Here is a 113,779-nt window from a genome sequence, read left to right on the forward strand (position 1 = left end):
CGCGATCTTCGCGAGCGAACCGCCGAACTTGCCTACCGCCGTACGCGCGGCCGATACGATCACTACGTCAGTCATTTTCTATCCTCGTCAAACAGCGAAAGCGTGAACGGAATCTTCGTTCGCGATGCAATGCTCGCGACGCGAAAACGCATCCATTACGAATGGACTGGGTGAGTTCGATTCGAACTCGGGCGGATTGATGCGCAGCGCCGCGTGCGGAGCGATGTCCGACCGGCCGATGCATGAGCGAGCGACTTCAAAAGGCGTCGCGCCGACTACGGATGACCTCGCCCGTGAGACGAAGTGCGTTCCGCAGAAAAAATCCCGAACGGGACGCGGCAAACGTGCGGCCAATTGCATGGTCCATTTATATGGGCCTTTGATAAATCTCTCAGGTTAAGCACCGGCCTTCTCTTTCGCCTTGCTGCCGTGAATCGCAAATGCGCGATTCCGCTGCGCGAAGATTCGCGTCGACGGCGGCAGGGCATATTGGAAGTTATTCGGTCGTGCGCGCTTGTGCGACGCACCAAATTAGTAACAATTCTAAACGCAAAACATGCGTAAAAAATTTCATATTAGTAGGTATAAACCCTAGATCACGTAAAAAGTCCCGCATCGATCGTGCTGAATATTGCAGCAATGCTCGAACGCACGTTCATTAATCATCCTATATGATGACGAAAATTGCGCAAGTTGTATGATCACTTGGCAAATCGCGGGTAAATACGTAATACAAACGCAGCTAAACTGTCAGCGTGGATTTTTCTGTCGTGGACGCCGGAGCGCGCATCTCATGTCGCTCTTTATATGCGAATTAACCACTGCGTATAACCAATTCATCTTTACGCGAAACAATTCTCGCCGTCATAACGCCGATTTATGACCGCGTGATGAAGCCATATACAGTTAATCGTTGACGGATTGCCGCGACATAATGCCATCCGTCAACGAAAAACCGCCGGACAAGCCGGCGATTTCTCAAAGCGCTAAAACGAGTCTTTTGCCTTTCGCGCGCGAGCAGCACGCCATCATCCGGTTGTTCGACTGGCGCTCGCTTTTGGTCAGCACCACGTCGCGGTGATCGATGTCTCCGGCGAGCACGCGCACTTCGCATGATCCGCACAAGCCTTCTTCGCAGTCGCTCTGCACGTCGACGTTGGCGCGCCTGAGCGTCGTGAGGAGCGTCTGATCGGCCGGGACGGTCAGCACGAGTCCGGAATCCTTCAGCTCGACTTCGAACGCCTGCTCGTTTTCCGCATCGAGCGTGCCGAGTTTCGATTCGAAATGCTCGATCTTCAGCGCGTCCTCAGGCCACGACGCGCTCGCCTCGCCGAGCGCATCGAGCATGCGCACCGGGCCGCACGCGTAGATCAGCGTGCCCTCGTCCACGGCGAGCGTGGCGAAATCGTTGCGCGTGCCTTCTTCGGAGACGTACGCGAAGAGGCGTTCGCCGTGCAGCGCGCGCATCTCGTCAAGCAAGGCCATCGAGGCGCGCGAGCGGCCGCTGTAATGCAGCTCGTAGTCGATGCCGAGCGAACGCGCGCGCCGCGCCATCGCGCTGATCGGCGTGATGCCGATGCCGCCCGCGATCAGCACGAGCCGGTTCGCGGTTTCGTCCAGACGGAAGTGATTGCGCGGGCCGCGAATGCGCCAATGCGCGCCGGGCTTCACGTTGTCGTGAACCCACGCAGAGCCGCCGCGGCTCTGCGTTTCGCGCAGCACGGCGATCTCCAGCGCGCGCCGGTCAGCGGGATCGCCGCACAGCGAATATTGACGCGAGACGCCCGTCTCGCCGCAGACGACATCGATATGCGAGCCCGCCGTCCAGCGCGGCAGATCGCGACCGTTGGCCGACACCAGCCGCACGCGCACGATGCGCTCCGCGCACGCATCGACCGAATCGACGATCACCGCGCGGCTCACCGCATGCGACGACGGCTCGCCGATCCGCACCACCGCCCGCGCCTCACGCACCGATGGATCGGCGCGCTCGGGATTCATCGCCGGGTTCCATTCGACGTGGAGATGCTCCGGCCCGCGAAACGACGTGTTCGGCACGTAAGTGAAGCGCTGCTCCGCGAGCCGCATGTGCGGCAGGCGGCGCGTGAGTTCGTCGAGAAAGATCTGCATCTCCATGCGCGCGAGGTTCTTGCCCATGCACTGATGCGCGCCGTAGCCGAAGGTGAGTTGATCGCTGGCGTTTTCGCGGCGGATGTCGAAGAGATCGGCATCGGCGAACTGATGCTGATCGTGATTCGCCGACGACGTGACGATCAGGAGCTTCGAGCCCGCGGCAATCTCGATGCCGCCGATCGTCACGTCCTTCGTCGCGAGCCTCCGCCATGCCGCGACGGAGCCGTTGTGACGCAGGCACTCCTCGACCGCGTTCGGAATGAGGCTCGGGTCTTCGCAGATGTCGCGCCACGCTTGCGCGTGTTGCAGCAGCAGCTTGAGCGCGTTCGCGGTCGCGTTGGCCGTGGTCTCGTGCGCGGCGACGATGCCGGCCATCATCATCGAGTGCAGATACGAATCCGTCACGACTTCGGGTAGTGCCTTCTGCTTGCGGATGCCGTACTGCATCCAGCCGGGACCGGACGGGTCCTCGCGCATCTTGTCGAGCACCTTGCCCGCGAACTGCCAGAATTTGCCGACCGCATGCGCGACCTCGACCTGTTCTTCCGGCTTCGGCCGTCCCCACGTGTTGACCGTGTGCGCGATCGAGTAAAGGCGCAGCGTGTCCATGTCTTCCTCGGGCACGCCGAGAAAATGCAGCGCGACGGTGAGCGGCACTTCCCACAGCATCTGATCGACGAGATCGGCGCGGCCATCGTCGATAAAGCGATCGACGTATTCGCGCGCGAGCGCACGCACCATCGGTTCGTGATGCGCGAGCGCTTCCGGCGTGAACGGGTCCATCAGCGCGCGGCGGCGCGGCATGTGCGCGGGCTCGTCCTCGTTCACGAGCGTGCGGTTGAGCGCGAAGCCGTACGACGCGAGCACCGCGTTCGCTTCGGGGCCCGTCGGCGTGATTTTCTCCAGCGCGATCGACGGGCTGAACGTGATGTTGTCGCGGAAGATCGCCTTGATGTCGTCATAGCGCGTGACGACCCAGTAGCCGAGCTTCGGGCTCCAGAAAACCGGCTCCTGTTCACGGGCCCAGCGCACGTATTCGGGCGGATCTTGTTGATAGCCGTCGCCGAACGGGTCGAACTCCGCGGCGGGCGCGCTCACGGGGCAGCCGTTCGGTGCGCGGGCATCGTCATGAAAAGGGCAGCGGGGCGCGCGGTCTTCGCCGGGCACATCGGTCATGCTCGTCTCCAGATCTTTTTATGGCGTGACCATAGTATGCAACGGCTCACCACTTCCAGCGCACGCCCATACCGCCTTCTATCGCACTGCGGTGCGAGCCCCCGACATTGGTCGAGTACGCGACGTTCGCGAACAGACTGCCGCGCGCGCTGAGCTTCGCGACGACGCCCGCGCCGAGTTGCGCGGTGGTCGCGGAGACGCTTGTCGGGATGACGGTCGTGCCCGCGAAGGTCGCGGTATCGGTCGCGCCGAAATAGCGCCACAGGTTCGCGCGCAGATACGGCTCGAGGGTCGTACCGGCCGCATCGACGTGGCCGTAGAAGCGCACGCCAAGCCGGCCGACGAAGCCGCTCGCTGCATCGAAGGACACGGTCGAGATGCCGTCGTCGATATCGTGGAGACTGGCGTGCTGCCAGATGAGTTGCGCTTGCGGTTCGATCGCGAGGCCCGCGGGCAGCGGAATCGGCAAGCCCGCTTCGATCGATGCCGCGAATGCGCTGCCGTGCGTCGTCGCGCCGACGCCGCGGTTCGATTGCGGATCGGCGGTGAGCGAGCTGCCGAGCAGCACCGCGTCCGTGTACCAGCCGCTCGGGCCGATGTGCGTCCAGTAGAGTCCTGCGCCATACGCGTTGAGCGACAGATGGCCGACGTCGGAATTCGGGAAGCCGAGCGCGAAGCCGTTGATATCGCCGCTCGCGCGCGCGAAGCTGAAGAAGAATCCGTAGTGGTTGCGATGGCCGCCCGATGTCGTATCGGCATAGATATCGTGGCCGATCTGCACGCCGCCGATGCCGCCGCTGAATTCGGGATCGGCCGCGCCGCTGTTGTGCTGCGTCGCGTGTCCGCCCCAGACGCGCGCCCACGCTGCGGGCAGCGCGCCGTTTTCCGTCAGCAACGCTTGCTCGCCCTGACGCTCGTGGAACGTGCCGATTTGCTGAATCGTCAGTTCGCGCGCGATCGGCGGTAGTTCGGCGTAGACCGGCACTTCCATGCGATAGAGCGGCGTCGGCGCTGAGCCGGGCGGCGGTGGCGCTGGAAGCGGCGGTGTTCCTGCGGCGGCAGTCGGCGTGGGGACTGCGGGCGTGGTTGGCGTGGTTGGCGTGGTTGGCGTGGTTGGCGTGGTCGGTGTCGTCGGAGCGGACGGCTGGGCCGGCGCCACTGCGGGAGCGGGAGCGGGTGGCACGCTCGAACGCAGATACCAGTTGTCCGCCGTTCCCTCGTTCACGCCGCCCTTGAACAGATAGTATGTGTAAGCGCCCGCGTTCATCGAATGCGCGAGCGTGAAAGCGCCCGCCGATGTCGTCGCGCCGTTCGTCGCCTGCACGACCAGAATGCCGTCGTTCACCGTCAGCCCGCCCGTGCCGCCGACATTCGTCACGCCGATCGACGTCGTTCCCGACCCCGCGCCCTGCGCGATCACGAGCTTGTCGCTCGGCGAACCATCCGCGCCGAGCACGCTCTGCACGAGCAGCCGCCCGGCGTTGCCCGTGTAGTTGCCGTTCACGACGAACACGTCGCTCGTGCCCGGGCCGCCATTGGTCAGATCGATCGTGCCCGCGTTGTTCAGCGCGACGAGTTGCCCGGCGATCGCCGGCTGTATCGACGTGTTGCCGATGCCGCCCGCCAGAATCGTGCTCGTCGCGTCGAGATTGAGCGTGCCGGTGCCGGTCGCGGCGTCGCCGAGCGTCAGGCCGTTGGCGTCGAACGTGAGTTGCGTGTTGTTCGTCGCGTTCACCGTCTCCCAGTTGGCGAAGCGCGCGAGGCCGCTCGTCTGCACGTTGTCGAACGTGAGCGCGTCGACGCCCGGGCCGCCATCGAAGCGCGTCGTCGCGGCGAGCGTGGTGTCGTTCAGATTGCGGATGACGGCGGAGTCGTCGCCCGCGCCGAGCGAAACCGGCCCCGCGATCGTGCCGCCGCTCCAGGTCAGCGTATCGATGCCGGTCGTGGTCGTGACGCCCTGCCCGATCGATCCGCCCGTGATCGTCAGCGTGTTGTTGCCGCTGCCGAGATCCACACGTCCGCCGATCGTGCCGCCCGAGAGCGTGAACGTGTCGTCGTTTTGCGCGGCGGTCACGTTGCCGTCGATCTGCCCTCCCGACATGCCATAGATATTGTTGCCGACGTTCAGGTCCACGCTACCGATGCGCCCGCCGGTGATCTGCGCGACATCGCCATTCACGAACACGCCGACGATGCGCCCGCCCGACATCGTGAACGTGTCGCGCGCATCGCCCTGATCGAGCAAATCGACCTGGCCCGCGGTCATCGTGAAAGCGTCGATGCCATCGCCCTGACGAATCTGTCCCGTGACGACGCCACCGTTCATGTTGAACGTGTCCGCGCCCGTGTCGGTGCGCACCGCGACGCCCGCGCCTCCCGCGATCGTGCCGCTGTTCGTGACCGACACGTTGATCTTGCCGCTCGCGACGATCGCCTCCGCACTCGTGCCGCGAATCGTGCCCGTGTTGTCGATGGTCTCGGCGCCGCCGGCAATGGTCACGCCGGTCGCGCCTTGAATCGTGCCCGCGTTGTTCAGCGTGCCGCCCCGGTTCGCCACGATGCCGCTCGCGCGCTGGCTCACGATGCTCGCGCCCGCCGCATTCGTGACCGACGCCGGATTCGCGAGCGACACGCCGCGCCCGCCCGTGCCACGAGCGAGTATCGATCCGGTGTTCGTGATCGCGCCCGGCGACGCGTCCTGCGAAACGATCCCGTGCGCGTTATTGCCCGATACATCGATCGTGCCGTTGTTCGTCACAACGTTCTGGCCGGGCGACCCGGCTACGGTCATGCCGCTCGCCGATCCGCCTGTCGTCGTGATCGAGCCGTTGTTGATGAGCGTGTCGCGGTTCGTGTTCGCGCCCATGCCGGGCGATCCGGTGCCGCTCGTGACGATCGCGCCGTCGTTGATCAGCGTGCCGCCGCCCGGGCTGGCGTAATCGCCCATGCCCGTGGCGTTCGCGCCGCTGGTCGTGAGCCTGCCGCCTGCCTCGTTGCGCATGATGACGGCCGCCGCGTTGTTGAACATCGCTTCGGAACTCACGCCGCTCGTGAAGATGGCGCCGCGATTCACGAGCACGTTTTGCCCGCCCGCCGTGCCTTGCGAGGTCATGCCGTCGAAGCCGTCTCCGTTCACGCGCAACGTGCCGGCGTTCGTCGCCGTGCTCATATTGCGGACAAAAAGTCCGTTGCGGTTGGTGATATCCAGTTCGGCGCCCGGCAAGATGTTGATCGTCACATTGACGCTGCCCGCAGCCGCGATGACCGGCACGGTCGATGGATTGGGTTGACTGGTGTCGCACGTCGCGCTCTGGCCGGACTGCGGCGCATTGTTGTCGCACGCGCCGAGCGCGGGCACCGCGCGAACGAGAATGGAGACGCCGAACGCGAGTGAAATTGCATGAGCGAGCGGCGTCGATCGAGCCTGAAGCGACGAGCGGCGCATGATATCTCCGGCCTTGCGGACGGTTTCAATTTGCTCAGCAGTGCGGCGCATCGTTGCGTCGATGTCCGCCTTTGCCGATCCCGCTCACCGCAATGTTGTGCTCAGAGTAGTGCACACATTGCCCTTATGCAAAGGACGTTGAATTGTGCGCCGCGCCGACTCTCAGATGGGCTTGCCCTCGCTCGACGCCCAGTTGGGCATCAACGTGTTGCTCGGCAGCGTTTCGTCGATCAACTTGCGCGCGGTCTGCCGCCCCGCGACGGGCAGCCCTTCGGGATCGAGCACGCCGATCTGCACGAGCACCGAAGCCTGATCCCAGTAGATGTGTTCGTTATAGAGCTTGTCGCCGCGAAAGCGGATCACGGCGAGCATTGGGACTTCGAAGTATTTTCCTGTCGGTGCGAGGCCGGGCAGCAGCCAGTCGATTTCACGGTCGTGCGTCGCACAAAACACGAACTCGTCGACCACGCGGTCCGCACCGATCGTGCGCGACACCGGAATCAGCTTCGTATCTGCCGGATTCGAATGAACGAAGTGATATCGATAGAAGCGCTTCAACTGATCGTGCCCGACACCGCCCGTCATCGTGGGAACGTGATTGACGTAGGGCTCGGCGATCATCGTCGGCATGACGGCGTCGACATCGCGCGTGCCGAACTCGAAATAGCAGTGCTGTTCCCACAGAAGATTGAGATCGAAGTGCGGACCGAGCACGTTGCGCAGCATCGCGAGCGTGCGCGAGTACGCCATCAGCGCGGCGGGTTTGTCGTAGCGCTCGCTGCCCGAAACGATGAAGCCGTTCGATGTGCCCGGATACGCATATCGCTCGATGTGCGGCTTGCCGGCGAACGCGGCCTCGAGTTCGCGCTGGTCGGGCGCGCCGTGTTCAGGAAAGTGGAACACCATCGGGCAGCGGATCGTCGGGATATCGGCGAGGCAGGCGGTGTAATCGTCGGCGTAATAGCAGGCGGCGCAGTCGACATCGGCCTGCGCGGCGATGCGCGTCGCAAGCCGCCCGCCGCGCCCGAAGCCGACGACGCCGACCTTGCCTGCATGTTGCGGCAACGCGCGCAGCGCATCGACGAGCGCCGCGAAGTTTTCCGCCGCGATGCCGCCAGGCTTCGGATCGTGGTCGGAAAGCCGCGGCGCAAGCACGACATAACCTTCTTCGGCGTACAGATCGGCCGTGTGCGTGACGAAATCGTCGAGGCCCGCGGCGTCGTGCAACAACATGATGCCCGGGCCCGAGCCCTTGGCGGGTTGCGTCACGTAAGCGGGAATGGCCGTGCCGTCGCGAAGCTCGATGTCGATGAACGTGCCGCTCATTGCGTGCGTCTCCTTATATATAGTGTTCGTGGTCACGACAATAACGTGTCGGCGAGCAGCTTGACGTTCAGCACGACGATCACGCCCGCGACCAGCCACGCGAGCCCGCTCGTCCAGCGCGAGACCGCGAAGACGCCCATCTTGCGGCGGTCCGACACGAAGCGCACCAGCGGAATGACGGCGAACGGCAGTTGCATCGACAGAATCACCTGGCTCAGCACGAGTAACTGACCCGTGCCCTTCTCACCGTAGATCGCCGTCACGACGATCACCGGCACGATGGCGATCGCGCGCGTGATGAGCCGCCGCGCCCAGTTCGGAATGCGTAGTCGCAGAAAGCCTTCCATCACGATCTGGCCGGCGAGGGTCGCGGTGACGGTCGAGTTCAGGCCCGACGCGAGCAACGCGACGGCGAAGAGCGTCGATGCAACGCCCAGGCCAAGGAGCGGCGACAGCAGATGAAAGGCGTCGCCGATTTCCGCGACTTCGTCGTGACCGCTCGCATGAAACACGGCAGCGGCGACGATCAGAATCGCCGCGTTGATGAAAAGCGCGAGCGTCAACGCGATGGTGCTGTCGAGCGTCGCCCAGCGGATCGCGGCGCGCCGGGCCCGCACGGATTTGCCATATGCGCGCGTCTGCACGATCGACGAATGCAGATACAGGTTGTGCGGCATGACCGTCGCGCCGAGGATGCCGATGGCCACGTACAGCATTTCGCGATCCGCGACGATGCGCGGCGACGGCACGAAGCCGCGCAGCACGTCGGCGAGCGGCGGCGCGGCGGCAGCGATCTGCAACGCGAAGCAACTCGCGATCACGACCAGCAGCGCGATGACGAACGCCTCCAGTAAGCGAAACCCCTTGTTGATCAGCAGCAACAAAAGGAAGGCGTCGAGCGCGGTCAAGAGCGCACCCGCGATCAGCGGAATGCCAAAAAGCAATTGCAGCGCGATCGCGGTGCCGATCACCTCGGCCAGATCGCACGCGACGATCGCCGCCTCGCACGCGAGCCACAGCGCGAAATTCACCGGCTTCGAATAGTGATCGCGACACGCCTGCGCGAGATCGCGTCCGGTCGCGACGCCCAGTCGAACGGCGAGCGCCTGGAGCAGGATCGCCATCAGGTTCGACAGCAGGATGACGGTGAGCAGCGTGTAACCGAAGCGCGAGCCGCCGGTGATGTCGGTTGCCCAATTGCCCGGATCCATGTAGCCGACTGAAATCATGTAGCCGGGACCGGCGAACGCGAGGAAGCGGCGAATCCATCGACCGCCCGTCGGCACGTGCACCGACGCGTACACCTCCGGTAAGCTCGGGCGGAACGCGTCATCCTGCTCGGGCGGTTTCGACGCGGGGCGTACAGGATCAAGCATAGGCTCGTTTCTCCTGCGGATACGGGCAGTGGGCGTGCTGAAAATATGCGCCGGGGCGGATGAACATTCAAGCGCGCTTAGGACGAAAGCACATACGCGTCCGAGCTTCCTTCTTTTGAGCCTGATAATTCGACTTATCAGATGTGGCGATTTTTCTTGTCAAATTCGAAGCTGGTTGATAACCTTGCCGCAAATGATTGAAAAGAAAGGGGAAATGAGGCCCGACAGGACAACTTCCGGTCAACGTGTGACAGACAACCCGATGAATATCACGTCGGATAGCACGCGTCTGCGCACGCCAAGCCGTCTCACGCGCCAGCACTTCGCGCTGTATCGCGGCTATCTCGACGGCGTGTCGGAAGCGCAATTGCACGCATCGTACGGCGATGCCGGGACGGATGTCCGCGCCACGCGACGGCTGATCGACGCATTGCGCGACACGTTGTCCGTCCTTGCCCGACGCGCCCGCGACACCGAAGCGGCGCATCTGCTGCGGCTTCGTCCGGGCAGCATTCCGCTTTTCGAGTCTCCGCCGGCCACGGCCGCGCCCACGCTCGACGACTTTCGCGAAGGAATCGATCCGGACGGGGTCTATAGCGAATCCGAGCTGCTGGCGCTGTATGAAGAGGCATATCCGCCGGTCACCTCCCCTGCCCTCGATCGGCGTGCGGCCCGCAATGCAAGGTTGCGTCGCCGGCAAGCGGATGCACTCGCCCGCATGGAGGCATCGCTCGCGCAGGATCCGAGTCCGGATCATCCCATCGACGGCTGGTTCGAACCGGCGATCACGGCGCGGCTCACTTCGGCGGGACTGACGACGATCGCGGATGTCATCGAACTGATCGAACGGCGTCGGCACCGCTGGTACGCCGTCGTGCCGAAGCTTGGTCCGAAGGGCGCGCAACGTGTGGTCGACTGGCTGCAACTCCACGCGCAAGCGCTGCGGCACGCGGTTTCGCCGCACGCGCTCGTGCCGCGTCGGCAATGGCCGGCCGCCGAGATGACGCCGGCGCGGCGTTCCGAAATCGACGAGCGCGACGCGCTGGTGATCGCTCCGCTGGAGGCGTTGCGGGTACCCGCGCGGTTGGATGGTTCAAAAGGGTCGAATCGAGCGGGTGCCGGAGCGCGCTTCGACACGGATGTCCGCGCGATTTCCGCCTGGCTCGATGCCCGATCGAGCAGTGAACACACGCGCCGTGCGTATCGGCGCGAGGCGGAGCGGCTGCTGCTGTGGGCGCTCGTGGAGAAAGACAAACCGTTTTCGTCGCTCGATGCTGCCGAATGCGCGGAATATATCGGTACGTTTCTGCCAAACCCGCAGCCGGCCGCGCGATGGATCGCGGTGCATCGGGGCGAGCGTTGCCTCACCACCTGGCGTCCCTTCGCCGGCCCGCTTTCGGATCGCAGCCGGGAAACCGCCCGCTCGATTCTGAGCGCGCTGTGCGAATGGCTGGTCGGTGAGGACTATCTGGCGGTCAACCCGTTGGCGGGCTTCGCGCGCGTCGCAACGCCGCCGGTGTTCGATTCGGCCTCGCGATCGCTCGATCTCGAACAGTGGAAAGGTGTGCTGCTTTCGGTCGAACGAGCCGAGTATTCATTCTCCGAACACCGCGACAGATTGGCGCTGCTGCTCGCGTATGCCACGGGTCTGCGTCGTGCTGAGCTCGCAGCCGCGACGACAGACGCCCTGAGCGTCGGGCGGCTGTCGGGCGTCGCCGGCCCCGTCTGGCGTCTCGCGGTGGACGAGGGTCGTGGCGCTTCGCGCTCGGTGCTCTTGCCGCCCGCGGTTGTCGAAACCGTGCTGGAAAATCTCGCATTGCGCGGCCTTTCCGCGCCCCTCGACTGTGCGGCAGGCACGCCGATTCTGGCTCAGGCGCGCGGCGGGCAAGCGCTGACACCGGACGGCATCGGGAAGATTTTCAAAAGTATTTTTGCGAGCGCGGCAGTGTTCATGGAGGCGCGCACACCGGGTATCGGGCGGGACTTGAAACGCGCCAGTACGCATTGGCTTCGCCATACTCACTCCGCGCACGCTCTGAGACACGGCGCGGCGCTGCACGATGTCAGTATCGGACTTGGCCACGCCGACGTGTCGACCACCGCCCTCTATCTCAAAAACGAGGACGTCGGCCGCTTTCTGGGCGTCGAAAAGCTGATCCGCGGCGCTTCGATCGCTGGGAAAACGCCAGAGCCGTCGTGAGTTCGTGTTTACACAAGCGTTCGGCGTTGTAAAAATGCCCGCAGGGGTCGCTCAAGTACTTCAGAGTTTACTTGAGGTTTACCGGTTCGCCGTTTATTCTTCGGTTTGCAGCTTGTTTTCCACAAACCGAAGAATTATTTGCTTACCCAGGCCCGCCAGTGACTGCGAACTCCATGCTAAGCGCTCGGCTTCCCGAAGTCGATCAATCCGTTTCGATCGAAACGCTCTTGGGAGTGGCCGCCCAAGCCACTGACATTCTCAATCAGATCCGCGACGCGATGTTGGAGCCGTATCCGCGCAAAAGCGCGCCGACATTCACGAGCGCCCAGGTGGCGTCGCTCTGCGGAGTCGACAAGCAGCGGTTCCAGTACCTGACGACCAAGGGCGATCTGCCCGCGGGCACGTCGAAGGGCGCGGGCCGCAGCAAAGAGTTCACGCTCGAGGAAGCGCTGACCTGGATCAAAGCGACGAAGGAGCGAACGCGTCGGCCGGAAGGCAAACGCGGGCGAATCGTGACCGTCGCGAACTTCAAGGGTGGCGTCGCCAAGACGACCACCGCCGTGTCCGCCGCGCAGGCGTTGACCTTGCTCGGGCGTCGCGTGCTCGTCATCGATTGCGATCCGCAAGGAACCACCACGCAGCTTTGTGGCTGGGCGCCGGACGCAGAAATCTCGGACGATCAGACCCTTCTTCCGCTCGTCTACGGCGATCGGGACACACTGCACTACGCGGTGCAGGAGACGTACTGGCATAACCTGGATCTCATTCCGGCGTCGTCTTCACTCTTCGACGCCGAATTCGAGATTCCAGCGAAAGTGCTCAACGATAGCACGTTCGAGTTTTGGGAAATCGTCCGCAAGGGGCTGATGCCGCTCGCGAACGATTACGACGCCATCGTGATCGACACGCCTCCGGCACTCAGCTACCTGACCATCAACGCGCTGCTGGCGTCGGATGCGATCCTGCTGCCCTGCCCGCCCGAGGCGCTCGACTTCGCCAGTTCCACGCAGTTCTGGCATCTGTTCGCCGATATCGCCAAAAAGCTTCCGGGCGTGCTCGAACAGAAGCGATTCGATTTCGTCAACGTGATCATGACCAAGGCGAAGTCCGACGACGTCTCGCGCGTCGTGCGTGGCTGGCTTCAGAAGGCATACGGCGATCGCGTGCTGCCGTTCGAAATTCCGGAATCGACCGTGCCGAAGGGCGCGTCTGCGCAGTTGTCGACGGTCTATGACCTTTCGAAGCCCGACGGCAGCACGGCCGCATACAACCGATTCAAGGAGCCGCTCGACCGGCTCGCTGAACATCTCGACGCGCAATTCGTTCGCGCGTGGAATCAGACGGAGGCATAAATGGGCATCGGGGACAGACTCCTCGCCAAGACTGCGAACATCGGCAGCAAGCCAACTGAGGCACCAACGCGGCCGGTGAGCACCGAGCCGCGTACGTCGCCAGGGCGCTTGATGGACGCGCAGCATCGCATCAACACGGCGCAGGCACGGATCAAGGAACTCGAGTCGCAACTGGAGGAACGGGCGGCGTTCGAAGTGCCGCTCGATTCGCTCATCGAAGTGCCCGGCCGGCGCCGCAAATTGACCGCGGAGCAATTCCAGGAACTCAAAAGCAATCTTGCGCAGCACGCGCTGGCCACGCCAATTCTGGTGCGTGCGCTACCGAATGATCGCTTTGAAATTGTCGCCGGGCACAACCGCGTGGCCGCATATCGCGAACTCGCGCGCTCGACGATTCGCGCGAACGTAGCATCAATCGAAGATGGCGAGATCGAATTTGCAGCGTTCTTTTCGAATCTGCTCTCGCCTTCGCTGACCGACTTCGAAAAGTATTGGAACTTCAAGCGGCTGCAGGAATTGAGCGGCTTGTCGCGCACCGAGATTTCCGAGAGTGCCGGGCTGAGCAAGAGTCACGTCACGCGAATCTTTTCATTCGATGCCTTGCCGGAAGCAGCCAAGATCGCCCTCGCGGAAAAGCCTGAGCGGTTGGGAAGCAATGCTGCACAAAAGCTCGCGGCGCTCACGGAAGCGGGCAAATCGGACAAAGTGGTAGAAGCAGTTCGCCGGCTGATCGAAGACGACAACTTCACACAAGACCGGGCTGTTGCTCTCGCGGCTGAGAAGCAGCGCACGACAGCGCCGAGCGCAACGGTGGTTCGCTCTGGCAGACGCAAGGTCTGCGAAGTGTCCACGAGAAACGGCGTGGTCGGCGTCCGATTCTTTGAGAAGGACGCATCCGATGCGGAGCACTGGGGTCAGCGGATTGCCGAATTCATCAACAAAACGTTGAGCGAATCGGAACAGGATTGAAGCCCTACTAGGTTTTCGTTTTAAATCAACAACTTAGCAAATTCGATCCAGTCGTTGATTCATGAACCTAGTAGAACTTCCTTGAAAATCAAAGACTTGCTGTTAAAGCACTGAAGAGGCTTCCATGTAACGAGCAAGCTGTAAAAAGACAAAAGCCTTCGGCGCCAACCGAAGGCTTTTGAATATCGGGCTTAACTGCTTATCGCCCGGTCCGCTTCCCGACGCCAATCGGGTCACGAGTCCACATCTCGAAGTTTAGCGGAACGCGATCGGCAGTCAAGCGTTTGTCTTCCATTTTTCGAAATGGACGTACTTGACATGCGTATCGCGCAACATTCTGTTGCTGGCGAGGTTGGTTCTCGTCCGCAAACTCTCAAAATATCTTCCCCACTGGAAGATCAACAGGCTCTCGACGACTTCGCCTGCGATCGTTCGAACCTGCCGTGGGTGATCTTTCGTGCCGCGCATCGCGCGATTCACACCGCTGCCTTACCCGCTCGCGCGCGTGCGCTGCTCGCCGCATTGGCACGCACCGTCGACGCCTCTCGTCCGTACGCCCCGATCTTCGCCCGCCGAGAATTGCTCACCGGCCGAGCGCAGCAATCCATGCGCACGTTCTATCGCGGCCTCGATGATCTCGAACTCTCTGGGTTCATCAAACGCCCGCCCCAGACACGATACGGTGCGGCAGGCTTGTTCGGACGCGCCTATCTTCATCTGACGGAGAAGGCGGCCGCATTGCTGGGCCTTGTCGACTCCATCGGCGGCAACGAAGAGCAATCCAGCGACCAACCGGGAGACTCGATTCCGACCGGTCCCGCCCTTTCTTGCGTACCGCCGTCTGTCACGATGGCAGACGGTGCTATATATAAGGATCTAATCCCTACTACTCAAAAGAGACAACCAGGACGCCTTCCCGCCGATCTGCAGCGCCTCGTGGCACTGGGATTTCGTGAATTTTTTATCTTCAAACTGATGCGCGAGGCGAAGGCCCACGGCAAACTGCTTTCCGATGTCGTCGAGGCGAGCTGGAGTCATTTGAAGCGCGCCACACATCCGATCAGCTATCTGCGTTCCCTCCTGCGCGCCCCCGTCGACTTCGCTTATCGCGTACGAAGCCAACGCGATGCTCACGTCGCGCAAGAGCAGAAACTCGCCGAATCGCAGCGCACCGCGGACGTAGCCACGAATCTCGCTGGCCGATCCTTCGTTAGCAGCGATGGTGTCCGGAGTTATCGCATCTCCGACGATGCGCGATCCATCGTCATTCGACATCGCGACGAGTCACGACCGCGCGTGCACGCCGGCGCGTGGGCGCGGGACTTCGTCGCTGCGATCGATACCGGACATATCGTTCCCGCGGAGCCGAGCCCCAGATGCGCCGATGAACAATCTCTCGGTTCATACTCTTCGATCCGTGTCCCGACGATGCAGGCTCCAATGCATTCCCGACCCGCTGAATCGAGCCCCAATTTCGAGGCGCATTTAAGCGACCTGAAGGCGCTTCTTCGCTTGAAGCGGGCAGGAATCGCCCCACTTATCAACTCGAGGGACAGGATGCGACAAGCCGTACGAGACGGGTCACGCCCCTCACGTTTGAGTTCGCTGTTACAGGCGATGTCGCGTGCCGCGTCTAAGGCAAGCCTCGATGATTCGTCAGAGCAGACTGTCGATGACCACGCCGCAACGAGACATCCACGCGCGCTACTCGAATGAAAGCGACCGCCGAAGGGCGGCAACCCAAAAAGTATTCAAAAACCTGCTGCGTCGCAGCAAATGCTGATATACTCTAAGGTTGCGCCTTAATGGGCGATTGGAAAACGCAAAACCGCGTACGGATGCGGGTCTGCGTGCTTTGCTCGATGCGATTTTCAGCAGCCGTCCGTGGTCGAAGCTGTCATCGATATCATTGCGAGCCGTTACGCTCGCTTCCGGGGATCTGTCGTCGCCGAGCAAACCTGTCGAGGAGAAAGTATGGCAAGTTTTGATCGGGAAGATTCGGAGCTGGATATCGTCGCACCGGCGCGCAAGGCACCAGGCCGGCGGGCGAACAAAGGGAAGGGCCAGACCGGCACGATGCAGCCCGATGTCGCGATGACCGCAGAGCAGAACGAAGAGCGTCAGCGTCAGATGCGCGCGCTCATTCAGTTGGGCAAGGATCGTGGCTATCTCACACATGCCGAGATCAACGACCATCTGCCGGACAACTTCGCTGAAACCGCGGCGATGGAAACCATCGTCAGCACGTTCAATGACATGGGCGTCGCGGTGTACGAGCAGGCGCCGGATGCCGAAACGCTGTTGCTAAGCGATAACGCCCCGAGCGTGGTCACCGACGAACAATCGGACGAAGAAGCGGAAAACGCGCTGTCGACCGTCGATTCGGAATTCGGCCGCACGACCGACCCGGTGCGCATGTATATGCGCGAAATGGGCGCGACCGAACTGCTCACTCGCGCCGGTGAAATTGCCATCGCGAAACGCATCGAAGACGGTCTGCACGAGATGATTCAGGCGATCGCGGCGTGCCCGTCGACCGTCGCGACCATTCTCGCCGATGCGGCGCAAGTCGAATCGGGTGAGCTGAAGATCGACGAACTCGTCGATGGACTGAAGGAAGAAGATTCGGTAGACGAAGATATTTCGCCTTCCGAAACAAGCGACTCGTCCGACATCGATACGGACACCGACGAATCCGACAGCGACGAAGACAGCGATGACGACGATGACGACGGCGCCGATGCCGGCGCGTCGAACGAAGCGCGTCTGAAGCAATTGAAGGCAGACTGCCTCGAGATCTTCGCCCGAGTGCGCGAACTGGCGGAACAGGCAAGCAATCCTAAGGGTTCGGGCGCGGTTGCGACCAAGGCCGTTGAAAAGGCGCGCGCCGAAATTCAGCGCGAGCTCGGTTCGATCCGCTTCACGGCGAAGACCATCGACCGCTTGTGCGCGGACGTGCAGCAACGCGTTGCGCAAGTGCGCGATATCGAACGTCGCGTGCTGCAGATCGCGGTGGATCGCTGCGGCATGCCGCGCGACAAGTTCGTCGAGTCGTTCGTCGGTCACGAGACCGATCTCGAATGGACCGCGCGCGCGGCAGCCGGCTCGAAGCAATACGGCGCGTCGCTCGATCGCAGCTTGCCTGCCATTCAGGCCGAGCAGCAGAAGCTCATCGACGTCGAAAGCGTGGTCGAGATGCCGCTTCAGCAACTGAAGCAGATCAACCGTCGCATGACGGCTGCCGAGTTGAAGATGCGTCAGGCCAAGCGCGAGATGATCGAAGCGAACCTGCGTCTGGTCATTTCGATCGCGAAGAAGTACGTCAACCGCGGCATGCAGTTCCTGGATCTGATTCAGGAAGGCAACATCGGTCTGATGAAGGCGGTGGACAAGTTCGAATATCGCCGCGGCTGGAAGTTTTCGACGTACGCAACGTGGTGGGTGCGTCAGGCCGTGACGCGTTCGCTCGCCGATCAGGCGCGCACGATTCGCGTGCCGGTTCACATGATCGAAACGATCAACAAGCTGAACCGAATTTCGCGCGAGATCCTGCAGCAGACCGGTCAGGAAGCGCATCCGTCGGTGCTCGCCGAGCGCATGGAAATGCCGGAGGAGAAAATCCGCGGCATTCTCAAGATCGCGAAGCAGCCGGTGTCGCTGGAAACGCCGGTCGGTGAAGATGCCGATGCGACGCTCGGCGACATGATCGAGGACCAGGGCGCAGCATCGCCGGCGGATGCCGCGGTGCACGCGAACATGCGCGCCGCAATCGATGACGCGCTCAACGCGTTGTCGCCGCGCGAGGCGAAGGTGCTGCGCATGCGCTTCGGTATCGACACGGCTTCGGACTACACGCTCGAAGAACTGGGCAAGCAGTTCGATGTCACGCGCGAGCGTATTCGTCAGATCGAAAGCAAGGCGATGCGCAAGCTCATGCATCCGAGCCGCGCCGACAAGCTGCGTCCGTTCCTGGATCGCTGATCCATCGAGCCGCCCGAACGTACGTTTGGGCGCACTCAAAAGCGCGTGCCGCCGAATCGGGCGGCACGCGCTTTTTTATTGCGCTAACCGTGTGAAGTACTTTTCGGCGCGCGTGTCGACGCGCACGCCTGCAGCGCGGCGATGGCCTTGTTCGCGAGAGTAAGCGTCTCCTCGCACGCGAGGCGGTCGCGGAAGATCGCGCATCCGCCGCCGGCATCGACGCGCGCCACCGCGCTACGCACCTTGTCGAGTGCGGATTGCGGCGAGCCCGTATCCCGGATGATCGACGCGATATCGAACGCGCTGCCGGCATCGGTTTCGACATAGCCGGGACATTGCGTTTGCGCGTGGGCCGCGACGCACATCAGTCCGATCGCCGCGATGGCGGGAAATCGTCGCGCGCGGGTGGAACGGGGGGAAAAACCGTGAGCAGCAAAAGAGCAGGGAAGGGCATCCATAGCGTCACCACCGTCTGACATCGCATCGAAGAACGAACGTAGCTTGTCCACAGTTTCGGTGCACAAGCATGTGGATATCCTGAGCATCGCGGGGCCAACGGATTGATGCGTAACGCATTTCCCGCGGCGTGCGAAATTCGCGCGATGCTTCGACGTTCATTCTGAACCGGTTGCAAAGTTCGCGTTGTCGCGCCAAAAATCGACGGAGCTTTCTAATGACGTCTGTTTTAGGATTTCGCGCGGCGACTTGTCGCGGGCGCGATGCAATTGGCCATTTATCATTTTGCTTGACCAAGCAACCATTGCTCAGGCCAAAAAGGCCGGAAGCAGGAAGGCGGTCCCGGAACCCATCAGGGACCGGCACTTGATGAGATTCCGGTCATGGCAACCCCCGAGCCCCCCAACTCGCCGCGCAGAAATCAAACGGGCGCCAGCACGCATTTCCTTTTGCACCAGACTGCGCAGATTCTCGGCGTGCACCCAATGATCATCGGGACCCTCGGCACGAGCCTTGTCCTTGGTCTGATGTGCCTGTTGCTCGATGCGGTACAAATGACGCTCGGAGATCCAACGGTCCTCGTGCTCGCCGTGGCGCTTGGTGCCGTCGCCGTTTTCGCCTCCTGGTTCTTTGCATTCGTGCTTCGAGAGCAGGTCGGCAAGGAAACAAAACTCAGACGTTTATCAACGACCGATCCGCTTACCGGGCTTGCAAATCGCCGCAGTCTTGAGTTGCATCTTGCCCAAGAGTGGGACAGCGCGCGGCGACGTGGCTCGCCTCTTTCTGTCCTTTTCATCGACATCGACCACTTCAAGCGAGTCAACGACACGCTCGGACATGCGGCCGGCGACGAGGTACTCATCGCTGTTGCGCACGGTGTCCGGCGGGTGGCCCGTCGGTCCGTCGATTTCGTTAGCCGTTACGGCGGTGAAGAATTCGTGGTTGTCTTGCACAAGATGAACACCGAAGGAGCAACAGCGATAGCCGAGGCAATCAGGACGGAGGTGCAAGGCCTGCAGCTTCAGCACATCACAGGCGAATATCAATGCATCACAGCGTCCATCGGTGTTGCGACATGCGAGCCGGGCGAAGACTTCGCACCAGTGCACCTGGTCGAAGCGGCCGACGCGCAGATGTACGCCGCCAAAAAGGCTGGCCGCAATCGCGTACATGCTGTCACACTGACCAAAGCCGCTGTCATGACTTGAGCGTTGCGCATCGGAATCGGCGTCATCTGGTACTTGCCCTCTGCATAGGCTCGGACGACCACGCAGAACCGCGGCTAGCGCGCAGAAAGCACCAACTGTGTATTCTCTCGAAGTCGTTCCTCGAGAGGAGCCGCCATGACGAACCCCCTGATTCCAGGTCTCGCTATCGTCGCTGTAGACGTGGTCGTGTGGCGTGCCAGGCTGCCCGCGAACGACCTGGCGCGACTCTTCATACGGCTCGCGCTCTTCTTCCTGTTCAGCTGGGTACTCTTTTCGTCCGGTCTCAGTCCCTTTACGCAGGCTCCATACCTCGACGTGGTCGAGCTGCACTGGTTGGGGCAGGTCCTCGAAATCATCTGGTGGTTGATGGGTGCGCGTCTGCTCACTCTCTCGCTCGACACGCTCCTGCTGCCGCGCGCCTGGAGAAAGCAGCGTCTCTTCTCGGACGTGTTCGGCGCCGTAGTCTTTCTCGCTGCGGCGGTGGCCGCCCTGGGCTTCGTGCTGGAATTGCCTGTACGCGGGCTGGTCGCGACCTCGGGCGCGCTCGCAATCGTGCTGGGCCTTGCCATCCAGAGCACGCTCAGCGACGTCTTCGCGGGCATCGTCATCAACACGACAGAGCCGTATGCAATAGGTGACTGGGTGACGATCGATGACGTTGAAGGCAAGGTCGTCGAGATGAACTGGCGCGCGACACACTTGCTGACGGGTCAGGGAAACACGCTCATCGTGCCAAACGCTGTCGCGGCAAAGGCGAAAATCACCAACAACAGCAGGCCGGGAGACGTCCACGGGCTATCGCTCGTTCTCGAGATCGAACCCGAGGCGCGACCGAAGACGGTGCTGGACGCCCTAGGGCGCGCGCTTACGGGCTGCAACGTCATTCTCGCGACGCCGGCTCCGTACGCCCGGATGAAGCGCACCACCGCAAACTCGGTGCAGTACGAAGTCGTAGCCTTCGTGTCCGACATGAACCAGAAGCTTGCCGTATCGAGCGAGCTCTTCGACCTCTGTTACCGCCATCTCGCATCGGCTGACGTAGCGTTACGGGCGCTCGGTGTGCCAGCGCCGGCGGTCACGTCGCGCGACGAGAAAGAGGCGCTGCTGAAGCGGGTAAGCCTGTTCGACAGCCTGTCTGGCGAGGAAGTGACAAGGCTGGCGAAATGTCTCTCCCGGCACGAGTATCAGGAGAACCACCAGATTCTGGCACCGGATACTGTGCCGGACAGTCTCTCGATCGTGCATTCTGGCGTGCTATCGGTCTCCATCGCCGAATCGGAAAGTAGCCGCGAAATCGCACGCATAGGGCCGGGAGAAGCGTTCGGGGAAGCCGGGCTGCTCGCCGGGCTCTCGATGCGCGTGTCTATCGCAACGCTCACGCCGTCCGTCTTGTTCCAGCTCAGCAAGGACGACATGACTTCCTTTCTCAAGGACCATCCCGAGGTTGCGAAGCAGATGTGTCAGCTTCTTGCCTATCGCCAGGATAAGCTCGGCAGGCTCGTCACTCCGATGCCTGCCGCGCAGAAAAAGGGCCACACGCTGTTCCAATGGCTGCTCGAAACGGTCTGGAACCGGCATTCGTTGAACGATGAATCCGAAAACAAATGACGCGCTAACGCGATGACCGGTCCAGACTTCGTTGACTGGCGAGTCGTTCGACCACGCGGTTATATGTCGAACACGTATTCATCAGCATAGCTGACTATGGTGATGTCGTCGGTGAGTGCATCCACGATGTCGAAAATCGAGTGCTGCTATATCGGCTTGAAGCGAGAATCTCATGAGAAAGCTGATTTCGTCCGTCTTCCTTTGTCTCCTGAGTTCGACCTGCCATAGCGCCGGCGTCAGGCTTTTCGACATCCCGGCGGCCCCCAACGGGCCTGCTCTCCAGGCAGCCGTGTGGACGCCGTGTGCAGACGTCCCCGAACAATTCGAAGTAGGGACAACCCTCGTGCGGGGAACAAGGGACTGCTCCGTAACCGGCGAGAATCTTCCTCTGGTAGTGATGTCGCACGGGCATGGAGGTTCCCGCCTTGGTCACCACGACCTTGCCGAGAAGCTCGCTGATGCGGGATTCGTTGTTGCAGCGATAAATCATCCAGGCGACACGTCTTCGGACATGTCGCGGGCGTCGGAGCCATCGGAGTTCGTCGAACGCCCAATCGACATCCAGCGGCTCATCGACTATATGCTGGATTCATCGCCCGAAGCGTCGAAAATCAACGCGCGCAATATCGGGTTCTTCGGCTTTTCCCGTGGCGGCTTTACGGGTCTCGTATTGGCCGGAGGCGTTCCTGACTTTCAACACGCCGACATACCGTGCCCTGATGAGCTTCCCATTTGCAAGACCATCCGAGAGGGAAAACTGCCGCCGCAACACTGGACTCGTGACCCGCGAATCCGGGTGTTCGTACTGGCCGACCCGCTCGACGCTTTTCCGACCCCCGCGACGGTGCAGAACATCAGCGCTCCAATCCAGCTGTGGGCGTCAGAGTATGGTGGCGATGGCGTGTTGCCCGAGACGACACCTGCGCTTTCCAAGCTGCTGCCCACCAAGCCTGAGTACCATCTGGTCGCCGGCGCCGCTCATTTCGCGTTCCTCTCACCGTGCACGCCAAAGCAGGCTGCGAGCGTACCTCGCGTCTGTGTCGACGATGGTGGGTTCGACCGTGTCGCGTTTCATGCCAGATTCAACGAGGCCGTATTGAGATTCTTCCAGACGCGCCTCCGATAGCTTCGTGTAGATCTGTTCAAGCATGCGTCTGGCCGGGCAGTCGTATCCTGTGTTGCGAGTTGAATCCCCTCTGCATCGGGTGTAAGGTGGTTGCCCTATTGGCACAATTGCCTGACTCTGAGGTCCTCGTGCGGCTTGTGTGAAGGGGTTTCTCGCTCGAAGCGATGAGCACGCGGCGCCTCTGATGTTGCAGGGAGGGTTTATCGGTATGGCAGATAAGGCAAGCGCGCGCTTCTTGATTTCGTCCGAGGCCGCGGAAGAGAAGGCGGAGCTTCTGCAGCAACTGGCTGGCGGCAAGAACGCGTTGCGCCTGAATCAGGCGCTCGAAGCCGTGGCGTCAGGATGCGGGTTCGATCGATGGCGTGATCTAGTGGCAACTAACGCGAGGTTGGCGGCGGGCGAGGCAAATTCCCTCGGCATCTCTGCACTCATGTTGGCCGATGACCACCACGTCGACGCAGAGACGCTTGCGGCTCGGCGCGCACTGCAGGTGGAAACCGTTCGAGGTGTCATCACTTGCTCCTATGCACGAGCGCAAGAACTCGTGGCTCTGTGGGCTCTGTCCGGTTCGCCGCACGACGACAATACTCGCAGTTCAGTCGTCGATACTGAATCGGAGCAGGCACTCGAAGAAACGCTCAACGATGCGTTATTTGCGGCCACGCAGGAATTCGGTCCTGACGAGTCTCCCTACGTGCCGCCTTCCGTACCTTCGGCGCCGGTCGCGGTGAGTTACAAGAAGCGTCGCTCACCGGCCGACGAGAAGTAGGTAGCTGGCTGCGGTTTGGAGCCCGAACGTAGATAGAAGGCCGAGTTCAATATTCGATGTCATCCAAGGTCAGAAACTCGTTACTCTGGATTCTCGAGCCTCTCGAGGGTGACGAGACCTATTTCCGAAAACGAATGTTCGGCTGCGACGCGGCTTACATCGATGGGCTGCTGTGCCTGGTTGTGGCCGACCGGGATGAACCGTGGAATGGTTTGCTGGTATGCACCTCGCAGGAACGACATACTGCGCTTGTCGAGGAAATACCCGCCTTGCACCCACATCAGGTTCTCGGAAAATGGCTTTGCGTAAAGCAAAGCGACCCTGCGTTCGAGGATGTCGCCCGCCGTGTTACCTCGCTTGTCCTTTCACGTGATTCGCGCATCGGCGTCGCGCCGAAACCACGGCGACCGGCAACGAAGCATCAAACCTGAAACGCCTGCACCGTCTGCCTGAGTTCGCGCGCTTGCGCATCGAGCGAGAGCGCCGCCGCTGCCGCCTCGTTGACGAGCGCGGCATTACCCTGCATCAGCCGATCCATCTGCGAGACAGCGTCGTTCACTTCATCGATGCCGCCGCTTTGCTCGCTCGACGCCGTCGCGATGGCTTCGACGAGCGCGGACACGCCATCGACGGAAGCGAGCAGATCCGTGAGCGTCGAACCGGCATGCTTCACCGTCGAACCGCTCGACTCGACATGCGCGTTGACTTCGCGCGTCAACTGCGCGATTTCCTTCGCCGCACCCGATGAACGGCGCGCGAGCGCGCGAACTTCCTCCGCGACGACGGCGAAGCCGCACCCGAGCGACCCGGCGCGCGCCGCTTCGACGGCCGCGTTCAGCGCGAGGAGATTGGTCTGAAATGCAATCGATTCGATGACGCCGGTAATCTGCCCGATCTGCGTCGAACGCGCCGACAGATCGGTCATGCGCGCGATCGCGTCGGCGACGGCGCGTTCCCCGTCTTTCGCACGCACCGACGCTTCCTTCGCAAGCTCACGCGCGCGATTCGCGTGATCGGCGTTGGTTCGCACCGTCGACGCGATCTGCTCCATGCTCGCCGATGTCTGCTGCAAACTCGCCGCGTGCTCCTCGGTGCGCGCGGACAGCGCGTGATTGCCTTCGGTGATGTCCGCCGCCGCAATGCCGATGGTGTCGGTCGAGCGCTTGATATCGCCGACCATCGATGCGAGCTGGCTGCGCATCAGACTCATTGCGTGCATCACGCTTTGCGTGTCGCCGGGCGCGACGGGCACGTCCGTCAGCAGGTCCCCTTGCGACACGCGCCGCGCGACGTTCGCCGCGAGCGCCGGCTCGCCGCCCAGTTGCCGGATCAGCGCGCGCGCCATCGAAAAGCACAGCCATCCGACGAGCGCCACGCCTGCGGCGATGCACGCGGCAACAGTCCACTGCACGACGCGGCTCACGCGTTGCGCGTGGTCATACTCCTGCTGCGCGGCGTTCAACTGGAATGCGCGCAATTCCGTGGTTTCCTTCTTGACGCGCGCGGCAGTCGGCTCGATTTGCTGCGTCACGATCCACTGCGCTTCCGATAGATTGTTCGCGGCGAGCAGGTTGGCCGTCGGGCGAAAGCCCTGGTCGCGCAACGTCGCCCAGTCGCTGGCGAGGCGCCTGGCGAGCGGCGTTTCGCTGGCATCGAGCGGATAGCGCAGATAGCGGCCGAGCAGGGCATCGATATTCGCGATGCGCCGCTGCGTCGACGCAACCACGGCCTGCGTCTTTTGCGCCGATGGATCGAGCACGGCGTCGCTGATCGCGAACTGGCTCTGCGTGATGAGTTCGTCGATGGTCGAAATGGTTTGCAGCGCCTGCGCGCGCCCTTCGAACACGTGACGCAGCGCGGCATTGCCTTGCTGGACGCCGAATAATCCAACGCTTCCGACCGCGACGAGCACGGCGGCGACCGCGCCCGTGACGATCGCGAGGCGCGCCCTGACAGTGAGCTTCGACATATGCGGTAGAGGAGAAACGTGCGCGTGGAAAATCTGATTCGGCGCGAGCGGCCAAACTTCAGACTTTTTCGAGAAGCGCAATCTACCGGCGGTTCAAGACGGTTGTGTGACAACCGCATCCCTCATGTGCCGAATACGTTTGCGTCCGATGCCCGCGCGCATTGCAACGGGCACGAAGCATGAAGCACCGACTCAGTTGCGCTTCGGAATGTCGAGTCCGCGCTGCACGGCGGGCCGGTCCAGAAACGCCTTGAGCGTGCGTTCCACGTTCCCGAACTCGTGAAAGTCCACGAGTTCGCGCGCCTCATAAAAGCCGACCAGATTGCGCACCCACGGAAACACCGAAATATCCGCGATGCTGTACTCGTCGCCCATGATCCAGTCGCGCCCGTCGAGCCGGCGATCGAGCACGGCGAGCAGCCGCTTCGATTCCGCGACGTAACGCGCGCGGGGCCGCTTGTCCTCATAATCCTTGCCGGCGAATTTGTGAAAGAAGCCGACTTGCCCGAACATCGGGCCGATGCCGCCCATCTGGAACATCAGCCATTGCAGCGCCTCATAGCGTTTCGCGACATCGTCGGGCATGAACTTGCCGCTCTTCGCCGCCAGATAGACGAGAATCGCGCCCGACTCGAACAGCGGCAACGGTTCGCCGTTCGGTCCGTCCGGATCGATGATCGCGGGAATCTTGTTGTTCGGATTGAGCGACAGAAACTCTTCCGACAACTGGTCGTTGTTATCGAAACGCACCAGATGCGGCTCGTAGGGCAGCCCGGTTTCCTCGAGCATGATCGAGACTTTCACGCCGTTGGGCGTCGGCAGCGAGTACAACTGGATGCGTTCGGGATGCTGAGCAGGCCATTTGCGGGTGATCGGAAAATCGGCAAGCGCGGTCATTTAAAGTCCTCGAAGGTCGGAACCGCGAATATAACCATTTCGACGTTTTCCTGTTGCTTACGGCTCGCGCGCGCCGTCATCGGATCGCCGCATCGAAAAGAGAAGATTGAGGGATCTCGTACAGACACCGCCTGTCGAAGGGCAGAACCTGTCTGTATCGCCACTACAAAAGCGATTGTAGGAATCGCTGTACGAGCACGAGGATTGCGCGTAACGCCAAAGGTCAAGAAGTCAACCAACACTAGAAACCAAGCCCCTGCGGGAAGAATGCAGCGCGTGCGCGAGGTGCGGGCCAATTCGCCGATTTGCTGGCTCGCTTATTGCATCGACCCGGATGCCTGAGCATCCCTGTCGGCCCTTACGAACCGTTGGTTTTGACTCGCCATGAAAACCGCTCCTCTCGCAACGCTTACCGCATTCGCTGCCGTGGTCGGGGGACTACTGCCCAGCCTGTGCGGCGCCACCCCTCTGGAAAGCCAGCTCGATTGCAAGTCCAGCGCGCACCGATTCATCGCGCCGCTCGTCGCCGACAAATCCATCGACGCGCGACCGATGCGCGTCGAGGCGAATTCCGTGAACGCCTTCAGGCCGACGCAGGGCAGCGAACTCACGGCATACGGCTTTCGCGTCTATGCCGTGCTGGGCTACGAGCACGGCGACGACATGTTCAAGCGAGGCAGTGGTCAACCGATCAACGATTCCGCGTACGGCGTCGTGGTGCTCGCGGCGTCGGAGACGGTGGAGGAGAAAGTGCGTGAGTCGGGCAGCACGGCCGTGGTGAAACAGGTCGTGCCGATGTTGATGACCGCCGTCTTCTGCGACGGCAGCGCGTTGCGCAACACGGCGGGTCCGGTCACGACGGAAGCGTCTAGTAGTCGTTAAAGCAGCGCCGAAAAGCGCTGAGTCGTCGATAATGTTCTCCCGATTTCAGCGCGCGCAAGTGTCGCGCGCATAACGACAGGAGAACGCCGATATGTCCGATGCAGCCAACCACTCTCAACGAATCGCAATCGTCACCGGAGCGGGCAGCGGCATCGGCCGCGCGGCGGCGCTGGCCCTGCTCGGCGACGGCTGGTCGGTCGTGCTGGCAGGCAGGCGTCCCGCGCCGCTCGAAGCGGTGATCGGCGAATCGAACGCGGGCGCGCGCGCGCTCGCCGTGCCGACCGACGTCGCCGATGCGCAATCGGTCGAAAACCTCTTCAAGGCGGCGGTCGAGCGCTTCGGCCGCGTCGATCTGCTTTTCAACAACGCCGGCGTGACGAATCCGCCCGGACCGTTCGAGGACTGGACGCCCGAGCAATGGCGCAATGTCGTCGACATCAATCTGAACGGCATGTTCTTCTGCCTGCAACAGGCATTTCGCACGATGAAGGCGCAAACGCCGATGGGCGGGCGCATCATCAATAACGGCTCGATTTCCGCGAGCGCGCCGCGCCCGAATTCGGCGGCCTACACGGCGACGAAACACGCGGTGCAGGGCCTCACCAAAACCGCATCGCTCGATGGCCGCAAGTACGACATCGCGGTCGGTCAGATCGATATCGGCAACGCGTTCACCGAGCTGTCCGAGCGCATGTCGAAGGGCGTGCCGCAGGCGAACGGCGAGATCGCCGTCGAACCGATGATGAACGTGAAGTTCGTCGGCCAGTCGGTGCTGTACATGGCCAATCTGCCGCCCGAGGCGAACGTGCTGTTCCACACCGTGATGGCGACCAAAATGCCGTTCGTCGGGCGCGGTTGATCCCTTCTTCTACGCCGTCCGATACCAGACGCGAATGCCCGAGTACCAGTGGCTCACGCTGGTATCGTCGCCGGCGCCGAACGTCGAGAGGCTCTCGACGTTCAGCACGTCGACTCCATTCTCCTCGATCCACCGGTTCGCGCGCTCGACCAGCGCCGCGCCGTTCTCGTACACATTGCCCTTGATGATGTGATGCTGCACGATCTGTCGCTCGAAATCTTCGTAAGCGATCTTCGCCATCCGTCGTCTCCTGTGTTTTGGTTCTGATACGCCGAAGTATCCGCACGCGTTTTTGCTGCGGCGCAGCGCTATCGCCGCATGACGCGTTGTGCCGATTCGAGCATCATATGGCCTGAGACACGCTCGTGCGAATCGGTTTATCCCGCGTTCGCGCGCAAAGGAGAGCACGATGGACATGCGGCAACGCGAGCACATCGAGGCAGTCGTCGCGGCGACCACGCGGGCGGAACCGGCCATGTCCGCGCCCGCGCCGCTGCGCACGCACGAGAGCATCATCGAGTCTTCGTGGCGGCGTTGCGTGCATCAGTACGGGCTCGATCCGTCGCGCATGCAGGAAGCGCGCATCCTGACGCAGACGCGCCTGCGCGAGCATCAGCAGCGCATCGACGATTTCGCGCGGATCGCGCGTCACGGTCTCGAAACCTTGTACGAGCATGTCGCGGGCATGGGCTATGTCGTGCTGCTCACCGATGCGTCCGGCGTGACCGTCGACTATCTCGGCGACGCCAACACGGATTCCGCGCTGCGCCGCGCGGGGCTGTATCTCGGCGCGCAATGGAGCGAAGCCGGCGCGGGCACTTGCGCGGTCGGCACCGCGCTCACGACCGGCCAGGCGCTCACGGTGCATCAGGTCGATCATTTCGACGCGACGCATATCCCGCTCACCTGCACCGCCGCGCCACTCTTCGATTCGCGCGGCGCGCTCGCCGCGATCCTCGATATCTCCGCGCTCACCTCGCCGCAAGCCCGCGACAGCCAGAATCTCGCGCTGCAGCTCGTGCGCATCTACGCGGGACATATCGAGAACGCGAACTTCCTGCGCACGCATCGGCAGGACTGGATTCTGAAGCTGAACACATCGCCGGAATTCGTCGATGTCGATCCCGAATACCTGATCGCGCTCGATGCGAGCGGACGCATCGTCGGCCACAACCGGCGCGCGCACGCGATGCTCGCGGCGGAGATCGGCCGGCCGATCGCGCCGGGCGCATTTGCAAGCGAGCCGGTGGCGTCGTTGATCGGCGTGCCGTTCGATACGCTCTTCGATGCGCGCATCGAGGAACTGGGCCGCTTCGTCTATTCGCGGCCGAGCGAGCTGCGCGCGGTGCCGCTCGCGAAATCGGGCGCGCTGCTGTATCTGAGCGTGATGCCGCCCGCGCCGTGTGTCACGCCCGCGACGAGCGCGGTGTCGTCACGCAGCGTCGAAGTGCCCGCGGCGCTGGCCGCGCTGAGCGGCGGCGATGCGACGCTCAGGCGCCAACTGGAACGCGCGGCGAAGCTCGTCGATTCACCGATCAACTTGCTCGTCAACGGCGAAACCGGCAGCGGCAAGGAGTTCTTCGCGAAGGCGCTGCATCGCGCGAGCGCGCGGCGCGCGGGGCCGTTCGTCGCGGTGAACTGCGCGGCGATTCCGGAGACGCTCATCGAAAGCGAACTGTTCGGGCATCTGCCGAACAGCTTTTCGGGCGCGGGCGCGAAGGGCAAGCGCGGGCTGATTCAGGAAGCCGACGGCGGCACGCTCTTTCTCGATGAAATCGGCGACATGCCGCGCGAACTCCAATCGCGTCTGCTGCGCGTGCTGGCCGAAGGCGAAGTGCTCGCGATCGGCGCGTCGCGGCCCGTATCGGTCGATGTGCGCGTGATTTCCGCGACCCATCATTCGCTCGATGCGCTCATGCAGGACGGACGTTTCCGCGAAGACCTCTACTACCGCCTGAACGGCGCGCGCTTCACGCTGCCGCCGCTGCGCGAACGCACCGATCTCGACTGGCTCGTCGACAAATTCCTCGAAGGCGCGGTCACGTTATCGCCGGCGGCGCGCGAGCGCTTGCATCGGCATGAGTGGCCGGGCAATCTGCGCGAGCTTTGCAATGTGCTGCGTTATGCGCGCGCGGTGTGCTCGAACGGCCTGATCGACGTCGATGACCTGCCGGAAGGCTTCGGCGGCGCCGCCATTGCCGCCGCGCCGGTCGAACCGCCGCCGCCGCGCGTCATCGAGGATTTCGATCCGCATCGGCTGCCGCCGGAAGGCATGTTGCTGATGCAGTATCTGCGCGCTGCAAGCTGGAACCTGAGCGCGGTCGCGCGGCAGATCGGCGTGAGCCGCATGACGCTGTATCGGCGCATGGCGCGCTACGGCATCCGCTCGCCGAATCAGCGCGACGCGAACGGTCGCTGAGCACGCCGATACGCCTGTACACCCCGCGATACACATGCCGCTGTGACACCTGTCACGGCGGCGCCCCGTGCACCCTCTGAAGCGCCCGTTTTCCGCGGGTAATCCCTCGCTTTTACGCGCCTGAAAACGCCGTGCCGATTGGCATGGCGCTTGCCTTTATCCGCCGCACAAAACATACGACACAAAAACGGAGACACAGGCATGCGAGAAAGCGCGGCGCCGCTCGTCGGCATCATCGCCAATCCTGTTTCGGCGCGCGATATTCGGCGCGTCATCGCGAACGCGAACAGCCTGCAGCTCGCGGATCGCGTGAACATCGTGTTGCGGCTGCTTTCGTCGCTGGCGTCGTGCGGCGTCGGGCGCGTGCTGATGATGCCGGACCGCGAAGGCCTGAAGGTCATGCTGCAACGCCATCTCGCGCGCAAGCAAGGTCCGGATGCGGGACTCGCGAAAGTCGACTTCCTCGATATGCCCGTGACCGCGCGCGTCGACGATACCTTTCGCGCCGCGCGGATGATGCGCGAAGCCGGCGTCGATGCGCTGATCGTGCTCGGCGGCGACGGCACGCATCGCGCGGTCGTGCGCGAATGCGGACAGGTGCCGATCGCGGGTCTCTCGACGGGCACCAACAACGCGTATCCCGAAATGCGCGAGCCGACCATCTCGGGACTTGCCGCCGGTCTCTATGCGACGGGCCGCGTGCCGTCCGGCGAAGCGCTCGCGTCGAACAAGCGGCTCGACATCGAGATACGCGCGTCGAACGGCGGCGTGCGCCGCGATATCGCGCTCGTCGATGCCGTGATCTCGCACGAGCATTTCATCGGCGCGCGCGCGCTGTGGAAGATCGACACGCTCGCCGCCGTCTACGTCGCGTACGCCGATCCGCAGGCGATCGGCATGTCGGCCATCGCGGGTCTGCTCGAACCGCTCGGGCGTCACGATCCGGGCGGCGTCGCGATCGAACTGGCCGCGCGCGGCTTCGGTGAATTCGATCTGCACGCGCCGATCGCGCCGGGTCTCATCGAAGCCGTGCCGATCGCGAACTGGACGCGCCTCACCGACGGCGTGCCGCATCGCGTGAAGCAGCGCACCGGCATCGTCGCGCTCGACGGTGAACGCGAACTCGCTTTCGGCCCCGGCGACGAAGTGACCGTCACGCTCAGGGAAAACGCCTTTCGCAGCATCGATGTCGCCGCGTGCATGCGCTACGCGGCGGCGTCCGGGCTGATGCGCCGGCCCACGAGCAATACCCGTTAGACCCATCCACCGAAGGAGACAGAGATGACAGCTACGCAAAATGCGGGCGGCTTGCCGCTCTCTAAGGACGAACTGCTGACCGTGTATCGCAAGATGCGCACGATCCGCGATTTCGAAGAGCGCCTGCACGTCGATTTCGGACGCGGCGACATTCCCGGTTTCGTGCATCTGTACGCGGGCGAAGAGGCGGCGGGCGTCGGCATCATGAGCCATCTGAGCGACGGCGATCGTATCGCGAGCACGCACCGTGGACACGGCCACTGCATCGCGAAGGGCGTCGATCCGGTCGAAATGATGAAGGAGATCTACGGCAAGAAAGGCGGTTCGTGCAACGGCAAGGGCGGCTCGATGCATATCGCCGACCTGTCCAAAGGGATGATGGGCGCGAACGGCATTCTCGGCGCGGGCGCGCCCTTGATCTGCGGCGCGGCGCTGGCGGCGAAGTTTCGCGGCAAGGGCGAAGTGGGCATCACCTTCGCGGGCGATGGCGCGTCCAATCAGGGCACCTTTCTCGAAAGCCTGAATCTCGCGGCCGTGTGGAATCTGCCGGTGATCTTCGTGATCGAGAACAACGGCTATGCGGAATCGACGGCGCGCGATTACGGCACGGCGGTCGATAGCTACGTCGATCGCGCGGCGGGCTTCGGCATTCCCGGCGTGACCGTCGACGGCACCGATTTCTTCGCCGTGTACGAAGCGGCGGGCGAAGTGATCCGGCGCGCGCGCGAAGGCGGCGGCCCGGCGCTGCTCGAATGCAAGATGATCCGCTTCTACGGCCACTTCGAAGGCGATGCGCAGACGTATCGCGCGCCGGGCGAACTCGACGATATCCGCTCGAACAAGGACTGCCTGAAGAAATTCGCGGCCGCCGTGACGCAAGCCGACGTGATCGCGCCGGGAGAACTCGATGCGATCGACAAGGAAGTCGCCGCGCTGATCGATCGCGCGGTGCAGGAAGCGAAGGACGCGCCGCTGCCGAGCGCCGCCGATCTGCTCACCGATGTCTACGTCAAATACTAAATCCTGGAGACGACAATCATGGCCCGCAAACTGAGCATGAAGATGGCGATCAACGAAGCCATCGATCAGGAAATGACCCGCGATCCGAGCGTGATCGTGCTGGGTGAGGATATCGTCGGCGGCGCAGGCGCGGACGGCGAAAAGGACGCGTGGGGCGGCGTGCTCGGCGTGACCAAGGGACTCTACGCGAAGCACGGCGACCGGCTGCTCGACACGCCGCTGTCGGAGTCGGCGTATATCGGCGCGGCAATCGGCGCTGCGGCGTGCGGCATGCGTCCGATCGCGGAGCTGATGTTCATCGACTTCATGGGCGTGTGCTTCGACCAGATCTTCAATCAGGCCGCCAAATTCCGCTACATGTTCGGCGGCAAGGCGGAAACGCCCGTCGTGATCCGCGCGATGGTCGGCGCGGGTTTCCGCGCGGCGGCACAGCACAGCCAGATGCTCACGCCGCTATTCACGCACATTCCCGGCCTGAAAGTGGTTTGCCCGTCGACGCCTTACGACACCAAGGGTCTTTTGATCCAGGCGATCCGCGACAACGATCCGGTCATCTTCTGCGAGCACAAGAACCTCTACGGCTTCGAAGGCGAAGTGCCCGAGAACTCGTACGCGATTCCGTTCGGCGAGGCGAACATCGTGCGCGACGGCCGTGACGTGTCGATCGTCACGTACGGACTGATGGTGCATCGCGCGCTCGAAGCGGCATCGACGCTCGCGAAAGAGGGCATCGAAGCGGAAGTCGTCGATCTGCGCACGCTGTCGCCGCTCGATATCGACACCGTGATCGAAACGGTCGAGAACACGGGGCGGCTCGTGGTCGTCGATGAGGCGCATCCGCGCTGCAACATCGCCACCGATATTTCCGCGCAAGTCGCGCAGCAGGCCTTCGGCGCGCTGAAGGCCGGCATCGAGATGGTGACCGCGCCGCATACGCCGGTGCCGTTCTCGCCGACGCTCGAAGATCTTTACATTCCGAGCGCCGCGCAGATCGCCGACGCCGCACGAAAAACCATGAAGGGAGGAAAGCACTGATGTCCGCAATCACACCGATCGTGATGCCCAAATGGGGCTTGTCGATGAAGGAAGGCACGGTCAACGAGTGGCTCGTTGAGGAGGGCACGGAGATCACCGTCGGCATGCCGATTCTCGATGTCGAAACCGACAAGATCGCCAATGCAGTCGAAGCGCCCGATGCCGGTTTGCTACGCCGCAAGGTGGCGGAAGCGGGCGATACGCTGCCGGTGAAGGCGCTGCTCGGCGTGCTCGCGTCGGCTGACGTGAGCGACGCTGATATCGACGCCTATGTGTCGTCGTACGTGACGCCCGCCGGGGACGAGGAAGAAGGTGAGGAAGCCGCGGCGTATCACTTCGTCGATGTCGACGGCATCCGCGTGCGCTACGCCGCGCGCGGTGGCGACGACGCGAGCAGGCCCGCGGTGCTGTTCATCCACGGCTTCGGCGGCGATCTCGACAACTGGCTCTTCAATCTCGATGCGCTCGCGGAAAAGAATCGCGTGTTCGCGCTGGATTTGCCGGGCCACGGGCAATCGACGCCGAAAGTGCCGGGCACGACGCTGGCCGATCTCGCGGGCTTCGTCGGCAAGTTCATGGACGCGCTGGAACTGAAGAAGGCGCATCTCGTCGGGCATTCGATGGGCGGCGGCATCGCGGCGCAGATGGCTGTCGATCAGCCGGAGCGCGTGGCGTCGGTGTCGCTGATTTCGCCAGCCGGTTTCGGCGATGAGGTAAACAACGCGTACACCGAAGGTTTCGTGACGGCGGAGTCGCGCCGCGAACTGAAGCCGGTCGTGGAACTGCTGTTCGCGAATCCGGAGCTCGTGAGCCGCCAGATGCTCGACGATCTGCTGAAATACAAGCGGCTCGACGGCGTGAGCACCGCGCTCACTTCGCTCAATGGCGGGTTGTTCGCGGGCGGTCGGCAGAGCGCGCAGCCGGGCGGCAAGCTGGCCGCGACGGGCAAGCCGGTGCTCGTGATCTGGGGTGAAAAGGACCAGATCATTCCCGCCGCGCACGCGAAGCATGCACCGGACGGCGCGACCGTGCGCGTATTCGACGACGCCGGCCACATGAGCCAGATGGAGAAGGCGAACGAGGTGAACGCGTTGTTGAAGGAGCACGTGCAAAAGGGCGGCTGAGCGCGTCCCGATCCGCCCGCGCCCCGCCGGAGAAGGCCGCCGACGGGGCGCGCTCGTTCGTCGCCGTTATTGGCTACCATGCTGGGGTGGCGTCCGCTCGGGACGCGCCCGGACATCGACTCCATGCTCTTCCAACTGCTCGATCCCGCCTCGCTTTCCGGCGATCCCCTCGATGCCGAGGAGGCGCTGCTCGCGCGCGCGGCCGCAGGCGACGCCGTCGCGCACGTCTGGGAAGCGCCTGTGTCGCTGGTCGTGCCGCGTAGCTATCAGCGTTACGCGCCGCTCGCCGACGCTCGCGACGCCTTCGCACGGCGCGGTTGTCCCGTCTGGCTGCGTCTGTCGGGCGGCGGCCTCGTTCCACAAGGCCCGGGCATTCTCAATCTGAGCCTTGCCTATCCGGTGCGCGCGCCGATGGGCACGCTTTCCGAAACCGTCTATCTGCATCTATGCAGGATTCTCGCCGATGCGCTCAACTCGCTCGGCGTGCTGACGCACTGGCAGGCGGTCGAAGGCTCGTTCTGCGATGGCCGCTTCAACCTCGCGTGGGGCCCCGGCGACGACGCGCGCAAGATCGCCGGCACGGCGCAATACTGGCGTCGCGTGCCTGACGGCGACAATGACCAGCCGCTCTACGCGGTGCTCGCGCACGCCGTTCTGCTCGTCGATGCCGATCCGATCGAAATCAACGAGCGCGCCAACGCGTTCGAAGCGATGATCGGCAGCGGACGGCGCTACGAAGAATTGCGCGTCGTGACCGTTGCGCAGGCGCTCGCCTACGAATGTTTCTCGATACCCGCCGATCTGCGCGAGCGCGTGCGCGCGGCGTTGATCGATCGTGTGAAGGATGCGCCGCTGCCTGAGCAATAAAAACGCATCGAGGTGGCCATGCCGCTCAGAAGTGCTTCGAACGGGTTCTTCTTCGCGCTGTGGGTGGCCGTGTGCGCCGCCGCGCCCGAGTTCCTGTGGCAAGGTCTCTTTTCGCTGTTCGGCCACTTTTCCCTGACGGATGCGGCCGCCGCGCTGTTAATCGGCGCGATTCTCGCGTTCTTCGTCGAGCCCGTTCTGGAGCGCCTGCGTGGCCTTGGCGACGCGCCCGCGCACGCGGAAAAGTCGCCGGCCTTCGCGGCGTGCGAGGCGTTGAGCTTCGCGGTCGTCGCCGTGTGCGTGCATGAGGCGATCACCGTGTATGTCGCGGCAAGTCACTCCAACGAGCAGGCGGCCGAGAATCTCGCGAGGGCCGTCGGGCTGGCGCTGCAATGGGCGATCACGCCTTTTTTCATCACAATTGCGTGGATGGCCGCGCGCGGGCCGTCATGGATCGCGTGGCCGGTGGCGGCGTTCGCGGTGATCGTCAGCTTTGTCGCCGGCGTGATATTCGGATGGAGCGTGCACGTGCTCGTGACGAGCGTGATTCCGGTGATCTGCGTGCTGATCGCGGGATGCATCATCGTGCGGCAACAATGGGACGCGCGCACGTTCAGGCGCTGCGCGCGGGCGACGGGTGTCATTGCGCTCGCCTGGCTCGTGCTGACGGGCATGCTGCAAGTCGCGCTATGGCTCGCGCACGTGCAGGCGTTTCGCATCTACGAACGAACGGAGTTCTGGAGCGACCTGCGCTTCTATATCGGCTGGGTGACGGGCTTGCTCGTCGCGCCCGCGTTCGTGCCCGACGCGCCGCTCAACGCCGGTGGCGATGACCGGCGCGTGCGGCGATGACGAATCCGTCAGTACGCTCCAGGCGGCGGTTGCCAGCCGGCCGGGGGCGGAGGCGGCGGTGGCGTGGTGTATGACGAGCCGTAAGGCTGGGTCGTGCGCACCGCGCCGCGCACCGGCACCTTGTCGCCGGCGGCGTACATGCATTGCAGATATGCGTAGTCGTAACGCTGCTGCACGTTGTAGCCCGATGCCTGCGATGCGCCGACGCCGAACGCGCTGCCGGTCAGCAGACCCGCGCCCGCGCCGATGGCCGCACCCGAGCCGCCGCCGAACGCCGCGCCCGCGGCAGCGCCGATCGCGGTGCCGACGACCGCACTGCCGACCGCGCTGTTGGTCGCGGCCTGATTCGCGTCCACGCCGCCGACCTGATTGAGGGCGAACTGCCGGCACGAGGCGTCGTCGGCACGGAACTGGTCGAACGTCTTGGTGCTGCCGGGCAGCGCCATCACGCTGGGACCGGTGGGCATCACGGTGCAGGCCGAAAGGCCGAGCGCGCCGATTCCCGCAAGGAGCAGGGCAAGCCTTGAGTAGTTCATGGATTCTTGCAAATTCGTTTCGTCGTCGGTTTTCAAAGCGCCGGAAGCGTCAGTTCGACGGCGGGGGCGTCGCCGGAACCGGGCGCCATGCGCCGGCGCATTGCTTTACGTACGGGTAGTAGGCTCTCGCGGAGTCGCAGTAGTACCACAGGCCGGGCTGCTGCGCGGGCGCGCCGGGATCGGCGGCAGGCTGGCCCTGCTCGACGTATTGCACCGGCGCGGACGGCGCGACGACCACGGGCGGCGGCGGATAGTAGTAATACGGCGCCGGCGCGACGGGATACGGGTAATACACGGGTCCGCCGACCCACACGCCGACGCGAGCCCAGGCGTATGCATTGGCGGTCACGCCCGCGCTCGCGATCAGCGACAGCGCGATTAAAGCCTTCAGGCGATTCACGACCTTCTCCAGAAAAATTGTTCGCTGTGACGATGCCTTTAACGGAAAACCGGCCTCCGCTGTTGACCGGACATGGCACATCATTCAACGCTATTCCAGTTGGGGTGGAAATACAATTACAGGACCCGGCCCGTTTTTTTCGGCGCGTTACCCGGTAAAAAAACGTCGCCATATCACGCGCGCAGCACGGTAATTCCGGCTTGCTCGATCGGCTCGGTGAGCTTCGCGTCAGCCGCATCCTCGACGATGATCGTCTGCGCCAGTTCGATCGCCCCGATCCTGTAAGCCGACGCCGCGTTGAGCTTCGCCGCCGACGCCAGCACGACGGTTTCCGCCGCGCGCGCCGCGAGCGCCCGCTTGATATGCGCTTCCTCGAAATCGCCGGTGGTGAGGCCGGCGGCCGGATGCACGCCGGTGACGCCCATGAAATAGATGTCGGCGTGGATGTGCGACATGGCGTCGACGGCCGCCGCGCCGACCGTGACGATCGAATGCTTGTAGAGCTTGCCGCCGATCAGCACGACTTCGACCGACGCATGCTCCGCCAGCGCAACCGCGACGCTCGGACTATGCGTGACGAGCGTCGCGCAAAGGTGCTCGGGCAGTTGCCGCACGAGCAGTGCGGACGTGGTGCCGCCATCGATGATGACGACCTGCCCCGGTCCGATCATTTCCGCCGCTTTTTTCGCGATGCGCCGCTTCGCGTCCGATTCCATTTCCTGACGCCTTGCGAACGGCGCAATGGCAGGCGACGCCGGCAGCGCGCCGCCATGCACGCGTTGCAACAGGCCTTCGGCTGCGAGTTCGCGCAAGTCGCGCCGGACGGTGTCTTCCGAGACGCCGAAGTGCGCGCTCAGATCGCTGGCGAGCACCTGGCCCTCGCGTTTGAGGGTATCGAGGATCGCTTTCTTGCGTTGGCTGGTCAACATGGGTTTGCACGAATTCACTTGATATTGCACGAAACTGCACGCTACCATGGGCCCGATTAAATGTCGAACAGGTGAAGCGATGGAAACGAAAGAGCGCGTCCGCATCCTCAAAACTGAGATCCTTTCGGACGACTGGTACGTCCTCAGAAAGGTCACCTTCGACTTCCTGCGCCGCGACGGCACCTGGCAGCGTCAAAGCCGCGAAACGTACGACCGCGGCAACGGCGCGACCATCCTGCTGCACGACCGCAAGACGGGCAACGTGCTTCTGACGCGCCAGTTCCGCATGCCCGCATTCGTCAACGGCCACCACGGCATGTTGATAGAGACGCCCGGCGGTTTGCTCGACAACGCGTCGCCGGAAGAGCGCATTCGCGCCGAAGTGGAAGAGGAAACGGGATATCGCGTGCATCACGTCGAGAAGATTTTCGAGGCGTTCATGAGTCCCGGATCGGTGACGGAAAAGCTCTATTTCTATCTCGGCGAGTACGACGGTTCGATGCGCGTGTCGGACGGCGGCGGCGTCGAGGAAGAAGGCGAGGAAATCGAGACGATCGAAGTCCCGGTGCAAACGGCGCTGCACATGATAGAGCGCGGCGAAATCATGGACGGCAAGACGATCATGCTCTTGCAGTATGCGGCGCTGAAGGCGCGTTCGGGCGCGTAGATTCAGCCTGAACGGGATGACCGAAGATCGAGGCTCCCGGCAAATCGTTCCGCGAGTTTCTCGGCCTCGAACGCGTTCACGACCCAGTCGATGAACGCGCGCGTTTTTGCGGGCAAAAGCGTTCGCGACGGGAAGTACATCGAGATCGCGCCCGCATCCGAATACCAGCGCGGCGCGAGTCGGACCAATGCGCCATTTTCGAGATCCGCCAGCACGTCCGCCGTGGCGAGCATGGCGACACCCATACCGAGCAAGGCGGCCCCGCGCATCGCGGACGGATCGTTTACGACGAACGACTCCTGCAGACGCACTGGCGCTTCGCGGCCGGTCACGTCGCGCATGGTCCAATGGCGCACGCGGCCCGACTGCAAGGAACGCATGACGATGCCGCGAAACGCCTGCAGGTCGGCAGGCTCGCGTGGCGGCGTCTTATCGGCCATGTAGCCCGGCGATGCGACCGCGATCACATGCGCAGGCGCCAGTGTCCGCGCGACGACCGTCGGCGAAAGGTCGAACCCTCCACCGATCGCGACGTCGTACCCCTCCGCGATCAGATCGACTTGCCGGTTCTCGAAGTGCCATTCGGGCTTGATGCGCGGATACCGCTCAAGGAAGCCAGGCAGCAGCGGCAGGATATGCGCCACGCCGAAAGTCGGCGCCAGGCTGAGCTTGAGAACGCCCGCAGGTTCGCCGCCGTCACCCGCGATGCCCGCGATGGCGGCCTGAATGCCACTCAGACTGTCCGATATGGCCAGCCGGAACGATTCGCCGGCTTCGGTCAGAGTCAGCTTGCGGGTCGAGCGATGAAAGAGCCGCACGCCGAGATTGCGTTCGAGCATCGCGACATTGCGGCTCACCGCTGCCGGCGTCAGAGACAGCCATCGAGCGGCTTCAGAGAAGCTCCCGTGCTCCGCGCTGCGGATGAACGATTCGAGATTGGCGAGCGTTTCCATTGCATCTTCTTCAAGCAAACGTTGAAAGTATAACAAGCCGCTTCCTACTAACGCTTGAGCTTCGAAGCCGCCATAGTTGCTTCAACCCAAACCAAGCAAGGAGCGAAGCAATGAGCAACGATCTGAAACCTCTCGGCGGCAAGGTAGCGCTGGTCACCGGCGGCTCGCGGTCCATCGGAGCGGCGATTGCGAAGCGGCTCGCGCAAGACGGCGCTGCCGTTGCATTGACGTACAGCGCGTCGCCCGAGCGCGCGGCCGAGGTCGTCGGCGAAATCGAAGCCGCGGGCGGCAGGGCGCTTGCGATTCAGGCCGACTCGGGCGAGCCATCGGCGGTGCGCGCGGCGGTGGCTGCGACAGTCGAAAAGCTCGGCGGCATCGACATTCTCGTGAACAACGCCGGCATGGCGATCAATGCGCCGATCAAGGACTACAGGTTCGAGGACTTCGAGCGCATGCTCGCCGTCAACGTGACCGGCGTCTTCGTCGCGACTCAGGAAGCCGTGCGCCACATGAAGCAGGGCGGCCGCGTGATTCACATCGGCTCGTCGATGACGCGGTATGCGGCGTTTCCGACCGCGTCCGTCTACACGCTCACGAAAGGCGCGATCACGGGATTCAATCGCAGTCTCGTGCGCGATCTCGGCCCGAAGGGCATCACGGTCAACACCGTGCATCCCGGACCCACCGACACGGACATGAACCCGGCCGACGGACCCGTCGCCGCGATCGTCGGCCCCGGCATGGCGATCGGCCGTTATGGCCAGCCCGCCGAGATCGCGAGCGTCGTCGCCTATCTCGCGACGCCCGAAGCCGCTTTCATCACAGGCGCGGATATCGTCGCCGACGGCGGTCTGACGGCTTGAATCCCACTAATCGGAATGTCGAAGGAGCATTGCCATGCATAGCATCGGAATTATCGGGGCCGGTAATATCGGCGAAGCAATTGCGACCGCGCTCGCTCGAAAGGACATCGCTGTAACGCTGTCGAACAGTCGCGGACCGGAGAGCCTCAGGGAACGCGCTTCGGCCATCGGCGCGAGCGTCACGCCCGGCACGCGTGAAGAAGCGGCGTCGAAGGACATCGTGTTCGTCGCGGTGAACTGGTCGAAGCTGCCTGCCGCGCTCGATGGCTTGCCCGATTTCGCGGGCCGGATCGTGGTCGATACGAACAATCCGATCGAAGCGCCGTTGTTCAAACCCGTCGACCTCGGCACGCGCGCGTCGTCGGAAGTATTCACCGATCTGGTGCCTGGCGCGAGGGTCGTCAAGGGCTTCAACCATCTGCAACCCCACTTGCTGACGGGCGATCCATCCAGCGAAGGCGGTAAGCGTGTACTGTTCTACTCGGGCGACGATGCGGACTCGAAAGCTGAAATCGGCGCACTGATAGACCGGCTCGGATTCTTCGGTATCGATCTCGGTTCACTTGCTGTCGGTGCGCGCCTCGTTCAGTTTCCGGGCGGTCCTTTGCCAGCGCTCAATCTGGTGAAGTTCGGCTGAGCGTCGTCGGTCTCCTTTGTATGGCCTGCAAGAACGTCGAAGCCGGCGCCGAGTCTTCAAGCTTGGTCCGGCGTCCTGCTCCAAACCTTCCAACGAGTGAGGATCACCATGCCGTTCGTCACGACCAAAGATAACGTCGAGATTTTCTATAAGGACTGGGGGCCGAAGGACGCGCAACCCATCGTCTTTCATCATGGCTGGCCGCTTTCCTCGGATGACTGGGATGCGCAATTGCTGTTTTTCCTCCAGAAGGGATATCGGGTGGTCGCGCACGACCGGCGCGGGCACGGCCGCTCGTCGCAAGTCTCCGATGGTCACGACATGGACCACTACGCCGCCGACGCCTTCGCAGTCGTCGAGGCGCTGGACCTGAAGAATGCCGTCCATATCGGGCACTCGACGGGCGGCGGCGAAGTCGCGCGATATGTGGCGAAGCACGGCGAGCCGTCGGGACGCGTTGCAAAGGCGGTGCTCGTCAGCGCGGTGCCGCCGCTGATGCTGAAGACCGAAGCCAATCCGGAAGGTCTGCCTATCGAAGTCTTCGACGGCTTCCGCAAGGCGCTGGCCGATAATCGCGCGCAGTTCTTCGTCGATGTTCCGGCGGGGCCGTTCTACGGATTCAACCGGTCGGGTGCGACCGTTCATCAGGGTGTCATTCAGAACTGGTGGCGTCAGGGCATGGAAGGCAGCGCGAAGGCGCATTACGAAGGCATCAAGGCGTTCTCGGAGACGGACCAGACCGAAGACCTGAAGTCGATTTCCGTGCCGACGCTCGTGTTGCACGGTGAAGACGATCAGATCGTGCCTATCGCCGACGCGGCGTTGAAGTCCATCAAACTGCTGAAGAACGGCACGCTGAAGACTTATCCCGGCTTTTCGCATGGCATGCTGACGATCAACGCGGACGTCCTCAACGCCGACCTGCTCGCATTCGTGCAGTCCTGACCCCGGAAACGATGGACGAGCCGGTAGTCATGCCGGCTCGCTCTAATCGACCTTCTTTCCCGAACACATCTTTTTTCGAGGGCGAACTACGTTCGCTCTTCATCCGCACGCCTATTGTTCGGCCACGCCGTCAACATTGTTCAAGGCACGGTGCTTTTTCCCAAACCGGGCGCGGCCTAAAGTGGTCGGCTTCTATCCAGCATCAATGTCACCATGCAAATCGATACACCTGCAAATCCAATATCGTTAGAAACAGGTTCGACGTCGGTGCGTCAATGGCTTGCGGTCATCGCTGTCGCCGTGAGCGCGTTCGCGTTCGTGACGGCGGAGTTTCTGCCGGTCGGCCTGCTGCCGCAGATCGCGCAGGATCTCGGCGTATCGACCGGCGTCGCGGGCCTGATGGTCACGACACCCGGCGTCATGGCGGCGATCTTCGCGCCGACGCTCATCGTCAGTGCAGGCCGCATGGACCGCCGATACGTCTTCCTGCTGCTCACCGCAGTGCTGCTGATTGCGAACATCGTGTGCGCCGTCTCGACGAGCATGCCGGTCATGCTGATCGGACGGGCCTTGCTCGGCGCCGCGCTGGGCGGCTTCTGGACGCTCGCGACCGCCGCCGCACCGCGCCTCGTGCAGGCCAAGGATGCCGCCAGAGCGACCGCCACCATTCTGACGGGCGTCACCTGCGCGACGGTCATCGGCGTGCCGCTCGGGACATTCATCGCGTCGTTCGCGTCGTGGCGTCTGTCGTTCGCCGCCACGGCGGGACTCGTGGCGGTCGCGCTGGTCGCGCAAGCGTTGCTGGTGCCTTCGCTGCCGTCGGCGTCGGCGTTGCGCATCGCCGATTTCAAAACGCTGCTGCGACGCCCTCACACGCGCATGAGCATGCTGATGGTCGCGCTCGTATTCGGCGCGCACTTTTCGACCTACACGTACATCGCGCCGCTGCTCGAACAGGATTTTTCGTTGAGCACGATCACGCTCCTGCTGTTCGGCTTCGGGCTCATCGGCTTTTTCTCGAATGCGTTGATGTCGATGGCGGTCTCGAACCACCTCAAGAAGTCCGTCGCAGTGATGGTCCTGCTGCTGCTCGGCGCGCTGTCGTCGATGTTGCTGCTCGAACACTCGACCATCGGCGAGACTGCGGGAATGCTGCTGTGGGGAATCGCGTTCGGCGCGCTGCCGCTGTGCTTCAGCGTGTGGATTCAGCGTGGCACGGCGGACTTGCCCGAAGCCGGTTCGGCGATGTTCGTCAGCATCATCCAGGTCGCGATCGCGGCGGGTTCGGCGGTGGGCGGCGCGATCGTCGACCGCGCGGGCGTACACGCCGACTTCACGCTGGGACTCGGGCTTGCGGTGCTCGGACTGGTGACGCTTCAGCGCCTCGCCGCAATGGAACGGCCGGCAACGAACGCGTCATTCAAGCAAACGTGCGACGCGTCACTTGACTGAAGCGCTGCAGGCAGGCTGACGACTGATGCGCAGGGTCACGATGAGGCAAAGCGCGAGCAGGACGCCGACATACGCCGTAACGGCGGGCCACGCGCCATGCTGCCAGAACGAGCCGCCCACCGAGCCCAGCACGCTCGATCCGACGTAGTACGCCAGCAAATAGAGCGATGCCGCGTGACCCTTGGCGGAGCCGGCCAGTTGCCCGACCCATCCGCTGGCTACCGAGTGAGTCACGAAAAAGCCAATCGTGATGAGCACGATGCCGGCGACGACAGCGGCGATCGAAACGAAGAGCGTCAGTACGACGCCCACGGCGAACAATAGAACGCCGCTGACCAGAACGGGCGCGCGACCGAGCCTGTCGGCAAGCGCGCCCGCGCTCGACGACGACACCATGCCGAACAGATAGGCGCCGAAGATCAGACCGCATTCCGTCGCACTCAGGTTGAACGGCTTCGCCATGAGCCGGAACGCGGCGTAGTTGTAGATCGTGACGAACGCGCCCATCACGAGAAAGCCGATCGCGAAGACCAATGGCAGGCGAGCGTGCAGAAGTTGTGCGCGCCATAGCAGGAGATGATGTCGAAGCGTCAGATCGGTGCGCTTGATAAAGCGGCGCGACGGCGGAAGCAACATCACGAACGCGACGGCTGCGAGCAGGTCGACGAGACCGATGGTCATCATCGCGGTTCGCCAGGAAAAGTATTCCTCCAGCGCGCTCATGCCGATGCGACCGATCATGCCGCCGAAGGCTGTTCCGCCGACGTAAAGGCCCATCGAGAAACCGAGTCCCTCAGCCGCGATCTCTTCGGCGAGATACGCCATGGCGACGGCAGGGACGCCGCCAAGCGCGAATCCTTCCAGCGCGCGCCACGTCAGCATCCAGTGCCAGCTCGGCGCGCTCGCCGCAAGCATGTTGAACAGCGCCGCGAGGGTCATCGATGCGAACATCAGTCCGCGTCGCCCGACACGTTCGGACAAGGCGCCCGCGCAAAGAATGGACAGCGCGAGAAATCCCGTTGACAGCGACAGCGAAAGTGAACTCGCCGCTGCGCCAATATTGAACTGCTGCGCGAAGGCAGGAAGCAGCGGTTGAACGCAATAAAGAAGCGAGAACGTCGAAAAGCCGGCAAGAAAAAGCGCGACCGCAATACGCCGATACGCCGCCGAACTCGGCAATACGCCGATTGGCAGCGTGGGGCGTTGTGGTGTCACCAGCGTTGAGAATGAGGGCGAAGACATTGTGCGTGCTCGGCTTATCGGGAACAGACTCATTCTTGCCAAAGTCAATTCATATGTCCAATATATGAAACCATGCCGAGCGATATGTTTCGCCACTGGCTCGAATGCCGCACGTTTTTGCAAGGAGATCGAATCGATGGAGCTTCGACATCTACGCTACTTTCTGGCAGTGGCCGAGTCGGCGAATTTCACGAGGGCGGCTGAAGTTCTCGGGATAGGCCAGCCGCCGCTCAGTCAACAGATCAAGGCGCTCGAAAAGGAACTCGACGTCGAGTTGTTCAAGCGCACTGCGCGTGGCGCGGATCTGACCGAGGCGGGGCGAGTATTCGCCGACGAAGCTCGACGCGTATTGGCCGATGCCGAGCGCGCCGCACGCGCCGCAAAACGTGCGGCACGCGGCGAAACCGGGCACCTGCGCGTAGGTTTCACCGGCACCGCGGCGTTCAACGAACACGTATCGGGCCTGATTCGCGAATTTCGCGAAGCGTATCCCGATGCTGAACTGACCTTGCATGAAGCGGCCTCCGGCCTCCTTCTGGGCGGCCTCGAAGCGGGGCAGCTCGACATCGCCATCGTTCGGCCGGAAAGGCGAATCGCCGACGTCCTGCAACAGAAGGACTGGCAGGTCGAGCCGATGCTGGTCGCGCTACCCGTCGCTCATCCGCTTGTGTCGCGCAAACGGATCGGTCTCGCGGAACTCGCCGACGAACCCTTCGTGCAAGTGCCGCGCGAAGCCGGCGGCGCGCTATTCGACGACATCGTCGCGGCATGCGCCGAAGCGGGTTTCGAACCGCGACTGGCCCAGCGCGCGCCGCAGATGGCGTCCGCTGTTACGCTCGTCGCGGCGGGGCTCGGCATCTCCATCGTGCCGAAAGCCATCACGCAGGTGCGGGTGCCGGGCGTCGTCTATAGACCTCTGGTGGCGCGAGGACTTCGCGCGCGACTGGCGGTGGCGTCGCGGCGCGATGATTCGTCGGCCGTGGTACGCAACTTTCTCGCGCTCGCCTGGAAATGAGTGCGACCGTGCGGCGCAGAAAAAGAGCGAGCGGAAAGACGGCCTATAATTACGGCACTATTCCCTTAGGCCGATCGACTAAAGCATCGGCGATAGATTCCCAAAGCTATGGCATATAAGAGCATCGAAATCGCTCAACTGCGCGCGCAGCAGGAAGCATTGAATAAACAACTGGCTGAAGCCAAAGAGCGCGAGACGCGCCAGGTGATGATCGAGATCGTGCAGAAGATGCGCGAGTACGGCATCTCCATCAACGAACTGATGGGCCGCAAGTCCGGCGCTCAGCCGGATGAACCCTCCGCGAAATATCGCGACCCGGCTAGCGGCTCGACATGGAGCGGCCGCGGGCGAGCGCCCGCCTGGATCGTCGGCAAGGATCGCGACGCATTCCTGGCCGACAAGGGCGCCGCGGCCAGGGCAATGGTGCAAGCGGCGCTGTTTCCCGAAGGACATTGAATCCCCGGGCAACGGCGACGTTGCTCAGGCGCACAGTGGATGAAGAAGCGGCTTCGCAATCCGCAGGTAATCGGCCGAATCGAGAATCATCGATCTGTCGAGTCGTCCGGCGTTGAAAGCAATCTCTTCGAAGTCACCGGTCAGCGCCGGATCGACGATCAGTTTGATCGACGGCGAAAGCGAGAACGGCGGAATGGCGCCGATCGCGCATCCGGTTTCACGTTGCGCTTCATCGGGTGACGCGAGCGTGGCTTTTTTGAGTCCCGCCGCCGCCGCTACTTTTCTGAAGTCCAGCTTTTTGTCGCCGGGAAGGATGGCGAGGACCAGCGCCTGATCGTCGGCTTTGCTCTTGCAGAGCATGGCCTTCGCACCTTGCCCCGGCGCCGTTCCACGAATGGCGGCGACCACGTCGCACCGCCCTTCGGCAGGATGTTCGAGCACGCGAAAGCGGGCTTGTTCGCGTTCGAGCAATGCAATCAGCTTCTCGAATACGGTCGACATGGCGTTCACTCCGCCGTCAGCGCACAGAACCGCTCGAGGTCGACATTGCCGCCGCTCAGGATCACGCCGACGCGCTTGCCTGTGAGCGCATCCTTCCGATTCAGCGCGGCAGCCAGTCCGAGACATCCGGTCGGTTCCACGAGCATTTTCATGCGTGAGGCGAAAAACTTCATCGCGCTCACGAGCTCGGCGTCGGTGGCGGTGAGGATGTCATCGACGTCGCGTCTGATGATGCCGAACGTGTAGTTGCCGAGATGCTGGGTCTGCGCGCCGTCCGCGATGGTCTTCGGTGTGTCGATGTGCACGATCTCACCGCTCCTGAAGGACTGCTGCCCGTCGTTGCCGGCTTCCGGTTCGACGCCATAGAGCACGCACTGCGGCGCGAGCGCGCGCGTCGAGAGCGCCGTTCCGGACAGAAGTCCGCCGCCGCCCAGCGGTACGAACAAATAGTCCAGCGCGCCGACTTCCTCGAACAGTTCTTTCGCGGCGGTGCCCTGTCCCGACAGGATGTCCGGATGGTCGTACGGCGGAATCAGCGTGAGTCCCTTTTCTTCGGCGAGACGGCGGCCGATTGCTTCGCGGTCTTCGGTGTAGCGGTCGAACGAAACGACCGTCGCGCCGTAGCCCTTCGTGGCGGCGACCTTGCTGGCAGGTGCATCGTGCGGCATCACGATGGTGGTCGGAACGCCGAGAATCTTCGCGGACAGCGCAATGCCCTGAGCGTGATTGCCGGAGGAGAATGCGACCACGCCAGCCTCGCGCTGCGCGGGCGAAAACTTCGAGAGCGCATTGAATGCGCCGCGAAACTTGAAGGCGCCCATGCGCTGGAAGTTCTCGCACTTGAAGAAAACTTCGGCGCCGATGATTTCGTTCAGCGTGCGCGATGTCTGAACCGGCGTGCGATGCGCGACGCCCGCGATGCGGGAGGCGGCGGCTTCGACGTCGGCATAGGTCGGAAGCTCAGGAGTGTTCATGGCAAACGTTCCAGGGTGAAATCGGCTGTTCTGAAAATTATGTCCAAAACTGGACAAAAAATCAAGATTACGATTGCGGGCAGCGGTAGGGACATCCACCAGCTTTCCGAGGAAGCGTGCCACGCTATACAATAAACCTAAATTTTGATGAAACGTCCAGAATGGCAAAAATCAAGCTGACCAGCGAGCAGCAGGTGATCCTCGATCAGGTCAAGCACATCGCGGCGGGGCTTGGCGAGACGCTGGCTCCGTTTACCGAAGTCGTGGTCCATGATCTGCGGACACCGAAGCATGCCATCCTGGCAATCCACAACAATCTGTCCGGGCGGCGGGTTGGCGATCCGGCGACCGAACTCGGCCTCGCGCGGCTTGCGGACGACGACTATCCTCAAGTCCTTGCGAACTACGCAAACCGGTTGGCGGACGGGCGTCAGGCCAAGAGCACGTCCATCGGAATCAAGGATTCGGACGGGCACTATTTCGCTGCGCTGTGTCTGAATGTCGACGTGACGCTCTTTCGCAGCATCACGACGTTGCTGGAGCAGTTTTCGGTTCCGAAGGACGGCGTCGTCAATGAGACGCTCGACCCGTCGAACGCGAAATCGCTGCGCGAGCGTATCGACAAGTTCGCGATCAGCCTCGCGACCACACCGCAGGCGTTACGCACGGACCAACGCAGGGCGCTGATGCAGGCGCTGAAGGACGAGGGATTTCTGGAGTTGCGCCGGTCCATGGAGACGGTCGCGCAGCATTTGGGCGTGTCGCGCGCGACCGTGTACAACGACGCCAGGTAAGTTCAATCGAGCAAGGCGACAGATTTCACCTGAGCCCAGACCTCTTGGCCCTTCGTGAGATCGAGCGTCTTCCTGGACCGTTCCGTTATGCGTGCGAGGAGCGGTGTCTTGCCCAAGTGGAGCTGTACCAGGACGTGACCGGCGGGATCGGTGGGTACGATATCCGTTACGACGCCTGGTAACAGATTGAGGATGCTCGTCGCAGCGGGTTTCTCCAGCGTGAGACTGACATCGCGCGCATGCACACGACATCGCAGCCGCCGGCCGATCGCTTCCGGCCGCATGGCGACATAGACGCTTCCCCCGGCGAAATCCAGTCGCGTCAGGTGATCATCGTCATGGGCGCCGACGACCGTTTCGAGCACCACGCCGGCATCGTCGGCGAAGGCTTGCGGGAGGTCTGCACGGGCCAGCGTTTCGGTCAGCGGACCGCTGGCGACGGCCTTGCCTGCATCGAGCAGCACGAGATGGTCGGCCAGCCGCGCCACTTCATCCGGCGAATGACTCACGTAGATGATGGGAATCGACAGCTCGTCGTGCAGCCGTTCGAGATACGGAAGGATTTCCTGCTTCCGTTTGAGGTCGAGAGCGGCAAGCGGCTCGTCCATCAGCAGCAACCGGGGCGCGGTCAGCAACGCCCGCGCGATGGCGACGCGCTGACGCTCTCCGCCTGACAGGCCAGCGGGCCGGCGCTTCAGGAGGTCGCCAATCCCGAGCAGTTCGGTGATATCCGACGGCTTGAAGCGCCGTTCCGAATCCGCGATGCGCTTGAGGCCGAAATTCAGATTGCCCTGCACGTCGAGATGTTCGAACAGGCTTGCTTCCTGAAAGACATAGCCAAGCGAGCGCCGAAACGTTGGTACGAAGATGTCGCGGGCGTCGTCCTGCCAGACGACATCGCCGAGTCCGACGTAGCCGTTCGGGGCACGCTCGAGTCCGGCGATGGCGCGAAGCAGCGTCGTCTTTCCAGAGCCGGAGTGGCCGAAGAGCGCGGTGACACCGCGACCCGGCAGTTCGAGATCGACGTCGAGCTGGAACGCTCCCCGATCGATGCAGACAGTCGCGCGAATGTGATTCATCCTTCGCGGCCTCGCACGGTCTGGGGACTCAACGTGTACAGCAGCAGCAAGACGACGAAGCTGAAGATCACCATGCACCCCGCCAGCCAGTGGCTCGCGGTGTATTCCATCGCCTCGACATGATCGAAAAGCTGCACCGAGACCACGCGTGTCTTGTTTGGAATGTTGCCGCCGATCATCAGAACGACGCCGAATTCGCCGACTGTGTGAGCGAACGCCAGGATCGAGCCGGACAGAAAACCCGGTTTGGCCAACGGAACGGCGACCGACCAGAAGGTTTCCCAAGGGCTGGCGCGAAGGGTCGCGGCGACTTCGAGCGGACGATCACCGATAGCTTCGAACGCGCCCTGTACCGGTTGAACCATGAACGGAAACGAATAGAAAACGGATGCGATGACGAGGCCTGGAAACGTGAAGGGCAAAACGCCGAGGCCCAATGATTCCGTCAGCTTGCCGACCGGCCCGTTCGGTCCCAACGTCAACAGGAGATAGAAGCCCAGGACGGTGGGCGGAAGAACGAGCGGCAGCGCGACCACCGCCGCGAAAGCGCCTTTCAGCCGCGAGCGCGTGCGGGCGAGCCACCATGCAACCGGAGTGCCGACAAGGAGGAGGAGAACGGTGACGACGCTTGCCAGTTTGAGCGTCAGCAGAATGGCCGCGAAGTCGTTTGAATCCATATGTTTTCTGATTGCACGGGTGGCCGCAGGGACACGAGATTATCGCGGCCACACCATTTCCGTAACCGGATTTACAGCTGATAGCCGTAGGACTTGATCACCGCGGCAGCCTTCGGGCCCTTCAGGTAATCGATGAACTGCTTGGCGACCGGATTGTCCTTGCCCTTGCTCAGGATCACGGCGTCCTGCCTGATCGGCTCATGCAGGTCAGCGGGCACAACCCACGCCGAGCCGCTCGTGATCTTGCCGTCCTTGTAGATTTGCGAGAGCGCGACGAAACCGAGCTCCGCATTGCCCGTCGCGACGAACTGCTGCGTCTGCGAGATGTTCTGGCCTTCGACGACCTTCGGCTTGATCTCCGTAGCCAGGCCGAGCTTGTCGAGCGTCTGATACGCGGCGAGACCGTAGGGCGCGGCCTTCGGGTTCGCAATCGCGATGTGCTTGAAGTCATTTTTCTTCAGCACGTCACCCTTGTCGTCGACGTAGCCGTCCTTCGCGGACCACAGCGCGAGTGCGCCCGTCGCGTAGGTGAAGCGGCTGCCGGCAACGGTCGCGCCTTCGCTGTCGAGCTTGGCGGGCGTGGAGTCGTCGGCGGCGAGGAACACTTCGAACGGCGCGCCGTTCTTGATTTGCGCGTAGAACTGACCCGTCGCCCCGAAGGACGCGACGACCTTGTTGCCCGTATCCTTTTCGAAGTCGGCGGCGATCGCCTGCACGGGCGCCGTGAAGTTCGCTGCAACCGCGACCTGCACCTCACCGGCAAGCGCAGACGTTGCGGCGATGCCCGCGGCTAATGGAACGAAGGCGGAAAGCAAAGCGCGCAAAATACGAGTCTTCACGTAAAGCTCCTTGAATCGAGTTGAAATTCTGTTTATGGATCGACGTCGGATGGCACGCTGAATGGCCGCGAGCGTGTGGCTGTGCGGCTCGGCGAGCACCGTAATATATACGACTATATTACGTCCGCGTGTTGCCGCCCGGTGACATGCCGGACATAGGACTCGTCGGATGATTGTTCCGCGACTGATTTGTGAGTCATGCTCAAATATTCGAGTTGACCTCGACAGCGCTTTTCGTGGACACTAATCGATCAAAGGCAAAGCTGTCAGTCTGAATAAATTGAGCGACGCTCAATTCAGGCGCATCAGGAGACAACCATGACCGACGCAGCGAATCTGCAACGCCTTAAGCTCGGCATCGAAGGACACGTCGCGCGCGTGACGCTCGATCGCCCCGACGTGCGCAACGCCTTCGACGACGCGACCATCGTCGAGCTGACCGCCGCCTTCCGCGCGCTCGACGACGACGCCAACGTGCGCGTGGTCATCCTCGCCGCGAGCGGCCCGGCGTTCTGCGCGGGCGCGGACCTCAACTGGATGAAGCGCATGGCGGGCTATTCGGAAGCGGAAAATCGCGCCGATGCACTCGGCCTCGCGACGATGCTCCACACGATCTACGCGTGCTCGAAGCCCGTGATCGCGCGCGTTCAGGGTGACGCCTACGCGGGCGGCATGGGCCTCGTCGCGGTCTGCGATATCGCGGTCGCGGCGCAGGCGGCGCACTTCTGTCTCTCCGAAGCGAAGCTCGGCCTGATGCCCGCGACCATCGCACCGTACGTGATTCGCGCGATGGGCGCGCGCGCGGCGCATCGCTATTTCGTGTCGGCGGAGCGCTTCGATGCCGCCGAAGCGCTGCGGCTCGGCTTCGTGCATGAAGCCGTCGCCGCCGATCAACTCGATGCGCGCGTCGACGCGATCGCCGCGAGCATCGCAGCGAACAGTCCGAACGGCGTGCGCGAGTGCAAGCAGCTGGTCGCGGACTTCGCGGGCAAGGACATCGACGAATCCTTGATCGGGGAGACGGCCGAGCGCATCGCGCGGATTCGCGCATCGGACGAAGGGCGCGAAGGCGTGCGCAGTTTCCTCGAGAAGCGCAAGCCGTCCTGGCTCGGCTGAGCGGAGATACCGACGTGATTACGCTGCATCATTGCGTGAGCGCGCGTTCGTTCCGGCCGCTGTGGGCGCTGGAAGAGATCGGCGTGCCGTACGAGCTGAAGATGCTGCCGTTTCCGCCGCGCGTGCTCGCTCACGCGTTCAAGGAAGTGAACCCGCTCGGCACGATTCCGCTGCTGGAGGACGGCGCGCTTTCGATGACCGAATCGGCTGCGATCTGCCAGTATCTGGCGGCGCGCCACTCGCCGGGCGTGCTCGACGTCGCGCCGCACGAAGCCGATTTCGGCCGCTATCTCAATTTCGTGCATTTCGGCGAAGCGACGCTCACCTTTCCGCAGACGCTCGTCCTGCGCTATACGCATCTGGAGCCGCCGGAGCGTCGGCAGCCGCAAATCGTCGACGACTACGCGCGCTGGTTTCACGCGCGCCTGCGCACGCTCGCGCCGCTGCTGGCCGCGCAGCCGTTTCTGTGCGCGGGGCGCTTCACGGCGGCGGACATTTCCGTCGGCTATGCGCTGATGCTCGCGGAGCTGATCGATCTGAACGAGCGCTTCGCCCCATCGATTGCCGATTACTGGAGCCGCCTGCGCGAGCGCGACGGCTTCATCCGCGCGATGCGCGCCCAGGAGGCCGCGGCGCTCGCCCAGAACGTGCCGACCATTCCCTCGCCGAAACTGCGTCCGTAGTTACCCTCCTTCAAGTCCCCCCGTCCGTAGGGCTGTGCGAAGCGCCGCGCAGCCGTACTCTTCACATCACGCGCTGACGTTCACGCGCGCCGATTCCGAGAGATCTTCTTGACGAGGTTGGCAATGGCTGTCTTTTCCTGGTTCCTGTCCGTGGTTGTCGCGCTGCTTGCGACGGCCACCATCGCGATGGCGCTGCCGCGCTCCGCCTCCGACGAGTTGAGCGCCACCGCGCCGCAGTCGGTTTTCAGTATCGAGATGAATCGCGTCGACGCCATGCTCGCGTCCTGCGTGCCGAAGGGCGACTGAGTCCGGCGGCGCGCACGGGGCGCATTGCCGGGCGTCGGATGGAAGTGTTGTCGAATCAATGCGTTGCAGCAGTACCCAGAACGATATCCACAGCCTTGTGCACGGAAACTGTGGAAAAGTCCGCGGCTCGCAATGCACGAGCCTGCGAAGCAAACCCCAAGCCTTGCGCGCGGGGCGCGTCGGGAGACCAACCCAAACGACAAGACCGAAGCTCCGTGCGGATGCCATGCCTCGACGGGGAGGCAAATTCCGCTATATTCGAGCGCTGATGCGCGCCCGACGGGCCGCACCGCACGGAGAGCTTCGACGGATGAGCAAACACGAGATCGCCGCAGACGACTACGACGAATTCCGCTCGGGCATCGTGGATGTGCTCGAGAGCGCGCGGCGCGCCGCCGCACGAAGCGTCAATGCGATCATGACGGCATCGTATTGGGAAATCGGTCGACGGATCGTCGAATCGGAGCAGGGCGGGGCACATCGGGCGGTCTACGGGGACACGCTGATCGCGCGGCTGGCCAGCGATCTCACGAGCCGTTTTGGCAGGGGATTCGGCAAGGCGAACCTCGCCAATATGCGCGCCTTCTATCAGCAATGGCCGCTGGAAACGATTTTCCAGACAGCGTCTGGAAAATCCCCGATGGCTTCGCCAATACTCCAGACGGCGTCTGGAGAATCCGCACTCTCCTTGCCGTCCGCTACCGCCGACGTACGACTGGCGTCACTCGCCGCCCGCTTCGCGCTGCCGTGGTCGGCCTATGTGCGTCTGCTCTCAGTAAAGAGCGACGCGGCGCGCGCTTTTTATGAAACCGAAGCGTTACGGGAAGGCTGGTCGGTCCGTCAGCTCGACCGGCAAGTGAACAGCCAGCTCTACGAGCGCCTTGCGCTGTCGCGCAACAAGGCCGCGCTGCTGGAACAGGCCGCCGAGCATGCTCCTGACGATGCGATCACACCCGAGGAAGCGATCAAGGACCCGTTCGTCCTCGAATTCCTCGACATCAAGGACGAGTATTCCGAATCGGATCTGGAGGAAGCGCTGATCCGGCGCCTCGCGGATTTTCTGCTCGAACTCGGCGACGACTTCGCGTTCATCGGACGACAGAGACGGTTGCGCATCGACGACACCTGGTTTCGCGTCGATCTGCTGTTTTTCCATCGACGGCTGAAGTGCCTGGTTGTCGTCGATCTGAAAGTCGGCCGGTTCAGTTATGCGGACGCAGGTCAGATGCATCTCTATCTGAATTACGCGCGCGAGCACTGGATGAAGCCGGGCGAAAACCCGCCGGTCGGGCTGATTCTGTGCGCGGGAAAGGGCAGTGCCGAGGCGCGCTACGCGCTCGACAATCTGCCGAACAAGATTCTGGCGGCCGAATATCAGACGGTGCTGCCTGACGAACGGCTGATCGCGGAAGAACTGGAACGATCGCGCAAGGCGCTGGATGCGCGGCGCGGCAACGCCGGCTAATGCAGGGGCAAAAAAAAGCCCGCTTCAGATGAGCGGGCTTGAATCCACATCGGTTGAGACATGGAGGAGACAGGTGTAAGTATAAACCCTTAAGTCTCCACGTCAACACCTAAAACAAAAAAAATCGCAATCGGGTTTGTACCGCAGCGAATTTGCAACACATTTACAACATTCGACGTACTCACTGCTTGCCGAGGCTGTGGTAATACGCGGCCAGATTGGCGACATCCGCGTCGGTCAGGGTTTTCGCCATCATCGTCATCATCTCGTTCTTGCGCTCGCCGGTGCGGAAATCGTTGAGCGCCTTCACGAGATATTCCTCCGTCTGGCCGGCCAGATTGGGCGCTTCCGGCAGTTTCGACATGCCATCGATGCCATGACACGCCGCGCATTGCGTCGCTTTCGCGCGCCCGGCCTTGATGTCGCCCGCGCCGAACGACGCCTGCGACATCGCCGCCAGAACGCTGGCCAGCACCGCCGCCGTCAGCGCATGCTTCATTTGGCCCCCGTATACGAAATGCGATAGATCGCGCCCGCGTAATCGTCGGAGACGAGGAGCGAGCCGTCCTGCAGCATCTGCACGTCGACGGGGCGGCCCATGTATTCGCCGGTCGGCGTGAGCCAGCCTTCCGCGAAGACTTCCGCCTCGCCCGCGGTGCCATCGTCCTTGACCGGGATGTACATGATGCGCGCGCCGATCGGCGTGGTGCGGTTCCACGAGCCATGCTCCGCATCGAAGATGCCGCCCTGATACTTCTGCGGGAACATCTTGCCGTTGTAGAACGACATGCCGAGGTCGGCGGCGTGCGCGGCGAACTCGACCTGCGGGAACACGACGCCCGCCGGCGGATTCTGGTCCTTGTAGTCCACCGTGCGCACCTTGCCGCCGCCGTACCACGGGAAGCCGAAATTCTCGCCGGCTTTCGTCGCGTGATTCAGCTCGCCGGGCGGAACGTCGTCGCCCATGCCGTCGACCTGGTTATCCGTGAACCAGAGCGTCTTGTCCTTCGGATTGAAATCGAGGCCGACCGAATTGCGCACGCCGTGCGCATAGACTTCGCGGTTCTTGCCGTCCTGATCCATGCGGATGATGCCGGCGAGCCCGTTCTTGTCGAGTTCGGCGAGTTTGTCTTTCGGCGGCACGTTCCACGGCTGGCCGAGCGCGATGTACAGCTTCTTGTCGGGTCCGATGCGGCATGCGCGCGCGCCGTGGTTGAAGCTTTCGAACGCGGTCGGAATGAGCTTGCCCTGCGGCACGACGACCGCCGCCGCCACGTCCGGGCCGCCTTCGCCGAAGAACTGCGCGGCGGGGAAGGCGAGTACGCGATTCTGCTCGACGACATACAGCACGCCGTCGGGCGAGAAACACACGCCGTTGGGCACCTTGAACGTCACCGACGACGCGAACTGCACGACGTCGCTCGCGACGCGCTGCTTGGTGCGATCGGTCACCTGCCACACGCGATTCTTGCGCGTGCCGACGAACACGACGCCCGTCGACGGCTCGATCGCCATGTGCCGCGCCTCCGGCACGACCGCGTACAGCTCGATCTTGAAGCCCGGCGGCAGCTTGATCTGTTCGAGGTTCTTGCGCAGCGCGTCGGCGGTCGGTCCGGCCTGCGGGATTTTTTCCGCCGGCGTGGCGTTGCCGGTCTGACGGAAATTGGAAAGCGTATTGACGTTGTCTTGCGCGGCGTTCGCATACGGCAGGCAGGCGAACATCGCACCGACGGCCAACGGCAAAAGCTTGAGCGTTGCGTTCATCTGGTTTGTCTCCTGTTGTTATAGAACGGAGCGCGCGTGCCGGCGCGTCCGGTCCCATGCTCTTCGGAAATTGCACTGAACAACACACGACTACTTTCGCCGAAGCGCGCGGCCCGGAAAGCAACCGGCGTGAACGCCACGACGCTGCCTGCAGTGAACAATCTTAGGATAGAAAACGCTTTTGTAAGCAGTGGACGACTAACTTTCGCGGCCGGGCATCCGCTCATGCAGCATCTATTTCCGGCCGTCGAATAGAAACACGTTCGAGCGGTCCGGGCTCGGCAACGCAACCAGGAGACGCGGGCCGTCGAGCACGGCGTTACCGGTCACGGTGGCGTCGGGAATCGGGCAGGGCGCGGGGCCGAAGGTCACCGAGACGTCGTACGCGTTCGCGCCTTCGTGCGGCGCCACCGTGCCCTTGAAGATGCAGCCGGAGGTCGTCGTGCCGGCCAGATAACCGTCGCCGGCGACGGTGATGCGCGTCTGTGTCGTTCCGCCGAGCGCCATGCCGCGCCCGCTGTAGAGGCCGCCCGCGTTGGCGCGGCTCGGCGCGATGTCGAGCATCGACGCGGCGCTGCCGGAAAACGCGAGTCCCGCGCTGCCGTCCTTGTTCGCGACGGTTGCATCGACGGCGGGCGCCTGCGCGAAGTTAGCGCTGAACACGGCGGGCGACGCGGGCGCCTTGCCTACGCGATAGTCGAACGCCGAATTGCTGGTGAAGCGTCCGTCGCCCGACTGCGCGCCGTTGGTCGCGACCGCGACGCCCGCGAGTCCCGTGCCGCCCGCGCCTCCGTAGAAGAGATACGCGGTGCCGTTGAAGAGCATCAGCAGCGTGGCTTCGGCCGTGCTGCCTTTGAGCGAGCCTTTGTAGACGCCGCCGGAAGGCAGGGTCGTCGTGGTGGCGCCGGGTGGCGGGGCGGTATTGGAGCCGTCGGTGGAACACGCAGCGAGAGCGACGGCGCAAACCACGATGGGAATCGCGTTTCTTGTCATTCAGGACTCCGGTCGCGAGCGATGAGAGTTCTGTATAAGCGCTTCAATCATGCAGGTCAAGCACGCCGCGCGTCCTCATTCACGCCTCATTCAGCGTCTTTACGATGCATTTCATGGCGCCGCGCTACAAAGCGCGGGCCGATCCCAACAAGACATCGTCCGATCTGAGGAGAAAAAATGAACAAGTCGACTATCGCGGTCTGCGCACTGGCCGTTGCCTGCACGGTGGGAATGAGCGGGTGCGCGTCGATGGGCAGTTCCGCCGACGTCTACAACAGCATGCAGACCCAGCACGAAGAAACCGTGCGCATGGCGACCGTCGAGAGCGTGCGCGGCGTGACGATCGAGAACAACAACGGCCAGTCGAGCCCGCTGGGCGCGCTCGGCGGCGGCCTGCTCGGTGCGGTTGCCGGCAGCGCGGTCGGGCGCGGGCACGGCTCGCTGCTCGCCGGCGTGATCGGCGGCATTGCGGGCGCGGTGGCGGGCGATCAGGTCCAGGATCATCTCGAACGGCAGAAGGGCCTCGAAATCACCGTGCGCCTCGACAATGGCGATCTGCGCGCGATCACCCAGGCCGCCGATGGTCAGATGTTCTACGCCGGCCAGCGCGTGCGCCTTCTGTCGAGCGGCGGCATCACGCGTGTGACGGCCTGAACGCGCTTGGCAGCGACGCTCGATGATGAGCGTCGCGCAGCACTTCGGCGCATCGATGATGCGTCATTCTCGCGGCAGGCGGCGTTAGTCCCGACGATAAATCGACGCCTGCGTGCCGCTCTTCGCCCGCCCCCAGATCTGCTCGTCCGTGAGCGTCGTCTCGATCAGTTCGACGGGCGCGTCGCCGTCCCGAATGACCGCGACGCGAAAGCCATCGATCGGTTCGTATGGGCCGAGCAGAACCGTCTTCCCTTCGATCGCCTTCGCCAGATCGCTCACCTTGAACGCCGCGTGCGGCGCCGTGCGCAGCAACTCGGGCAGCGAGCTGCCTTCCTCGAAGCGGTGGTACTGCACGCGCATGAGTTCGCACTCGGCATCGCTCGTATACATGCGGAACTGCGCGCTGTAGCGCTCGCCTTCGCGCGGCTCGTGCGTCGGGATGCCCATGTGATGGAACTCGTAGGTGACGCCGTCTCGGATGAACATCGGGTGCTCCAGCGGTGTTCGGTTCAGTACGCGCCGGCCATCGGCAGAAGCAGATAGGGCAGGAGATCTTCGTAGCACATCGGTTCGGGCGAAGCGGTTGGTCCGACGGTCGCGCTTTCAGGCGATACGTCGCGCTCCGCGTCCCCGGCGATCAGCGATGCGGCGGCGATGGGCGTCGGTTCGATCTTCATCTTTCCCTCCTCTCGTGCAGCGTGTGAGGGAAGTCTGATCGGGGAAAATTAGCCGATCGTGAGGATGCGTTTCTCCTGAACTACGCGTCCCCACTGAGCCAGTTTTCAACGGTCACGCCGGGGTAGTTCGCGAAATCCTTGACGTTGTTCGTGACGATCGGCACGCCCAGCGCGACTGCGTGAGCGGCGATCAGCTTGTCCAGCGCGCCCCGGTTGCGCTCCGGCGAGGCGTGGCGGATCGGACCATAGGCGGCGGCAGCGTCCTCCCCGAACGGCGCGACTTCGATCAACTCGACGAGCGACGCCAGATTGGCGCGCTCGCGATCCGGCCGCGCGCTCGTCGCGACGCCGAATTGCAGTTCGGCGTACGTGATCGACGACATCACCACGTCACCGACGTAGCATTGCGCAAAGCGCCGCGCGACCTGTTCGGGCTGGTGCTTCATCAGATAGATGCACATGTTGGTGTCGAGCAGATAGCGCGGCATCAGAAGAACTCCCGATCGTCTTGTTCCGGCTCGTTGCGTCCCGACGCCATGAAATCGGAATCGAAGCGCTTGAAGCGGTCGAGCGCGCCGGCGAGCGAGCGTCGCACTGGATGAATGCGCAGTTCGTCGCCCACCCGTTCGATCTCGACTTCAGTCTCCGTGTCCGGATAGGCCAGTTCGGCGGGAATGCGGATCGCTTGCGAGTTGCCGTTGCGGAAAATTCGGGTGATGGGCATGATGACTTCCTGTGTGTACCTACGTGTGTACTCTAACAGAAGTCCATTGGAAGTGGCCAGATTGAGCATGCGTTTTCTCCTAATTTCAGAATGTCAGGGTTCCTCATGGATTACCGGCTCATGGTGCCTGTCTCGGTTCGCTCGAAATAGCTGGCCGAATGGCTAACGCTCACTGTTCGTCGAAGCGCCGGATCATCATTTTCGGCGCGTTCGATCGTCACAATTTCGGCGACATGCTGTTCGCGCATGTCGTCGCGCGATTGCTCGCGGAGCGTTCGACGGAAATCGAAACGGTGTTCGGGGGATGCGGGCAGCGCGACTTGCGCATGTATGGCGGCCACGCGATCGCCGCACGGTCGGCGCAAGGGCGCGACGAATCTTTCACCCTGATCCATGCGGGCGGCGAACTGCTGACGTGCGACGCGTGGGAAGCCGCCGTCATGCTGACGAAGCCCGAGGATGCTCGAGCCTGCATCACCCGATACGCCTCTCACGCCGACGCCCGGCGCGCATGGGCGCGCGCCGCGCTCGGAACCGATGCACTGGCGCCTTACGTGATCGGCCGCGAGACGTTTCCCCACGCGCAGTCGATCTGCTTCAACGCGATCGGCGGCGCGGCGCTGGATTCACGCGATGCTGCTTTCCGCGAAGAGGTGCTGACCAAACTGCGAACCGCCGACGCCATCAGCGTGAGAGACACACGAACACAAGCCACGCTCAAGCGCGCGGGCATCGACGCTCAACTCGTCCCCGACCCGGCGACGCTGATCGCCGAACTCTTCGACGCGCACATCCGGACACATGCCGATACCCGCCGCGGCTATCTGGCGGTCCAGTTCAGCGCGGATTTCGGCGACGACGGCACGCTCGCGCGCATCGCACGGCAACTGGATCGGCTGGGAGAATCGACCGGCCTCGGCATCGCGCTGTTCCGCGCGGGCGCGGCGCCGTGGCACGACGACCTCGCGGTCTACGAACGCATGGCCGCGCGCATGCGCCACGCGACGGTGCGGATCGTCGATTCGCTGAACGTCTGGGACATTTGCGCGCTGATCGCGAACAGCGAGGGATTCGCGGGCAGCAGTCTGCACGGCCGGATCGTCGCGATGGCGTATGGTTTGCCGCGCGTGACGCTTCAGCACGCGGATTCGGTCAAGCAGCACGCGTATGTGTCGACGTGGGAAATCGCGGGCGCACCGGGCGTCGTGTCCATCGACGAATTGCACGCGGCGATGCGCGAAGCGTTGGCGATGAAGCGCGCCGCGCTGCACGAAACGGCATGGGCGCTCGCGCAAGCGCATCGCGCCGGCTTCGAACCGATTGCCCGATCCGCGCTTCGATCATGAAGCCGCGAACGTCAGATAAGCCTTGACCGCCGGGGCCCGCTCGAAACGCCGATACACCATCGCCACTTCCGACGGCACCGCTTTGCCCGCGATTTCCCGATACGCCACGCCCGGCACCGTCACGCATTGCGCGAGCGAACGCGGCACGACGGCGACATCGCCGCCCAGCGACACATGCGCGAGCACGTCCGCGAGCGTGCCCGGCTGCGCGACGATGCGCGCCGTGAAGCGCCCGCGCCGGGCCACGTCGAGCGTGCCCGATTCCTGCTCCGGCACGACGAACGACTGATCGCGCAACTGCGCCGGCGCGATGACCTCCGACGCCGCCAGCGGCGAATCGGCGGGCAGCGCGACGATGAAGTCATCGCGATGCACCGTGCGCGCCTCGACGCCTTCGGGATAAGGCACCGGCGGCCGCACGTAAGCGATGTCGATGCGCCCTTCCATCAGCAGCGGGCCGGCCTCGCGCATCACGATTTCCTCGATCCCGATTTCCACCAGCGGATGACGCACCCGAAAGCCGCGCACGGTCGCCTGCAGCACGCCCGAATACACCGCCGACCCGACATAGCCGATGACGATCTTCCCCAGTTCCCCACGCTCCGCGAGCGCCGCGCGTTCGGCTGCGCGCGCCAGATGATCGAGCGCGCTGACCGCTTCGCCCAGATAGGCTTCGCCGGCGGCCGTCAGCGCAACCGAACGCTTGGTCCGATGAAACAGCCGCACGCCGAGCAGCCGCTCGGCTTCCTGAATCTGCTTGGTGAGCGCGGGCGGCGCGATGCCGAGTTCTTCCGCCGCGCGCGCGAAATGCAGATGCCGGGCGACGCTCAGGAAACAGCGCACGTGACGCAACTCGACGGGCATGTCCTATTCCAGATTTCGATAATTATTCAGCGATTCTATGCCAATGACAGGAAACACAGACGCAACTAGCATCGACAAACCCGATTCATCTTTCTGCACGGCGTCATGTCAAAGATCATCGATAAACCCGAATCTCCCCGCTTCGTGCTGCTCACCGCGTCCGCGACGTGCGCGCTGATCACGCTCGACACCAACGTCGTCGCGGTGGCGCTGCCGTCCATCGCGCGTGATTTCCACGCCGGTTTCGCCGATGTCGAATGGGTCGTGAGCGCGTACATGGTCGCGTTTGCCGCGTGCCTGCTGCCCGCGGGCGCGCTCGCCGACCGTATCGGCCGCAAGAAGATGCTGATCGCGGGCCTCGCCGCGTTCCTGCTCGCGTCGCTCGGGTGCGGGCTGGCGCCGTCGGCGCTGGCGTTGAATATCGCGCGCGCGGCGAAGGGCGTCGGCGCGGCGATGCTGCTGACATCGGCGCTCGCGATCATCGCCAACACGTTCCACGAAGGCGCGGCGCGCGCCCGCGCGTGGGCCGTGTGGGGCACGTGCATGGGCGTATCGACGACCATCGCGCCGCTCGTCGGCGGCGTCATCACGCAATGGGCCGGCTGGCGCTGGATCTTCCTGATGAACCTGCCGATCTGTGCGCTGCTCGCCGCGTGCGCCTGGCGCGGCATGCGCGAGTCGCGCAACCCCGAAGCGGGCGCGATCGATCTGGCGGGCAGCGTGCTGTTCGCCGCGTCGCTCGCGCTCGGCATCTGGGCGCTGATCGACGCCCAGGCCGACGGCTGGTCGGACTGGCGCACCGTCGCGCGTCTCATCGCGAGCGCGGCGCTCTTCGTCGTGTTCGTGCGCGTGCAGCGTTCGCGCGCCCACGCGATGATCGACCTCGCGCTGTTTCGCCAGCCGCGCTTCGTTGCCGCCGTGCTCGCGATGTTCGGCTACGCCGCCTGCGCGCAGGTGATGATGACGTTCCTGCCGCTCTATCTGCAAAACGCGTTCGGCCTGCCGGCGGTGCGCGCGGGCATCGGCATGTTGCCGTTCGCCGTCGCGATGGTCGTCGGTCCGCATATCGGCGCGTCGCTCGGCAAGCGCCTGCCGGGCATGACGCTGCTCACGCTCGGCCTCGCGACGATCGGCGCGGGCAATCTGCTGACGGCTTTCTTCGCGGGCATGTCGAACTACGGGCTGATCGCGCTCGGCATGATCGTCACCGGCCTCGGCGCGGGCGTGCTCAACGGCGACACGCAGAAAGCGATCATGGCGTGCGTGCCGACGAACCGCACCGGCATGGCTTCGGGCATCAGCACGACGACGCGCTTCACCGCGATCGTTACATCAGTGGGCGTGCTGGGCGCGGTGCTGGCGACGCGCACGCACGTCGCGCTGGCCGCGCACGCGTCGAGTCTGACCGATCCCGCCACTGTGCTCGATGCGACCTTCCTCTCGCGTCTGCTCGCCGGCGATCTCGCCCACGCGGGCGAAAGCATGAGCGGACCGGCGGGCGCTGCGATCGTGCGTATCGCGCGCGACAGCTTCGCGAGCGGCTTTGCGGCGTCGCTCGGCGTGGCGGGCGTGTGCGCGCTGACGATCGCGGCAGCGGTTTGGCTGCTCGCGGGCCGCACGCAAAGCGAAAGCGGCGTGAATGCGCCGGGAAAGGCGGGATCGGCGCTGGCTGAATAAGACGGCCCGACGCTTCCGGGCGGATATCGGCCAACGGTACGATGGCGCTTTCCGTCCCAAGCCGCGCGATTCACCGTACATGAACAGCCTCTCTAAACTTCTCAAGACCGACACCATCAGCTCCCGGCACGTCACGTTCGAATTCGTTCGGGCGCTGTGGCATCTGCGCTCGTTGTTCGGCATGCTGCTGCTCGTGTTCTTCGCGCTGTGCGCGGCGATATTCTACCTCGGAGCGCCGATGGACAGCGCGACGCACGCCCACGCGTCGTTCGGCGGCACGCTCTATTTCTGCGGCGTGACGGCGCTCACCATCGGCTATGGCGATGTGGTCGCGACAACCGCCATCGGGCGCGCACTCGCGGTGGTGCTGGGCCTGTACGGCGTGCTCGTCACCGGCGTGACCACGGCGGTCGCCGTTTTCGCCGTCCAGCGCGCGGCCGGCCGCGCCGCCTGAGTCTTCCCCAGAGCGCTTCGTTCTAAATCGATACAGTGGGTATACACCTATTGGTGCATGTCACCGCCGCCGATTACTGTATCGATACACTAAATCGATACAGTCCGCAGCGCGACGCGCGGCATCCAGGAGACACACCATGCATTCGATTTCCCGGCGACGCTTCCTTCAGACAGCTTCGGCAGCCTCGCTCGCGGCTGTCGGCGGCGGTTTGCCCACGTTCGCGAGCGCGCAGCCGGCGGTCACGTTGCGGCTTTCATCGTCGATGCCGGCCAACGAGAACGCCGCGCACTACGTCTGGTATCAGAATCTCGCGGCGAATCTGAAGGCGAGCGTCGGCGACCAGATTCGCATCGACGATTTTCCGAACAGCCAGCTCGGCAAGGAAAGCGATGTCGTGCAGCAGGTCAAGGTCGGCGCGGTCGACATGATGGTCACCGGCTCGTCGATCTGGGCGACCGTGCTGCCCGAGCTCGGCATGCTGGATCTCGGCTATGTGTTCGACAACTTCGATCACGTCGGCCGCGCGATGGACGGCAGCGTCGGCAAGTCCTTCGACGACCTGCTGCAAAAACGCGCGGGATGCTCGGTGCTCACGTGGGGCTATTCGTTCGGCGCGCGCAACGTGTTCACGAAGAAGCCCGCGCATTCGCTCGCGGATATCAAGGGCGTCAAGCTGCGCGTGCTGCCGACGCCCGCCTTCATGGACACCTTCCGGCTGATGGGCGCGGTGCCGACGCCGATTCCCATCGGCGAGCTGTACATGGCCGCTCAGACGGGCGTCGTCGACGGCTTCGAGCACGATTGCGCGACCGTGCTCGCGAGCAAGTACGACGAAGTGGTGAAGTCGTGCTGGCAGACGAACCACGTGTTCAGCCCGCTCGTCGTCGTGATGGGCCGCCGCGCGCTCGCGAAGATTCCGGAGAACCTGCGCCCCGCGTTCCAGAAGGCCGCGCAGGACGCGACCGCGAAGCAGCGCATCGCCGCGATCCAGACCGCCGCGAGCGCGGAGCAGGAATTGAAGAAGCGCGGCATGACCTTCTTCCCGATGTCGCCGGCTGACCGCGACACCGCCCGCCGCGAGATGCAGTCGCAGTTGTACGCGAGCTTCTCGAAGCAATATCCCGCGACCGCGCCGCTTTTCACGGCCATCGCCGCCGCACGGGGCTAAGACCATGACCAGTTATTCCGCGACGCCCGGACCGGAGGCGCAACTCGCCGCTGCGCCCGGCTTTGGCCGCGAAACCGCGCTCGCACGCGGCCTTGCCGCCCTCATGCACTGGATCGAATATCTGTGCGCGGCCGTGCTCGCCGCCGATGTGATCGTGGTGTTCGTCTCGGTCGTCTATCGATACTTCCTGCACGATCCCGTCGACTGGGCCGAGGAAGTCGCCCGCGCGCTGATGATCGTGCTCGTGTTCTTCGGCGCGGCGACCGTGCTCGGGCGCAGCCAGCACGTCGGCGTCGATCTGTTTCGCGGCGCGCTGCCGAAAAGCTGGCAACCGGCGCTCGTGCATGCAGGGCACTGGATCATCGCGGGCGTCGCGGGGAATCTGTGCGCATCGTCGTGCCTGCTGCTCGTCGATTCATACGGACAGATGACGCCGAGCGGCCTGCCCGCGTGGATCAACGTCTATCCGCTCGTCGCGGGCGGTGTGTTCATGACGGTGTTCGCGCTCGCCAACGCGCTCGATGGGCCGCGCAAGACCGTGCTCGGCACGCTGGCCGGCTGCGCGTTGCTGGCGGCGGCGCTGTTCGCGTGGAACGCCTTCGTTCCGGCGCACGCCGTGAAGGCGGGCGTTCTGCTCGCGGCGGGCTTCGTCGGCGGCCTCGCGCTCGGCGTGCCGATCGGCTTCGTGCTCGCGTTCTCGGCGCTGCTGTATTTCCTCGCCGAACCGACCCTGCCGATGCTCGTCTACTCGCAGCAAGTGATGGCCGGCACCGACCACTTCGTGCTGCTCGCGATTCCGTTCTTCGTGCTCGCCGGTTTGCTGATGGAAGGCAACGGCATGTCGTCGCGGCTGATCGAACTGCTGCTGCGCATGTTCGGACGCGTGCGCGGCGGCCTCGGCCTCATCACCATCATGGCGACGGCGTTCTTCTCGGGCGTGTCCGGCTCGAAGCTCGCGGATATCGCCGCGGTCGGCGGCGTCGTGATGCCGGCCGTGCGGCAGAGCAAGGAAGACCCGAACGAAGCCGCGGCGCTGCTCGCGTGCAGCGCGGTGATGGCGGAAACCATTCCGCCGTGCGTGAACATGATCATCATGGGCTTCGTCGCGAATATCTCGATCGCCGGGCTGTTCCTCGCGGGCGTCGTGCCGGCGGCGGTGTTGGCCATCGCGCTTGCGATCGTCGCGGTGATCTACGGGCGGCGCATCAATATTGCCGATGCGCTGACGCATCCGCGCGCCTGGCTGCCGTTGCTCGGCGGCGCGCTCGTCGCACTCGTGATGATCGCGATGATCGGCAAGGGCGTGACCTCGGGCATCGCGACATCGACGGAGGTGTCCGCGTTCGCCGTCGTCTATGCGCTCGTGGTCGGCTGGCTCGCGTTTCGCGAACTCACGCCGAAGTCGGTGGCGCGCGTGTTCGTGCGTTCGGCGTCGATGGCGAGCGGCATTCTGTTCATCGTCGCGGCGGCGTCGAGCGTGTCGTTCGCGCTGACGATCGAGCAGATTCCCGCGCTCGTCTCCGACGCGATGATCGCCTTCGCGCACCAGTACGGCCCGACGATGTTCCTGCTGCTCTCCGTGCTCATCATGATCGTGTTCGGCGCGGTGCTCGAAGGCGCGCCCGCGCTGATCATCTTCGGGCCGTTGCTCACGCCGATCGCGACGCAGCTCGGCATCAATCCGCTGCACTTCGGGACGGTGATCGTCGTTGCGATGGGGCTCGGACTGTTCGCGCCGCCGGTCGGCCTCGGACTTTTCGCGACCTGCGCGATCACCGGCACCGACATGAAAGCCGTCGCGCGCCCGATGCTGAAATATCTGATGGTGCTGTGCATCGCGCTTGTGGTACTCATTCTGGTGCCCTCGTTTTCCTTGTGGCTGCCGACCCGGCTCGGCCTGTAGCCGGCAGTAGAACTTCGTTATGAGCACCATTCAGGACGTCGCCCGCCACGCCGGGGTTTCCGTCAGCACCGTTTCCAACGTGCTCAACGGCCGCACGGATCAGATGCGCCAGGACACGCTCGCGCGCGTGCAGGCCGCGATGAGCGCGCTGCAATATCGCCCGAGCACGCTCGCGCGGCAGTTGAAGACCGGACAGACGCCGCTCGTCGGGCTGCTCGTGCCGTCGATCGCGAATCCGATGTACGGCTACATCGCCCGCGAAGTCGAGACGTATGCGCAGGAGCGCTATGGGTATCGGGTGCTGATCGGCAATACGTATCGCGATCCGGCGAAAGAGGCGTCGTTTTTCGAGGATCTGTTGTCGCACGGCGTGCGGCGCGTGATCGTGATTTCCTCGCTCGCCGATGAACGCCACCTCGAAACGGCAGCCGAGCGCGGCATGGTCGTCGTGAGCTATGACCGCCGCGCGAACGAAGGCGAGACGACGCGCATCGATCACGTCACGCCGGACAACTTCGAGGCGGCGCGGCTCGCAACACGGCATCTGATCGCGCGCGGCCACACGCGGCTCGGTTACGCGACGCTCGCGGGCATGACGCTGTCGCGCCGCGACAAGATTCGCGGTTTTCTCGCGGCGGCGGAGGAGGCGGGTCTGTCGGACAGCGCGCGCGTGCTCGACAGCGGCCCGGTGAACGAATACGGCGATTCGATGATCGCGGAAAACGGCCGCGCGCTCGCGCGGCAACTCGCGAGCGACGCGCACCGGCCGACCGGCATCGTCGCCGTGAACGATCTGATGGCGCTCGGCCTGATGGCGGGCTTGCGCGAATCGGGCTTGCGCGTGCCGCAGGATATGTCGGTGGTCGGCATGGACGGGCATTTTCTCGCGGCGATTTCAAACCCCGCGCTCACGACCGTGCAGCTTCCCATTCCGGCGATGGCCGCCGCGATGGTGGAACGCGCGATGCGCCAGACAGACGAACCCGTGCTCGATTCCGGACAGGCGCTTTTCACCGATATCACGCTGGTCGAACGCGAATCCGTCGCCCCGCCGGCGTGAGCAAAGCAATACAGGACAAGGACATGAACAAGGTATTCGTCAGCCATCCACGGCACATGCTGGACCATTACTTCGGCGCACGCGCGGCCGATGCGTTGCGTGCCGTCGCCGATGTCGCGTTCAATCCCGAGCGCCGCGAACTGACGACGGACGAACTCGCCGCTGCCGCGAGCGACGCGGACGTGATCATCGGCTATCGTCAGACGCCCGCGCCGCGCGCGCTGTTCGACGCCCTGCCGAAGCTCGCGGCGTTTGTACGCTGCGCGGTGGATATCCGCACCATCGATGTCGACGCCGCGAGCGAGCACGGCGTGCTCGTGACGCAGGCGAGCGCGGGCTTCGTGCCAGCGGTGGCCGAATGGGTGATCGGCGCGATGCTCGATCTGGGCCGCGCGACGACCTTCCAGGCCGAGGCGTACCACCAGCGCGGCGCGCCCGCGCCGAAGATGGGCCGCGAATTGCGCGGCAGCACGCTGGGTGTGATCGGCTACGGGCAGATTTCGCGCTATCTGTGCGATCTGGCGCTGGCGTTCGGCATGCGCATCGTCGTGTCGGATCCTTTCGCGTTGATCGAGGATGCGCGCGTGCATCAGCGCGATCTCGGCACGCTGCTGGCCGAAGCGGATTTCGTCGTGTGCCTAGCACCCGCGAACGCGCAGACGCGCGATCTGATGAACGCGAATACCTTCGGCGCGATGAAGCCGGGCGCGTACTTCATCAACGCGGCGCGCGGCGAACTCGTCGACGATGCCGCGTTGCTCGCCGCGCTCGATCGCGGTCATCTCGCCGGCTGCGCGCTCGACGTGGGCCGCGCGCCGGACCAGATGCCGTCGCCCGCGCTCGCGCAGCATCCGCGCGTGATCGCGACACCGCATGTCGGCGGCCTCACGCCCGCCGCGATCGAGCATCAGTCGATGGAAACCGTCGCGCAGACGGAAGCGCTCTTTCAGGGCCGAACGCCGCAGGGCGCGGTGAATGCGCCGCGAGCGTTTCGCGTTGCGCGCTTCGCCATTCCGGCGCACACGCAATGATGAATCTCCCGACCGGCGCGTGCGATTGCCACATCCACATTTACGAGAACGGCTATCCGCTCGCGCCCAGCGCCACGTTCGTACCGCCGCCCGCGCCCGCCGACGCGTATCGCGACGTCCAGCGCGCGCTGGGTTTGACACGCGTGATCGTCGTGCAGCCGACGGGCTATGGCTTCGACAACCGCTGCACGCTCGATGCGATCAGGAAGCTGGGCGAGGGCGTGCGCGGCATCGCGGTCGTGCCGCCCGATATCAGCGATGCCGAACTGCAACGCCTGCACGAAGCCGGCATTCGCGGCGTGCGCTTCATGATGCTGCCGGGCGGGCTGCTGCAATGGGACAGCCTGAACGATATCGCCGCGCGCATCGCGCCGCTCGGCTGGAACATCAACCTTCAGCTCGACGGCTGCACGCTCCCGCAACACGAAGCGATGCTCGCGCGGCTGCCCGCGAAACTCGTGATCGATCACATCGGCAAATTTCTCGGCCCGGTGACGATCGCAAGCGACGCGTTCTCCTCGCTATGCCGTCTGCTCGACGGGCCGCGCTGCTGGGTCAAGCTGTCCGCGCCTTACGAGAGTTCGCGCATCGGCCCGCCCGGTTACGACGACATCGCGCCGCTCGTGCGCACGCTGGCCGCGCGCTATCCGGAGCGTTCGCTGTGGGCGTCGAACTGGCCGCACCCGAACGTGAAGCCGACGCCCGCCGACGCCGACATGCTCGGCTGGATGGCGCGTTGCATCGACGACGAAGCGACGCTGCGCAAGATTCTCGTCGACAATCCCGCAGCGCTCTATTTCCAGGCGAGCTGACTCGCGGCGCGCCGCGTTCCGTCCTATCCTTCTTCTGGCGCCATGAAACGGAGCGACAACGCCATGAATAGTCTGGAAGGAAGGATCGTCGCCGTCACGGGCGGCTTCGGCAGTCTGGGACTCGCGACGGCGCGCGTGCTGGCCGAACGCGGCGCGCGCGTCGCGTTGATCGGTCACGGAGCAACGTCGGATGCATTGCCCGCGCCGCTCGCCGACGCGTGCATCGTCACCGGCATCGATCTGACGGATGCGAAGTCGGCGCAGCAAGCCATCGACACCATCGTTCAGCGAATGGGCGGCCTGCACGCGCTCGTGAACGTGGCCGGCGCGTTCAGTTGGGAAACGATCGCGGACGGCAGCGTCGATACCTGGCAATCAATGTTCGATGTGAACGTGAAGACCGCGCTCAACGCGTCGAAGGCGGCGCTCGCGCCACTGAGCGCGAACGAAGGCGGGCGCATCGTCAATATCGGCGCGCTCGCGGCGATGAAAGCGGGCATGGGGATGGGCGCCTACGCGGCATCGAAGGCGGCGCTGCTGCGCCTGACCGAGGCGCTCGCCGAAGAGCTGAAGGACAAGGGCGTGACGGTGAACGCGCTGTTGCCGTCGATCATCGACACCGCGCCGAATCGGCGCGACATGCCCGACGCCGATTTCTCGCGCTGGGTGAAGCCGGAACAACTCGGCGCGGTGATCGCGTTCCTGCTTTCGCCCGAGGCGCAATGCATCACGGGCGCGGCGATTCCGGTGAACGGGCGCGTCTGATGTTCAACGCGTTTGAGCCTTGAACGCTTCGCCCTGCATGCCCGCGCGATCCACGGCCGCGATGCGATTGCGGCCGTTGTCCTTCGCCTGATACAACTGCGCGTCGGTGAGATTGATGAAGGTCGTCACGTCCATGCGCTCGCCCGGCACGACCGTGCCCACGCCGAAGCTGGCCGTCACTTGCTGATTGTGCGGCGAACGCACGTGCGCGATGGCTTCATCGGCGATCAGCGCGCGGCAGCGCTCCGCGATGCGCATGGCGGCTTCGGCATCGGCGCCCGCGAGGATCAGCGCGAACTCCTCGCCGCCGAAACGCCCGAGAAAGTGTTGCGGACCGGCCGCCTCGCCGAGCACGCGCGCGATGCGCTTCAGGCATTCGTCGCCTTGAACGTGGCCGTAGTAATCGTTGTACGACTTGAAGAAGTCGATATCGATCATGATGAGCGACAGCGGCTTGCCCGCTTCTTTCGCGGCGTCCCACTCGCGCGCCATCACGTCGTCGAAGCGGCGGCGGTTGCCGACGCCCGTCAGGCTGTCGCTGAACGACAGGCGTTCCAGTTCCTTCTGCAACTGCGCGAGCTTTTCCTCGGTGCGCTTGCGTTCGCTGATATCGAACATGAAGCCGATCAGCGCTTCCACTTCGCCCTGTTCGTTGCGCTCGACATGCACGACGTCGCGCAGCCACACGTAGCCGCCGTCGCGGGTGAGCGCGCGGTAGTCGGCTTCGTGGTCGGTTCCGGCTTTCGATTGGGAGACGCAGAAGCTGACCACCGCTTCGCGATCGTCCGGATGCATGCGTTCGGCCCAGTCGTGCACGTTTTTCCACGACGACGGCGCCCAGCCGAGCAGCGCCTCGATCTGCGGTCCGATGTAGGCGAACTCCATCGTCGCCCAGTCGATCTTCCACGGAATCGCCTTGGTCGATTCGAGCAGCGTGCGGTAGACGGCGTGATCGTCCTCGCCGAGCGCGCGCTCCGGCGGGGCGAGGGTGTCTTCGTGCCGCAGGAAAGCGGCCTTGAGGGTGCTTTCGGATGGGTCGCGATTCATTGGGTCGGTGGCGAAGTCTGGTTGACGGTTGCGTGTGTTAACGGCGGCGCGGGGCGCGGTCTGAAGGGTGATATCGGACAAGGACCGTCGGGGCTTTTTATCAGCGGCTCGCAATGCCTAAGCGATGCGCTCGCCTGATGAAGTATCGAGAAAGGGGCAAGAATCGGCTGTTTTCACAGGTTTGATGGACGGTTGCCCAAACTACCATGCAATCTGCGCGAAGTTCCGCCCGGTCAATTTATTGCATGGATTCAGAGAATGAACGTAACAACCTCAGACGACTTTATTGGAGTCTCGGCGGATCATCCGTGGGCAAAGCACTTCATCGTGCTGGCATATCGAGACGGCGCGTTCTCCCTGATTCCCAATAACTTCTTCAAGGATTGGCTCGACGAAGAGGCGAAGGTGGGAACGTTTTCCATTGGTCGATGCTCTGGCCTGGGTGTCGGATCGATCGCCAAGTATGACGCCGGCGTTCAGAAACTGAGTATCGGAAAGTTCGTTGCGGGCGGTCTCCGTTTGCGCTTTCTGCTGAACGGTCAGCACGAGATGAGGACCATCTCGACCGCGATGTTCAGCGTGTACGGCGACGGGTTGCGAAACGTTTCGCCACCGCAGTATGCCGACACGGTCATTCACAACGATGTGTGGATCGGCGACGAGGCGATGTTTCTCGGCGGCAGCACGGTGGAGAACGGATGCGTGATCGGCGCACGTACCGTCGTACCGCCCAATTTTCGAAGCGAACCGTATGGAATTTATGTCGGTTCTCCCGCGCGTCTCGTCAGGTTTCGATTCTCCGAGAAAGTACGCGAGAGCCTTCTCGAACTGGCATGGTGGGATATGCCGCTGCAATGGGTGAAAGAGAACAATGACGCGTTTCTCGCCGATTTGACCAGCGATGAGGGACGCGCGCTGGAAATGCTGGCTGAGCTGAAGCGGGCAAAGCGCGTTTCACTGGAAGAGAAGCAGCAGCACGCAACCGCTATCTACTAGCCGAAAGCATCGTCCCACGACACCCCGACGCGAGGCATCGGCAAGCATAGAGCCGCTTGAGCGCCGCGGTGCGCCGGCCCTCCACGGTCAGCCGATAATCGATGAACAGTTCCTGCCCCTTTCCGATCGGCCGGATCGCGCGGATGAACACGCGCTCGCCGTCCTGCTCCGCTTCGCAGTTCGGCGCGCAACTGTGATTCAGCCAGCGCGCGGAATTGCCGCCGCGCGCGCCGTCGATGACACTGCCGTCATCGAGGCCGAAGAGAAACGTGTGGCCATCCTCCGCGCCCGATTTCGCGTGAATGCGCTGTGCCTCTTTCCACGAGAGCCGCAGACCTTTGTATTCGAGCAGCAAGGTGCCGGTTGGCAGATCGGCGAGAGCAAAGACGCCCCGGCCATGAACGGGCGAAGTCCGGACAGTGATTCGACGCATGGTGTGGCGGTTCGCAGTGTGGAGGTTGAATATTTGGTGGAAGGCGTGCGCGTCGTTATGATGTGGCCGTCATAAATCGCTGTCACGTCCATGCCCGCAGTTTCCCCCCGCAAGAGCAGGAAGCGCAAGCCGCTACGCGGCTCGCTTGCGCGATATCGCAACCGGATCGTCGAAGTACTCGGGGAGGCGCGCGGCCAGCGCGTGATGATACGGTCGATTCACGGCGACGGCATCGAGCGCCGCACCGCCGTGAAGTGGATCAATCTGATGCCGCTGGAGACAGAGCTGTTCTAGCGGACGTTCAGCCGCGCAACAATCCGCGCGCCTGTTCGAGCAACGCGGCCGCCGCGAGCATTTCCTTTCTGCCGGCCATCGTGAGCGCGGCGATCGCGGTGTCCTTGAACAGCTCATCGTTGGACGTGACCGGCGCGCCAATGTCACCCACACGCCCACGACGCAGCCGGAAAAACGCCAGCATCTCGAACGCCTGCGCGCGTAGCGCTTCACCCGACGCAGCCGCGACCAGTTCAGCCGCGCCGGTCAACTGCGCCAGCGCGCCGTCAAAATCTGCACGTTCCATCGTCGTCTCCCGAATCTGGTTCACACTATCGCATCTGAGCACAACGCGAAACAACGAACGGAGACGATGCATGGCAGTCAACGAAGCGGTAATGGCATTGCGTGAAGCGCTCGGCGCGCAAGTCGTGGCGCTGCCCGACGAATTCGGCGACAGGCGCGTCGTGGACTGGAGCGGCCTGCCCGGCGCGACGCCGCTCGCGATCATCCGCGCGCGCGCCACCGATGATGTCGCGAAAGCGCTCGCGATCTGCTCGAAGCACGAGCAACCGGTTGTCACGCAAGGCGGTCTCACGGGCCTCGTCGGCGGTGCGAACGCGCTCGGCGGCGAAGTGGCGCTGAGTCTCGAGCGCATGAACCGCATCGTCGAAATCGATGAAATCTCCGCAACGATGACCGTCGAAGCCGGCACGCCGCTGCAAGTGGTTCAGGAAGCGGCGAGCGCGGCGGGTTTCTGCTTTCCGCTCGATCTCGGCGCGCGCGGCAGTTGCACGATCGGCGGCAATCTCGCGACCAACGCGGGCGGCAATCGCGTCATCAAGTACGGCATGATGCGCGATCAGGTGCTCGGCGTCGAAGCTGTTCTGGCAAGCGGCGAGATCGTCGGCGGCCTGAACAAGATGATCAAGAACAATAGCGGCTACGACTTGCGGCATCTGCTGATCGGCAGCGAAGGCACGCTCGCGGTGATCACGCGCGTCGTGCTGCGCCTGCGCCCGAAGCCCACCGCGACCGCCACCGCATGGTGCGGCCTGCCGGATTTCGCCGCTGTCACCACGCTGCTCACGCGCGCGCAGGCGGGCCTCGCGCCGGGCGTGTCCGCGTTCGAAGTGATGTGGGCGGGCTATCACGACACCGTCATCGCGAATCTGAAAAACCTGCGCGCGCCGCTCGCCGATGCGCATCCGTTCTACGTGCTGCTGGAAAGCGTCGGCACCGACCCCGCGCGGCACGGCGAAGCCTTCGAGGAGTTTCTCGGCGGCATGCTCGAAGCGAGCATCGTGACCGATGCGGCAATCGCGTCGAACGAGGCGCACGCGCGCGATTTCTGGGCGATCCGCGATGCGCCCGGCGAATACGATCGCTTCATCCCGAACTACGCGGCGTACGACGTGAGCTTCTCCATCGCGCAGGTCGGCGATGCGGCGGCGCAATGCGAGGCGCGTCTGCGCGCGCGCTGGCCCGACGCGATCGTGATGACCTACGGCCATCTGGGCGACGGCAATATTCACATCGTCGTGGATCTTCCCGGCAGAGGAAAGCAGGATCACGACGATGTCGACGCCCTCGTCTACGACGTCACGCGCGAGTTCGAAGGCTCGATTTCGGCGGAGCACGGCATCGGTCTGAAGAAGCGCGCGTATCTGCATCTCGCGCGCCGCGAAGCCGATATCGCGTCGATGCGCGCGATCAAGGCGGCGCTCGATCCGCACGGCTTGCTCAATCCCGGCAAGGTGTTCTAGCCGCGCTCGTGCGAATGCCGGTGATGAATGTCCGGAAAGTGCGCGTGCGTATGCGTGATCGGCAGATGCACATGCAGATGCGTATGCGGTTCATCGCCGGCATACGGAAAGTCGTGCGCGTGCCGATGATGCGCGTCGTGCACATGCCGATGCACATGCGCCAGCCGCTCGTGCGTATGCTCGTGTTCGTGCCGCTCGCGCACGTGCAGCCACACGCCGAGCGCCATCAGCGCGGCGGCGATCCAGAACGAGGCGCCCGGCGCGTGTGGCCACATCGCGAGCGAGAGCGCGATGCCGAAGACCGGCGCGACCGAGAAATACGCGCCCGTGCGCGCCGTGCCGAGATGGCGCAGCGCGATCACGAATAGCACGAGACTCACGCCATAACCGCCGAAGCCCGTCGTCATCGCGCCGATGACGATGTGCGGTGCCGGCAGATGGGCGCCCATCGCGAGCGCGATGCCGAGATTCACCGCACCGGCGACGAGTCCTTTCGCGCATGCGATCAACGTGGCGTCGGCAGCGGAGATTCGGCGCGTCAGATTGTTGTCGATGGCCCAGCAGAGGCACGCCAGCGCGATCAGCAACGCGCCCGCCGATACGCCGCTCGCGCCAGGTTCCCACGCCAGCACGACCCCGCCCGCGACGATCGCGGCCATGCCGAGAAACACCGGCAGATCGACGTTCTCGCGAAACACGATCCACGCGATCGCCGCTGTCAGCACGCCTTCGAGGTTGAGCATAAGCGCGCTCGTCGCGGCGGGCGTGGTCGTCAGGCCGAGCATCAGCAACGCCGGTCCTGCGACGCCGCCGAACGCGATGGCGCCGAGCAGCCACGCCAGTTCCCGTGCGCCCACGCCTTTGTCCTTCTCGCGCCAGAACCGGCGTCCGAGCAACACCGCGCCGAGGCCGATACCGCTGCCGAGATAGAACAGGCCCGCGACCATGAACGGCGGCATCGGGCCGAGCAGCGCTTTCGCGATCGGCGTGGTCGCGCCGAACAGCGCGGCGGCGCCGAGCGCGGTGAGGATGGCGGTGAAGCGGCTTTGCATCTCGCGGCCTTTGAATATGCGACGACGTCTGGAAGTGTAGTCCGCGCAGATTTATCCGACGTTACGTTCTCATTCTTCGCTCATTCTCGACGTGCAGAATGCGTTCCATCGAAAAACAACGGCATCTCAGGAGACGAGAAATGAAAGCGATCAGATACGCGATAGTGGCAGCCAAACTGACTTTCGGTCTGGCGACGGTGGCGCAGGCGCATCCGTTCATCGGCGTGGGCATCATGGGCGGCCCGGTATTTCCGGTCGCCTCCAGCGCGCAGAGCGCGCCGCTACTGCCGGTCTATGCCCGCGCGACGGACTCCGGCCCCGCGCCCCTGCCGCTCGACGCGCCGCCGGTGCGGTACGCGCAGCCGGCCATCGGCAATATCGCGTCGATCATGGGGCACGCGAATGTGCAGAGCGATATGTGACGATGCGAATCCCGCTCACATCGACGCGAAAAGGATTCGTTTGTGCCGTCTCGTGTGCAGCGCTAGCCTGACCGAATGACTGAAATCATCGACTACGCCGCAATCGCCGACGCCGCGCGCAACGGCTACATGAACCGCGTCATCGCGAGCGTCAACGATCACGACGTTCACATCAGCGTGATGGACGCGCCGTTCCAGTGGCACTTCCATCCGAACTCGGACGAGACTTTCGTGTCAGTGGAAGGCACGTTGATCATCGAGTTCGAGGACGGCGCCGTCGAATTGCGCGCGGGACAATTGCTGACCGTGCCCGCGGGCAAGCGTCATTGCACGCGGCCGGGCGGCGCGCGGTCGGTGAACCTGACCATCGAGAAAAAAGACGCTGAAACGGTGTTCTGCGACGCGCCGAACTAGCGCGCCGCGCGCGTTTCCAGATGTTCCACGAGACGCCGCGCCGCAGGCTGCAACGAATCAAAATCCCTGAAGCACACAACGAAGCGCCGTTTCGCGAACGCATCCGATAGCGGCACGGCTTCGACGCCGAGCGCCTGCCGATACGTTCCCGCCACTTCCATCGGCACGACGCTGATGCCCAGCCCGGCGGCAACGACGCGAAACGCAGCGTCGAAGCTCGACACGATCACGCGATACGACATCGTCTTGCCGGCCTGCGCCGCCGCGCGCTGCAGCATCGTATGCACGGCGGTCGCCGGCGGCAGTCCGACGTGCTCGAAAGCCAGCGATTCCTCGAAACTCACCGTACGCCGCCGCGCGAACGGGTGATCGGCGGGCACCGCGAGCGCGAGCTGATCATGTCGATACGCGCGATGCTGCAAGCCGCGCAGATCGACGCTGTCCCAGCACACGCCCACCGACGCCACGCCTTCGCGCAGTTGCCGCACGAGATCGTGCGACAGGCGCTCTTCGACATCGACCTTGATGTTCTGATTGGCGGGCTCGCGCATGAACGATGCGATATCGTCGAGCAGCGCTTCCGCAATCGCCGATGCCGACGCGCATATGCTCACGCGCCCCATCAAACCGCCGCCGAACGCGGCGACATCGTTGGCGATGCGCTCCATCGTGAACAGCACGCTGCGCGCGTGCTCCAGCAGCGCCATGCCCGCGGGCGTCGGTTCGACGCCGCGTCGCGAGCGCGACAGAAGCGGCACGCCGAGCGACGTCTCCAGTTGCGCGATGCGCTTGCTGATCGCCGAAGGCTCGATGTGCGATTCCTGCGCCGCGCGCGCAATGTTCTGGTGCTCGCAGACGGTAACGAAAAGACGCAGCGTTTTCAGGTCGATGTCGCGCATGGCCGTGTGTTTTCCTCTGACGTTCCGAACGGGAAGCATGAGGCTTCCAAAATACCGCTTTAATGGCATTTACGGAATCTCTAAAGTCGAGTCCAACCACACAAAAGACTCGGAGACAAAGCCATGCCCGCGTTCCCCCAGCGCGCCGTGATCCGCGAAGTCGGCTTGCGCGACGGCCTGCAAAGTATTCAAACGGTCGTGCCGACCGCTCGCAAGATCGAATGGATCGGCGACGCCTACGCTGCCGGCCAGCGCGAAATCGAAGTCGGCTCGTTCGTGCCCGCGCGGTTTCTGCCGCAACTCGCCGATACCGCCGAACTCGTCACTTATGCGAAAACGCTGCCGGGACTTTTCGTATCCGTGCTCGTGCCGAATCTGAAGGGCGCGGAGCGCGCCATCGAAACACAGGCCGATCTGATGCTCGTGCCGCTTTCCGCGAGCCGCGCGCACAGTCTCGCGAATCTGCGCAAGACGCCGGAAGAAGTCGTCGACGAAGTGGCGCGCATGCGAGCCACGCGCGATGCGTCGGGCGCGAAGACGCTGATCGAAGGCGGCATCGGCACCGCGTTCGGCTGCACCATCCAGGGTCATGTCGATCACGCCGATGTGCTGCGCTATATGCAGGCGCTGCTCGACGCCGGCGCGGACCGTGTGAGCATTGCGGATACGGTCGGTTACGCCGGTCCTCGCGCCGTGCGCGATCTCTTCGAGAAGGCGCGCGCCATCGCGGGCGAGCGCTTCTGGTGCGGCCACTTTCACGACACGCGCGGCCTCGCGCTCGCCAACGTCTGCGCCGCGCTCGAAACCGGCGTCGCACGCTTCGATGCGACGCTCGCGGGCATCGGCGGCTGTCCGCATGCGCCGGGCGCGAGCGGCAATGCATCGAGCGAGGATCTCGCGTTCATGCTCGCCGACATGGGCATCGAAACGGGCATCGACATACCGGCGCTTCTCACCCTGCGCGCGAAGCTCGCGCATTGGCTCGACGGCGAAGCGCTGCACGGCGCGCTCGCGCTCGCGGGCTTGCCGGTCACTTACGAATCGAACACTGCAATCGCAGCCTGAGGACGATATGAATCATTCCACCCTGCCGCTCGAAGGCATTCGCGTGATCGAGTTCACGCATATGGTGATGGGCCCGACCTGCGGCATGATCCTCGCGGATCTCGGCGCGGAAGTCATCAAGGTCGAACCGCCCGGCGGCGACAAGACGCGCAATCTGCCGGGCCTCGGCATCGGCTTCTTCCGCTCGTTCAATCGCAACAAGAAGAGCGTCGTCATCGACATCAACACGGACGAGGGCCGTGAAGCCGCGATCGAACTGATCGGCGAATGCGACGTGCTGCTCGAAAATTTCCGCCCCGGCCTGATGACGAAGCTCGGGCTCGATTACGACACGCTATCGAAGGCGCATCCGAAACTCATCTACGTGTCGCACAAAGGCTTCCTTCCCGGCCCTTACGAAAAGCGTCTCGCGCTCGACGAAGTCGTGCAGATGATGGGCGGCCTTGCGTACATGACCGGTCCGGCGGGCCGGCCATTGCGCGCGGGGACCTCGGTGAACGACATCATGGGCGGCATGTTCGGCGCGATCGGCGTGCTCGCCGCGCTGCGCGAACGCGATCTCACCGGACGCGGCCAGGAAGTGCAGAGCGCGCTGTTCGAGAACTGCGTGTTTCTTTCCTCGCAGCACATGCAGCAATACGCGATGACGCGTGAAGCGCCGCCGCCGATGCCCTCGCGCGTATCGGCGTGGAGCGTGTACGACGTGTTCACGCTGGCCGAAGGCGAGCAGTTGTTCATCGGCGCGGTGAGCGACAAGCAGTTCGTCACGCTGTGCGATGTGCTCGAACGGTCCGACCTCGCGCAGGAACCCGGCTTCGCGACCAACGCGATGCGCGTCGCGGTGCGTCCGCATCTGCTGGAACAGCTCGGCGAGATTCTCTCCCAGCATCGCGCGGACGAGCTCGCGCCGAAGCTCGAAGCGGCCGGTATTCCGTACGCGCCGATCATGCGCCCCGAGCAATTGCTCGACGATCCGCATCTGAAGGCGAGCGGCGGCCTCGTGCCGATGCAGACCGACGACGGCGGCACCACCGACGTCGTATTGCTGCCGCTCACGATGGGCGGACGACGCCCCGGCGTGCGGCAACCGCTCGCGCGCGTCGGCGAGCATACCGACGAAGTGCTGGGACGGCTGAAGAAGAACGTCACGGCATGAAGCATCGCGACGAGCGCACACAAAAAGCCAGCGCCATCGCCCACTCAGGAGACACAGCAATGCAGCCCACCTTCAGCGCGCTCGCCGAGCCGCTCGTTTCGCCCGACGTTCGCGTCGCCTCGACGCCCGGCGCGCAAATCTCCGCGCGCATGGATCGTTTGCCGATCACGCGGCATCTCTGGATGCTCGTGTTTCTGATCTCGCTCGGCGGCTTCTTCGAAATCTACGATCTGATCTTTACCGGCTATATCGCGCCGGGCATGGCGAAAAGCGGCCTGTTGCAGACGACCACGCATGCGTTCTTCGGCTTCACGGGCATCGCGGGCTTCATCGCGGCGACCTTCGCGGGGCTGTTCATCGGCACGTTCTTCTTCGGCTGGCTGCCTGACCGTTACGGGCGGCGCAGCGTGTTCACGTTCTCACTGCTGTGGTACTCGGTCGGCTCGGCGATCATGGCGTTTCAGACGACGCCCGAAGGCGTGATCTTCTGGCGCTTCGTGACGGGCATCGGCGTGGGGATCGAGATCATCACCATCGACAGCTACGTGACCGAACTCGTGCCGCAACACATGCGCGGCCGCGCGATGGCGTTCAACCAGATGGTGATGTTCGCCGCCGCGCCCGTCGCCGCGATCCTCTCTTACTGGCTCGTGCCGGAGACGGTGTTCGGTCTCGATGGATGGCGCGTCGTCGTGCTCGCGGGATCGGTCGGCGCGGTGGTCGTGTGGTTCATCCGGCGCACGGTGCCCGAGAGCCCGCGATGGCTCGCGATGCACGGCAGGATCGAGGAAAGCGAGCGCGTGGTGGGCAACATCGAACGCATGGTCGAGCGCGAGTCCGGCGCGGCGCTGCCGCCGCCCGAGCCCGTGGTCGAGCAGCCGGCGCATCGGCGGGCGTCGCTCGGCGAGCTGTTCCACGCGCCGTATCGCTCGCGCCTCATCATGCTCATCGTGTTCAACTTCTGTCAGGCGATCGGCTATTACGGCTTCGCGAACTGGGTGCCGACGTTGTTGATCGGGCAAGGCATCACCGTGACGAAAAGTCTGCTGTATTCGTTCGTCATCGCGTTCGCGCTGCCGATCGGACCGCTGCTCGCGATGCTTTACGCCGATCGCATCCAGCGCAAGTATCTGATCGTCGGCGGCGCGCTCGTCGTGATCGCGAGCGGCCTCGCGTTCGGGCAGATGAAATCGCCCGCAGCGCTCATGGCGTTCGGCGTGCTGATCTCGCTCGCGGGGCAAACCATCTCGGTCTGCTATCACGCGTATCAGACCGAGCTCTTCCCGACGGCCGTGCGCTGCCGTGCAAGCGGCATCGTGTATTCGGCGAGCCGCGTGGGCGCGATGATGTCGGGCTTCATCATCGCGTTCCTGTTGAAGGACTTCGGCGTGCCGGGCGTGTTCATCGGCATCACCGTTTGCATGCTGCTGGTCGCGCTCGCGATCGGCCTGTTCGGACCGAAGACCAACGGATTGCGTCTCGAAGAAATCAATCACTGACCGGGAACGAGTCCTGCTGCCCGCGGCTCAAGGCGAGCGCCGTAGTGGCGGACTCGTGTGACGAGCGGCAGACTTGAGCTTATGGACACGCAACTCAGTGAACAATGTAGGTCGCGCCTGTACCGGTTGAAATTCGAGACGCCTGAAAACGGCGTCGCGTTCATTCTGGCCGACAGCCGCGAGGCCGCCTGGCGCATGGGCAAGACGGTGATGGGGGTGCTTCACGGCATCGGCGTTCAGTATGTGGCGCTGAAGGACGTTCGCTCCTTCGTCGAACTCGTGCGCCTGGGCGTGAGCGACGATCACGACATGCGCATCTTCGAGATCGCCGTGAAGAGTGGGGAAGTTTTGCAATGGGCCGACACGCCGTACTTCCTGACCGACGATGCATCGCTGCTCGGCAAATGGGCCGAACTACGCGCCGATCTTGCCGCGAACATCGTGCGCAGCGTGATGCGCCGCGCGCGATAGGCCGCGCTTCACGGGTACGCCTCATGCTAGTGCAGGGTCAGACGGCGCGCGCGTTGCGACGTCCGAACCTGGCGGGGTGCCCAGATGATACGGTCGTATAACCACAAAGGCTTCGTGCTCGAAGTCGCGATCGAAACGAGTTGCAGGCTCGTGCCGCCACCCGGCGCGGTGCATTATCTGGCGATCGTGACCATCAGCCGGTCGGGGCGGCCGGTGACTGCGTTCTCGCCGTTGTGCATCGACAGAGCGCGCTATGCGAACTTCGTCTCCGCCGAGGACGCACTGATGAGCGCTCACACGGCGGCACGCGCTTTCGTCGACGATTGGGTGCGAGCGGCACCTTGATTTCAGGATGCGGGACGGATCAGCCGTCCGATAGTCAGGCGGCAGTCAGGCGGCGGCGCGCCGGCTCTGCTGTCCTTCTTGCGCGTCCGCGGCGGACGACGCGTTATCGAGTGCGTTGTCCAGCAACGCGAGCTTGCGCTGAAGGGATGCCACGCGCTGACACTGCGATGGCACGAGATCGTATTCGGCATCGAGTTGCGCGACGCGCATGTCCCAATACCGTGCAGGCAGGCGCTCGGAAGTCACGCTGCGTTCGACGAAATTCGCCAAAATCATTTCCAGATGCTGGAGCTCGCGCTCCGCGAGTTGGGCTGGGCGTCGCTGTCGAAACGCTGGGACGGTGGTTGCGTCGGTACTACTTTTCATATCGCTGTTCCGGCTTGATTTGCAGAGACCTCTATTTAAGCAATCAATGTTCCGTACAGGCAATTCAAGCTTATTCAATTTGTTTCGAATTGAAACGAGGCTTCACAAGATCGCTCAAACGCCCGTCGCAATCGCCGGGAGCCTGTTACATTTCTGAGGGTTGACTTGTTGAAGCTCGGGTGTATCGGCGCGAAACGCCCGGATTGTCATCGTTATGACATGCGAATGTCAGGCAAACTTTTCAATCGCAGCGAGATATCGCGGAAAACATATCGCCTTGAATGTCGCTGCTTCGTCGGAACGCGAGTCGTTCCGATCTGGCTTCGGACGGACCATAAGAATGTTTTGGGAAACTGAATATTGAAAATTATCGAAAGGCGCGCAACAGGCGCGCGTATGCCGGATCGAAGGAATTCGAATCCGTTCAGTGAAGACGCGTGAAAACGGAGCAGTCTCCTCTCGCGAAACTGCTCCGTGTCCTCAGAATGACTTCTCGGAGTTCTGTAGACGCGAGGAAGCTTAGCAATCACACCGGTCGATATAAACCACGCGCGTCGCAATGGACTTCTCCGGAATGCGCAGTAATAACGTCGCCCAGCCGCAACATCCGATCCGGCATGGCGCTCGTGCCGTTGCCGCTAAGCAGTTGACCTTAAAAGAATATGAAGGACTTTGCCCGCCTGTTCTCACGATCAGCAAATGATTATTGCGCGCGATATGCATCCACGTTCGCGTGCCCGTCGCATAAAGTGTGTCCAGTTTCTCAGGGCGAGCGGACATCCATACGGCCCGTCGAACCTCAGGAAGCTTTCGCTTTAAACAGGACACTAGAGAACCATGAAAAAAACCCTTCTCATCGCGGGCATTCTCGGCACATTCGCAGCGGCAGCCCACGCGCAGAGCAGCGTCACGCTGTACGGCACGCTGGATGCAGGTCTCGTCTACACGAACAATTCGGGTGGCCATAACAATTGGCAGCAAGGCAGCGGCTCGGTTTCCGATACTTACTTCGGCCTGAAAGGCAGTGAGGATCTGGGCGGCGGGTTGCACGCGATCTTCAAGCTGGAAAGCGGCTTCAACCTCAATAATGGCCGTTACACCGAAAGCAATACCATGTTCAATCGGCAGGCTTATGTCGGCTTGCAACACGATCAATACGGCACGATCACGCTCGGCCGCCAATATGATTCGATGGTCGATTATGTGTCGCCGTTTTCGGAAGCAGGCGCGGGCTATGGCAATAACCTGAGCGCGCATCCGTTCGACAACGACAACCTCGATCATTCGTTCTCGATCAAGAATTCGGTCAAATATCAGAGCGCGAATTACGCGGGCTTCAAGTTCGGCGGCCTGTATGGCTTCTCGAACGACGCTGGCCAGTTCGCGAACAATCGTGCATGGAGCGCGGGCGCTTCGTACAGCAATGGCCCGCTCAACTTCGGGGCGGCTTATTTGCAGACGAATAACTCGCGCAACAGCGCGAACGCGAACGGCGCGGTTTCGGCGGGCCAGGGCAATAACGCGAATCTGACGGCCGAACTGCAGCGCACCTTCGGCGCGGGCGTGAACTACACCTTCGGCCCGGCGACGGTCGGCTTCGTGTGGACCAACACGCACTACGACCAACTGCTCGCGGCGTCGCAAGGCGGCTCGACGATCGCGCTGCCGGGCAACACGAACCTGCATCTGAACAACTTCGAGCTGAACGGCCGCTATGCGCTGACGCCGGCGCTGAGCCTCGACGCGGCGTACACGTTCACGGACGGCAAGGTGACGGGCGGCAACGGCACCGGCGATCCGAAGTGGCACACGGTTTCGCTGCAGGCCGACTATTCGCTCTCGAAGCGCACCGATGTGTACGTCGAAGGCGTGTATCAGCATGCGTCGGGCGAGCTGGGCAACGCGGGCGCCAATGTCGCGATGATCAACACGCTGTCGCCGTCGTCGACGCAGAATCAGGTCGCGGCCACGGTGGGTCTGCGTCACCGCTTCTAAGCGCAGCATCGCAGGAAAGTGCGGCCGCGATCGACGAGATCGCGGCCGTTTTGCATGGCGCGCTACTTCTTGTCCTGCTCCGAGCGCTTGATGAGCTGGCCGACGTCGTGCCCCGTGCCGCCCGTGCCCGCGGCGAGCCGCGCCAGCGCACTCGCGGCGGTATCGCGCCGCACGCCGCTTTCCGGGCGAAACTGCTTCGGCAGCGCCAGATGGAAGGTCGCGCCGCGATCGGGCTCGCCTTCGGCCCACGCGCGGCCACCATGCCGCTCGATGATGCGCCGCACGTTCGCCAGCCCGATGCCGGTGCCGTCGAATGCTTCGTTCACGTGCAGCCGCTGGAACACGCCGAAGAGTTTGTCGACATAGCGCATGTCGAAGCCCACGCCGTTGTCGCGCACGAAATAGACGATATGACCGATCAGCTCGCCCGTGCCTTCGCGCGCGCCGATCTCGATGGCCGGTTGCTCGCGCTGCGCGCTGAATTTCACCGCATTGGACATGACGTTCGCGAACGCCACGTGCAGAAAGACGTGATCCGCTTCGATGGGCGGCAGCGCGTCCACGGTCCAGTGCACGCGTGAGGACGCGTGTTCGTCTATATCGTTTTGAATCACCGTGCGCACGAGCGCGTGGACATCGACCCGATGCGGGCGCAGCGCGGCGCGGCCGAGTTGCGCGAACGAAAGCAGATCGTCGACGAGGCGGCCACCGAAGCGCGCCGATGTCACGACGCGCTCCAGATAGCCGCGGCCGCGCTCCGAAAGCTTCTCGCCGTCGATCTGTCTGAGCAGATCCGCGAAGCTCACGATATGCCGCAGCGGCGCGCGCAGATCGTGCGAAACCGTGTACGAAAAACCTTCGAGCTCGTGATTCGCGCGCCCGAGTTCGGTCGCGAGCTGCGCGATTTCCTCCGCGCGCCGCAGCACGATGCCGAGCACGGCGGCGCGGAATTCGAGCGCGATCTCGCGCTCGGCGGGACGCCACGGCAGCGAGCGGTGACGCACGACATCGGTCCAGGTATCGAAGCTCTCGCGCGGCGAAAGCGATGCGGCGAGGCCCGTGAGCTTCGCGCGCGGATCGCCCGCCCATTCGATGGTCTGCACGACTTCGCGGCGGAACCAGATGACGTAGTTCCGGTAGATCTTCGAGATCGATACGGCCAGAAAACCGGCTACGTCCGGCGAGTCGGCGAGCGCGGGACATTCCTGCGAGGCGTGGTCCGACAGCACGACGTCCTCGCTCTGTTCGTCGAGCCAGTCGACCAGCGCGGTCACGCTGTGCTCGCCGGGCGTCACGCCGACGAGCGACGTGCGCCCCTCGAAGATCACCGCCGCGCCTGACGAGCGCGTGAAGCCGAGCAGATCGGATGCGTCGCCGACGAGCGCATCGACGAAGCTGTCGGTGTTCGCCATCGACGAAAGCAGCTTCGAGAGCATGCGGCGCAGTTCGAGCCGGTAATGTGCTTCGGACTGCGTTTCGCGCGCTTCGATCTGCAGCGCCACGATCTGCGCGACATGCTCGCACGCGGTGCGCACTTCGAACGGCGGCAGGCGCGGTGTCGCGTGATGGCACGAGATCAGGCCCCAGAGCTTGTCGTCGACGAGGATGGACATCGACATCGATGCGAGCGTGCCCATGTTGCGCATGTATTGCAGATGCACCGGCGACACGCTGCGCAAGGACGCGTAGGTGAGGTCGGTGGGGCGGCCCGTCGCCGGATGCAGCGCGGGCACGAGCGGCGCGGCTTCGTAGTTCGCGTTCGAGATCAGCCGGATGCGGTTCCGGCGATACAGCTCACGCGCCTGCGCGGGAATGTCCGATGCCGGAAAGTGCTGGTGCAGGTACGATTCATAGCCCGGCTCGGCCGCTTCCGCGAGCACGTTGCCGTGGCCTTCCTCGTCGAACTGATAGACGAGCGTGCGCCCGAAGCCGGTCATGCGCGCGATCTCCGTCGCCGCGAACTGGCAGATTTGTTCGATGGTACGCATCGACTGCACTTCGCTGACGAAGGAGCGCACGAGCGGATAGATCGTCGAGAAGACATCGGCGGTGTCCTGCGCGGGCTCGACTTCGACGAACAGCAGCCCGTCATGCCGATGCACGACAATCGCGACGGGCCCGCGCGGCGTCCAGCCGTCGATGACCACGTTGCCGACATGGAACATCGCGCCATCGCGCGAAAGTTGCCTCAGGCCCGCGCTCGCGCGTTCGGCCGCGTGCTGGCCGAGCACCGCAGACAATGCGCGGCCGAGGCACGCGTCGGGCGCGATATTAGCGAACTGTCCGACGTTGCCGCTGACCTGCAGGATGTGGCAGTGCGCATCGACGCTGAACAGCACGCCGTGAGGCTGAATGCCGCCGGGAATGTGAATCGGCTCGCGCGCGCATTGCGCGTGGAGCGATGCATCGAGCGTATCGGAGCCGGTGATGTCTGCGGCAGAGGTTTTGTCCATCATCGTCCTGACAATGCGGTTTCGGCTAGTGATGAGCCGGTCATCTTCGAATCATAGATGCGTCGAGTGTCCGGAAGCCAGGCATGGCGCGCTAGCGGTGATTTCTACTTGGCGCGTCATGTATGGGTGTGTCATTTCTACGTTGCGACGCGCGCATTGCGACGAGCCATGAGCGTCTTCCTGCATGAATCGTTCCGCGCCGTGGATCGAACGCCGACCCGCTGATACCATGCGAAGCCGACCCACGTGAGAGCCACGCCGGAGATCGATTGAAACCCGCACGCATCGCCGCGACGGTCCTGCCGGTTGCGATCGTCTGCCTCGTTCATGCACGCGATGCCGCCGCGCAGTCGTATCGCGACGTGGCGCCGCTCGCGCCTCCGGCCGCCGCGAAACCGCGCGCATTGCCATCGCCGCCCGAGCCTGATGACAAGTCGCAGGACGTCGCGATTCGCGATCTGCGGGGCATCGCGTTCGCAAGCGCGCATGCCGATAGCGATACCGATACCAACGCGCGCGCTTCCACGCAATCGGGCGCGATCACGTCGACGGGCGTTCCACTGCTCACGCCCGATTTTCTCGATGGCTTTTCCATCGATCTGCACAAGCCACTGACCTTCGCGCGACTCGCGGAGATACGCCGCGCGGTCGTGCAGCGCTATCGCGCGGCGGGTCAGCCGCTCGTCGATGTGTACGTGCCCGAACAGGACGTGAGCGATGGCGTCGTGACGATCGCGATCGCGGAATTTCGCGCGGGGCGCGTGATCCCGAAAGGCAACCGCTATTTCTCCGATGCGCTGCTCGTGCGCGAAATGCCGCTTGCGAGCGGCGAACCGATTCACGAAGCCGATATCGCGTCCGGCCTTGCGTTGCTCAACGCGAATCCGTACCGGCGTGTCGATGTGATCTACGCGCCCGGCGCCGAGCACGATACCACCGATGTGGTGCTGCAAACCGAAGACCGCTTGCCGTTTCGCCTCTACGGCGGCTACAACAACGACGGCGTGCGCGACCTCGGCCGCGATCGCATTCTCGCCGGATTCGACTACGGCAATCTGTTCGGCATCGATGCGCGCATCGGCTATCAGATGACCGCGAGTAACGATCTTCTCAGCGGCAATCCGGATATCGAAGGGCGGCCCGATCGGCCGCGTTACATCGCGCATGCGTTCAATGTGATCGCGCCGTTGCCGTGGCTCGATCGGATCGAGCTGTTCGGCGTGTACGCGCAGAGCACGCCGCGCCTGCCGGATAGTTACGGGCAAACCGGTCTCAGCGCGCAGATCAGCTTCCGATACGACTGGCGTCTGCCGCCGCTCGATTACGCCGGCGCGTGGCAGCAGCAGGTGCAGATCGGCTACGACTTCAAGCGCTCGAACAACGACCTCGAATTCGGCGGCTTTCAGGTGTTCAACGCGAACACACATATCCATCAGTTCGTGATCGCCTACGATCTCCTGCGAAGCGATGCGTCTGGCGATACGCATCTGAATGCATCGCTATTCGCGAGTCCCGGTTACTTCGACAGCAGCAGTAACGACGAGGCCTACGATGCAGCGCGTCTCGGCGCGAAACCGCGTTATCAGTACATGCAGTTGTCGGCGCAGCGTGACATGCCGCTCGGCAAGTCGGGCTTTTCGGTGTCGGCGCGCGGGCTGTTCCAGTGGACGGGCAGCACGCTTCTGCCGAGCGAAGAACTCGGCCTGGGCGGCGATGCCACCGTGCGCGGCTACGAACCGTATGCCGCGCAAGGCGATCGCGGCTGGAACGTGCAGACGGAATTGCGCGGGCCAGCGATATCGGCGGGGATCGCGGCCATGCAGCCGTTCGTGTTCTTCGATGCGGGGCACGTGTGGAATCGCATCGCCGAATTCGGTGAAGTCAACAACGCGTCGCTGGCGAGCGTCGGAGCGGGGATTCGCGTGCAGGTCGGGCGGTTCGTCAGCTTTCGCGGGACGTATGGGTTTCCGTTGAAGGCGGCGGTGCCGAACGGGTCGAAGGCGCCGGTGGGAGAGGTGTTTGTGGTGATCGGAAGTTAGCGGACTGGACGGCGAACCGCGCCGCCCCGCCGCACGCGCTTCAAGGCTGCGCCTGCTGCCACTGCAAAACCGGATGCGTCGCGCCCGCTGGCATCGCCCACACGCCGCCCGCAGGAATATTCCAGTCGAGGTAATTCGACACATTGCTCATCTGCGCCGTCGACAGCCCGTTCGAATCCGGCGGCACCGTGCCCGAGTTCGAGCCTGCGGCAGTCGTGCGAATCGTCGTGTCCTTGTTCCAGTAGACGTTGTTGTGAATCGCGCCCTGGTTGTAGGCGGCGATGCCGCCTTCCGGGTCTCCCGGCGGCCCGCCGCCGCCGACCTGCCCGATCGCGAACGACTCGTTGATGACACCCGTGCTGCCGTTGACGAACACGAGCCCGCCGCCGCCGAACCCGCCGACGCTGCCGGTCGCGTATGACTGCGTGATGAGTCCCGTGTTGAACGCGACGAGCCCGCCGGTCTCGCCGTGGTTGCCGGCATACGTCGTGCCGGTTGCGTACGATTGCGCGATGGTCCCGTTATTGACGCCGACCAGCCCGCCCGCCGGAATCTGATAGCCGACATCCGCCGTGCTCGACGAGCGCTCGATCGTCCCGTTGTTCACGCCGACGAGTCCGCCCGCGCCGAATCCGCCGAAGCCGTTTTGCCCGACCGCGCCCGTCGTGTTGACGTAGGTGACGAGGCCGTTGTTCTGCCCCGCGAGCAGGCCGAGCCCGCCGGACGAGTAGCCGCCCGTGCTGGCGTTGGTGAGATTCAGATTGCGCACGACGCCGCTCGTGCCGATCACGCCGAACATGCCGAAGTAGTCGTTCACGAGATCGGATTGCGTCGCGAGTTTGTCGATGCTGTGGCCGAAGCCGTCGAACTGACCGGTGAACGGCGCGGCCGTCGTCTGGCCGATCGGCGTGAAGTAGTTGGGATAGGCCGTCGCGCTCGCGTCGATGTCCTTGCCGAGCGCATAGTTGCCCGCGAGGTCCTTCGACACGTTCGACAGATCGGCGAGCGTGTTCACGAGCCGGTACGCGGTCGACTGCGTGACGAGCCCGCTATACGGCGCGGCGGTCCATCCGCTGTTGGTGAGCACCGTGCCCGGCGCGTAGCTGCCGTTCATGTCATAGAGCGCGCTCACGATCCCGCCGCTCTTGGACCAGTCGATCGTGCCGCCGTTGGTCACGCTGCCGCCGTTGTCGACGCCGCCCGCATCGGCGCGCAACGTGAGATTGCCGTTGCCCGTGTTGCCGATGGTCGCGCCCGAACCGATCGTCACGTTATGCGCCGCGCCGAGCGTCAGCGACGCATTGCCGTTCCACTGGACGTTGCCGGCCACGCTGAGGTCGCCGCTGCTGGTTTCCATATCGACCGAAGTGCCGTTGGCGAGACTGCGCGCGAGTGAATCCGCGTTCGCCTGATCGACCGTGAAGGACGGTGCGCCGAGTTTCCACGTGCGCGCCTGCACGTTCGCGCCCGCGACGTCGAGCGTGGTTGCGCGCGTCTCGACCGTGCCGCCGCTGCCGTCCGCGTTGGCCGCGGCGATCGCGCCGTTCGCGTGCACCGCGCCCTGGTCGGCGACGAGCCACACGTGGCCGTCGCGCGTAGCGGTGCCGGTTGCGCGGATCGCGCTGCTGTTGCCCGCGAGCGCGTAGACGTTGCCATCGGCGGCCTGGAGGTTCGCTTGCGCCGCCTGGATCGCGCCGCCGTTCATCGCAGTGCCGCCGCTGCCCGCCTGCACGAACACTTGCTGTCCGCCTGATGCATCTTGCAGCAGCACCTGATTGCCCGTCGCGATTTCCACGGTGCCCTGCGGCGCGCTGATGCTGCCGCCGTTCACCGCCGCCGTGCGCGACACGAGGAACACGTCGCCGCCGCTCGATCCGATTTTGCCGAGATTGATGACCATGCCGTCGCCGCCGCCCGAGAGCGTGAGCGGGCCGCCCTGCATGAAAGCGTCGCCGTCGATGTTCAGCGCCGACGCGACGAAGCGCCCGCCCGTCGCGACGACACCGCCCGGCCCCACGAGCACGCCCTGCGGATTCACGAGATACACGCTGCCGCTTGCGCTGAGCTGGCCGAGGATCACGGAAGCCTCGCCGCCGGTCACGCGATTGAGTGTCGCACCGGCGCCGTTGTTGAACGTGACCTGGCGTCCGCCGCCGATGGAAAAGCTGGTCCAGTCGATCACGCCGCGCGTCGACGTCTGATTGATCGTGAGCGACTGACCGCCGCCGCTGATCGCGCCGCTGCCCGCGACGAACTGGCCGCCCGCTGGCAAGGGCGGCGCGGCATGACCGAGACTCGCGATTAGCGATATGAACATCGCGAGCGGCCGCAGCCTCGCGCGACGATGACGAATTCGGGGAAGAAAAGGACGAATGCGGCGCTGCATGGCTACCTCGGCTCGATGTCGATTGTTCCGGTCGTTTTCTGGGCCGCTGACGGTGTAGCCGCGGTCGTCCCGGCGAATCAGGTCACGGCCGGGCGACGCGAACATCGACGTGCGAGCAGGCGCGCCGATGTTAGCGCCGCGCCCGAAGCGCCAATGTGGGGTTCCGCACATTCATGCGGCGCAAAAAAATGCCGATGCCTGAACGCAAGATGCGTCGGGGCACGCGCGCGATGCGGCACGAAAATTGAACGCGGCGGGGATAAGGATTGAAGGAAGATTGAAAGCGCGGGTTAATGCGAAGGCTTCCCCCGGCTCGTCAGCTCGACCCAGCACTCGTGATAAACACGCTTTACCAGCGCGCTTTCGTAATCAAGATCCTCGCCTTCGAGAATGCGCTCGATGTCGCCGCGCGAGGCGTCGGCATCGAGCGTCTTCGAGAATCGCGCGGCGAGCGCCTGCGCCGCAACCGACAGCCGCGCGGTTTCGATCCACTCGGCCGCGCGATGATGCCGGTCGAGCCAGCGATGCGCCGCGCGCACCTGAAACGACGTATCGGGCCAGTCGCCTTCGATGTAGTACGCGCCGAGCAATCCGCACGTGAGCCAGCACAGCAGATGCACCCGGTCATCGGGTCCGAGGGGATAGCGCACTTGACTCATGATGACGGCACCGGAATGACTCGTCGACGATAGCATGACGCGCGGCCCCCGGACATGCGGCGCACGTATGGCGCGACGCCGCCTGCATGTCGACGCGCTGCGTCAGAACGCGTGCCGCAACGCCACGCGCGCGACGAACTGCTCCGAGTTCGACGACAAACCCTGCGTGCCGGGAATGAACGCCTGATCCATCACCGAATCGGTCGATTTGCCCGCGATCTTCTGATAAGCGCCCTGCACATAAACATCGGTGCGCTTCGACAGGAAATAATCCGCCATCAGACCGGCCGAGTGGATGCGCGGCTTCACGGTGCCCGCCGTCGAATCGTATGTCTCGACCGAATACACGTACTGCGCGCCGACGAAGAAAGCCGGCGTGAACTGATACTTCCCGTTCACTTCGAAGTTCTGATATCTGACATTCTTCAGCGTGTTGCCGTCCGAGGCGAGCGGCACGCCGATATACCCGTTCGTCACCGGATCGCGATAGCTCGAATTGGTGTACGCAAAGCCGGCCGTCGCGTTGCCGAACGTGTAATTCACGCCCGCGCCGAAAATCTGCATGCGCGACGCGATGAAGCTCGCGTCGTTCGTCGCGATCGCGCCATTGGCGTTCGAGCCAGTGCCATCCGCGTGCAGGTAAGCCGCGCCCAGCAGCAGGCCGCCGTTCGCATACGACGCCCCGACGCTGTATTGCCGGTTGCCCGCGAAATTCGTGTCGTTGCTGAAGCTGTAGGTGCCGCCGAACCGGAAGCCGCCGAGCGACGGGCTCGCGTACTTGACCGTGTTGTTCACGCGGAACGAGTTGTCGGTGTTGTCGTTGTCGAACGGATGCGCGAAGAGATAGCCGGCCCAGTTGCCGTTGGCCGTCGTCGGCGCGAGATAGTCGACCACGGAGTCGTACTGGCGGCCGAGCCTCACCGAGCCGAAGCGCTCATTGCTCACGCCGACATACGCTTGCCGCCCGAACATGCGCCCGCCTTGCCCGGCCGCGCCGTTGCTGAGGTTCACGCCGCTTTCGAGCTGGAACACGGCCTTCGTGCCGCCGCCCAGATCCTCGACGCCGCGCAGGCCCCAGCGGCTGCCCGCCGCATAACCGCTCGTGAGTTCATAAACATGATTTCCGCCGACGTTGCTCGTGTAGTCGAAGCCTTCATCGAGGATGCCGAACAGCGTGACGCTGCTTTGAGCATGCGCTGAAGTCGCGATGCACGAGTGCCGCCAGGGATATTGCTTTGATTCTCATGAAAGTCTCAAATCTTTTACTTATTCGAAGAAGTCCGAACCATCGGTGCAGTCGGGACCACGAGCGACGGATTGTGCGTGAGGAAAGCGGCACTGAGAATCCATTTACTCGAACAGCGAGCGTGATTTTTTTGCATGTTCTTCCAGAAAATTCTTCGCTTGTCGTTGCGGCGCGACGCACGGAAGAATGAGCCGCAAATGCGTTGACTTGTCGCAGCGGTAGCCCGGAATCGCGGCTGCCGTGCGACGCGACGCTCAAGTGAAAGGAACCCGCCAGACATGAAGTTAGAACGGAATTTTGTGAACGGACGTTTCATCGAGCCCGTGAGCGATGACGTCACCGCCATCCTGAATCCCGCGACGGAAGAGTTGCTGGGCCACGTGCACGACGCCTCGCGCGAGCAGGCGTTGCTAGCCGTCGAACAGGCCGCCGACGCGCAGCGTCTGTGGCGCGTGATGCCCGCCGCCGAGCGCGGCGCGCACATGCAGCGTCTCGCGGGCGCGATCGTCGAAGCCTCCGCCGAAATCGGCGCGGCGCTCGCGATGGAGTCCGGCAAGAGCCTGCTCGATGCGACCAACGAAGCCGTCTACGCCGCGCAGATCACGCGCTATCACGCGGAGTGGGCGCGCCGCATCGAAGGCGAAGTCATTCCGAGCGATACGCCGAACGAAAACCTCGTGCTGCATCGCGAGCCGATCGGTGTGGTCGCGTGCCTGATCCCGTTCAACTTCCCCATTTACACGCTGATGCGCAAGGTCGCGCCGGCGCTGATCGCGGGCAACACGGTCGTGGTGCGTCCGAGCAACAACACGCCGCTGTCGGCCTTCGAACTGGCGCGCGCCGTCGAGCGCGCGGCGCTGCCCGCGGGCGTCGTCAATATTCTCGCGATGAATCATGCGACGGCGGAAGTCGTCTGCACGCATCCGAAGGTCGGCATGATCACGTTGACGGGCAGCGTCAACGCGGGCCGCAAGGTGCTCGAGTACTGCAAGGCGAATATCGCGAAGCCTTCGCTCGAACTGGGCGGCAAGACGCCCGCCATCATCGAGCCGGACGCGGATCTGCACAAGGCCGCGCGCGAACTCGTCGCCTCGAAGCTCACGCACAGCGGCCAGCTTTGCACGGCGATCGAACGTGTCTATGTTCACGAGAGCATCCACGATGAATTCGTCGGCCTGCTGCGCGAGCAGATGAAGGCGAAGCGGATCGGCGACCGCTACGAGGACGCGGGCGACATGGGCCCGCTCGTGAACAAGGCGTCGCGCGACGGCATTCACGCGATGGTCCGCCGCGCAATCGAAGCTGGCGCGACGCTCGAAACCGGCGGCGAAGTGCCGCAACGCAAGGGCTTCTTCTATCCGCCGACGCTGCTTTCGAATTGCCGCCAGGACATGGAGATCGTGCAGGAAGAGACCTTCGGTCCGGTGCTCGCGGTGCTGAAATACGCGACCCTCGACGAAGCGCTCGCGATGGCGAACGATCACCAGTTCGGTCTGTCTTCGGTACTCTACACCGAGAACTATCGCACGGCGATGAAAGTCGCCAACGCGATCGAAGCGGGGGAGCTCTACATCAACCGCACGCCCGCCGATCCTTATCAGGGTTTCCATGCCGGCTGGAAGCGCTCCGGCATCGGCGGCGACGACGGCAAGCACGGCATGCTCGAATTCACGCAGACGCGTCTCGTCGTCATGAAGTACTGATTCTCGCGGCCGCTGCGGGCCGCATCAATTCCTAACTCAACAAGAACATATTGAAGGCCAGCCGCGCGGCATCCGCATGCCGCGCGCCGCTGCCCTTTGAGGAGCACGCCTGTGTCAACGAATTCCGCTCAATCCAGTGAAAGCGTCGCCGCGCCGCGCGAAGTCACGCGCGCCGACCGCTATCTGCAACTCGCGCTGCTCGTGATCGCCGCGGGCGCCATCTATCCGATTCTGTATCTTCGGCAGGTCTATCAGCCGACGATGCTCGAAGTCTTCCACATCAGCGAAGCGCAACTCGGCTATCTGTACTCCGCGCTCGGCACGATCTTCCTCGTCTGCTATCTGCCGAGCGGCTGGCTCGCGGACCGCGTCGCGCCGCGCGTGCTGATCAGCTTTTCGCTGATCGCGACGGGCGCGCTCGGGCTCTGGTATTCCACCGCGCCGGCGTTCGGCTCGCTGATCGTGATCTTCGGCTGCTGGGGGCTGACCACCGGCCTCACGTTCTGGGCCGCGATCATCAAGCGCGTGCAGATGATCGCCGCCGCCGACGAGCAAGGCCGCTTCTTCGGCTTTCTCGATGGCGGTCGCGGCCTGATCGAAGCGCTGCTCGCGACCATCGCGATCAGCCTGTTCGCGTGGGCCACGCAGACGCACGCCGAATCGACGGCGGCGGGCTTCCGGCTCGTCGTGTACATGTACGCGTTCCTGTGCATCGGGCTCGGCGTGGTGCTCGGTCTCGTGCGCGATCCGCAAGGCGCGCAGCCGGCGCGGGCCGCGCGCGAAAAGCGCAACGTGCTGAGCGATCTCGCGGTGCTGCTGAAGAACCCGCAACTGTGGCTGCTCTCGGCCATCGTGTTCTGCGGCTATCAGGTGTTCTGGGCGACATACAGTTTCTCCGCGTATCTGCATGAGAAGGAAATCGGTCTGTCGGTGGTCGCGGCGGGCTTCATCACCACGGCCAAGCTGTGGATGCGCCCGATCGGCGGTATCGGCAGCGGCTTTCTCGGCGACCGTTTCTCGAAGACGTCCGTGCTCGTGTTCGCGCTGTTTGCGGCGGCCGCCGCGCTGCTCGTGCTGATGGCCGCGCCTTCGATCGGCAGTCACGCGCTCATCGCGGTGATCGTGCTGTTCATCGGCGTGATGACGTATGCGATTCGCGGCCTCTACTGGTCGCTGCTCGATCAGTGCAAGGTGCCCGCCGAAATCATGGGTCTCGCGATCGGCCTCGTCTCGGTGATCGGCTATTCGCCCGATGCCGTGCTGCCGCTCATCAACGGCTATCTCACGCAGAACTATCCGGGCGCGCACGGCTATCAGCTCTATTTCGGCTATATCGCGTTCATGTCCGCGCTGGGCGGCGTGGCCGCGCTTTTCTTCAAACATCGACTGAACAAACTGGGAGCGCAACAATGAAGATCGCCGCGCTGGAAACGCATATCGTCGCGGTGCCGCCGCCGCATATCGGCGGCGTGTACTGGATTTTCGTGAAGCTGCGCACCGCGTGCGGCATCGAGGGCGTCGGCGAGATTTATTCCGCGACGTTCCATCCGAAAGCGATGGCGCCGATCATCGAAGACGTGTTCGAGCGCTATCTGCTCGGCCACGATCCGCATCATGTCGAGCGCTTTTATCGTGAGGCGTATTCGAGCGGCTTCACGCAACGCCCCGATCTCACGATGATGGGCGTCGTCAGCGGCCTTGAAATGGCGTGCTGGGACATCATCGGCAAGGCGGCGGAGAAGCCCGTCTACGAGCTGCTCGGCGGCCGCGTGCACGAGCGTCTGCGTTCGTACACGTATCTGTATCCGAAGAACGCGCGCGGCGAATACGACTACGACGATCCCGATCTCGCCGCCGAATGCGCCGCGCACAACGTCGCGCTCGGCTTCACCGCCGTGAAGTTCGATCCGGCCGGCCCGTACACCGCGTATTCCGGCCATCAGATTTCCCTCGAAGTGATGGACCGTTGCGAAACGTTCTGCCGCAAGGTGCGCGAGGCTGTCGGCAGCAAGGCCGATCTGCTGTTCGGCACGCACGGGCAGATGGTGCCGTCGTCGGCGATCCGTCTCGCGCAGCGCCTCGAAAAGTTCGATCCGCTGTGGTTCGAGGAGCCGGTGCCGCCGGGACAGGAAAGCGCGATGGCGCAAGTCGCCGCGAAGACCAGCATTCCGATCGCGGCGGGCGAGCGCCTCACGACGAAGTACGAGTTCTTCAAGCTGCTCGAAGCACGCGCGGCGTCGATTCTGCAGTTCAACGTCGGACGCGTGGGCGGCCTGCTCGAAGCGAAGAAGATCGCGAGTCTCGCCGAGGTGTATTACGCGCAGATCGCGCCGCATCTCTACAACGGCCCGGTCGGCGCGGCCGCGAGCATCCAGATCGCCGCGTGCTCGCCGAACTTCCTGATTCAGGAAAGCATCGGCACGTGGGACGGCTTTCACGCCGAGGTGCTCAAGACGAAGATCCGCTGGGAAGACGGCTACATCATTCCGTCGACGGAGCCGGGTCTGGGCGTCGAATTGAACATGGAGGTCGTGCGCGCGCATACGCCTTACACGGGCGAGCGTCTGCACCTGCAGATGGCGGCGAGGCCCGCCGACGTGAAAGATCTCGCGCCCGCGAAGGGCTGAACGCAGCGCAAGGAAAGCAGGTAAAGCATGGAATTCGATTACATCATCGTGGGTGCGGGATCGGCGGGCTGCATTCTCGCCAATCGCCTCACCGAGTCCGGCGAGCATTCGGTGCTGCTGCTCGAAGCAGGCGGCAAGGACGATTCGTTCTGGTTCAGGATTCCGGTCGGTTTCACGAAGACCTACTACAACCCGGAATACAACTGGATGTACTACAGCGAGCCGGAAGCGCAACTGAAGGACCGTTCGCTGTATTGCCCGCGCGGCAAGGTGCAGGGCGGCTCCGGCTCGATCAACGCGATGATCTACGTGCGCGGCCAGCCGCACGATTTCGACGACTGGGCGCGGGCGGGCAACGCGGGCTGGAGCTATCGCGACGTGCTGCCGTATTTCCGCCGCCTCGAATCGCACTGGGCCGGCGACACGCAGTACCACGGCGCGAACGGCAAGATCAGCATTTCGTCGATGAAGGACGGCGCGCACGCCATCTGCGGCACGTTCCTCGAAGGCGCGCGGCAGGCGGGCTATCCGATCACCGGCGACATCAACGGCGCGGACTACGAAGGCGCGACCATCTACGACATCAACGCGCGCAATGGCGAGCGTTCGTCGAGCAGCTTCGAATATCTGCATCCGGTGCTGGGACGCAAGAACCTGCGCGTGGAGCGCAATGTCAGCGTGAGCCGCGTGCTCTTCGACGGCAAGCGCGCGGTCGGCGTGACCGCGACGCGCGCGGGCGAGTCGCTGCAATTTCGTGCGAGGCGCGAAGTGATTCTGTCGGCGGGCGCGGTGGATACGCCGAAGCTCATGCAGCTCTCCGGTCTCGGCGATAGCGCGCTGCTCGCGCGGCACGGCATTCCGGTCGTGCGCGCGTTGCCGGCCGTCGGCAAGAATCTGCAGGATCACTTGTGCGTGAGCTTCTACTATCGCGCGACGGTGCCGACGCTGAACGACGAACTGAGTTCGCTGTTCGGCAAGATCAAGGCCGGGATGCGCTACCTGACCTCGCGTAAAGGGCCGCTGTCGATGAGCGTCAACCAGTCGGGCGGCTTCTTCAAGGGCGATGACGAAGAAACGCAGCCGAACCTGCAGTTGTACTTCAACCCGCTTTCCTATCGCATTCCGAAGAGCAGCAAGGCGCAGCTCGAACCCGAGCCGTACTCGGGCTTCCTGCTGTGCTTCAACCCGTGCCGCCCGACGAGCCGGGGCTCGATCGAAATCGCGTCGAACCGCGTGGAAGACGCCGCGAAGATCCGCATCAACGCGCTGACGACGCCGAAGGACATCCGCGAAGCGGTGCAGGGCAGCAAGCTCGTGCGCAAGATCATGAGCGCGGCCGCGTTGAGCGCGATCACGGCGGAGGAAATCTCGCCGGGACCGGACGTGCAGAGTGACGCCGACATGCTGGAGTATTTCCGCGAGCAGTCGGGCTCGATCTACCACTTGTGCGGTTCCTGCGCGATGGGGCCGGACGAGCGCACGTCGGTCGTCGACGAGCGGCTGCGCGTACATGGCGTCGAGGGCTTGCGCATCGTGGATGCGTCGATTTTCCCGAACATCACGTCGGGCAATCTCAACGCGCCGGTGATGATGGTCGCGGAGAAAGGCGCGGACATGATTCTCGACGACGCGCGCACGATCGTCGAACGCGTTCCGGCGCCGGCCGAACCCGCGGCGATCGGCTGATCCGCGTGAGGCGTGAGGGCATCGCACCGCCTTCACGCCGCAAAGCGGCATAATTTGCCTCGATTCGTAAAATGCTGCCTTAGAGCGGCACATTCCTGCCTGGATGCGTGTTGAATGCACGCGTTGAACGCGAGGAAAGGAGACCGATTTGAAGCGAAAGATGCCCGCCCTGAACGCGCTGAGGGCTTTCGAGGTCGCCGGACATACCGGCAGCTTCACGCGCGCCGCGGAAATGCTGCACGTGACGCAAAGCGCGGTGAGCCGCCAGGTGCGCCAGCTCGAGACGCAGCTCGGCGAGCCGCTGCTGTTGCGTCGGCATCATCATCTGGAATTGTCGGCGACGGGGCGCCTGTTGCTGCAGGCGCTCAAGATGTCGTTCGACCGTATCGAGCTCACGGTGCGCAGTATTCAGGAAAGAACGCATCTGCGGCGCTTGCGCGTCAACGCGCCGCCCACCTTCGCCAGCCGCTGGCTCATGCCGCGGCTGCAATCCTTGCGCGCCGCCGCGCCGGACCTCGAAATCTCGCTGACCACGCAGCGCAAGGACGATCTGGTCGAATCGGGCGCGCTCGATTGCGCGATCCGCTTCGGCAACGGCGAATGGGACGGTCTCGATAACCAGTTGCTGATGAACGAACGGCATATCGCCGTGTGTTCGCCTGCGCTGATCGGCGAGGACGATACGGCCGACATCGACCTGAACAGCTTCACGCTATTGCATGTGCTCGCGGCCAGCGATCAGCGCTATCTGACGTGGCAACACTGGCTGAAGGCGGCGAATATCGACGATGTCGATACGCACGGCGGCTACGAGTTCGATCTGCTCGACCATGCGATCCGCGCGGCCGTCGACGGTATTGGCGTCACGATCGCCGATCGCCATATGATCGGGCACGAGTTGCGGCAGGGCACGCTCGTGCCGATCGTCGATGTCGAGGTGGACGGGCATCAGTCATACTGGCTCGTCACGCGTACCGGCCATGACGATGCGCCGCAGGTCGCGCTCTTTCGCGAGTGGCTGCGCGCGGAGATCGAGAAGCAGGCGGGCGGGCGCGGCGTGAAACGAGGCGCGCGCAAGTAAGGGAGACGATCGTGCGGCAACTGCCATCCTTGACCGCGTTGGGCTTCGCTCTCATCGATACGCCGAAGCCGTGTATCCGTGTCAGCGATGCGAAAGCGCCTGCGCCGACTGAAGCAGATCGTCCAGCATCGACTGACGGCGTTCGGGGTCCGTGTCGCGGCCCGTCATGAAGCACAGCGCGGCGATCGGTATGCCCGCGCGGTCCCGGACGGGCGCGGCCATGCAGAGCCGGAACGCGTTGGACAGGCCTTCCGTGCAGCAGTAGCCAAGCGCTTTCGCGTTCTGCACATCGCGCATGAATTCATCGAAATCGATGCACACGCCGTTGTCGAGCACGAAGTCATCCGCGGGAATCAGGGTGCGGATGGCGTCGGCGTTCATGTGACCGAGCAGCAGGCGCCCGGTCGCAGTCCACGGAATCGGCACGCGCACGCCGATATCCGAGCTGATGTTGAACGGCCGCGCACTGTTCTCCGATAACACGACCGAGTACTTGTTCCCTTCGAGCATGCACAACTGCGTGGTCTCGTCGTACTTGCGCACAAGCGCGAGAATGGACTGATGCGCGCGGCTGATGAGGTCGTTGTGCGTCGCGTAGTCCGAGCCGTAGTAATGCATCTCGCGTCCGAAGAACACACTGCCATCCGCCGATGTTTCGAGCCAGCCCACTTCGGTGAGAATGGCGACGAGTTCGTAGATGCTCGAACGCGGCGAGCCGGTCGCTTCGATCAGCTCGCGCATCGTCATGGGCCGCTGCGCATGATGCAGCTTCCTCAAGATATCGATGACACGGTCCACGCCTCGCGCGCGTGACGATTCCGTTGCTGCCATTCGTTGACCCTTCAATGGTCGAGCACACGGCTGAGAAACTGCCGCGTGCGTTCGTTCGACGGGTTGACGAAGATTTGCTCCGGGTCGCCTTGCTCTGCAATCACGCCTTTGTCCATGAACACGACGCGATCCGCCGTCTTGCGCGCAAAGCCCATTTCATGGGTGACGACGACCATCGTCATGCCGTCGCGCGCGAGGCCGCGCATCACTTCCGTCACTTCGCCGACGAGTTCGGGATCGAGTGCGGATGTGGCTTCATCGAAGAACATGATGCCGGGCTCGACCGCCAGCGCCCGCGCAATGGCAACGCGCTGCTGCTGTCCGCCCGACAACTGGCTCGGATAATGCGATGCACGGTCCGCGAGACCCACGCGGTCGAGCGTTTCCATTGCGCGTTTGCGGGCATCGGCGGGCGACATGCCGCGCGCCTTGATCAGCGCGAGGGTGACATTGCCGAGCGCGGTCTTGTGCGGGAACAAGTTGAACTGCTGAAACACCATGCCGACGTGGCCGCGAATTTCGCGCGCGCGCTTCGGATCGTGCAGGGGCACTTCGTTGACCCACACCTGGCCGGAGTCCGTCGTTTCCAGTCCGGCCATGATGCGAAGCACCGTGCTCTTGCCCGAACCGGATGCGCCGATCAGCACGAGCACTTCGCCTGCGCGCACGTCGAGATTGATCTCGTTGAGAACGCGCGTCGCGCCGAATGCCTTGCTCACGCCCGACAGCGAAATGGCGGGCTTGTTCTGGATGGTATCGCTCACGTAAGTCTCCGGCGGTCATGATGGCGCACCCATTGCGAAAGCGGGAAGCACACGACGAAATAGATCAGCGCGACGAGTCCGTAAATCTCGACCGGCTTGCCGATGCGATCCACGATGGCCTGGCCACCGTGCATCAGTTCGGACATGCCGATCATGCTGACGATCGAGGTATCCTTGATGAGGGACAGATATTGCCCGACGAGCGGCGGCAACACGATGCGTCCGGTCTGCGGTAACACGACCGAGGCAAAGGTCTGCATGCGCGACAGACCGAGAATCTGCGAGACTTCCCACTGTCCCTTCGGCACTGATTCGATGCCCGAGCGAAAAACTTCCGCGATATACGCGCCCTGATACACGCTCAAGCCGATCACGCCCGCTGCAAAGACATCGATTGCATAGCCGAAGTACGAGACGCCGAAGTAGATGAACATCAGCGTGATGAGTACGGGTGTTCCGCGAAACAACTCCGTATAGAGCTTCGCGATTCGGTCCGTGCCCCACGGCCCGAACGACCGGAACACGGCGGCGAGCAGGCCGATGAGCGTGCTCCCGACGATCGCCGCGACAGACAGCAGCAGCGTCGTCACGAGACCTTGCAGCAAAATCGACAGACTGGTTTTCAGCAGTTCGAGTGACATGACTCAATCCCTCATGCACGATTCGCACGACGCAGCGTGAATCCAACCCAACGCGCACCCGGCCTCACGATGAGCGGCGGATGAAACATGCGTGCGCCGAGTTGACTGGCGATCCACGACAACACATTGCTCAGCACCAGATACGCGACGAGCACGACCGCGAACGTCTGGACATACAAGAGCGTGCGCGAATTGATGACGGTTGCGGTGCCGGTGAGCTCGGGCAACGCAATGGCCGACAACAGCGAAGTACCGAGCAACAACTGAATCAGATAATTGACGATGGTCGGATACACCGCACGCGCTGCCTGCGGCAACACGATCTCTTTGAAAATCTGCCCGCGTTCCAGCCCAAGAATGCCGGCTGCTTCAATCTGTCCGCGTGGCACCGATTGCATGCCCGCGCGAAACACTTCCGACAGATACGCGCCCACGTTCACGCCCAGCGCGATGACACCGGCCCAATATGCATCGAGCGCAATGCCCATCGACGGCAAGCCGAAGAACACGATGAAAATCTGCAGCAACACTGGCGTATTGCGGATGGCTTCGACGTAAGCCCGCGCGATGAACCGCACGATGGCCGACGGCGACATGCCGGCAAGCGCCGCGATCAGACCGAGCGCGAGCGCCAGCACGAACGCCAGCATCGTAACCTGCAAGGTCAGCCAGCCCGCCTTCAGAAACTCGGGGACGTAGCCCCATAGAGTCAGCCATTGATAGCTCATCTGCGCCTCCGCTTCAGAACTGCGGATTGAGCGGATATCTCGGATCGACGCCGAACCACTTCTTGTACAACTGCGCGTTCAGTTTCGATGCATTGATGTTGAACAGGAACAGGTTCAGATAGTTGAGCCACGCCTGGTCACCCGCCTTCACACCGAACGCGTTGTACTCGAGCGGCACGAGTGCTTCGTTCGTTACGGCCAGTTCCGGATCGAGCTTCGCCTGATACGCAAGGAAGTTGTTGTCCTCGATCATCGCATCGGCCTGCCCCTGCTTGACGGCGAGGATGGCCGCCTGCGAACTGTCATATTCCTGAATCTTGACGGGGATGCCCATCGAGCGGACTTCGTCGCCGTTGGTCGAGCCTTTGACCGTGGCGATGGTGCGCCCGCTCATGTCCTTCGCCGACTGGATGCCGCTGCTCTTCTTCACGAGCATCGCTTCGCTGGCGACAACGTACGGCGACGTGAATTCGACGACCTTCGCGCGTTCGAGGTTGCGCGTGAAGTTGCAGAACACGACATCGACCTTGGCGGTCTGTAGATTCGGGATGCGGTTCGCGCTGGTCGTGTTCACGACCTCGAGCTTCACGCCCATTTGCTTGGCGAGCTCCTTGGCGAGGTCGACGTCGTAGCCGTCCGGATTGCCGTCTTTGTCGTAGAAGCCGAACGGCGCGAACGTGAGGCAGTCGCCGACGCGCAGCGTGCCGCGCTGAAGCACGGCCTGAAGCGTCGAGGCAGGCGCCGCTGCCGATGAACCCTGCTCGGGCGTCGCCACTTTGGTGCAGGCGGAAAGCGCGAGCAGTCCGCTCACGGCGGTTGCGGCAAACAGCAAGGCGGCTTTGGCGCCCTTGGTGGCGAGCTTCATGTTCAGATCCTGATCGAGGGGTTGGACTGAGAAACCGCTTCCGTCGAAGCACTGCATGGTCCGATATATCGGACAGTTATCTGGCGAGCCGGATTGTTGTCGAAGTGTTGGACGCTAAAAAGGGCTGTGCAAGCCGCCAGAACCCTTATTGCTTTCAGAATTTTGTTGGGCTAGCTAAAGGAGGAGCGTTCGCGTGTTCGTCCGCGAAGCGTAAGGAATTCTTGATCCCGTAATGGCGGGTGAAGAGCGGCCTGGAACGCTGCGCGCCGCTCCTCTGTTCGACAGATTGATTGCGTAAGCCGCTTGCAAGACCACCGTGCGCCATTTGCGCCGGTAGCGCTGTGTGGCTATCTGGGGTGGTTCGCGATGAAGTTCTTGACTGCCGTGTACGCAGCTTTCTTCGTCTTGCCGTCGCTTTGCACCATTCCGTAATTTCCTTCCTGAGAGTCGTACAGCTCGAAACCCTGGACGGACTGGACGTTGTACTTCGACGCCTGCGTGTAGTACTGCAGCATCATCAGGTTGCCGGTCAGGTAGGAGGCGATGGCGTCATTCGTGCCGTATTCGGGACGCACGCCGTACTCGTTGATCCAGACCGGTCTGCCGAACGAACTGATAATACCGAGGATGTCGTGGCATCCCGTGCCGCCGCAGGCATTCGTGATGTCTCCTTGGTCGGAGTACCAGTGCCATGCAGTGATGTCCCAGCTGACCGTCGGGTGACCGTGCGTCCCGTCGGGCTGCGAGCCGTCAAGGAGCATTTGAAAAAACGCGATGTGCTTCCACGTTCCATCGACGATGATCTTCGCCGAGCTGTCGACCGATTTCACACCTGCGATCATGCCGCGAATAACACCGCGCGCGATCATGAACGGCTGGTTACTGTACTGATACCACACGTTGCCGTCATAGTTTCCGGCCAGCGCGGCTGAGTCCAGTTCATTCGCGACTTCGTAGTACGCATATTTGTACGTCTGCGCCGTCTGCTGACCCATCGTGTAACCGGCGTTATAGGCTGCTTCCTCGGTATCGAAGCCCAGGCCGAGCAGCATCACCGGATACACCTGAACGCCGCCTGCCGCAAACTGCTTGGCAACGGTCGCGAGCACCTTGGCCGATGCCAGGCTGTACACGTCGTTGCGGAAAATCTTTACGCCGAGGTCTTGCAATTGCGACAGCTGCGTCGCGTAGGGCGTGTTGTCGTACGCGCCGCCGTTGGTGATGTGACCGTTCATGCCATAAAAGATCGAACCGGTGGTGGCTGCCTTTGCGGTCGCCTCGGGCGTAACGGCGGCCTTGACCGTCGCAGCATCAACGGTGCCTTCGCTTCCGCCGCCGCAAGCTGCGAGCATCAGGCTTGCGCCGACCGCAACTGTGACAGCCGAGAACTTGCCGAGAGAGAATTGACCGAACAAAAAATTGCTTATTTTCTTTTGAAATATCATGGTGATTAGTAATGCGAAATAAGTGCGTCATTCCGTTTCGACGCGGGCTTGTGACTATAGGGCTCCGATCCCGTCATCGGTTGTCGATGGGAATCAGAAAGCGAACCGATGAAAAAGCCGCCGCTGCCAGTCCGGAAATTCGCAAACGGACTGGACGCGACCGGTGTGGCCCGGCGCGAGTCCGCGCAGGATGCCGTGCAAGGGATCAGTGCACCGGCGCGCTCGCGCTCTAGTTCTCCGAAAGGTCGACAGACGGGACAAAGTTACCGTATTTGTCTAACCTTATAAGCGCTTTTACGGCAAAGCCTACGGAGTTCTTTAGCTGGGATGAGGCACTTTAGGAATGCACGCCCGTTTTGTGTGTATTGGCAAGTAATAGTTACCTAATGGGGGTTTTGGAAGCAGATGATTCCAGGACCGACAGCGAACTGGTCGATTAGCGGCGGAGCTAGTTCGAACCCGTACCCGTGGTCGCGCGCCTTTTTGCTTCTGGCGCTCTCAATACTCACGCCAGTACAGCGACGTAGACATTCGGAATCCTGATGAAAATCACCGTATGGAGTGGGTGACCTCACGACGAGCTCGAATTCCCCGAAGGGGCACTCGGGTTCGTACCGACGAACGATTCCATCGTCACATTCTCGGTATTTTTCCGATAACGCGAGGTATGCTGCGATTGGGGTGATTATCAAGCGCCGTTTCATGACGAAGAAAATGAGAACAAATATGAAAGGAGTCAGCTTCCCCACAGGAGAACGCGTGCTGGGAGGTTATTTGCTTAGCGTCACGGTCGGAGTAGCTTTCTAAATATTGGTTTTCCTCGTGACCTTCTCGCCTCGAGGACATGGCGCCATACAGGCCATGGTCATGACGGTAATGGCGTTTGCAATGACGTGGCTGACGGGCGTGATCGTTGCAGCTCTGCCTTGCGCACTTCTCGCGTTGTTAGCGCGCCAGCGCGCAGTCAGGAACCTGCATTTCTACCTGATTGCGGGTGTCGGCGTCGGCATGAAGCAGGTAGGGGCAGGCTTTGCCATCGCGGGCGGCCTCGCTGGTTTGAAGTTCTGGAAGCGGGCCGGCCAGCACTATCACTAGGGCCGAGTTTCGCTTTGTTCGGGCGCTCTAACGCCGTGAATTGAACGAAGCCCGGCTAGCGGTACCTGCTGTTCCATCCTACTAATCGATTTCTAATTCACCACGAGCACTATCCAGACTAAGCGCAAGTGATTGAGGTTTTTTCAAATGCGCATTGGGTGCCTCGGCCTGATGTCTTCTCATCGATATTTACCGAATTTGAGAATGCGGGTCAGCTCATTTCCGACAGCCCGTATTAAGTTAGAAAGCCTCTGCCCGCACATTTTGACGAAATTTAAAGATTAATCACACTGCACGCGACTCAATTTCGTAGGGGTCACTTGCCAGTGCCGACTTCCGGTCATTCGTAGCGTCCAGAAATCGGACTTTATCCGATCGCTATGGATCGCTAGCAAAACCAGTCTCTGCGCGACTCGCAGACAAATTCGATGTCTTTTTTAAAAAAAGACTGCAACCAGTTTGGGGAAGATCGTGTACATATTCAAGCGTTCATCGAATTGTGAGTCCGCGCGGACAGCGACGTCGGCGCTTTTTGTAGACGATGGCTGCGGAACCAAACGTCGGACGGTGGTAGCGTTGGCCTCGGCCGTGGCGTCGCTTGCTACGCTGCTGGTTCCGGTCGCGGCACGCGCCCAGTGCAACAGCAGCGCCAACCCCGCGCCGCCTGCTGCGCCGGCACAGACCAACTTCTCCAATCAGTCGTTTGGCGCAGCGCCGCTGCCCCAGTATTACCTGAACGCCTCGGGGCAAAGGGGATGCAAAGGCGCTGACGACGGCTCTTGGAACGGAGATGGCCAGGATGGCTTCGCTGGTCAGTCGGGTGGTTCCTTTAACAGCGTCAACAGCGGAATTGCGGTGAAGGGGGGCTTCGCGCCGACCATCATCAGCCCCACGATGGGAGCGGGATGGTCCGTCAACGGTGGTGACGGCGGTGCCGGCGGACAGGGCGGGTATGACGACAATGGCTCCGCCCACACGGGAGACGGCGGAGCGGGTGGCAATGGCGGCGCGGTCTCCGTGCAGTTCAGCGGCACGGTTGGTCCCGACTCGAAAGGTGTCCTACCGGAAGTCGCGCTCGGCGTGGAAGCAATTGGTGGTACCGGCGGAGCGGGTGCCGTGTCCAACGCCCAGGGCAGACAGCCGCTCTATGGCGGCAACGGGGGAGCAGGGGGGCGGGGTGGTCAGGCAGCGCTCAACGCCTCAGGCAATATTCAGTTCTATGGTGTCGGCCTTCGAGCGTCCGCCCTGGGCGGGGCCGGCGGGGAAGGTGGTGACTCGCCCACTCCGGGTGATCTTCTCGTGGAAGGCCATGGAGGCAAGGGCGGCGATGGCGGAGCCGGCGGTACCGCGACACTTGCATATCAGAATGGCAGTCTGACCGCCAGCACCCCTATAGGCCAGATCTTTCCGATGCAGGCTGACGCCGATGGCGGTAAGGGCGGCAACGCTGGTGGCGCGTTCGGTGGAAGCGGCAGTTTTGGCGGGACCGGCGGCAACGGAGGAATCGGCGGCACAGCCAGCGCGGAACTCGGCAGCGGCGGCCAGATCGTTTTCTCCGATCAGATGCAACCGGTGAACAGTCGGAATCAGCCGGGCAGCGGCGTAACCGCCACGGCGAATGGCGGAGCGGGCGGGGAAGGTGGCACTGCCATCGACGGCAACATCCGCAATGAGGGTGGTGCGGGCGGCAACGGCGGGAATGCGGGCAGCGCGGACGCCACCGTCCTTGGCTCCATCGATTACACCGCGAATGTTCCGGCAGGGCAGTCTGCTGCCGGGTTGATCGGGGGCGAGGGGGTGCTGGTGCAGGCCAATGGAGGCGCCGGCGGCGTCGGTGACGGCGCCCAGGGCACTACCGTGGGTGAAGGCGGCAATGGTGGTAAGGCAGGCGCCGGCGGGAGCGCTTCGCTGGCCCTTGGAGACGCGACGAACACGGCGACAATCAAAACGAACGGCCCATATACGCATGGCGCCCTGGTGCAGAGTATCGGCGGCGGCGGGGGCAATGGCGGTAGTGTCAGCTTCGTGCTGTCCGGCACGGGCGGGGCAGGTGCCGCGGGCGGCGATGGCGGTGCAGTCACGGTGAACTCGGACCACGCCTTTGTCACGACCGGCAGCGCATCGGGCGAAGGCAGCATCCCGCTGATCGCCCAGAGCATCGGCGGTGGCGGCGGAAGCGGCGGCGACGCCAGCGGCGTCACCGTTGGTGCGGGTTTCGAGATCGGCGGCAACGGCGGCCAGGGCGGCAACGGCGGCGCGGTGAAACTCATGCTGGGCCAGAACAGCGTATTTGGCAGCCTCGACCCGAGCGGTGGCGCCGGGATACTCGCGCAAAGCATCGGCGGCTCCGGCGGCAACGCCGGCAGCGCGACGTCGACAGGCGGCGGGCTGATCACCATGGTGATCGGCGGGGATGCCCACGGTGGCGGCTCGGGTGGCCAGGTCACTGTCGACAACGGCGCACTCGTCACGACTCACGGCGACCACGCGGCCGGTATCAAGGCCCAGTCGATCGGCGGCGGCGGCGGCAATGGCGGCAACGCTACAGCGTTCACGGTCGGCGGCCCCCTGTCGAGCTCGGTTGCCATTGGCGGACAAGGCGGCGGAGGCGGCGCGGCTGGCGCGGTTTCGCTGACCAACACGGGGCAGGTTGTTACATATGGTTCGGATGCCGAAGGTGTCGTGCTGCAAAGCATCGGCGGCGGCGGCGGCTCCGGCGGCAGCGCCACGGCGCGTGCCGTTGCCGCATCGGGCAGCCCCAACATTCCTGCAATCAGTGTCAGCGTCGCGATCGGCGGCGCTGGCGGGACCGGCAACACCGGCGGCAATGTCGCGCTCGATAACTCCGGTCTGATCACCACAGCGGGCGACAGCGCGACGGGCGTTTTCGCGCAATCCGTCGGTGGCGGCGGTGGTACGGGCGGCGACGCAACCGCCGCGTCCTACTCCGCGTCGCCTGCCAAAGGTGCGGCCCTGTCGGTCTCCGTGGCTCTCGGCGGCAGCGGCGGCACGGGCGGCACGGGCGGCGCCGTCAAGCTGGAAAACTCCGGGGTGATCGCCACGCTGGGCCAGGACGCCCACGGCGTGTTCGCACAGTCAATCGGCGGTGGCGGCGGCAATGGTGGCACGGGCGATGCCTCCGCAACGGCGGCTAACGCCAAAGCCAGCTTCAGCGCGTCAATCGCGGTGGGTGGAACGGGTGGAACGGGGGGGACGGGCGGCACGGTCGGCCTGACCAACGACGGTTCGATCGCGACTCGCGGCGACGGCGCCGATGCCGTGTTCGCCCAGAGCGTGGGCGGCGGCGGCGGCGCAGGCGGCGGTGGTACTGCTGCGGCCAGCGGCGGCAAGGATGCTATCGCCGTGGGTGTCGGCGGCAAGGGTGGTGTCGGCGGCGACGGCAACTCGGTGACGACGACGAACAATGGCAACATCGTCACCCGCGGCGCGGCCTCGACCGGCATCTTCGCGCAAAGCGTCGGCGGCGGCGGGGGCAAAGGCGGCAAGGGCGCGGCGGCCGCGGGCGGCAGCGGCGGCCTCGACACGATCTCCAACGCCCAGACCCTGTTTGGCATTCTGGGTCAGGGCCTCGGCCTCAACCAGGATGTGCAGAACCTGGGCAACAACATCCTGCAGGTCGGAGTGGTCGGCGAAAAAATCAAGGCGACTTATGGCGATCTGGAGAAGCTCCTCACGCAGCCGGATGGGGTATCGAAAGTTCTGGGCGCCGTGTCACAGATCAGCGTTGGCGTGTCGGTCGGCGGCAGCGGCGGCGCGGGTGGCCAGGGCGGCGCGGTGAACACCAGCAACACCGGCGCGATCGGCACCTATGGCGCGCAATCCCACGGCATCTTCGCGCAGAGCGTTGGCGGCGGCGGCGGCAGCGGTGGCGCGGCGAGTTCGGTCGGCAAGTCGAACAATGATTCGAAAGTGCAGGCCGCGGTCGCGGTGGGCGGCAGCGGCGGCGCGGCCGGCTCTGGCGGTGCGGTGAGTGTCGTGCAGAATGCGAATGGCACAGTCGAGACGCAGGGGGTGGAAGCGTTTGGCGTGTACGCGCAGAGCGTAGGCGGCGGTGGCGGCAACGGCGCGATGTCGGGGGCGATCAGCGGTTCGCTGAAAAGCCTGTCGGTCGCCGTGGGCGGCAATGGCGGAAGCGCCGGGAATGGCGGCACCGTGAGCGTCAACAACAACGGCACGGTCACGACACTTGGCAAACACGGCGTCGGCATCTTCGCGCAAAGCATCGGCGGCGGCGGCGGCGTCGTGACGACCGCGAGCAGCGATGAGACGTTCGATCCCTCCAAAATCATCGTGAATCCTCAGGGACGGCTCGCCGACGTCTACGGGGTGACATTGAGCTTCGGCGGTCAGAACGGCAGTTCGGGAAAGGGCGGCGACGTCACTGTCAACACGGAAGGCAACGTGACGACGAGCGGACTCGACGCGCACGGTATCGTCGCGCAGTCGATCGGCGGCGGGGGCGGGTTCGTGGTGGGCGGACAGATCGCGAACACGAACTCCGGCGCCGGTAGCGCGAAGGGCGATGGCGGCAACGTTCTTGTCGTCGACACCAATAACACTGTCGCCACCAGCGGTGACGGTGCGTATGGGATCGTCGCACAATCGGTCGGCGGTGGCGGAGGCTTTGCCGGCGACCCGTCCGCCCCACAGGGCTACGGTGGCGCCACGAACGGCGCGGTATTTGCCAACAGCGGCAATGGCGGCACCGTCAACGTCATCGTGGCAAACGGCGGGAAGGTCGCGACGACCGGCCGGTACGCGCCAGCGATCTTCGCGCAATCGATCGGCGGCGGCGGTGGTCTGGTGGTCTCCAACTTCAACGCAGTCAACTTGCCGAATGTGATGGGAGAGGGCAGCGCGGGTGGCGCGGGCGCGGGCGGCCCGGTCTTCGTCAACGTCAGGAATAACGACACGGTCATGGCGACGGGCGTCGGCTCCGCCGGCATCCTGGCGCAGAGCGACGGCCAGACAGCCGGGCGCATCTCGATCAACCTGGCGCCCGGCTCGAAAGTCATGGGCGGCACGACCGATCCCAATTTCCCGACGGGCAAGATAGTGGGGCAGGACCCGGAGTATCGCGATGCTGCCGCAATCCGTCTGCTTGGGGGCAATAACAACGTCGTCACCAACCAGGGCACCATCCAGACCTTAGGCAAATACGCGATCCTGGCGTACCCCACGGTGTACGGGGGCGGGCCCGTCGGCACCACGGTCAACAACTCCGGCACTATCACCGGCGACATCGACGTTGGTAGCGCCAGCAGTGTCGTCAACAATCTGGCCGGCGGCGTGATTGCCACACCCGACACGCTGAACGTGGGAGGCGGCACGGTGAACAACGCAGGCACGCTCAAAGTCGGCGGCGCCGGGTCGACCGGCAAGCCGGTGCTCACCGGCAATCTCGTGCAGAGCCCGACTGGCGCGCTGAACGTCCAGATCGATCCGGCCAACAAACGATCGGATATGCTCAACATCACGGGTACCGCCTCGCTTGCGGGCAAGGTGCAGGTCGACCCGGTGACTTATCTGAAGAGTACGAGCACCGTGCTGACGGCGGCCGGCGGAATCCAGCCCGCTGCGACGCTCGCGGGTACCTCGACGCCGGTCTACCGCTTCACGCCAGTGATGCAGGGCAACACCGTCGCGATCAAGACCGATGCGGATTTCGTGGGCGCGAGCAATGGTACTTCGGCCACACAGCAGAGCGTCGCAGCCAACCTGGACCGGCTGTGGAACAGTGCCGATCCCGCCTTTGCACCCATCTTCGGAGCCTTCGGTAGCGTCGGTAGCACGCAGGGCTATGCGCAGACGCTGACCGCCGTCTCCGGCCAGGAACTGCTCGGCATCGCAGCGGCGCGCTACCAGGCGAGCCAGGCGTTCGCCCGCTCCGTCTTCAGTTGCCCGGTGTTCGCCGATGACGACACCACCGTGAGAAAGCAGGGTTCCTGCGTGTGGTTCCGCGCCTCGGGCATGTGGGAAAATCGCAGCGCCGACGCGTCCTTCCCGGGCTTCGGCTGGCAAGGTACGACGATGAAGGTCGGCGGTCAGCTCGAACTGCAGCCCGGCTGGTTCCTCGGTGGCGCCATTGGCTACGAGACCGACCGCTTCACCGGCAACGACAACCTGACGAGCGCCAACGGCAATGCGCTTCTTGGAGTCGTCGCGCTGAAGCACGAGGTTGGGCCGTGGACTTTCACCGGTGCGGCGGACGCCAGCTACGGCTGGATGAACAGCTCGCGCGTCATCCCGACCGCCAATGCGGTGGCGACCGCCTCGCCCGATTCATTCACGCTCGGAATGCACTTGCGCGCGGCCTACCAGATCCCGTTCGACCGCTTCTACCTGGAGCCGGCGCTCGACGCCGATCTGAACGATGTCAATCTCCCAGGCTACACGGAGAGCGGTGCGGGTGCACTGAACCTGAAGGTGAAGAACGCGAACAGCGTCATTGCGACCGGCACGCCGAATCTGCGAATCGGGACGCGTGCGCAGATCGGGTCAGCGACAGTCGACGCCTATGTCGGCGCCGGAGTCAGCTTCATTGCAGGCAATACCTACACGACCAATGCGTCCTTTGCCGCTG

Annotated in this window: 102 protein-coding genes (1 of these 102 cut by a window edge); 60 read left to right on the forward strand and 42 right to left on the reverse strand. The window is 63.6% G+C overall.

Annotation, left to right across the window (positions count from 1 at the left end; translation table 11 throughout):
* Window positions 1-978: 978 nt before the first annotated feature.
* The 4 genes from AWB80_RS26190 to AWB80_RS26205 all read right to left on the reverse strand — a co-directional run bounded on the left by AWB80_RS26190 (window position 979) and on the right by AWB80_RS26205 (window position 9,456).
* The gene (locus AWB80_RS26190) at window positions 979-3,309 is read right to left on the reverse strand and encodes a cytochrome P450/oxidoreductase (RefSeq protein WP_061177581.1); all 2,331 of its coding nucleotides are present in this window, start codon (window positions 3,307-3,309) and stop codon (window positions 979-981) included.
* Window positions 3,310-3,355: 46 nt separating this feature from the next.
* A complete protein-coding gene (locus AWB80_RS26195; protein ID WP_143328145.1) occupies window positions 3,356-6,754 on the reverse strand; it encodes an autotransporter outer membrane beta-barrel domain-containing protein in 3,399 nt (1,132 codons plus the stop codon).
* Between the two features lie 162 nt (window positions 6,755-6,916).
* Window positions 6,917-8,080: a dienelactone hydrolase family protein gene (locus tag AWB80_RS26200; RefSeq protein WP_061177583.1), complete on the reverse strand. Its 1,164-nt coding sequence runs from the start codon at window positions 8,078-8,080 to the stop codon at window positions 6,917-6,919.
* Between the two features lie 32 nt (window positions 8,081-8,112).
* Window positions 8,113-9,456 (reverse strand): Nramp family divalent metal transporter, encoded by a 1,344-nt coding sequence (locus AWB80_RS26205; protein ID WP_061177584.1) that lies wholly within the window; start codon window positions 9,454-9,456, stop codon window positions 8,113-8,115.
* Window positions 9,457-9,718: 262 nt separating this feature from the next.
* Between AWB80_RS26205 and AWB80_RS26210 the strand changes: the two genes are divergently transcribed.
* The 5 genes from AWB80_RS26210 to rpoD all read left to right on the forward strand — a co-directional run bounded on the left by AWB80_RS26210 (window position 9,719) and on the right by rpoD (window position 17,958).
* Window positions 9,719-11,656: a phage integrase family protein gene (locus tag AWB80_RS26210; protein WP_061177585.1), complete on the forward strand. Its 1,938-nt coding sequence runs from the start codon at window positions 9,719-9,721 to the stop codon at window positions 11,654-11,656.
* 173 nt (window positions 11,657-11,829) lie between these two features.
* Window positions 11,830-13,008, forward strand: coding sequence for a ParA family protein (locus tag AWB80_RS26215; RefSeq protein ID WP_061177586.1), 1,179 nt, complete (start codon window positions 11,830-11,832; stop codon window positions 13,006-13,008).
* On the forward strand, window positions 13,009-13,977 hold the full coding sequence (locus tag AWB80_RS26220) for a ParB/RepB/Spo0J family partition protein (protein ID WP_244206743.1): 969 nt from the start codon (window positions 13,009-13,011) through the stop codon (window positions 13,975-13,977).
* A 318-nt stretch (window positions 13,978-14,295) separates the two neighbouring features.
* Window positions 14,296-15,693 (forward strand): replication protein O, encoded by a 1,398-nt coding sequence (locus AWB80_RS26225; RefSeq protein ID WP_208635689.1) that lies wholly within the window; start codon window positions 14,296-14,298, stop codon window positions 15,691-15,693.
* A 258-nt stretch (window positions 15,694-15,951) separates the two neighbouring features.
* Window positions 15,952-17,958 (forward strand): RNA polymerase sigma factor RpoD, encoded by a 2,007-nt coding sequence (gene rpoD / locus AWB80_RS26230; RefSeq protein WP_061177590.1) that lies wholly within the window; start codon window positions 15,952-15,954, stop codon window positions 17,956-17,958.
* Between the two features lie 83 nt (window positions 17,959-18,041).
* Here rpoD and AWB80_RS26235 read toward each other — a convergent pair whose 3' ends face one another.
* Window positions 18,042-18,323, reverse strand: coding sequence for a hypothetical protein (locus AWB80_RS26235; RefSeq protein WP_244206745.1), 282 nt, complete (start codon window positions 18,321-18,323; stop codon window positions 18,042-18,044).
* Window positions 18,324-18,797: 474 nt separating this feature from the next.
* Between AWB80_RS26235 and AWB80_RS26240 the strand changes: the two genes are divergently transcribed.
* The 5 genes from AWB80_RS26240 (at window position 18,798) to AWB80_RS26260 (ending at window position 23,556) form a co-directional block, all read left to right on the forward strand.
* Window positions 18,798-19,622: a GGDEF domain-containing protein gene (locus tag AWB80_RS26240; RefSeq protein ID WP_087131614.1), complete on the forward strand. Its 825-nt coding sequence runs from the start codon at window positions 18,798-18,800 to the stop codon at window positions 19,620-19,622.
* Between the two features lie 135 nt (window positions 19,623-19,757).
* Window positions 19,758-21,230 carry a mechanosensitive ion channel domain-containing protein gene (locus AWB80_RS26245; RefSeq protein WP_061177593.1) on the forward strand — a complete coding sequence of 491 codons (1,473 nt, stop codon included), beginning with the start codon at window positions 19,758-19,760 and terminating at the stop codon, window positions 21,228-21,230.
* Between the two features lie 172 nt (window positions 21,231-21,402).
* On the forward strand, window positions 21,403-22,356 hold the full coding sequence (locus tag AWB80_RS26250; protein ID WP_061177594.1) for an alpha/beta hydrolase family protein: 954 nt from the start codon (window positions 21,403-21,405) through the stop codon (window positions 22,354-22,356).
* Window positions 22,357-22,564: 208 nt separating this feature from the next.
* Window positions 22,565-23,125 carry a hypothetical protein gene (locus tag AWB80_RS26255; RefSeq protein ID WP_143328146.1) on the forward strand — a complete coding sequence of 187 codons (561 nt, stop codon included), beginning with the start codon at window positions 22,565-22,567 and terminating at the stop codon, window positions 23,123-23,125.
* Window positions 23,126-23,181: 56 nt separating this feature from the next.
* Window positions 23,182-23,556 carry a hypothetical protein gene (locus AWB80_RS26260; RefSeq protein ID WP_087131616.1) on the forward strand — a complete coding sequence of 125 codons (375 nt, stop codon included), beginning with the start codon at window positions 23,182-23,184 and terminating at the stop codon, window positions 23,554-23,556.
* On the opposite strand, the gene AWB80_RS26265 is transcribed toward AWB80_RS26260, so the two are convergent.
* Together AWB80_RS26265 and AWB80_RS26270 are read right to left on the reverse strand one after the other, a co-directional pair.
* Window positions 23,547-25,094, reverse strand: a complete 1,548-nt coding sequence (locus AWB80_RS26265; RefSeq protein WP_061177597.1) for a methyl-accepting chemotaxis protein — start codon at window positions 25,092-25,094, stop codon at window positions 23,547-23,549. The two genes, AWB80_RS26260 and AWB80_RS26265, sit on opposite strands and share 10 nt — an antisense overlap.
* Window positions 25,095-25,286: 192 nt before the next feature.
* Window positions 25,287-25,991: a glutathione S-transferase N-terminal domain-containing protein gene (locus AWB80_RS26270; RefSeq protein ID WP_061177598.1), complete on the reverse strand. Its 705-nt coding sequence runs from the start codon at window positions 25,989-25,991 to the stop codon at window positions 25,287-25,289.
* A gap of 384 nt (window positions 25,992-26,375) precedes the next feature.
* Between AWB80_RS26270 and AWB80_RS26275 the strand changes: the two genes are divergently transcribed.
* Window positions 26,376-26,873, forward strand: coding sequence for a hypothetical protein (locus AWB80_RS26275; protein WP_061177599.1), 498 nt, complete (start codon window positions 26,376-26,378; stop codon window positions 26,871-26,873).
* Between the two features lie 91 nt (window positions 26,874-26,964).
* Entirely contained in the window at window positions 26,965-27,732 is a 768-nt protein-coding gene (locus tag AWB80_RS26280) for an SDR family oxidoreductase (RefSeq protein WP_061177600.1), read from the forward strand.
* Window positions 27,733-27,741: 9 nt separating this feature from the next.
* Here AWB80_RS26280 and AWB80_RS26285 read toward each other — a convergent pair whose 3' ends face one another.
* Window positions 27,742-27,972 (reverse strand): hypothetical protein, encoded by a 231-nt coding sequence (locus AWB80_RS26285; RefSeq protein WP_061177601.1) that lies wholly within the window; start codon window positions 27,970-27,972, stop codon window positions 27,742-27,744.
* Window positions 27,973-28,141: 169 nt separating this feature from the next.
* On the opposite strand from AWB80_RS26285, the gene AWB80_RS26290 reads away from it, so the two are divergent.
* From AWB80_RS26290 to AWB80_RS26320, 7 genes are all read left to right on the forward strand, one after another.
* The gene (locus tag AWB80_RS26290; RefSeq protein ID WP_061177602.1) at window positions 28,142-30,151 is read left to right on the forward strand and encodes a sigma-54-dependent Fis family transcriptional regulator; all 2,010 of its coding nucleotides are present in this window, start codon (window positions 28,142-28,144) and stop codon (window positions 30,149-30,151) included.
* Between the two features lie 201 nt (window positions 30,152-30,352).
* Entirely contained in the window at window positions 30,353-31,408 is a 1,056-nt protein-coding gene (locus tag AWB80_RS26295; protein ID WP_061177603.1) for an ATP-NAD kinase family protein, read from the forward strand.
* 24 nt (window positions 31,409-31,432) lie between these two features.
* Window positions 31,433-32,428 (forward strand): thiamine pyrophosphate-dependent dehydrogenase E1 component subunit alpha, encoded by a 996-nt coding sequence (locus AWB80_RS26300; RefSeq protein WP_061177604.1) that lies wholly within the window; start codon window positions 31,433-31,435, stop codon window positions 32,426-32,428.
* 18 nt (window positions 32,429-32,446) lie between these two features.
* Window positions 32,447-33,463 (forward strand): alpha-ketoacid dehydrogenase subunit beta, encoded by a 1,017-nt coding sequence (locus tag AWB80_RS26305; RefSeq protein WP_061177605.1) that lies wholly within the window; start codon window positions 32,447-32,449, stop codon window positions 33,461-33,463.
* Window positions 33,463-34,587 carry an acetoin dehydrogenase dihydrolipoyllysine-residue acetyltransferase subunit gene (locus AWB80_RS26310; protein WP_061177606.1) on the forward strand — a complete coding sequence of 375 codons (1,125 nt, stop codon included), beginning with the start codon at window positions 33,463-33,465 and terminating at the stop codon, window positions 34,585-34,587. The genes AWB80_RS26305 and AWB80_RS26310 overlap by 1 nt, the downstream gene beginning before the upstream one ends.
* A gap of 123 nt (window positions 34,588-34,710) precedes the next feature.
* Window positions 34,711-35,454 (forward strand): lipoyl protein ligase domain-containing protein, encoded by a 744-nt coding sequence (locus tag AWB80_RS26315; protein WP_061177688.1) that lies wholly within the window; start codon window positions 34,711-34,713, stop codon window positions 35,452-35,454.
* Window positions 35,455-35,472: 18 nt separating this feature from the next.
* On the forward strand, window positions 35,473-36,303 hold the full coding sequence (locus AWB80_RS26320; protein ID WP_244206747.1) for a beta/alpha barrel domain-containing protein: 831 nt from the start codon (window positions 35,473-35,475) through the stop codon (window positions 36,301-36,303).
* 8 nt (window positions 36,304-36,311) lie between these two features.
* On the opposite strand, the gene AWB80_RS26325 is transcribed toward AWB80_RS26320, so the two are convergent.
* The 3 genes from AWB80_RS26325 to AWB80_RS26335 all read right to left on the reverse strand — a co-directional run bounded on the left by AWB80_RS26325 (window position 36,312) and on the right by AWB80_RS26335 (window position 38,216).
* Complete coding sequence (locus tag AWB80_RS26325) at window positions 36,312-36,839, reverse strand: YMGG-like glycine zipper-containing protein (protein ID WP_061177689.1); 528 nt, start codon at window positions 36,837-36,839, stop codon at window positions 36,312-36,314.
* A gap of 49 nt (window positions 36,840-36,888) precedes the next feature.
* Complete coding sequence (locus AWB80_RS26330; protein ID WP_061177608.1) at window positions 36,889-37,239, reverse strand: hypothetical protein; 351 nt, start codon at window positions 37,237-37,239, stop codon at window positions 36,889-36,891.
* A 173-nt stretch (window positions 37,240-37,412) separates the two neighbouring features.
* Window positions 37,413-38,216: a DeoR/GlpR family DNA-binding transcription regulator gene (locus tag AWB80_RS26335; RefSeq protein WP_061177609.1), complete on the reverse strand. Its 804-nt coding sequence runs from the start codon at window positions 38,214-38,216 to the stop codon at window positions 37,413-37,415.
* Window positions 38,217-38,247: 31 nt separating this feature from the next.
* On the opposite strand from AWB80_RS26335, the gene AWB80_RS26340 reads away from it, so the two are divergent.
* Window positions 38,248-38,835 carry an NUDIX domain-containing protein gene (locus AWB80_RS26340; protein WP_061177610.1) on the forward strand — a complete coding sequence of 196 codons (588 nt, stop codon included), beginning with the start codon at window positions 38,248-38,250 and terminating at the stop codon, window positions 38,833-38,835.
* A 2-nt stretch (window positions 38,836-38,837) separates the two neighbouring features.
* Here AWB80_RS26340 and AWB80_RS26345 read toward each other — a convergent pair whose 3' ends face one another.
* Entirely contained in the window at window positions 38,838-39,788 is a 951-nt protein-coding gene (locus AWB80_RS26345; protein ID WP_061177611.1) for a LysR family transcriptional regulator, read from the reverse strand.
* 110 nt (window positions 39,789-39,898) lie between these two features.
* Between AWB80_RS26345 and AWB80_RS26350 the strand changes: the two genes are divergently transcribed.
* From AWB80_RS26350 to AWB80_RS26365, 4 genes are all read left to right on the forward strand, one after another.
* The gene (locus tag AWB80_RS26350; protein WP_061177612.1) at window positions 39,899-40,651 is read left to right on the forward strand and encodes a 3-oxoacyl-ACP reductase family protein; all 753 of its coding nucleotides are present in this window, start codon (window positions 39,899-39,901) and stop codon (window positions 40,649-40,651) included.
* Window positions 40,652-40,685: 34 nt separating this feature from the next.
* Window positions 40,686-41,288: an NADPH-dependent F420 reductase gene (locus AWB80_RS26355; protein ID WP_061177613.1), complete on the forward strand. Its 603-nt coding sequence runs from the start codon at window positions 40,686-40,688 to the stop codon at window positions 41,286-41,288.
* Between the two features lie 108 nt (window positions 41,289-41,396).
* Window positions 41,397-42,233, forward strand: a complete 837-nt coding sequence (locus tag AWB80_RS26360) for an alpha/beta fold hydrolase (protein ID WP_061177614.1) — start codon at window positions 41,397-41,399, stop codon at window positions 42,231-42,233.
* 213 nt (window positions 42,234-42,446) lie between these two features.
* A complete protein-coding gene (locus AWB80_RS26365; protein ID WP_061177615.1) occupies window positions 42,447-43,685 on the forward strand; it encodes an MFS transporter in 1,239 nt (412 codons plus the stop codon).
* Here the strand turns inward: AWB80_RS26365 and AWB80_RS26370 are convergent.
* A complete protein-coding gene (locus tag AWB80_RS26370) occupies window positions 43,674-44,927 on the reverse strand; it encodes an MFS transporter (protein ID WP_061177616.1) in 1,254 nt (417 codons plus the stop codon). The genes AWB80_RS26365 and AWB80_RS26370 overlap by 12 nt on opposite strands.
* 136 nt (window positions 44,928-45,063) lie before the next feature.
* Between AWB80_RS26370 and AWB80_RS26375 the strand changes: the two genes are divergently transcribed.
* Both AWB80_RS26375 and AWB80_RS26380 read left to right on the forward strand, forming a co-directional pair.
* On the forward strand, window positions 45,064-45,942 hold the full coding sequence (locus tag AWB80_RS26375; RefSeq protein ID WP_061177617.1) for a LysR family transcriptional regulator: 879 nt from the start codon (window positions 45,064-45,066) through the stop codon (window positions 45,940-45,942).
* A 108-nt stretch (window positions 45,943-46,050) separates the two neighbouring features.
* Window positions 46,051-46,398 (forward strand): H-NS histone family protein, encoded by a 348-nt coding sequence (locus AWB80_RS26380; RefSeq protein WP_061177618.1) that lies wholly within the window; start codon window positions 46,051-46,053, stop codon window positions 46,396-46,398.
* Window positions 46,399-46,422: 24 nt separating this feature from the next.
* Here the strand turns inward: AWB80_RS26380 and AWB80_RS26385 are convergent, their stop codons facing one another.
* Window positions 46,423-46,899: a YbaK/prolyl-tRNA synthetase associated domain-containing protein gene (locus AWB80_RS26385; protein WP_061177690.1), complete on the reverse strand. Its 477-nt coding sequence runs from the start codon at window positions 46,897-46,899 to the stop codon at window positions 46,423-46,425.
* 5 nt (window positions 46,900-46,904) lie between these two features.
* Window positions 46,905-47,873 carry a threo-3-hydroxy-L-aspartate ammonia-lyase gene (locus AWB80_RS26390; RefSeq protein ID WP_061177619.1) on the reverse strand — a complete coding sequence of 323 codons (969 nt, stop codon included), beginning with the start codon at window positions 47,871-47,873 and terminating at the stop codon, window positions 46,905-46,907.
* Between the two features lie 161 nt (window positions 47,874-48,034).
* Here AWB80_RS26390 and AWB80_RS26395 point away from each other — a divergent pair, with 161 nt between their 5' ends.
* Window positions 48,035-48,667, forward strand: a complete 633-nt coding sequence (locus AWB80_RS26395) for a helix-turn-helix transcriptional regulator (RefSeq protein WP_061177620.1) — start codon at window positions 48,035-48,037, stop codon at window positions 48,665-48,667.
* Window positions 48,668-48,669: 2 nt separating this feature from the next.
* Here AWB80_RS26395 and modC read toward each other — a convergent pair whose 3' ends face one another.
* The 3 genes from modC to modA form a co-directional block, all read right to left on the reverse strand.
* A complete protein-coding gene (gene modC / locus AWB80_RS26400; protein WP_061177621.1) occupies window positions 48,670-49,746 on the reverse strand; it encodes a molybdenum ABC transporter ATP-binding protein in 1,077 nt (358 codons plus the stop codon).
* The gene (modB, locus tag AWB80_RS26405; RefSeq protein ID WP_061177622.1) at window positions 49,743-50,423 is read right to left on the reverse strand and encodes a molybdate ABC transporter permease subunit; all 681 of its coding nucleotides are present in this window, start codon (window positions 50,421-50,423) and stop codon (window positions 49,743-49,745) included. Before modB ends, modC begins: the two co-directional genes overlap by 4 nt.
* Before the next feature lie 71 nt (window positions 50,424-50,494).
* Window positions 50,495-51,262, reverse strand: coding sequence for a molybdate ABC transporter substrate-binding protein (modA, locus tag AWB80_RS26410; RefSeq protein ID WP_208635690.1), 768 nt, complete (start codon window positions 51,260-51,262; stop codon window positions 50,495-50,497).
* A gap of 318 nt (window positions 51,263-51,580) precedes the next feature.
* Here modA and AWB80_RS26415 point away from each other — a divergent pair, with 318 nt between their 5' ends.
* From AWB80_RS26415 to AWB80_RS26430, 4 genes are all read left to right on the forward strand, one after another.
* Window positions 51,581-52,378 (forward strand): enoyl-CoA hydratase/isomerase family protein, encoded by a 798-nt coding sequence (locus AWB80_RS26415; RefSeq protein WP_061177623.1) that lies wholly within the window; start codon window positions 51,581-51,583, stop codon window positions 52,376-52,378.
* A 14-nt stretch (window positions 52,379-52,392) separates the two neighbouring features.
* Window positions 52,393-53,061 (forward strand): glutathione S-transferase family protein, encoded by a 669-nt coding sequence (locus AWB80_RS26420; RefSeq protein WP_061177624.1) that lies wholly within the window; start codon window positions 52,393-52,395, stop codon window positions 53,059-53,061.
* A gap of 123 nt (window positions 53,062-53,184) precedes the next feature.
* Window positions 53,185-53,367, forward strand: a complete 183-nt coding sequence (locus AWB80_RS26425) for a hypothetical protein (RefSeq protein WP_061177625.1) — start codon at window positions 53,185-53,187, stop codon at window positions 53,365-53,367.
* A gap of 310 nt (window positions 53,368-53,677) precedes the next feature.
* On the forward strand, window positions 53,678-54,832 hold the full coding sequence (locus tag AWB80_RS26430; protein ID WP_061177626.1) for a PDDEXK nuclease domain-containing protein: 1,155 nt from the start codon (window positions 53,678-53,680) through the stop codon (window positions 54,830-54,832).
* A gap of 181 nt (window positions 54,833-55,013) precedes the next feature.
* On the opposite strand, the gene AWB80_RS26435 is transcribed toward AWB80_RS26430, so the two are convergent.
* The 3 genes from AWB80_RS26435 to AWB80_RS26445 form a co-directional block, all read right to left on the reverse strand.
* Window positions 55,014-55,331, reverse strand: a complete 318-nt coding sequence (locus AWB80_RS26435; protein ID WP_208635691.1) for a c-type cytochrome — start codon at window positions 55,329-55,331, stop codon at window positions 55,014-55,016.
* Entirely contained in the window at window positions 55,328-56,596 is a 1,269-nt protein-coding gene (locus tag AWB80_RS26440; protein WP_061177627.1) for a PQQ-dependent sugar dehydrogenase, read from the reverse strand. The genes AWB80_RS26435 and AWB80_RS26440 overlap by 4 nt, the downstream gene beginning before the upstream one ends.
* Window positions 56,597-56,830: 234 nt before the next feature.
* Window positions 56,831-57,589: a hypothetical protein gene (locus AWB80_RS26445; protein ID WP_061177628.1), complete on the reverse strand. Its 759-nt coding sequence runs from the start codon at window positions 57,587-57,589 to the stop codon at window positions 56,831-56,833.
* A 177-nt stretch (window positions 57,590-57,766) separates the two neighbouring features.
* Between AWB80_RS26445 and AWB80_RS26450 the strand changes: the two genes are divergently transcribed.
* Window positions 57,767-58,243, forward strand: a complete 477-nt coding sequence (locus AWB80_RS26450) for an outer membrane lipoprotein (protein ID WP_061177629.1) — start codon at window positions 57,767-57,769, stop codon at window positions 58,241-58,243.
* Window positions 58,244-58,327: 84 nt separating this feature from the next.
* On the opposite strand, the gene AWB80_RS26455 is transcribed toward AWB80_RS26450, so the two are convergent.
* From AWB80_RS26455 to vapB, 4 genes are all read right to left on the reverse strand, one after another.
* Complete coding sequence (locus AWB80_RS26455) at window positions 58,328-58,729, reverse strand: hypothetical protein (RefSeq protein ID WP_061177630.1); 402 nt, start codon at window positions 58,727-58,729, stop codon at window positions 58,328-58,330.
* Window positions 58,730-58,752: 23 nt separating this feature from the next.
* Window positions 58,753-58,920, reverse strand: coding sequence for a hypothetical protein (locus AWB80_RS44455; RefSeq protein ID WP_167390477.1), 168 nt, complete (start codon window positions 58,918-58,920; stop codon window positions 58,753-58,755).
* An 80-nt stretch (window positions 58,921-59,000) separates the two neighbouring features.
* Window positions 59,001-59,408 carry a type II toxin-antitoxin system VapC family toxin gene (locus tag AWB80_RS26460; protein ID WP_061177631.1) on the reverse strand — a complete coding sequence of 136 codons (408 nt, stop codon included), beginning with the start codon at window positions 59,406-59,408 and terminating at the stop codon, window positions 59,001-59,003.
* Complete coding sequence (vapB, locus tag AWB80_RS26465) at window positions 59,408-59,644, reverse strand: type II toxin-antitoxin system VapB family antitoxin (RefSeq protein WP_061177632.1); 237 nt, start codon at window positions 59,642-59,644, stop codon at window positions 59,408-59,410. The genes AWB80_RS26460 and vapB overlap by 1 nt, the downstream gene beginning before the upstream one ends.
* Before the next feature lie 158 nt (window positions 59,645-59,802).
* On the opposite strand from vapB, the gene AWB80_RS26470 reads away from it, so the two are divergent.
* The gene (locus AWB80_RS26470; RefSeq protein ID WP_061177633.1) at window positions 59,803-60,990 is read left to right on the forward strand and encodes a polysaccharide pyruvyl transferase family protein; all 1,188 of its coding nucleotides are present in this window, start codon (window positions 59,803-59,805) and stop codon (window positions 60,988-60,990) included.
* On the opposite strand, the gene AWB80_RS26475 is transcribed toward AWB80_RS26470, so the two are convergent.
* Entirely contained in the window at window positions 60,985-61,854 is an 870-nt protein-coding gene (locus tag AWB80_RS26475) for a LysR family transcriptional regulator (protein WP_061177634.1), read from the reverse strand. The genes AWB80_RS26470 and AWB80_RS26475 overlap by 6 nt on opposite strands.
* A gap of 105 nt (window positions 61,855-61,959) precedes the next feature.
* Here AWB80_RS26475 and AWB80_RS26480 point away from each other — a divergent pair, with 105 nt between their 5' ends.
* The 8 genes from AWB80_RS26480 to AWB80_RS26515 all read left to right on the forward strand — a co-directional run bounded on the left by AWB80_RS26480 (window position 61,960) and on the right by AWB80_RS26515 (window position 70,727).
* Window positions 61,960-63,531, forward strand: a complete 1,572-nt coding sequence (locus AWB80_RS26480) for an MFS transporter (RefSeq protein ID WP_061177635.1) — start codon at window positions 61,960-61,962, stop codon at window positions 63,529-63,531.
* Window positions 63,532-63,610: 79 nt separating this feature from the next.
* Window positions 63,611-63,985: a potassium channel family protein gene (locus AWB80_RS26485; protein ID WP_061177636.1), complete on the forward strand. Its 375-nt coding sequence runs from the start codon at window positions 63,611-63,613 to the stop codon at window positions 63,983-63,985.
* A 139-nt stretch (window positions 63,986-64,124) separates the two neighbouring features.
* Window positions 64,125-65,156 carry a TRAP transporter substrate-binding protein gene (locus AWB80_RS26490; protein WP_061177637.1) on the forward strand — a complete coding sequence of 344 codons (1,032 nt, stop codon included), beginning with the start codon at window positions 64,125-64,127 and terminating at the stop codon, window positions 65,154-65,156.
* A 4-nt stretch (window positions 65,157-65,160) separates the two neighbouring features.
* Window positions 65,161-67,059: a TRAP transporter large permease gene (locus AWB80_RS26495; protein WP_061177638.1), complete on the forward strand. Its 1,899-nt coding sequence runs from the start codon at window positions 65,161-65,163 to the stop codon at window positions 67,057-67,059.
* Window positions 67,060-67,078: 19 nt separating this feature from the next.
* Window positions 67,079-68,119: a LacI family DNA-binding transcriptional regulator gene (locus AWB80_RS26500; protein WP_061177639.1), complete on the forward strand. Its 1,041-nt coding sequence runs from the start codon at window positions 67,079-67,081 to the stop codon at window positions 68,117-68,119.
* A 23-nt stretch (window positions 68,120-68,142) separates the two neighbouring features.
* Window positions 68,143-69,150 carry an NAD(P)-dependent oxidoreductase gene (locus tag AWB80_RS26505; RefSeq protein ID WP_061177693.1) on the forward strand — a complete coding sequence of 336 codons (1,008 nt, stop codon included), beginning with the start codon at window positions 68,143-68,145 and terminating at the stop codon, window positions 69,148-69,150.
* Window positions 69,147-69,962 (forward strand): amidohydrolase family protein, encoded by an 816-nt coding sequence (locus tag AWB80_RS26510; RefSeq protein ID WP_087131620.1) that lies wholly within the window; start codon window positions 69,147-69,149, stop codon window positions 69,960-69,962. The genes AWB80_RS26505 and AWB80_RS26510 overlap by 4 nt, the downstream gene beginning before the upstream one ends.
* A gap of 63 nt (window positions 69,963-70,025) precedes the next feature.
* Window positions 70,026-70,727 carry an SDR family NAD(P)-dependent oxidoreductase gene (locus AWB80_RS26515; RefSeq protein ID WP_061177695.1) on the forward strand — a complete coding sequence of 234 codons (702 nt, stop codon included), beginning with the start codon at window positions 70,026-70,028 and terminating at the stop codon, window positions 70,725-70,727.
* Between the two features lie 3 nt (window positions 70,728-70,730).
* Here the strand turns inward: AWB80_RS26515 and AWB80_RS26520 are convergent, their stop codons facing one another.
* Window positions 70,731-71,774 carry a sensor domain-containing diguanylate cyclase gene (locus tag AWB80_RS26520; protein WP_061177640.1) on the reverse strand — a complete coding sequence of 348 codons (1,044 nt, stop codon included), beginning with the start codon at window positions 71,772-71,774 and terminating at the stop codon, window positions 70,731-70,733.
* A 258-nt stretch (window positions 71,775-72,032) separates the two neighbouring features.
* Here AWB80_RS26520 and AWB80_RS26525 point away from each other — a divergent pair, with 258 nt between their 5' ends.
* On the forward strand, window positions 72,033-72,770 hold the full coding sequence (locus AWB80_RS26525) for an LbetaH domain-containing protein (RefSeq protein WP_061177641.1): 738 nt from the start codon (window positions 72,033-72,035) through the stop codon (window positions 72,768-72,770).
* Here the strand turns inward: AWB80_RS26525 and AWB80_RS26530 are convergent.
* A complete protein-coding gene (locus AWB80_RS26530; RefSeq protein WP_061177642.1) occupies window positions 72,760-73,203 on the reverse strand; it encodes an SET domain-containing protein in 444 nt (147 codons plus the stop codon). The genes AWB80_RS26525 and AWB80_RS26530 overlap by 11 nt on opposite strands.
* A 90-nt stretch (window positions 73,204-73,293) precedes the next feature.
* Between AWB80_RS26530 and AWB80_RS26535 the strand changes: the two genes are divergently transcribed.
* A complete protein-coding gene (locus AWB80_RS26535) occupies window positions 73,294-73,497 on the forward strand; it encodes a hypothetical protein (protein WP_061177643.1) in 204 nt (67 codons plus the stop codon).
* A 7-nt stretch (window positions 73,498-73,504) separates the two neighbouring features.
* Here the strand turns inward: AWB80_RS26535 and AWB80_RS26540 are convergent, their stop codons facing one another.
* Window positions 73,505-73,783: a hypothetical protein gene (locus AWB80_RS26540; RefSeq protein ID WP_061177696.1), complete on the reverse strand. Its 279-nt coding sequence runs from the start codon at window positions 73,781-73,783 to the stop codon at window positions 73,505-73,507.
* 70 nt (window positions 73,784-73,853) lie between these two features.
* Here AWB80_RS26540 and AWB80_RS26545 point away from each other — a divergent pair, with 70 nt between their 5' ends.
* Window positions 73,854-75,242 carry an FAD-binding oxidoreductase gene (locus AWB80_RS26545; protein WP_061177644.1) on the forward strand — a complete coding sequence of 463 codons (1,389 nt, stop codon included), beginning with the start codon at window positions 73,854-73,856 and terminating at the stop codon, window positions 75,240-75,242.
* Here AWB80_RS26545 and AWB80_RS26550 read toward each other — a convergent pair.
* On the reverse strand, window positions 75,239-76,294 hold the full coding sequence (locus tag AWB80_RS26550) for a DMT family transporter (RefSeq protein ID WP_061177645.1): 1,056 nt from the start codon (window positions 76,292-76,294) through the stop codon (window positions 75,239-75,241). The two genes, AWB80_RS26545 and AWB80_RS26550, sit on opposite strands and share 4 nt — an antisense overlap.
* Before the next feature lie 140 nt (window positions 76,295-76,434).
* Between AWB80_RS26550 and AWB80_RS26555 the strand changes: the two genes are divergently transcribed.
* Entirely contained in the window at window positions 76,435-76,716 is a 282-nt protein-coding gene (locus tag AWB80_RS26555) for a hypothetical protein (protein WP_061177646.1), read from the forward strand.
* Window positions 76,717-76,791: 75 nt separating this feature from the next.
* Window positions 76,792-77,130, forward strand: coding sequence for a cupin domain-containing protein (locus AWB80_RS26560; protein WP_061177647.1), 339 nt, complete (start codon window positions 76,792-76,794; stop codon window positions 77,128-77,130).
* Here AWB80_RS26560 and AWB80_RS26565 read toward each other — a convergent pair.
* Window positions 77,127-78,029 carry a LysR family transcriptional regulator gene (locus AWB80_RS26565; protein ID WP_061177648.1) on the reverse strand — a complete coding sequence of 301 codons (903 nt, stop codon included), beginning with the start codon at window positions 78,027-78,029 and terminating at the stop codon, window positions 77,127-77,129. The two genes, AWB80_RS26560 and AWB80_RS26565, sit on opposite strands and share 4 nt — an antisense overlap.
* 123 nt (window positions 78,030-78,152) lie before the next feature.
* Between AWB80_RS26565 and AWB80_RS26570 the strand changes: the two genes are divergently transcribed.
* From AWB80_RS26570 to AWB80_RS26590, 5 genes are all read left to right on the forward strand, one after another.
* Window positions 78,153-79,094, forward strand: coding sequence for a hydroxymethylglutaryl-CoA lyase (locus AWB80_RS26570; RefSeq protein WP_061177649.1), 942 nt, complete (start codon window positions 78,153-78,155; stop codon window positions 79,092-79,094).
* A gap of 7 nt (window positions 79,095-79,101) precedes the next feature.
* A complete protein-coding gene (locus tag AWB80_RS26575) occupies window positions 79,102-80,250 on the forward strand; it encodes a CaiB/BaiF CoA transferase family protein (protein ID WP_061177650.1) in 1,149 nt (382 codons plus the stop codon).
* A gap of 59 nt (window positions 80,251-80,309) precedes the next feature.
* Entirely contained in the window at window positions 80,310-81,749 is a 1,440-nt protein-coding gene (locus AWB80_RS26580) for an MFS transporter (RefSeq protein WP_061177651.1), read from the forward strand.
* 81 nt (window positions 81,750-81,830) lie between these two features.
* On the forward strand, window positions 81,831-82,220 hold the full coding sequence (locus AWB80_RS26585; RefSeq protein ID WP_061177652.1) for a hypothetical protein: 390 nt from the start codon (window positions 81,831-81,833) through the stop codon (window positions 82,218-82,220).
* Window positions 82,221-82,304: 84 nt separating this feature from the next.
* Window positions 82,305-82,565 carry a hypothetical protein gene (locus tag AWB80_RS26590; RefSeq protein ID WP_061177653.1) on the forward strand — a complete coding sequence of 87 codons (261 nt, stop codon included), beginning with the start codon at window positions 82,305-82,307 and terminating at the stop codon, window positions 82,563-82,565.
* A gap of 45 nt (window positions 82,566-82,610) precedes the next feature.
* On the opposite strand, the gene AWB80_RS26595 is transcribed toward AWB80_RS26590, so the two are convergent.
* A complete protein-coding gene (locus AWB80_RS26595; protein WP_061177654.1) occupies window positions 82,611-82,841 on the reverse strand; it encodes a hypothetical protein in 231 nt (76 codons plus the stop codon).
* A gap of 927 nt (window positions 82,842-83,768) precedes the next feature.
* Between AWB80_RS26595 and AWB80_RS26600 the strand changes: the two genes are divergently transcribed.
* Window positions 83,769-84,926 (forward strand): porin, encoded by a 1,158-nt coding sequence (locus AWB80_RS26600; protein ID WP_061177655.1) that lies wholly within the window; start codon window positions 83,769-83,771, stop codon window positions 84,924-84,926.
* Window positions 84,927-84,988: 62 nt separating this feature from the next.
* Here the strand turns inward: AWB80_RS26600 and AWB80_RS26605 are convergent, their stop codons facing one another.
* Window positions 84,989-87,379 carry an ATP-binding protein gene (locus AWB80_RS26605; protein ID WP_087131623.1) on the reverse strand — a complete coding sequence of 797 codons (2,391 nt, stop codon included), beginning with the start codon at window positions 87,377-87,379 and terminating at the stop codon, window positions 84,989-84,991.
* Window positions 87,380-87,648: 269 nt separating this feature from the next.
* Between AWB80_RS26605 and AWB80_RS26610 the strand changes: the two genes are divergently transcribed.
* A complete protein-coding gene (locus tag AWB80_RS26610) occupies window positions 87,649-89,418 on the forward strand; it encodes a ShlB/FhaC/HecB family hemolysin secretion/activation protein (protein WP_061177657.1) in 1,770 nt (589 codons plus the stop codon).
* Between the two features lie 40 nt (window positions 89,419-89,458).
* On the opposite strand, the gene AWB80_RS26615 is transcribed toward AWB80_RS26610, so the two are convergent.
* The 3 genes from AWB80_RS26615 to AWB80_RS26625 form a co-directional block, all read right to left on the reverse strand.
* Window positions 89,459-91,804 (reverse strand): two-partner secretion domain-containing protein, encoded by a 2,346-nt coding sequence (locus AWB80_RS26615; RefSeq protein WP_061177658.1) that lies wholly within the window; start codon window positions 91,802-91,804, stop codon window positions 89,459-89,461.
* Between the two features lie 290 nt (window positions 91,805-92,094).
* Window positions 92,095-92,463, reverse strand: coding sequence for a hypothetical protein (locus AWB80_RS26620; protein WP_061177659.1), 369 nt, complete (start codon window positions 92,461-92,463; stop codon window positions 92,095-92,097).
* Window positions 92,464-92,565: 102 nt separating this feature from the next.
* Window positions 92,566-93,672 carry a porin gene (locus AWB80_RS26625; protein ID WP_061177660.1) on the reverse strand — a complete coding sequence of 369 codons (1,107 nt, stop codon included), beginning with the start codon at window positions 93,670-93,672 and terminating at the stop codon, window positions 92,566-92,568.
* Window positions 93,673-93,987: 315 nt separating this feature from the next.
* Between AWB80_RS26625 and aldA the strand changes: the two genes are divergently transcribed.
* The 5 genes from aldA (at window position 93,988) to AWB80_RS26650 (ending at window position 100,806) form a co-directional block, all read left to right on the forward strand.
* Complete coding sequence (aldA, locus tag AWB80_RS26630; RefSeq protein ID WP_061177661.1) at window positions 93,988-95,412, forward strand: aldehyde dehydrogenase; 1,425 nt, start codon at window positions 93,988-93,990, stop codon at window positions 95,410-95,412.
* Between the two features lie 111 nt (window positions 95,413-95,523).
* Window positions 95,524-96,825, forward strand: a complete 1,302-nt coding sequence (locus tag AWB80_RS26635) for an MFS transporter (RefSeq protein WP_087131625.1) — start codon at window positions 95,524-95,526, stop codon at window positions 96,823-96,825.
* Window positions 96,822-98,039, forward strand: coding sequence for a mandelate racemase/muconate lactonizing enzyme family protein (locus AWB80_RS26640; protein ID WP_061177663.1), 1,218 nt, complete (start codon window positions 96,822-96,824; stop codon window positions 98,037-98,039). The genes AWB80_RS26635 and AWB80_RS26640 overlap by 4 nt, the downstream gene beginning before the upstream one ends.
* A gap of 27 nt (window positions 98,040-98,066) precedes the next feature.
* The gene (locus tag AWB80_RS26645; RefSeq protein ID WP_061177664.1) at window positions 98,067-99,725 is read left to right on the forward strand and encodes a GMC family oxidoreductase; all 1,659 of its coding nucleotides are present in this window, start codon (window positions 98,067-98,069) and stop codon (window positions 99,723-99,725) included.
* A 160-nt stretch (window positions 99,726-99,885) separates the two neighbouring features.
* Window positions 99,886-100,806, forward strand: a complete 921-nt coding sequence (locus tag AWB80_RS26650; protein ID WP_061177665.1) for a LysR substrate-binding domain-containing protein — start codon at window positions 99,886-99,888, stop codon at window positions 100,804-100,806.
* A gap of 81 nt (window positions 100,807-100,887) precedes the next feature.
* Here AWB80_RS26650 and AWB80_RS26655 read toward each other — a convergent pair whose 3' ends face one another.
* The 6 genes from AWB80_RS26655 to AWB80_RS26680 form a co-directional block, all read right to left on the reverse strand.
* Window positions 100,888-101,637 carry an IclR family transcriptional regulator gene (locus AWB80_RS26655; RefSeq protein ID WP_061177666.1) on the reverse strand — a complete coding sequence of 250 codons (750 nt, stop codon included), beginning with the start codon at window positions 101,635-101,637 and terminating at the stop codon, window positions 100,888-100,890.
* A gap of 11 nt (window positions 101,638-101,648) precedes the next feature.
* Entirely contained in the window at window positions 101,649-102,401 is a 753-nt protein-coding gene (locus tag AWB80_RS26660) for an amino acid ABC transporter ATP-binding protein (protein ID WP_061177667.1), read from the reverse strand.
* The gene (locus tag AWB80_RS26665) at window positions 102,398-103,042 is read right to left on the reverse strand and encodes an amino acid ABC transporter permease (RefSeq protein ID WP_061177668.1); all 645 of its coding nucleotides are present in this window, start codon (window positions 103,040-103,042) and stop codon (window positions 102,398-102,400) included. Before AWB80_RS26665 ends, AWB80_RS26660 begins: the two co-directional genes overlap by 4 nt.
* 11 nt (window positions 103,043-103,053) lie before the next feature.
* The gene (locus AWB80_RS26670; protein WP_061177669.1) at window positions 103,054-103,770 is read right to left on the reverse strand and encodes an amino acid ABC transporter permease; all 717 of its coding nucleotides are present in this window, start codon (window positions 103,768-103,770) and stop codon (window positions 103,054-103,056) included.
* 13 nt (window positions 103,771-103,783) lie between these two features.
* Complete coding sequence (locus AWB80_RS26675; RefSeq protein WP_061177697.1) at window positions 103,784-104,635, reverse strand: ABC transporter substrate-binding protein; 852 nt, start codon at window positions 104,633-104,635, stop codon at window positions 103,784-103,786.
* 347 nt (window positions 104,636-104,982) lie between these two features.
* Window positions 104,983-106,080, reverse strand: coding sequence for a hypothetical protein (locus AWB80_RS26680; RefSeq protein ID WP_061177670.1), 1,098 nt, complete (start codon window positions 106,078-106,080; stop codon window positions 104,983-104,985).
* Between the two features lie 861 nt (window positions 106,081-106,941).
* On the opposite strand from AWB80_RS26680, the gene AWB80_RS26685 reads away from it, so the two are divergent.
* Together AWB80_RS26685 and AWB80_RS26690 are read left to right on the forward strand one after the other, a co-directional pair.
* Window positions 106,942-107,175 carry a hypothetical protein gene (locus AWB80_RS26685; RefSeq protein ID WP_061177671.1) on the forward strand — a complete coding sequence of 78 codons (234 nt, stop codon included), beginning with the start codon at window positions 106,942-106,944 and terminating at the stop codon, window positions 107,173-107,175.
* 567 nt (window positions 107,176-107,742) lie between these two features.
* Window positions 107,743-113,779, forward strand: the 5' portion of a protein-coding gene (locus tag AWB80_RS26690) for an autotransporter outer membrane beta-barrel domain-containing protein (protein WP_244206750.1). Its footprint extends 179 nt past the window's final position; only the first 6,037 of its 6,216 coding nucleotides appear in the window; its start codon is at window positions 107,743-107,745; the stop codon falls past the right edge of the window.

The sequence above is a fragment of the Caballeronia pedi genome (genome assembly GCF_001544915.2).
Taxonomy (GTDB): domain Bacteria; phylum Pseudomonadota; class Gammaproteobacteria; order Burkholderiales; family Burkholderiaceae; genus Caballeronia; species Caballeronia pedi.

Bases quoted from the DNA above. Each gene is read 5' to 3' on its own strand.
- AWB80_RS26575 (WP_061177650.1), top strand. From the start codon at position 79,102: ATGAATCATTCCACCCTGCCGCTCGAAGGCATTCGCGTGATCGAGTTC.
- AWB80_RS26595 (WP_061177654.1), bottom strand. From the start codon at position 82,841: ATGATTTTGGCGAATTTCGTCGAACGCAGCGTGACTTCCGAGCGCCTG.
- AWB80_RS26360 (WP_061177614.1), top strand. From the start codon at position 41,397: ATGCCGTTCGTCACGACCAAAGATAACGTCGAGATTTTCTATAAGGAC.
- AWB80_RS26450 (WP_061177629.1), top strand. From the start codon at position 57,767: ATGAACAAGTCGACTATCGCGGTCTGCGCACTGGCCGTTGCCTGCACG.
- AWB80_RS26440 (WP_061177627.1), bottom strand. From the start codon at position 56,596: ATGAACGCAACGCTCAAGCTTTTGCCGTTGGCCGTCGGTGCGATGTTC.
- AWB80_RS26445 (WP_061177628.1), bottom strand. From the start codon at position 57,589: ATGACAAGAAACGCGATTCCCATCGTGGTTTGCGCCGTCGCTCTCGCT.
- AWB80_RS26325 (WP_061177689.1), bottom strand. From the start codon at position 36,839: ATGAACTACTCAAGGCTTGCCCTGCTCCTTGCGGGAATCGGCGCGCTC.
- AWB80_RS26215 (WP_061177586.1), top strand. From the start codon at position 11,830: ATGCTAAGCGCTCGGCTTCCCGAAGTCGATCAATCCGTTTCGATCGAA.
- vapB (WP_061177632.1), bottom strand. From the start codon at position 59,644: ATGCCCATCACCCGAATTTTCCGCAACGGCAACTCGCAAGCGATCCGC.
- AWB80_RS26605 (WP_087131623.1), bottom strand. From the start codon at position 87,379: ATGGACAAAACCTCTGCCGCAGACATCACCGGCTCCGATACGCTCGAT.
- AWB80_RS26620 (WP_061177659.1), bottom strand. From the start codon at position 92,463: ATGAGTCAAGTGCGCTATCCCCTCGGACCCGATGACCGGGTGCATCTG.
- AWB80_RS26555 (WP_061177646.1), top strand. From the start codon at position 76,435: ATGAAAGCGATCAGATACGCGATAGTGGCAGCCAAACTGACTTTCGGT.
- AWB80_RS26650 (WP_061177665.1), top strand. From the start codon at position 99,886: ATGCCCGCCCTGAACGCGCTGAGGGCTTTCGAGGTCGCCGGACATACC.
- AWB80_RS26240 (WP_087131614.1), top strand. From the start codon at position 18,798: ATGGCAACCCCCGAGCCCCCCAACTCGCCGCGCAGAAATCAAACGGGC.
- AWB80_RS26225 (WP_208635689.1), top strand. From the start codon at position 14,296: ATGCGTATCGCGCAACATTCTGTTGCTGGCGAGGTTGGTTCTCGTCCG.
- AWB80_RS26480 (WP_061177635.1), top strand. From the start codon at position 61,960: ATGTCAAAGATCATCGATAAACCCGAATCTCCCCGCTTCGTGCTGCTC.
- AWB80_RS26280 (WP_061177600.1), top strand. From the start codon at position 26,965: ATGTCCGATGCAGCCAACCACTCTCAACGAATCGCAATCGTCACCGGA.
- AWB80_RS26300 (WP_061177604.1), top strand. From the start codon at position 31,433: ATGACAGCTACGCAAAATGCGGGCGGCTTGCCGCTCTCTAAGGACGAA.
- AWB80_RS26275 (WP_061177599.1), top strand. From the start codon at position 26,376: ATGAAAACCGCTCCTCTCGCAACGCTTACCGCATTCGCTGCCGTGGTC.
- AWB80_RS26250 (WP_061177594.1), top strand. From the start codon at position 21,403: ATGAGAAAGCTGATTTCGTCCGTCTTCCTTTGTCTCCTGAGTTCGACC.
- AWB80_RS26550 (WP_061177645.1), bottom strand. From the start codon at position 76,294: ATGCAAAGCCGCTTCACCGCCATCCTCACCGCGCTCGGCGCCGCCGCG.
- AWB80_RS26535 (WP_061177643.1), top strand. From the start codon at position 73,294: ATGCCCGCAGTTTCCCCCCGCAAGAGCAGGAAGCGCAAGCCGCTACGC.
- AWB80_RS26305 (WP_061177605.1), top strand. From the start codon at position 32,447: ATGGCCCGCAAACTGAGCATGAAGATGGCGATCAACGAAGCCATCGAT.
- AWB80_RS26390 (WP_061177619.1), bottom strand. From the start codon at position 47,873: ATGAACACTCCTGAGCTTCCGACCTATGCCGACGTCGAAGCCGCCGCC.
- rpoD (WP_061177590.1), top strand. From the start codon at position 15,952: ATGGCAAGTTTTGATCGGGAAGATTCGGAGCTGGATATCGTCGCACCG.
- AWB80_RS26205 (WP_061177584.1), bottom strand. From the start codon at position 9,456: ATGCTTGATCCTGTACGCCCCGCGTCGAAACCGCCCGAGCAGGATGAC.
- AWB80_RS26355 (WP_061177613.1), top strand. From the start codon at position 40,686: ATGCATAGCATCGGAATTATCGGGGCCGGTAATATCGGCGAAGCAATT.
- AWB80_RS26670 (WP_061177669.1), bottom strand. From the start codon at position 103,770: ATGAGCTATCAATGGCTGACTCTATGGGGCTACGTCCCCGAGTTTCTG.
- AWB80_RS26665 (WP_061177668.1), bottom strand. From the start codon at position 103,042: ATGTCACTCGAACTGCTGAAAACCAGTCTGTCGATTTTGCTGCAAGGT.
- AWB80_RS26200 (WP_061177583.1), bottom strand. From the start codon at position 8,080: ATGAGCGGCACGTTCATCGACATCGAGCTTCGCGACGGCACGGCCATT.
- AWB80_RS26570 (WP_061177649.1), top strand. From the start codon at position 78,153: ATGCCCGCGTTCCCCCAGCGCGCCGTGATCCGCGAAGTCGGCTTGCGC.
- AWB80_RS26335 (WP_061177609.1), bottom strand. From the start codon at position 38,216: ATGGTAGCGTGCAGTTTCGTGCAATATCAAGTGAATTCGTGCAAACCC.
- AWB80_RS26435 (WP_208635691.1), bottom strand. From the start codon at position 55,331: ATGAAGCATGCGCTGACGGCGGCGGTGCTGGCCAGCGTTCTGGCGGCG.
- AWB80_RS26540 (WP_061177696.1), bottom strand. From the start codon at position 73,783: ATGGAACGTGCAGATTTTGACGGCGCGCTGGCGCAGTTGACCGGCGCG.
- AWB80_RS26655 (WP_061177666.1), bottom strand. From the start codon at position 101,637: ATGGCAGCAACGGAATCGTCACGCGCGCGAGGCGTGGACCGTGTCATC.
- AWB80_RS26270 (WP_061177598.1), bottom strand. From the start codon at position 25,991: ATGACCGCGCTTGCCGATTTTCCGATCACCCGCAAATGGCCTGCTCAG.
- AWB80_RS26295 (WP_061177603.1), top strand. From the start codon at position 30,353: ATGCGAGAAAGCGCGGCGCCGCTCGTCGGCATCATCGCCAATCCTGTT.
- AWB80_RS26640 (WP_061177663.1), top strand. From the start codon at position 96,822: ATGAAGATCGCCGCGCTGGAAACGCATATCGTCGCGGTGCCGCCGCCG.
- AWB80_RS26560 (WP_061177647.1), top strand. From the start codon at position 76,792: ATGACTGAAATCATCGACTACGCCGCAATCGCCGACGCCGCGCGCAAC.
- AWB80_RS26525 (WP_061177641.1), top strand. From the start codon at position 72,033: ATGAACGTAACAACCTCAGACGACTTTATTGGAGTCTCGGCGGATCAT.
- AWB80_RS26505 (WP_061177693.1), top strand. From the start codon at position 68,143: ATGAACAAGGTATTCGTCAGCCATCCACGGCACATGCTGGACCATTAC.
- AWB80_RS26455 (WP_061177630.1), bottom strand. From the start codon at position 58,729: ATGTTCATCCGAGACGGCGTCACCTACGAGTTCCATCACATGGGCATC.
- AWB80_RS26600 (WP_061177655.1), top strand. From the start codon at position 83,769: ATGAAAAAAACCCTTCTCATCGCGGGCATTCTCGGCACATTCGCAGCG.
- modC (WP_061177621.1), bottom strand. From the start codon at position 49,746: ATGAATCACATTCGCGCGACTGTCTGCATCGATCGGGGAGCGTTCCAG.
- AWB80_RS26490 (WP_061177637.1), top strand. From the start codon at position 64,125: ATGCATTCGATTTCCCGGCGACGCTTCCTTCAGACAGCTTCGGCAGCC.
- AWB80_RS26380 (WP_061177618.1), top strand. From the start codon at position 46,051: ATGGCATATAAGAGCATCGAAATCGCTCAACTGCGCGCGCAGCAGGAA.
- AWB80_RS26430 (WP_061177626.1), top strand. From the start codon at position 53,678: ATGAGCAAACACGAGATCGCCGCAGACGACTACGACGAATTCCGCTCG.
- AWB80_RS26315 (WP_061177688.1), top strand. From the start codon at position 34,711: ATGCTCTTCCAACTGCTCGATCCCGCCTCGCTTTCCGGCGATCCCCTC.
- AWB80_RS26310 (WP_061177606.1), top strand. From the start codon at position 33,463: ATGTCCGCAATCACACCGATCGTGATGCCCAAATGGGGCTTGTCGATG.
- AWB80_RS26340 (WP_061177610.1), top strand. From the start codon at position 38,248: ATGGAAACGAAAGAGCGCGTCCGCATCCTCAAAACTGAGATCCTTTCG.
- AWB80_RS26515 (WP_061177695.1), top strand. From the start codon at position 70,026: ATGAATAGTCTGGAAGGAAGGATCGTCGCCGTCACGGGCGGCTTCGGC.
- AWB80_RS26260 (WP_087131616.1), top strand. From the start codon at position 23,182: ATGTCATCCAAGGTCAGAAACTCGTTACTCTGGATTCTCGAGCCTCTC.
- AWB80_RS26565 (WP_061177648.1), bottom strand. From the start codon at position 78,029: ATGCGCGACATCGACCTGAAAACGCTGCGTCTTTTCGTTACCGTCTGC.
- AWB80_RS26255 (WP_143328146.1), top strand. From the start codon at position 22,565: ATGGCAGATAAGGCAAGCGCGCGCTTCTTGATTTCGTCCGAGGCCGCG.
- AWB80_RS26195 (WP_143328145.1), bottom strand. From the start codon at position 6,754: ATGCGCCGCTCGTCGCTTCAGGCTCGATCGACGCCGCTCGCTCATGCA.
- AWB80_RS26585 (WP_061177652.1), top strand. From the start codon at position 81,831: ATGGACACGCAACTCAGTGAACAATGTAGGTCGCGCCTGTACCGGTTG.
- AWB80_RS26375 (WP_061177617.1), top strand. From the start codon at position 45,064: ATGGAGCTTCGACATCTACGCTACTTTCTGGCAGTGGCCGAGTCGGCG.
- AWB80_RS26500 (WP_061177639.1), top strand. From the start codon at position 67,079: ATGAGCACCATTCAGGACGTCGCCCGCCACGCCGGGGTTTCCGTCAGC.
- AWB80_RS26345 (WP_061177611.1), bottom strand. From the start codon at position 39,788: ATGGAAACGCTCGCCAATCTCGAATCGTTCATCCGCAGCGCGGAGCAC.
- AWB80_RS26220 (WP_244206743.1), top strand. From the start codon at position 13,009: ATGGGCATCGGGGACAGACTCCTCGCCAAGACTGCGAACATCGGCAGC.
- AWB80_RS26680 (WP_061177670.1), bottom strand. From the start codon at position 106,080: ATGATATTTCAAAAGAAAATAAGCAATTTTTTGTTCGGTCAATTCTCT.
- AWB80_RS26685 (WP_061177671.1), top strand. From the start codon at position 106,942: ATGGTCATGACGGTAATGGCGTTTGCAATGACGTGGCTGACGGGCGTG.
- AWB80_RS26350 (WP_061177612.1), top strand. From the start codon at position 39,899: ATGAGCAACGATCTGAAACCTCTCGGCGGCAAGGTAGCGCTGGTCACC.
- AWB80_RS26285 (WP_061177601.1), bottom strand. From the start codon at position 27,972: ATGGCGAAGATCGCTTACGAAGATTTCGAGCGACAGATCGTGCAGCAT.
- AWB80_RS26235 (WP_244206745.1), bottom strand. From the start codon at position 18,323: ATGTGCGTCGCGGCCCACGCGCAAACGCAATGTCCCGGCTATGTCGAA.
- AWB80_RS26385 (WP_061177690.1), bottom strand. From the start codon at position 46,899: ATGTCGACCGTATTCGAGAAGCTGATTGCATTGCTCGAACGCGAACAA.
- AWB80_RS26580 (WP_061177651.1), top strand. From the start codon at position 80,310: ATGCAGCCCACCTTCAGCGCGCTCGCCGAGCCGCTCGTTTCGCCCGAC.
- AWB80_RS26545 (WP_061177644.1), top strand. From the start codon at position 73,854: ATGGCAGTCAACGAAGCGGTAATGGCATTGCGTGAAGCGCTCGGCGCG.
- AWB80_RS26425 (WP_061177625.1), top strand. From the start codon at position 53,185: ATGGCTGTCTTTTCCTGGTTCCTGTCCGTGGTTGTCGCGCTGCTTGCG.
- AWB80_RS26495 (WP_061177638.1), top strand. From the start codon at position 65,161: ATGACCAGTTATTCCGCGACGCCCGGACCGGAGGCGCAACTCGCCGCT.
- AWB80_RS26510 (WP_087131620.1), top strand. From the start codon at position 69,147: ATGATGAATCTCCCGACCGGCGCGTGCGATTGCCACATCCACATTTAC.
- AWB80_RS26190 (WP_061177581.1), bottom strand. From the start codon at position 3,309: ATGACCGATGTGCCCGGCGAAGACCGCGCGCCCCGCTGCCCTTTTCAT.
- aldA (WP_061177661.1), top strand. From the start codon at position 93,988: ATGAAGTTAGAACGGAATTTTGTGAACGGACGTTTCATCGAGCCCGTG.
- AWB80_RS26265 (WP_061177597.1), bottom strand. From the start codon at position 25,094: ATGTCGAAGCTCACTGTCAGGGCGCGCCTCGCGATCGTCACGGGCGCG.
- AWB80_RS26520 (WP_061177640.1), bottom strand. From the start codon at position 71,774: ATGAATCGCGACCCATCCGAAAGCACCCTCAAGGCCGCTTTCCTGCGG.
- AWB80_RS26645 (WP_061177664.1), top strand. From the start codon at position 98,067: ATGGAATTCGATTACATCATCGTGGGTGCGGGATCGGCGGGCTGCATT.
- AWB80_RS26370 (WP_061177616.1), bottom strand. From the start codon at position 44,927: ATGTCTTCGCCCTCATTCTCAACGCTGGTGACACCACAACGCCCCACG.
- AWB80_RS26475 (WP_061177634.1), bottom strand. From the start codon at position 61,854: ATGCCCGTCGAGTTGCGTCACGTGCGCTGTTTCCTGAGCGTCGCCCGG.
- AWB80_RS26415 (WP_061177623.1), top strand. From the start codon at position 51,581: ATGACCGACGCAGCGAATCTGCAACGCCTTAAGCTCGGCATCGAAGGA.
- AWB80_RS26365 (WP_061177615.1), top strand. From the start codon at position 42,447: ATGCAAATCGATACACCTGCAAATCCAATATCGTTAGAAACAGGTTCG.
- AWB80_RS26590 (WP_061177653.1), top strand. From the start codon at position 82,305: ATGATACGGTCGTATAACCACAAAGGCTTCGTGCTCGAAGTCGCGATC.
- AWB80_RS26290 (WP_061177602.1), top strand. From the start codon at position 28,142: ATGGACATGCGGCAACGCGAGCACATCGAGGCAGTCGTCGCGGCGACC.
- AWB80_RS26245 (WP_061177593.1), top strand. From the start codon at position 19,758: ATGACGAACCCCCTGATTCCAGGTCTCGCTATCGTCGCTGTAGACGTG.
- AWB80_RS26470 (WP_061177633.1), top strand. From the start codon at position 59,803: ATGGCTAACGCTCACTGTTCGTCGAAGCGCCGGATCATCATTTTCGGC.
- AWB80_RS26530 (WP_061177642.1), bottom strand. From the start codon at position 73,203: ATGCGTCGAATCACTGTCCGGACTTCGCCCGTTCATGGCCGGGGCGTC.
- AWB80_RS44455 (WP_167390477.1), bottom strand. From the start codon at position 58,920: ATGAAGATCGAACCGACGCCCATCGCCGCCGCATCGCTGATCGCCGGG.
- modB (WP_061177622.1), bottom strand. From the start codon at position 50,423: ATGGATTCAAACGACTTCGCGGCCATTCTGCTGACGCTCAAACTGGCA.
- AWB80_RS26460 (WP_061177631.1), bottom strand. From the start codon at position 59,408: ATGCCGCGCTATCTGCTCGACACCAACATGTGCATCTATCTGATGAAG.
- AWB80_RS26210 (WP_061177585.1), top strand. From the start codon at position 9,719: ATGAATATCACGTCGGATAGCACGCGTCTGCGCACGCCAAGCCGTCTC.
- AWB80_RS26395 (WP_061177620.1), top strand. From the start codon at position 48,035: ATGGCAAAAATCAAGCTGACCAGCGAGCAGCAGGTGATCCTCGATCAG.
- AWB80_RS26615 (WP_061177658.1), bottom strand. From the start codon at position 91,804: ATGCAGCGCCGCATTCGTCCTTTTCTTCCCCGAATTCGTCATCGTCGC.
- AWB80_RS26675 (WP_061177697.1), bottom strand. From the start codon at position 104,635: ATGAAGCTCGCCACCAAGGGCGCCAAAGCCGCCTTGCTGTTTGCCGCA.
- AWB80_RS26320 (WP_244206747.1), top strand. From the start codon at position 35,473: ATGCCGCTCAGAAGTGCTTCGAACGGGTTCTTCTTCGCGCTGTGGGTG.
- AWB80_RS26485 (WP_061177636.1), top strand. From the start codon at position 63,611: ATGAACAGCCTCTCTAAACTTCTCAAGACCGACACCATCAGCTCCCGG.